Annotated in this window: 98 protein-coding genes and 1 tRNA gene (2 of these 99 cut by a window edge); 37 read left to right on the forward strand and 62 right to left on the reverse strand. The window is 63.2% G+C overall.

The genetic code is table 11. The features are described 5' to 3' along the window. The 6 genes from OKA05_RS12040 to OKA05_RS12065 form a co-directional block, all read right to left on the reverse strand. Window positions 1-689 carry the 5' portion of a TolC family protein gene (locus OKA05_RS12040; RefSeq protein WP_264487390.1) on the reverse strand. 511 nt of this gene lie to the left of the window's left edge, so the window shows 689 of its 1,200 coding nt (coding positions 1-689); it begins with the start codon at window positions 687-689; the stop codon falls past the left edge of the window. Window positions 690-855: 166 nt separating this feature from the next. Continuing rightward, the gene (locus OKA05_RS12045) at window positions 856-1,185 is read right to left on the reverse strand and encodes a hypothetical protein (RefSeq protein ID WP_264487391.1); all 330 of its coding nucleotides are present in this window, start codon (window positions 1,183-1,185) and stop codon (window positions 856-858) included. A 58-nt stretch (window positions 1,186-1,243) separates the two neighbouring features. Continuing rightward, entirely contained in the window at window positions 1,244-2,032 is a 789-nt protein-coding gene (locus tag OKA05_RS12050) for an ABC transporter ATP-binding protein (protein WP_264487392.1), read from the reverse strand. Window positions 2,033-2,089: 57 nt separating this feature from the next. Further along, a complete protein-coding gene (locus tag OKA05_RS12055; protein ID WP_264487393.1) occupies window positions 2,090-2,785 on the reverse strand; it encodes a hypothetical protein in 696 nt (231 codons plus the stop codon). Between the two features lie 167 nt (window positions 2,786-2,952). Beyond that, complete coding sequence (locus OKA05_RS12060; protein ID WP_264487394.1) at window positions 2,953-3,342, reverse strand: Rieske (2Fe-2S) protein; 390 nt, start codon at window positions 3,340-3,342, stop codon at window positions 2,953-2,955. Then, entirely contained in the window at window positions 3,339-4,418 is a 1,080-nt protein-coding gene (locus OKA05_RS12065) for an amidohydrolase family protein (protein WP_264487395.1), read from the reverse strand. Before OKA05_RS12065 ends, OKA05_RS12060 begins: the two co-directional genes overlap by 4 nt. Before the next feature lie 90 nt (window positions 4,419-4,508). Between OKA05_RS12065 and OKA05_RS12070 the strand changes: the two genes are divergently transcribed. After that, window positions 4,509-6,656, forward strand: a complete 2,148-nt coding sequence (locus OKA05_RS12070) for a S8 family serine peptidase (RefSeq protein ID WP_264487396.1) — start codon at window positions 4,509-4,511, stop codon at window positions 6,654-6,656. A gap of 5 nt (window positions 6,657-6,661) precedes the next feature. Here the strand turns inward: OKA05_RS12070 and OKA05_RS12075 are convergent, their stop codons facing one another. Then, window positions 6,662-6,988, reverse strand: a complete 327-nt coding sequence (locus tag OKA05_RS12075; protein WP_264487397.1) for a hypothetical protein — start codon at window positions 6,986-6,988, stop codon at window positions 6,662-6,664. 94 nt (window positions 6,989-7,082) lie between these two features. On the opposite strand from OKA05_RS12075, the gene OKA05_RS12080 reads away from it, so the two are divergent. The 5 genes from OKA05_RS12080 (at window position 7,083) to OKA05_RS12100 (ending at window position 10,392) form a co-directional block, all read left to right on the forward strand. Next, window positions 7,083-8,267 carry a tetratricopeptide repeat protein gene (locus OKA05_RS12080; protein ID WP_264487398.1) on the forward strand — a complete coding sequence of 395 codons (1,185 nt, stop codon included), beginning with the start codon at window positions 7,083-7,085 and terminating at the stop codon, window positions 8,265-8,267. A 12-nt stretch (window positions 8,268-8,279) separates the two neighbouring features. Beyond that, entirely contained in the window at window positions 8,280-8,633 is a 354-nt protein-coding gene (locus OKA05_RS12085; RefSeq protein ID WP_264487399.1) for an MmcQ/YjbR family DNA-binding protein, read from the forward strand. Between the two features lie 154 nt (window positions 8,634-8,787). Beyond that, entirely contained in the window at window positions 8,788-9,279 is a 492-nt protein-coding gene (locus OKA05_RS12090; RefSeq protein ID WP_264487400.1) for a hypothetical protein, read from the forward strand. Further along, on the forward strand, window positions 9,280-9,795 hold the full coding sequence (locus OKA05_RS12095; protein WP_264487401.1) for a YbjN domain-containing protein: 516 nt from the start codon (window positions 9,280-9,282) through the stop codon (window positions 9,793-9,795). 27 nt (window positions 9,796-9,822) lie between these two features. Then, window positions 9,823-10,392 (forward strand): acyloxyacyl hydrolase, encoded by a 570-nt coding sequence (locus tag OKA05_RS12100; RefSeq protein ID WP_264487402.1) that lies wholly within the window; start codon window positions 9,823-9,825, stop codon window positions 10,390-10,392. Here OKA05_RS12100 and OKA05_RS12105 read toward each other — a convergent pair whose 3' ends face one another. Both OKA05_RS12105 and OKA05_RS12110 read right to left on the reverse strand, forming a co-directional pair. Next, complete coding sequence (locus tag OKA05_RS12105) at window positions 10,393-11,325, reverse strand: histone deacetylase family protein (protein WP_264487403.1); 933 nt, start codon at window positions 11,323-11,325, stop codon at window positions 10,393-10,395. Beyond that, window positions 11,322-13,190, reverse strand: coding sequence for a GNAT family N-acetyltransferase (locus OKA05_RS12110; RefSeq protein ID WP_264487404.1), 1,869 nt, complete (start codon window positions 13,188-13,190; stop codon window positions 11,322-11,324). The genes OKA05_RS12105 and OKA05_RS12110 overlap by 4 nt, the downstream gene beginning before the upstream one ends. Window positions 13,191-13,274: 84 nt before the next feature. Between OKA05_RS12110 and OKA05_RS12115 the strand changes: the two genes are divergently transcribed. Both OKA05_RS12115 and OKA05_RS12120 read left to right on the forward strand, forming a co-directional pair. Then, on the forward strand, window positions 13,275-13,703 hold the full coding sequence (locus tag OKA05_RS12115) for a hypothetical protein (protein ID WP_264487405.1): 429 nt from the start codon (window positions 13,275-13,277) through the stop codon (window positions 13,701-13,703). A 2-nt stretch (window positions 13,704-13,705) separates the two neighbouring features. Beyond that, window positions 13,706-15,127 (forward strand): DUF4139 domain-containing protein, encoded by a 1,422-nt coding sequence (locus OKA05_RS12120; protein WP_264487406.1) that lies wholly within the window; start codon window positions 13,706-13,708, stop codon window positions 15,125-15,127. A 348-nt stretch (window positions 15,128-15,475) separates the two neighbouring features. Here OKA05_RS12120 and OKA05_RS12125 read toward each other — a convergent pair whose 3' ends face one another. The 3 genes from OKA05_RS12125 to OKA05_RS12135 all read right to left on the reverse strand — a co-directional run bounded on the left by OKA05_RS12125 (window position 15,476) and on the right by OKA05_RS12135 (window position 17,997). Beyond that, on the reverse strand, window positions 15,476-16,027 hold the full coding sequence (locus OKA05_RS12125; RefSeq protein WP_264487407.1) for a DNA-3-methyladenine glycosylase I: 552 nt from the start codon (window positions 16,025-16,027) through the stop codon (window positions 15,476-15,478). Between the two features lie 218 nt (window positions 16,028-16,245). Next, window positions 16,246-16,770, reverse strand: a complete 525-nt coding sequence (locus OKA05_RS12130) for a hypothetical protein (protein ID WP_264487408.1) — start codon at window positions 16,768-16,770, stop codon at window positions 16,246-16,248. Between the two features lie 81 nt (window positions 16,771-16,851). After that, window positions 16,852-17,997, reverse strand: coding sequence for a hypothetical protein (locus OKA05_RS12135; protein WP_264487409.1), 1,146 nt, complete (start codon window positions 17,995-17,997; stop codon window positions 16,852-16,854). 294 nt (window positions 17,998-18,291) lie between these two features. On the opposite strand from OKA05_RS12135, the gene OKA05_RS12140 reads away from it, so the two are divergent. Then, window positions 18,292-19,857, forward strand: coding sequence for a glycine--tRNA ligase (locus OKA05_RS12140; protein ID WP_264487410.1), 1,566 nt, complete (start codon window positions 18,292-18,294; stop codon window positions 19,855-19,857). 190 nt (window positions 19,858-20,047) lie between these two features. Here the strand turns inward: OKA05_RS12140 and OKA05_RS12145 are convergent, their stop codons facing one another. From OKA05_RS12145 to OKA05_RS12160, 4 genes are all read right to left on the reverse strand, one after another. Further along, window positions 20,048-20,350 carry a hypothetical protein gene (locus OKA05_RS12145; RefSeq protein WP_264487411.1) on the reverse strand — a complete coding sequence of 101 codons (303 nt, stop codon included), beginning with the start codon at window positions 20,348-20,350 and terminating at the stop codon, window positions 20,048-20,050. Between the two features lie 156 nt (window positions 20,351-20,506). Next, window positions 20,507-21,040: a PEP-CTERM sorting domain-containing protein gene (locus OKA05_RS12150; RefSeq protein ID WP_264487412.1), complete on the reverse strand. Its 534-nt coding sequence runs from the start codon at window positions 21,038-21,040 to the stop codon at window positions 20,507-20,509. A gap of 164 nt (window positions 21,041-21,204) precedes the next feature. Next, complete coding sequence (locus OKA05_RS12155; RefSeq protein WP_264487413.1) at window positions 21,205-22,314, reverse strand: aldo/keto reductase; 1,110 nt, start codon at window positions 22,312-22,314, stop codon at window positions 21,205-21,207. Window positions 22,315-22,421: 107 nt separating this feature from the next. Next, window positions 22,422-23,033 carry a 3-keto-disaccharide hydrolase gene (locus tag OKA05_RS12160; RefSeq protein ID WP_264487414.1) on the reverse strand — a complete coding sequence of 204 codons (612 nt, stop codon included), beginning with the start codon at window positions 23,031-23,033 and terminating at the stop codon, window positions 22,422-22,424. Between the two features lie 212 nt (window positions 23,034-23,245). Here OKA05_RS12160 and OKA05_RS12165 point away from each other — a divergent pair, with 212 nt between their 5' ends. Next, complete coding sequence (locus OKA05_RS12165; RefSeq protein WP_264487415.1) at window positions 23,246-23,467, forward strand: hypothetical protein; 222 nt, start codon at window positions 23,246-23,248, stop codon at window positions 23,465-23,467. A gap of 844 nt (window positions 23,468-24,311) precedes the next feature. On the opposite strand, the gene OKA05_RS12170 is transcribed toward OKA05_RS12165, so the two are convergent. From OKA05_RS12170 to OKA05_RS12180, 3 genes are all read right to left on the reverse strand, one after another. Further along, complete coding sequence (locus OKA05_RS12170) at window positions 24,312-24,782, reverse strand: hypothetical protein (RefSeq protein WP_264487416.1); 471 nt, start codon at window positions 24,780-24,782, stop codon at window positions 24,312-24,314. A gap of 107 nt (window positions 24,783-24,889) precedes the next feature. Next, a tRNA-Asn gene (locus OKA05_RS12175) sits at window positions 24,890-24,964 on the reverse strand. Between the two features lie 93 nt (window positions 24,965-25,057). After that, a complete protein-coding gene (locus OKA05_RS12180; RefSeq protein ID WP_264487417.1) occupies window positions 25,058-26,611 on the reverse strand; it encodes a hypothetical protein in 1,554 nt (517 codons plus the stop codon). Between the two features lie 262 nt (window positions 26,612-26,873). Here OKA05_RS12180 and rplM point away from each other — a divergent pair, with 262 nt between their 5' ends. The 3 genes from rplM (at window position 26,874) to OKA05_RS12195 (ending at window position 34,744) form a co-directional block, all read left to right on the forward strand. Continuing rightward, window positions 26,874-27,305: a 50S ribosomal protein L13 gene (gene rplM / locus OKA05_RS12185; protein ID WP_264487418.1), complete on the forward strand. Its 432-nt coding sequence runs from the start codon at window positions 26,874-26,876 to the stop codon at window positions 27,303-27,305. A 22-nt stretch (window positions 27,306-27,327) separates the two neighbouring features. Beyond that, window positions 27,328-27,723: a 30S ribosomal protein S9 gene (gene rpsI, locus OKA05_RS12190; RefSeq protein WP_264487419.1), complete on the forward strand. Its 396-nt coding sequence runs from the start codon at window positions 27,328-27,330 to the stop codon at window positions 27,721-27,723. 190 nt (window positions 27,724-27,913) lie between these two features. Next, on the forward strand, window positions 27,914-34,744 hold the full coding sequence (locus tag OKA05_RS12195) for a hypothetical protein (RefSeq protein ID WP_264487420.1): 6,831 nt from the start codon (window positions 27,914-27,916) through the stop codon (window positions 34,742-34,744). Window positions 34,745-34,911: 167 nt separating this feature from the next. Here OKA05_RS12195 and OKA05_RS12200 read toward each other — a convergent pair whose 3' ends face one another. Then, window positions 34,912-36,291: a hypothetical protein gene (locus OKA05_RS12200; protein ID WP_264487421.1), complete on the reverse strand. Its 1,380-nt coding sequence runs from the start codon at window positions 36,289-36,291 to the stop codon at window positions 34,912-34,914. Between the two features lie 62 nt (window positions 36,292-36,353). Continuing rightward, complete coding sequence (locus OKA05_RS12205; RefSeq protein WP_264487422.1) at window positions 36,354-38,162, reverse strand: arylsulfatase; 1,809 nt, start codon at window positions 38,160-38,162, stop codon at window positions 36,354-36,356. A 20-nt stretch (window positions 38,163-38,182) separates the two neighbouring features. Here OKA05_RS12205 and OKA05_RS12210 point away from each other — a divergent pair, with 20 nt between their 5' ends. Both OKA05_RS12210 and OKA05_RS12215 read left to right on the forward strand, forming a co-directional pair. After that, on the forward strand, window positions 38,183-38,674 hold the full coding sequence (locus OKA05_RS12210; RefSeq protein ID WP_264487423.1) for a low molecular weight protein-tyrosine-phosphatase: 492 nt from the start codon (window positions 38,183-38,185) through the stop codon (window positions 38,672-38,674). A gap of 7 nt (window positions 38,675-38,681) precedes the next feature. Then, the gene (locus tag OKA05_RS12215) at window positions 38,682-39,608 is read left to right on the forward strand and encodes a sugar phosphate isomerase/epimerase family protein (protein WP_264487424.1); all 927 of its coding nucleotides are present in this window, start codon (window positions 38,682-38,684) and stop codon (window positions 39,606-39,608) included. 66 nt (window positions 39,609-39,674) lie between these two features. Here OKA05_RS12215 and OKA05_RS12220 read toward each other — a convergent pair whose 3' ends face one another. From OKA05_RS12220 to OKA05_RS12255, 8 genes are all read right to left on the reverse strand, one after another. After that, the gene (locus OKA05_RS12220; RefSeq protein ID WP_264487425.1) at window positions 39,675-42,320 is read right to left on the reverse strand and encodes a hypothetical protein; all 2,646 of its coding nucleotides are present in this window, start codon (window positions 42,318-42,320) and stop codon (window positions 39,675-39,677) included. Window positions 42,321-42,757: 437 nt separating this feature from the next. Then, window positions 42,758-44,155: a 30S ribosomal protein S12 methylthiotransferase RimO gene (rimO, locus tag OKA05_RS12225; RefSeq protein ID WP_264487426.1), complete on the reverse strand. Its 1,398-nt coding sequence runs from the start codon at window positions 44,153-44,155 to the stop codon at window positions 42,758-42,760. Window positions 44,156-44,273: 118 nt separating this feature from the next. Further along, window positions 44,274-44,939 (reverse strand): hypothetical protein, encoded by a 666-nt coding sequence (locus OKA05_RS12230; protein ID WP_264487427.1) that lies wholly within the window; start codon window positions 44,937-44,939, stop codon window positions 44,274-44,276. 33 nt (window positions 44,940-44,972) lie between these two features. Further along, on the reverse strand, window positions 44,973-45,734 hold the full coding sequence (locus OKA05_RS12235; protein WP_264487428.1) for a spermidine synthase: 762 nt from the start codon (window positions 45,732-45,734) through the stop codon (window positions 44,973-44,975). A gap of 45 nt (window positions 45,735-45,779) precedes the next feature. After that, window positions 45,780-49,946, reverse strand: a complete 4,167-nt coding sequence (locus OKA05_RS12240; RefSeq protein WP_264487429.1) for a cadherin domain-containing protein — start codon at window positions 49,944-49,946, stop codon at window positions 45,780-45,782. Between the two features lie 344 nt (window positions 49,947-50,290). Then, a complete protein-coding gene (locus tag OKA05_RS12245; RefSeq protein ID WP_264487430.1) occupies window positions 50,291-51,052 on the reverse strand; it encodes a 3-keto-disaccharide hydrolase in 762 nt (253 codons plus the stop codon). A gap of 45 nt (window positions 51,053-51,097) precedes the next feature. Continuing rightward, window positions 51,098-52,738 carry a 3-keto-alpha-glucoside-1,2-lyase-like domain-containing protein gene (locus OKA05_RS12250; RefSeq protein ID WP_264487431.1) on the reverse strand — a complete coding sequence of 547 codons (1,641 nt, stop codon included), beginning with the start codon at window positions 52,736-52,738 and terminating at the stop codon, window positions 51,098-51,100. Between the two features lie 142 nt (window positions 52,739-52,880). Next, on the reverse strand, window positions 52,881-53,252 hold the full coding sequence (locus tag OKA05_RS12255; RefSeq protein ID WP_264487432.1) for a VOC family protein: 372 nt from the start codon (window positions 53,250-53,252) through the stop codon (window positions 52,881-52,883). A 181-nt stretch (window positions 53,253-53,433) separates the two neighbouring features. Between OKA05_RS12255 and pdxH the strand changes: the two genes are divergently transcribed. Next, complete coding sequence (pdxH, locus tag OKA05_RS12260; protein ID WP_264487433.1) at window positions 53,434-54,069, forward strand: pyridoxamine 5'-phosphate oxidase; 636 nt, start codon at window positions 53,434-53,436, stop codon at window positions 54,067-54,069. A 276-nt stretch (window positions 54,070-54,345) separates the two neighbouring features. Here pdxH and OKA05_RS12265 read toward each other — a convergent pair whose 3' ends face one another. Together OKA05_RS12265 and OKA05_RS12270 are read right to left on the reverse strand one after the other, a co-directional pair. Further along, entirely contained in the window at window positions 54,346-55,185 is an 840-nt protein-coding gene (locus OKA05_RS12265; RefSeq protein ID WP_264487434.1) for a CvfB family protein, read from the reverse strand. A gap of 139 nt (window positions 55,186-55,324) precedes the next feature. After that, window positions 55,325-55,888 (reverse strand): plasmid pRiA4b ORF-3 family protein, encoded by a 564-nt coding sequence (locus OKA05_RS12270; protein WP_264487435.1) that lies wholly within the window; start codon window positions 55,886-55,888, stop codon window positions 55,325-55,327. Window positions 55,889-55,977: 89 nt separating this feature from the next. Here OKA05_RS12270 and OKA05_RS12275 point away from each other — a divergent pair, with 89 nt between their 5' ends. Then, window positions 55,978-57,414 carry a DHA2 family efflux MFS transporter permease subunit gene (locus OKA05_RS12275; RefSeq protein ID WP_264487436.1) on the forward strand — a complete coding sequence of 479 codons (1,437 nt, stop codon included), beginning with the start codon at window positions 55,978-55,980 and terminating at the stop codon, window positions 57,412-57,414. Window positions 57,415-57,462: 48 nt separating this feature from the next. Continuing rightward, window positions 57,463-58,236: a hypothetical protein gene (locus OKA05_RS12280; protein ID WP_264487437.1), complete on the forward strand. Its 774-nt coding sequence runs from the start codon at window positions 57,463-57,465 to the stop codon at window positions 58,234-58,236. Here the strand turns inward: OKA05_RS12280 and OKA05_RS12285 are convergent. The 7 genes from OKA05_RS12285 to OKA05_RS12315 form a co-directional block, all read right to left on the reverse strand. Next, window positions 58,230-58,850: a TVP38/TMEM64 family protein gene (locus tag OKA05_RS12285; RefSeq protein WP_264487438.1), complete on the reverse strand. Its 621-nt coding sequence runs from the start codon at window positions 58,848-58,850 to the stop codon at window positions 58,230-58,232. The genes OKA05_RS12280 and OKA05_RS12285 overlap by 7 nt on opposite strands. Window positions 58,851-58,854: 4 nt before the next feature. Then, window positions 58,855-60,279 (reverse strand): SLC13 family permease, encoded by a 1,425-nt coding sequence (locus tag OKA05_RS12290; RefSeq protein WP_264487439.1) that lies wholly within the window; start codon window positions 60,277-60,279, stop codon window positions 58,855-58,857. A 69-nt stretch (window positions 60,280-60,348) separates the two neighbouring features. Continuing rightward, window positions 60,349-61,779 carry a hemolysin family protein gene (locus OKA05_RS12295; RefSeq protein ID WP_264487440.1) on the reverse strand — a complete coding sequence of 477 codons (1,431 nt, stop codon included), beginning with the start codon at window positions 61,777-61,779 and terminating at the stop codon, window positions 60,349-60,351. A gap of 6 nt (window positions 61,780-61,785) precedes the next feature. After that, window positions 61,786-62,046: an FmdB family zinc ribbon protein gene (locus OKA05_RS12300; protein ID WP_264487441.1), complete on the reverse strand. Its 261-nt coding sequence runs from the start codon at window positions 62,044-62,046 to the stop codon at window positions 61,786-61,788. Between the two features lie 64 nt (window positions 62,047-62,110). Next, a complete protein-coding gene (gene rpsN, locus OKA05_RS12305; protein WP_264487442.1) occupies window positions 62,111-62,380 on the reverse strand; it encodes a 30S ribosomal protein S14 in 270 nt (89 codons plus the stop codon). 132 nt (window positions 62,381-62,512) lie between these two features. Continuing rightward, window positions 62,513-63,013 (reverse strand): GNAT family N-acetyltransferase, encoded by a 501-nt coding sequence (locus OKA05_RS12310; protein ID WP_264487443.1) that lies wholly within the window; start codon window positions 63,011-63,013, stop codon window positions 62,513-62,515. A gap of 10 nt (window positions 63,014-63,023) precedes the next feature. After that, window positions 63,024-63,968 carry an N-acetylmuramoyl-L-alanine amidase-like domain-containing protein gene (locus tag OKA05_RS12315; RefSeq protein WP_264487444.1) on the reverse strand — a complete coding sequence of 315 codons (945 nt, stop codon included), beginning with the start codon at window positions 63,966-63,968 and terminating at the stop codon, window positions 63,024-63,026. Window positions 63,969-64,081: 113 nt separating this feature from the next. Between OKA05_RS12315 and OKA05_RS12320 the strand changes: the two genes are divergently transcribed. Further along, complete coding sequence (locus OKA05_RS12320) at window positions 64,082-64,501, forward strand: DUF5069 domain-containing protein (protein WP_264487445.1); 420 nt, start codon at window positions 64,082-64,084, stop codon at window positions 64,499-64,501. 4 nt (window positions 64,502-64,505) lie between these two features. Here OKA05_RS12320 and OKA05_RS12325 read toward each other — a convergent pair whose 3' ends face one another. Continuing rightward, entirely contained in the window at window positions 64,506-65,951 is a 1,446-nt protein-coding gene (locus tag OKA05_RS12325; RefSeq protein ID WP_264487446.1) for a type IV pilus twitching motility protein PilT, read from the reverse strand. A 150-nt stretch (window positions 65,952-66,101) separates the two neighbouring features. Between OKA05_RS12325 and OKA05_RS12330 the strand changes: the two genes are divergently transcribed. From OKA05_RS12330 to OKA05_RS12345, 4 genes are all read left to right on the forward strand, one after another. Continuing rightward, complete coding sequence (locus OKA05_RS12330) at window positions 66,102-66,836, forward strand: hypothetical protein (protein ID WP_264487447.1); 735 nt, start codon at window positions 66,102-66,104, stop codon at window positions 66,834-66,836. 98 nt (window positions 66,837-66,934) lie between these two features. Continuing rightward, the gene (locus OKA05_RS12335) at window positions 66,935-68,563 is read left to right on the forward strand and encodes a fumarate hydratase (RefSeq protein WP_264487448.1); all 1,629 of its coding nucleotides are present in this window, start codon (window positions 66,935-66,937) and stop codon (window positions 68,561-68,563) included. A gap of 37 nt (window positions 68,564-68,600) precedes the next feature. Then, window positions 68,601-69,140: a Uma2 family endonuclease gene (locus tag OKA05_RS12340; protein WP_264487449.1), complete on the forward strand. Its 540-nt coding sequence runs from the start codon at window positions 68,601-68,603 to the stop codon at window positions 69,138-69,140. Window positions 69,141-69,204: 64 nt separating this feature from the next. Continuing rightward, entirely contained in the window at window positions 69,205-69,519 is a 315-nt protein-coding gene (locus OKA05_RS12345) for a hypothetical protein (RefSeq protein WP_264487450.1), read from the forward strand. A 6-nt stretch (window positions 69,520-69,525) separates the two neighbouring features. Here the strand turns inward: OKA05_RS12345 and lpxA are convergent, their stop codons facing one another. Beyond that, window positions 69,526-70,299: an acyl-ACP--UDP-N-acetylglucosamine O-acyltransferase gene (lpxA, locus tag OKA05_RS12350; RefSeq protein WP_264487451.1), complete on the reverse strand. Its 774-nt coding sequence runs from the start codon at window positions 70,297-70,299 to the stop codon at window positions 69,526-69,528. A gap of 150 nt (window positions 70,300-70,449) precedes the next feature. Continuing rightward, window positions 70,450-71,646, reverse strand: coding sequence for a prepilin peptidase (locus tag OKA05_RS12355; protein WP_264487452.1), 1,197 nt, complete (start codon window positions 71,644-71,646; stop codon window positions 70,450-70,452). A gap of 122 nt (window positions 71,647-71,768) precedes the next feature. Between OKA05_RS12355 and OKA05_RS12360 the strand changes: the two genes are divergently transcribed. The 6 genes from OKA05_RS12360 to OKA05_RS12385 all read left to right on the forward strand — a co-directional run bounded on the left by OKA05_RS12360 (window position 71,769) and on the right by OKA05_RS12385 (window position 80,398). Then, complete coding sequence (locus OKA05_RS12360; RefSeq protein ID WP_264487453.1) at window positions 71,769-73,289, forward strand: TIGR03790 family protein; 1,521 nt, start codon at window positions 71,769-71,771, stop codon at window positions 73,287-73,289. Further along, window positions 73,286-74,653 carry a DUF2851 family protein gene (locus tag OKA05_RS12365; RefSeq protein ID WP_264487454.1) on the forward strand — a complete coding sequence of 456 codons (1,368 nt, stop codon included), beginning with the start codon at window positions 73,286-73,288 and terminating at the stop codon, window positions 74,651-74,653. Before OKA05_RS12360 ends, OKA05_RS12365 begins: the two co-directional genes overlap by 4 nt. Window positions 74,654-74,684: 31 nt before the next feature. Then, window positions 74,685-75,788: a DNA-processing protein DprA gene (gene dprA / locus OKA05_RS12370; protein WP_264487455.1), complete on the forward strand. Its 1,104-nt coding sequence runs from the start codon at window positions 74,685-74,687 to the stop codon at window positions 75,786-75,788. 47 nt (window positions 75,789-75,835) lie between these two features. Continuing rightward, window positions 75,836-76,282, forward strand: coding sequence for a hypothetical protein (locus OKA05_RS12375; protein WP_264487456.1), 447 nt, complete (start codon window positions 75,836-75,838; stop codon window positions 76,280-76,282). Window positions 76,283-76,450: 168 nt separating this feature from the next. Beyond that, the gene (locus tag OKA05_RS12380) at window positions 76,451-78,973 is read left to right on the forward strand and encodes a DNA topoisomerase 3 (protein ID WP_264487457.1); all 2,523 of its coding nucleotides are present in this window, start codon (window positions 76,451-76,453) and stop codon (window positions 78,971-78,973) included. 711 nt (window positions 78,974-79,684) lie between these two features. Beyond that, on the forward strand, window positions 79,685-80,398 hold the full coding sequence (locus OKA05_RS12385) for a metalloprotease (protein WP_264487458.1): 714 nt from the start codon (window positions 79,685-79,687) through the stop codon (window positions 80,396-80,398). Between the two features lies 1 nt (window position 80,399). Here OKA05_RS12385 and OKA05_RS12390 read toward each other — a convergent pair whose 3' ends face one another. From OKA05_RS12390 to OKA05_RS12410, 5 genes are all read right to left on the reverse strand, one after another. Then, a complete protein-coding gene (locus OKA05_RS12390) occupies window positions 80,400-81,155 on the reverse strand; it encodes a sulfite exporter TauE/SafE family protein (RefSeq protein ID WP_264487459.1) in 756 nt (251 codons plus the stop codon). A gap of 52 nt (window positions 81,156-81,207) precedes the next feature. Then, the gene (locus OKA05_RS12395) at window positions 81,208-84,012 is read right to left on the reverse strand and encodes a hypothetical protein (protein ID WP_264487460.1); all 2,805 of its coding nucleotides are present in this window, start codon (window positions 84,010-84,012) and stop codon (window positions 81,208-81,210) included. 418 nt (window positions 84,013-84,430) lie between these two features. Continuing rightward, complete coding sequence (locus OKA05_RS12400) at window positions 84,431-85,105, reverse strand: hypothetical protein (protein WP_264487461.1); 675 nt, start codon at window positions 85,103-85,105, stop codon at window positions 84,431-84,433. 108 nt (window positions 85,106-85,213) lie between these two features. Beyond that, a complete protein-coding gene (locus tag OKA05_RS12405; protein ID WP_264487462.1) occupies window positions 85,214-86,431 on the reverse strand; it encodes a glycoside hydrolase family 57 protein in 1,218 nt (405 codons plus the stop codon). Between the two features lie 33 nt (window positions 86,432-86,464). Then, window positions 86,465-87,808, reverse strand: coding sequence for a glycosyltransferase (locus OKA05_RS12410; RefSeq protein ID WP_264487463.1), 1,344 nt, complete (start codon window positions 87,806-87,808; stop codon window positions 86,465-86,467). A 378-nt stretch (window positions 87,809-88,186) separates the two neighbouring features. Between OKA05_RS12410 and OKA05_RS12415 the strand changes: the two genes are divergently transcribed. The 5 genes from OKA05_RS12415 to OKA05_RS12435 all read left to right on the forward strand — a co-directional run bounded on the left by OKA05_RS12415 (window position 88,187) and on the right by OKA05_RS12435 (window position 96,872). Continuing rightward, entirely contained in the window at window positions 88,187-89,800 is a 1,614-nt protein-coding gene (locus OKA05_RS12415; protein WP_264487464.1) for a glycogen synthase, read from the forward strand. A gap of 253 nt (window positions 89,801-90,053) precedes the next feature. Beyond that, window positions 90,054-91,502 carry a polysaccharide deacetylase family protein gene (locus OKA05_RS12420; protein WP_264487465.1) on the forward strand — a complete coding sequence of 483 codons (1,449 nt, stop codon included), beginning with the start codon at window positions 90,054-90,056 and terminating at the stop codon, window positions 91,500-91,502. 85 nt (window positions 91,503-91,587) lie between these two features. Then, the gene (locus OKA05_RS12425; RefSeq protein ID WP_264487466.1) at window positions 91,588-93,876 is read left to right on the forward strand and encodes a DUF6288 domain-containing protein; all 2,289 of its coding nucleotides are present in this window, start codon (window positions 91,588-91,590) and stop codon (window positions 93,874-93,876) included. A 3-nt stretch (window positions 93,877-93,879) separates the two neighbouring features. Next, window positions 93,880-95,943, forward strand: coding sequence for a hypothetical protein (locus tag OKA05_RS12430; RefSeq protein ID WP_264487467.1), 2,064 nt, complete (start codon window positions 93,880-93,882; stop codon window positions 95,941-95,943). 38 nt (window positions 95,944-95,981) lie between these two features. Next, window positions 95,982-96,872, forward strand: coding sequence for a thioredoxin family protein (locus tag OKA05_RS12435; RefSeq protein WP_264487468.1), 891 nt, complete (start codon window positions 95,982-95,984; stop codon window positions 96,870-96,872). Between the two features lie 116 nt (window positions 96,873-96,988). Here OKA05_RS12435 and OKA05_RS12440 read toward each other — a convergent pair whose 3' ends face one another. Then, window positions 96,989-97,342 carry a hypothetical protein gene (locus OKA05_RS12440; protein ID WP_264487469.1) on the reverse strand — a complete coding sequence of 118 codons (354 nt, stop codon included), beginning with the start codon at window positions 97,340-97,342 and terminating at the stop codon, window positions 96,989-96,991. Window positions 97,343-97,546: 204 nt separating this feature from the next. Here OKA05_RS12440 and OKA05_RS12445 point away from each other — a divergent pair, with 204 nt between their 5' ends. Further along, window positions 97,547-98,881 (forward strand): C39 family peptidase, encoded by a 1,335-nt coding sequence (locus tag OKA05_RS12445; protein WP_264487470.1) that lies wholly within the window; start codon window positions 97,547-97,549, stop codon window positions 98,879-98,881. A gap of 399 nt (window positions 98,882-99,280) precedes the next feature. Next, window positions 99,281-99,433 carry a hypothetical protein gene (locus tag OKA05_RS12450; RefSeq protein WP_264487471.1) on the forward strand — a complete coding sequence of 51 codons (153 nt, stop codon included), beginning with the start codon at window positions 99,281-99,283 and terminating at the stop codon, window positions 99,431-99,433. A 136-nt stretch (window positions 99,434-99,569) separates the two neighbouring features. On the opposite strand, the gene OKA05_RS12455 is transcribed toward OKA05_RS12450, so the two are convergent. The 14 genes from OKA05_RS12455 to OKA05_RS29440 all read right to left on the reverse strand — a co-directional run bounded on the left by OKA05_RS12455 (window position 99,570) and on the right by OKA05_RS29440 (window position 112,590). Further along, window positions 99,570-101,381, reverse strand: coding sequence for a chitobiase/beta-hexosaminidase C-terminal domain-containing protein (locus tag OKA05_RS12455; RefSeq protein WP_264487472.1), 1,812 nt, complete (start codon window positions 101,379-101,381; stop codon window positions 99,570-99,572). Window positions 101,382-101,925: 544 nt separating this feature from the next. Continuing rightward, window positions 101,926-102,855 (reverse strand): helix-turn-helix domain-containing protein, encoded by a 930-nt coding sequence (locus OKA05_RS12460; RefSeq protein ID WP_264487473.1) that lies wholly within the window; start codon window positions 102,853-102,855, stop codon window positions 101,926-101,928. Beyond that, a complete protein-coding gene (locus tag OKA05_RS12465; protein ID WP_264487474.1) occupies window positions 102,800-105,199 on the reverse strand; it encodes a heavy metal translocating P-type ATPase metal-binding domain-containing protein in 2,400 nt (799 codons plus the stop codon). Before OKA05_RS12465 ends, OKA05_RS12460 begins: the two co-directional genes overlap by 56 nt. Window positions 105,200-105,276: 77 nt before the next feature. After that, a complete protein-coding gene (locus OKA05_RS12470; RefSeq protein ID WP_264487475.1) occupies window positions 105,277-105,996 on the reverse strand; it encodes a sulfite exporter TauE/SafE family protein in 720 nt (239 codons plus the stop codon). Between the two features lie 4 nt (window positions 105,997-106,000). Further along, window positions 106,001-106,165 carry a hypothetical protein gene (locus tag OKA05_RS12475; RefSeq protein WP_264487476.1) on the reverse strand — a complete coding sequence of 55 codons (165 nt, stop codon included), beginning with the start codon at window positions 106,163-106,165 and terminating at the stop codon, window positions 106,001-106,003. Next, window positions 106,162-107,562: a cytochrome c oxidase accessory protein CcoG gene (gene ccoG, locus OKA05_RS12480; RefSeq protein WP_264487477.1), complete on the reverse strand. Its 1,401-nt coding sequence runs from the start codon at window positions 107,560-107,562 to the stop codon at window positions 106,162-106,164. The genes OKA05_RS12475 and ccoG overlap by 4 nt, the downstream gene beginning before the upstream one ends. Window positions 107,563-107,802: 240 nt before the next feature. After that, complete coding sequence (locus tag OKA05_RS12485; RefSeq protein WP_264487478.1) at window positions 107,803-108,006, reverse strand: hypothetical protein; 204 nt, start codon at window positions 108,004-108,006, stop codon at window positions 107,803-107,805. Window positions 108,007-108,035: 29 nt separating this feature from the next. Then, on the reverse strand, window positions 108,036-108,659 hold the full coding sequence (locus tag OKA05_RS12490; protein ID WP_264487479.1) for a cbb3-type cytochrome c oxidase N-terminal domain-containing protein: 624 nt from the start codon (window positions 108,657-108,659) through the stop codon (window positions 108,036-108,038). After that, entirely contained in the window at window positions 108,649-108,843 is a 195-nt protein-coding gene (locus OKA05_RS12495; RefSeq protein ID WP_264487480.1) for a hypothetical protein, read from the reverse strand. The genes OKA05_RS12490 and OKA05_RS12495 overlap by 11 nt, the downstream gene beginning before the upstream one ends. Window positions 108,844-108,845: 2 nt before the next feature. Continuing rightward, the gene (gene ccoN, locus OKA05_RS12500) at window positions 108,846-111,404 is read right to left on the reverse strand and encodes a cytochrome-c oxidase, cbb3-type subunit I (RefSeq protein ID WP_264487481.1); all 2,559 of its coding nucleotides are present in this window, start codon (window positions 111,402-111,404) and stop codon (window positions 108,846-108,848) included. Continuing rightward, on the reverse strand, window positions 111,404-111,583 hold the full coding sequence (locus tag OKA05_RS12505) for a hypothetical protein (RefSeq protein WP_264487482.1): 180 nt from the start codon (window positions 111,581-111,583) through the stop codon (window positions 111,404-111,406). The genes ccoN and OKA05_RS12505 overlap by 1 nt, the downstream gene beginning before the upstream one ends. Before the next feature lie 40 nt (window positions 111,584-111,623). Beyond that, on the reverse strand, window positions 111,624-111,848 hold the full coding sequence (locus tag OKA05_RS12510; protein ID WP_264487483.1) for a hypothetical protein: 225 nt from the start codon (window positions 111,846-111,848) through the stop codon (window positions 111,624-111,626). Between the two features lie 408 nt (window positions 111,849-112,256). Continuing rightward, window positions 112,257-112,412 carry a universal stress protein gene (locus tag OKA05_RS29435; RefSeq protein ID WP_369335605.1) on the reverse strand — a complete coding sequence of 52 codons (156 nt, stop codon included), beginning with the start codon at window positions 112,410-112,412 and terminating at the stop codon, window positions 112,257-112,259. Continuing rightward, window positions 112,393-112,590, reverse strand: coding sequence for a hypothetical protein (locus OKA05_RS29440; RefSeq protein ID WP_369335604.1), 198 nt, complete (start codon window positions 112,588-112,590; stop codon window positions 112,393-112,395). Before OKA05_RS29440 ends, OKA05_RS29435 begins: the two co-directional genes overlap by 20 nt. A gap of 280 nt (window positions 112,591-112,870) precedes the next feature. Here OKA05_RS29440 and OKA05_RS12515 point away from each other — a divergent pair, with 280 nt between their 5' ends. Continuing rightward, window positions 112,871-113,827 carry a hypothetical protein gene (locus OKA05_RS12515; protein ID WP_264487484.1) on the forward strand — a complete coding sequence of 319 codons (957 nt, stop codon included), beginning with the start codon at window positions 112,871-112,873 and terminating at the stop codon, window positions 113,825-113,827. Window positions 113,828-114,120: 293 nt separating this feature from the next. On the opposite strand, the gene OKA05_RS12520 is transcribed toward OKA05_RS12515, so the two are convergent. Then, window positions 114,121-115,343 carry the 3' end of a cbb3-type cytochrome c oxidase subunit II gene (locus OKA05_RS12520; protein ID WP_264487485.1) on the reverse strand. It continues 2,149 nt past the right edge of the window, so 1,223 of the gene's 3,372 nt are visible here — the last part of the coding sequence; the start codon falls outside the window, past its right edge; it ends in the stop codon at window positions 114,121-114,123.

Raw genomic sequence — 115,343 nt, forward strand, 5'->3', positions numbered from 1 at the left:
ACCGCGGCTTGGTAATCCGGACGGCGGGCCGGATTCGCTCCCGCCGCAGGAATCGCCGGTGCCGGCAGAGTGCCGCTCACCAGCAACGTCTCGCCCGGCATCATGCCTAGCAGGGGCTTCACGGTGCCGACCGCGGCCACTTCCGAGGCATCGAGCTGGCGCATTTCCAAGGACAGGCTGGCGGCCTCGAGCTTCGCCTGCCCGGCATCGAGCGGCGAGCCTTCGCCCTTTGCCGCGACGCCGGCAAGGAAATGGGCGAACTCCTTCGACAGCGCCGACTGCTGGTTCAGCAATTCGCGACGCTGGCGGATCGCCAGCACATTCACAACGCCCTCGCGGGCCTCGGCGATGATCTGACGCTCGACCTCGCGGACCTCGGCCTCCGAGGCCTTGTATTCGGCGAGCGTGACCTGCTTCTCCAGACGCAGCCGGTTGGTCAGCGGGAAACGCTGGGTGAAGCCAATCTCGAGCTTCCGCTCGCGGTAGCGAGGGTCGTGCGAGACGGAGGTTTCGATCTCCGGATTCGCAAGGCGGCCGGACTGGTTCATGCGGCCGAGCGCCTCGCGGATGCGCAGGCGGGCGGCGGCTAGGTCGGGATTCTGGGCGCGGACCCGGTCGCCAACGCTGGCGAGCGAGACCACCACCCCCGGTGCCGCCCGGACCGCGGAAACCGTGAATGCGAGTGCCACGAGGGCACAAAAAGGGAATGAATGCATGTGCGGGAAAAATTTAGGCCACCCGCCTGGGGCGGGGCATGGACCTGGTGAACTTCCTAACAGGAGGGCCGCCGGGCAAACGGTGCCGGGCGGAGGACATCGCACCACCCGGGCACGATGGAGCGTCTAACAGCGACGCTCAGATCAAAGGCGGCTTATCCAAGGCGAACACAGGCTCGTCCGGCGGCAAAGCCGTGAGCCAGGAAACGCAAAGCCACACTGCATCCGGCGACAGCAGCCGGTGCGACGGCACCTCCACTCCCGCCAGCGGTGCCGGATGGCAGCAGGCGTGGGTGTGGTGCTCATGCTGTCCTGGCGGGCAATCGGGCGAGTGGTGACTCTCGCCCCCCGAATCGTGGTCATGCTCGCAGCAATGCGAGGCGTGTTCCTTCGGGTGGGCGTGGTCCAGCGCGAGCACGCGCCCACACAGCCCGGCGATCACGCCGAACATCATGAGCCATGCAAACACGCTGCGCACAGTGACGAGAAAACCCCGATCTCGCGCCGCGGCAAGCGGATTCTCGCGCTCAGCCCGGCCGGACCTCGCACCAACCGTCACTCCAGGTGACCCGCAACGGCAGCCCGAACAGCTCGCTCAGCAGCTCATTCTTCAAGGCCTTGCGCTTCGGAGCATCGACCCGCACGCCCCCCTTCTCCAACAGAATTACCCTGCCGATCTCCGGTGGAATTTCCCCCGGGTGGTGGGTGACCAGCACCAGCGTATGGCCGTGATCGAGCAATTCCCGCATGACGGAGGTCAGGCCCATCGCGGCCGTAAAATCGAGCGCGGTGGAAGGTTCATCGAGCACCAGCACCTCAGGATCATGGACCAAAGCACGCGCGATAAGAAAGCGACGGCGTTCGCCGGATGACAGGGTGCCGAACGCCCGTGCCGCCAGATGAGCCACGCCGAGCCGGCTGATCGCCGCGTCCGCCGCGGCGCGGTCCTTCGCGGAAAACCTCATGTCGCGCGTCCGCCCGAAGGCTCCCCGCAGCGACGAAAGCACCACATCGCGGGCGACTTCCTCCCGCTCGAAGCGGGCGACATCCTCCGGCATGACCACGCCGATCCGGTGTCGCAGTTCCTCGAGTGACCACAGCTCCTCGTCGAAAAGTCGGCAGACCGTCTGGGGATTCGCCTCCGGCCTGACCTCGCCGGTCAGCAGCTTCAGCAGCGTGCTCTTGCCGGCACCGTTCGGGCCGAGGATGGCGACGCTCTCGCCGTGGCGGAGGGTCAGGGAAAAATCGCGGAGAGCGCGGGTTTCCCCACGCCATACCGTGGCGTCGCGGATTTCCAGGAAAGGCTCGTGATCCACGCGGCTGATGCCGCCGCGGCGCCGGCGCGGTGGCCAGCTTTTTCGCCGCGGATTACTTTACTTCGCCTCCGGAGCTGGCTCGGTCGGCTTCTTGTCACCGAACAGCTTGCCGACGATGCCGAGCTTGTCCTTCATGTCCTTGTTCCGCTCGGTGGTGGTTCGTTCGCCACCCGACATGTCCTTCATCGCGCCATCGAGCTCCTCGCCGTTTCCTTCGGCCACTGTCGAGGGATCGACGCCCATCGCGAGGGTCGCGTCTTTGACGTGGTCACCATGAACGGCGATCTTCTCAAGCTGCTTGTCGAAGTTTTCCTTCGTGTTCGCGAGCGACTTCACGTCGCGCATCGACTCTTTGAAAAGGGGAACGATCTTGGCGACCTTCGCTTGGGCCGAGGGAGAAACCGCGAACCAACCGCCGGCTGCACCCAGCATCGCGAGCAGCGAAAGGGTCACGGCCAGGCTCTTGCGCTTGTTGGAAGTTTCCTTCTTCGAGTCACGCTCCTCGATCATCGCGCGGAGCTCCGGGCAGCTTTCATCTTTGAAGGGCTGGGCTACCGGCTCGGTCCCGGTCGTCGCTACCGCAGCGGCGGGGGCCACCGGCTCCGCCTTCGCTACTGGTTCGACCGCAGGGATGGCGGCACGCAGTTTTTCGGGAGCGGCCATGAAGGTCGCGGGCTTCGGAACGCCTGCGGCCGGGGGAGCGGAACGGAGGGCTGCCATCGCAAGTTCCTGGATCTTGTTTTGAGCGCTCATAGGGAAGGGAAGGGTGTGAGGAGGTTGTTTGCTTTCGAACGAGGCCACTATTCGGTATTCTTAAGTAGTTTCCCATTACGTAATCGCGTGGGACCCCGGGATTCGAAAAAACCACGCTATTCCAACGTTTTCCGCTTCGCATTTTCGCAAAATACGAACCCAAGTTGTCAAACCCTCACGACCACCATTCCGGCCTCATCGACTCCCGCCTCAAATGTCTCCACCGCGGTTTCGTAGGTCGCCACACGGACCTTCTCCGGACAGAACACCGAGCGCCCGGTCAAAATGTCGAATTCCCAGCCGTGCCACGGGCAACGCAGGATCTCCCCTTCCCTCACCCAATGGTATTCGCCTACGCCGGCTGGCTCATTCATGCCGGTCACGATGCCGCGGCACAGCTCCGCTCCGGCGTGTGGGCACGAATTACGAAGGGCGTAGTAGTTCCCGTACACATTGAAGACACCGATCGAGCGGCCGTCACCGGCATCGACGATCTTCCGCGAGCCCGGCGGCAGCTCCGCCGCGGGACACACGGGGATGGTCCGCTTCGCTGTCATAGCCGGTAGAGTTCCGCCGCGTTCTTCCAGAAAATCCGCTCCTTCATTTCCACCGGCAAGCGGGGAAACGCACGCAGCGGCGAGTCATTGTCCCAGTGCGGGTAGTCGCTGGAGAACATCAGCGTCCGCTCCGCCTGCATCATGTGCAGCAGTTCCAGCAGTTGATCCTGCGACGGCGGTTCCTCCACCGGTTGGCTGGTGAAGCGGACGCGCTCTAGCACATACTCGCTCGGGGGGCGATCCAGCCACGGCACGGTCGAACGCAGACCCTTCCAGTTCTTGTCCAGCCGCCACAGCAAGTGGGGCACCCAGCCGAAGCCGCCCTCCACCATCACGAAGCGCAGTTCGGGAAATTGGCTCATCGCACCCCGACACAACAGGCTCGTGAGCTGGGCCATGAAATTCTGCGAGAGGTTCGTGTGCCATTCCAGATAGCTTGCGGGAAAGCCGGCGGTGAATTGTCCCGCGACTCCCTTCCCCTCGGCACCGGGATGGAGCGCGACCGGCAGCCCCGCCCCGCAGGCCGCTTCATAGATCGGCCAGTAAATCCGGTCCCCCAGCGGGATCCGCGACGCACTGGTCATCACGACCTGGACAATCCGGTCCGCTCCGGCGACCCGCCGGATTTCCGCCGCAGCAGCCGCGGGATCGAGCGGATTCACGATCATGCTGCCCAGAAAGCGAGGATCGGCCGGCAGCCACTTTTCCCGCAGCCAGTCATTGTGCGCGCGGGCGATCTCATTGCCGAAGTGCGTGTCGGGATGGACGCCGACCGTCAGCAGCTTCGCCTCGATCAGCACCGCGAAATCCACCCCGTAGGCATCCAGCAGCTGCTCCCGCATTTTCTCCGGCAGGGAGCCCGCCGGTTCGCCGTGCGGACCCCGGGCATCGACCCGCCGGACGCCGGTCGGATGCGGCAAGCCCGGCCCGCCCGGGAGCACCAGCCCCTGGGTGCGGAAGTAAGCCGGCAGCCGCGAAACGATCTCGTCCGCATGGAGCGGCACGCAGTGCACGTCACAATCGATCAACGAAAACCCCGTCTTCACCTCGTTCTCACCCGCCATCGACACATCCATCGCACGGATCGGCCCCGAAGAAAAGACACTGTGGCTTAGCCGTCACTTCATTCTCCATGTGGCAGGTTGCGGACAACCGGCTTCCCGGACATGAAACGACCCATCGTAGTATTCCCCATCGCTAAATCCGCCATCCGTGGTTTGATGCCTACCGTGCCTGTTTTCTCCCGTGTGCTGGCTGCTCTTGCCATCGCCACCGGCTTGGCCATGGCGGAGGACGCCTATGTCGAAGGCGAGGTGCTGGTCACCTTCAAGCCCACCGTCGACGCCCGCGGGGCCGAGGGTGCGCTGGCTCGTCGTTCGCTGGCGGTGGCGCAGCGATTCGAGCGGTTGTCGCGCCATCGCGGCCGCGTTTCCACCCTCGTCCGGGAAAAGAGCCGCGGCACCGCCAGGCTCATCGCCGAACTTAAGGCCGATCCCACCGTGGAGACGGTGGAGCCGAATTACCTGCGTCACGTTTCCGCAGCGGCCAGCGGCGAGCCCGACTTCGGCAAACTCTGGGGGCTGCGCAATACCGGCCAAACCGTCAATGGCGTGACCGGCATCGCCGGGGCCGACACCCGCTTCGTGGATGCTTGGAAGCTCGCCCGGACCGATGGGCCGGAGGTCGTCGTTGCGATCGCCGACACCGGTCTGGACACCACCCATCCCGACCTGGCTGGCAATCTGTGGACCAACCCCGGCGAGATTGCCGGCAACGGCCTCGACGACGATTCCAACGGCCGGATTGACGACATCCATGGCTTCGACTTCACCGGCAATACCGGCATCATGTCCGACTCGGGCGATCACGGTACGCATGTCGCCGGCACCATCGGGGCCAGCGGACGCAACGGCCTTGGCATCACCGGCCTGCAGTTCAAAGCGAAACTCCTTCCGCTGAAGGTTTCCAGCGATGGGGACGCGATCTCCACCTCGGCCATCCTTGCCGCCTTCGACTACGCGGTCGACCTGAAGGAGCGCGGCGTGAACCTCGTCGCCATCAATGCCTCCTTCGGTGGCAGTTCATCTTCCACCACTGAGCGGGTCGCAATCGAAGCCCTGCGCGATGCGGGCATCGTGCTATGCGCTGCCGCCGGAAATGAATCGGCCAACAACGACAGCACCGCCAGCTACCCGGCGAACTACGCCGTCTCCAACATCATCTCCGTCGCCGCACTCACGCCGGCGAACCAGCTCGCCAACTACTCGAACTATGGCGCGACCACCGTGGACCTCGCCGCACCCGGCAGCGAGATCTACTCGACCATGCCGCTTGAGTTCGCCTCGCAGGCCAGCTTGAAGATCGGCTCCGCCGTGTATGCTGCGGCGGCCATCGCGTATTCGGGCACCACCGGTGCCTCGGGCATCACCGGATCTCTCCATGCCTGCGGCATCGGCCAGACCGGCCAATTCCCTGCCGGGGTCGCGGGAAACATCGCCCTCATCCAGCGCGGCACGCTCACCTTCGCGGAAAAGGTCACCAATGCCATCGCCGCCGGCGCGGTCGCAGTCGTGATCTACGATAACTCCAGTAGTTCAATTACCACCAACCCGTGGACACTCGGCGGCTCGGGCAACTGGATTCCGGCGATCCGCATTTCCCAAGCGAATGGCCAAAGCATCGTCGCCTCCAGCCTGCCGGTGACCGCCACCTTCACGCGCATCATCAATCCGGCGGCCGCTTATCAATTTCTCGACGGCACCTCGATGGCCGCGCCCCATGTGACCGGAGCCGTGGCCTTCGCCGCCATGAATTTCCCCGCGGAGACTGTGGCTCAGCGGATCTCGCGCATCCTCACCCGCACCACCGCCGTCCCCGCGCTGACGGGGAAGGTTGCCACCGGCGGCAGGCTCGATCTTCTCAAGATGATCGACACCGACAATGACTCCCTGCCCGATTGGTGGGAGTCCGAGGAAATCGGCAACCTCGCTTCCGCCGCCGCCAGCGATCCCGATGGCGATGCGGTCACCAATGCGGACGAGTTTCTCTCCGGCTCCGCTCCGCTCGATGGGTCCAGCAAGTTGGCCTTTGCCAGCTTCGGCGCAAATACCACCGGCGTCTCCGGCTCCTTTCCCACGATCGCGGGGCGCCTCTATCAGATCGAGTGGTCGGACAACCTCTCCTCCGGATCCTGGAGCCAGCTTGGCAACGCGATCACAGGCGACGGGAATCCGCATGTCTTCACCGACGCCGCTGCGACGCCAGCTTCCCCCCGACGCTTCTACCGGCTGAGCGTGATCTCTGCCGCCCCCTGAGTGCATCACTCGCGCCTCGTCTTCAACTCCGCCATCCGCAACAGCACAACCACGAGCCAGACAAGACAGGTGAACGCCAGTCCCAACAGGACCAGCGGAGTCCAGCGGTAGAACAGGATCTCCCACTCCGGCAGCGGCGGCAAGGATGTCCGAGGCGACGGAGGAATCCGCAACGGCGGCTTGATACACGTCGCCGCAAGGCTGAATACCGGCAGCCCGGCCAGGCAGAACATCAGCTCCGTCAGCAAGCGGCGAAAGCGATCGAGTTGTTCCGGCTTCACCGGCAGGCCTTCGGCCGGCGCCCGGAAATTCCATTCATCATCCTCCGCCATGTCGGTAGTTCATCAAAAATCATCTGCCGTCGCAATGGTTACCTGATGCTTCCTCCTTTCCAATCGCGCGCGGTCCTCATAGATATCCGCACGCTTGAGCCACGACTCTCCTACATCTGCCGCTTCGCTGTCCTTCTGGTTGGAACGCCAGCGCTACGACCGCGTGATCGAGGAGGGCCACCGGCTGCTCGCTCAATCCCCGGAGGATCCCGACCTCCACCGCCTGCTCGCCATTGCGCACTGGATGCTCGATGACCGCCGGTCCGCCGAGCACCACCTGCGCGAGACCCTGCGCCTGCGCCCGGACGACGAGTCCAGCCTTTCGCTGCTGGCCCTCATCGGTTCCTCGTCGCTGGGCTCGCGCAAGTCCGACCGCCACGCCATGGAGGCGCTCGCGCTCGACCCGGAATCCATCACCGCCTGGCACGCGCTCGCCTCCTCCTCGATCGGCGATGACCCCGCATTCTCCATGCGCTGCTCCCACCGCATGCTGGAGCTCGACCCGCGCAATATCGAGGCTCGCATCCTCCTGTTCATCGCCATCGCCGTGACCATGGAGGAAAAGATGCCCGGCTGGCACCTGCAGGCCGAGCGCTGGCTGCGGGAGGCACTCGCGATCGAGCCCGAGAACGCCGATGTGCACGCGCTGTTAGGCGATCACCTTCTTTCCGTCCCTCAGCGCCGGAAGGAAGGCGAAGCCCATCTCCAGCAGGCGATCGCTATCGACCCCATGTCCTCGCTGGCACCGGCATGGCGGGAGTCCTTGGCCTCGAAGCGCGATTTCTTCCTCAAGCTGATGGTGCTGCCGCGGAAAATCGGCACCGGCATCATCAAGGCAATGGGCCGGTCGCTCAGCCGCTTCCCCCTCCTCCTCCTCCTGGGGCAATTTTATCTCGTTGTCTTTGTGCTTTGCCTGATGGGCTTGATTTTCTGGGGCATCTTCCTCTGGCCGGTCATCTGGCTTTATCGGAAGTACGTCGTCCAGGGCGATCACCTGCGGGCAGGCCTCGCTTCATCCGGGAAGCGCTGGCTTGGCTGGCTGGTCCCCGCCCCAGCGTGGCTGCGGCGTATCGTCATGCTCTTCGCCCTCGTCGGCTGGTGGCGTCTCGTTCCGGAGATCTTCGCGGGAATCGGCCGCCTCCACCCCGGATTGCACTGCGGAAATGTCGTCGCCATCGGTGGAACCATACTCCTTCTAGCCTGCGTCGGGCTTTTCTTCTGGCTTGAATTCCGCGCGAGCCGCCGCCGCAAGGAAATGGCCGGCTTTCCTCCTCTCTGATAGCCTTCCAACGTGGACCTACCCGACGCCATCGAGCACTTCCTCTCCAAGCCCGGGGCGGAGGAGACCACGCCCTTTGGCCCGGATGTCCTCGTTTACAAGGTCGCGGGAAAGATGTTCGCCCTGGCCGTGCCAGAGGACTTTCCCTCCCGCATCAACCTCAAGTGCGATCCCGAACGCGCCTTCCTGCTGCGCGACGAATACGCCGCCATCCTGCCCGGCTACCACATGAACAAGCGCCACTGGAACACGGTGGTGCTCGATGGCTCGCTCCCGTCCTCGCTCGTCCGCGAATTGATCGACCACTCCTACGACCTCGTCGTCGCCGGCCTGCCGAAAGCACAACGCGCCAAGCTCAATGGTTAGCGTCGTCGCTCCTTATTAAGGTAAGGGGCATCGACATTCCTGGCGATGTGCGCCCGTCGGGTCCCCTCCCCCTTTCGTTCATTTCGCTCGTTTCGTTGTCCCCCTCTCTTCCTTGGCACTTGGCACGCCCCGCTTGGAACTTCACCCTTCCCGCATGTCCGTCGCCGAGCCCCAGAAAGAACTGCGCTTCACCCGCGCCGGGCAGGGCGTGGTGTTCTGGATTGCGGCCGCGGTCTGCGTGATGGCCAGCCTCGTTTTCTTCCTGCTCACTCCCTACCGGCCCACCACTCCCGAACTCCCCCACCCCGCCTGGGGCTTCGTCCCGCTCGGCCTCGCCGTCGTCCTCGCCCGGCTCGCGTGGCGCTGCACCAAGCACGCCTACCTGCTGCTCAGCCCGATCGGCGTCGAAATCTTCCCCCTTTTCCGCCCCGCCGTGAACATGCAGGTCATCCCGTGGGTACAGATCGCCGCCGCGGATATCGACGACTCCCGCTTGACGCTCCACTTCTCCGCAGAAAAAACCTCCGGCATCCACCTCTCGCTGTCACCCATCGCCAAGGACCGCCGCGCACTGCTCGCCAAGGCGATCCAAGGCCGGCTCCCCGCCGATCCATCCGCTTCCGTCTCTTATCCACCATCTTCCTAAATGCGCCCGCCATCCCGCCAGATCCTCGTCGTCGAAGAAGCATTCGGAGCCAATGGCTGGCACTGCGAATTGGTCGAGGGCCGCGACGTGCTGCGCTCGGTGTTCACCGGCCACCACACGCGAATCGAGATGACCGTCCAGGCCTACCCGCCGATGAATGCGCTCGCGGTGATCGGGGAAATGCCGCTGCCGCTCGATGACGAGCACCGGCCGTATGTGCTGGAGCTGCTGGCCCGCGCGAACAAGACGCTCAACCTCGGCGGCTTCGAGTACGACCTCGATCGCGACCGGCTGGTCTTCCGCATCACCAACCTCTTCGACAAAGAGCGCTATGACGCCGACATCATTTCCTCGATGGTCCACTGTGCCGTTGCGGAAATGGACCGCATCGCCCCGTATGCCATGACCGTGGTCCGCACGCCGGAAGACCTCTTGGAGGATCTCGATCTGAAGCGTCTACTCCAGCGCGAGGACTTCATCCCGCCGGTTCCCGGTGACGAGGAAGACTACATTTGAGAAATTCCAAGCTCCCACGAAAAACCGATGAAAACCTTTGCCGCCCTCGCCCTGCTCGCTGTTCCCGCCTTCGCCGCTGATCACCCCGCCGACGCATGGGAACTCACGCTCGAATCCGGCTACCTCTGGAACGTCGGCGACAATACCGCCATCGACTACGAGATCGCGCCGACGCAGTTCACACTCCGCAGCCCGGTGGTCTTGAAGTGGTGGGAAGATGAGAACGGCGCCCGCCTGATCGTCCGCAGCCGCGCTTCGTTGCTCATGGAGTCCATCGTCGAGGGCCCGGAAGACTACTACTTCGGCATCAATGGCGCGCCATCGATCGAATACTGGTTCCCGAACGAAAAGACGTCGCTGTTCTTCTCCATCGGCGGCGGCGTGGGCTGGACGAACTCCACCCGCGATCCCGAAGGCCAGGGCCAGGACTTCACGCTGAATTGGTTTTCCCAGCTCGGCGTGCGCCAGGAGATCGCACCGAACCTCTCGCTACTAGGCGGGGCGTACTTCATTCACCACTCGAATGGCGGCCAAACCGACCCGAACCCGGGCATCGATGCACTCGGCTTCACCATCGGCCTCGGCTGGCAGTTTTGATCAGCGCAACGCCTCAACATGCGCCACCGCCGCCGAGGCGAGTCCCGGCGGGTAGTAGCCGCCTTCCAGCGAGGAGACGACTCGTCCTTCTGCATGCTTGTCGGCAATGGAAACGACTCGCCGGGTAAAGCCGGCGAAGGTCTCGTCGTCCCATCGCAAGCCACCGAGCGGGTCGCCATCGCGGGCGTCAAAGCCGGCCGAAACCAGCACGAATTCCGGACGGAAGGCCTCAAGGGCGGGTGCGGCATGCTCGTCCCACGCGGCGAGCGCCACTGACCCGTCCGAACCATGGGGGAGCGGCAAATTGAGCGTGAATCCCTCCCCCGCCCCGCTCCCGCGGTGAGCGGCATGCCCGGTGTAGGGATAGATATTCGCCTCGTGAAGCGAGACGTAGAAAACGCCGGGGTCGGCTTCGAAGATCGCCTCGGTGCCATTGCCGTGATGGACATCCCAATCGACGATGGCGATGCGCTGCAGACCGTGGACCCGGCGCAAATGGTTCGCGGCGATGGCGACGTGGTTGAAGATGCAGAAGCCCATGCCGCGCTCGGCCGTGGCATGGTGCCCGGGCGGGCGGACCGCACAAAAGGCCCGCGCCACCTCGCCGCTCATCACCGCATTCACCGCCTCGATCACCGCGCCGGTGGCTTCGAGTGCGACGTCGTAGCTGTCCTCGCAGAGCGCGGTGTCGCCGGTGCGCAGCATGTCGGCACAAGAGATGACGTCGCGATACACGAGGTCGTGATAGTGCGGCTCGTGAGCGAACAAGACCTCCGCGACCGTCGCCTTGCGACCGGGCAGGCGCACGATGCCCCGCGGAAGTTTCTCTAGAGCCTCGCGCAGCACGCGATAACGCGCAGCCGACTCTGGGTGGCCGGGGCCGGTATCATGGCGCTCATAGCAAGGATCGTAGTGAACTCCGATGGGCTTCATCTCTCGTCGCGGTGGATGTTCTTGTGCGCCAGATAACCATTCCGCCAGCGCAGGATGCGGGAAACCGGCAGCCGGAACTCGCGCTCGTCGCCGAGCCCGCTGGAAGTGCCACCGGCACGAGTGAAGAGCGAGGCCATGCCGTGATTCTCCGCCAGCACACTGGCCCAGAATTCCTTGATGCCACGCTTCCTCGCGACCTTCGCCAACTCGCCTAACAGGAACCCCGCCATCCCCACCCGGCGGGTGCTCTCATGCACTACGAACGCGATCTCGGCGGAGGCTCCAGAGGCATCGAGATAAAAGCGGCCGATCGCCCGCAGATCCTCGCGCCCGGCATGCTGGGCAAACAGCCCGAGCGCGTGATCCTTCGCCTGATCGACCGCCGCCAGCTTGTAGGCGGACTCGCCGGTCATGCGGTCGCGCTGGTAGCCATAGCGGAGCCGCACCGTTTCCTCATCGTGCGAGTAGAAGAACGACTGCAACGCGCCCATGTCGCTCGGATGCAGCGGACGCAACCGGAAGCGACCGCACGAAAAGCTGATCCACTCGCTCTCCACCTCGCCGCGCGCCCCGCCCGGCATGGTGAAGAATTTCGGCAGCCATCCCCGCGTGCGCGCGCCCTCTAACAGCGACTCGCGGTGATCGGGATGCGCGATTTCCACCAGCCGCGCGACGCGTTCCCGGATGCTGTTCCCGTAAATACTAGCGATGCCGTACTCGGTGACCACGTGATGGACGTCACCCCGGCCGGTGCAGACGCCGCTGCCGGGTTGCAAGCCGGTGACGATGCGCGAGGCCTTGCCATCGTCGGTGAGCGAGGTCAGGACAATGATCGGCCGGCCGTCCTTGCTGCGGCCCGCGCCGCGGATGAAGTCCTGCAAGGCACCGATACCCCCGTAAAATCGATGGCCGCTGGAGTCCCGCACCACCTGGCCGGTCAGGTCGATCTCACGCGCGCCGTTGATCGCGACCATGCGGTCATTGCGCGCGATGCGCAGCGGGTCGTTCACCCAGTCGCTCGGATGCAGTTCGAGGTCGGGATGACCATTGGCGAAGCGATACAGCTTGCGGCTGCCGAGCACGTGGCTGGCGATGATCTTCCCGGGCTTGTAGCTCTTGCGCGAATTGTCCACCGCACCACAGCGGACGAGCTCCATCAGCGCGTCATTGAACATGCCCGAGTGAATGCCAAGCTGGCGGTGCTTCGTGAGCGCGCGAGCGACAGCCTCGGGCGTGTTACCCAGCCCCACCTGAAGTGTGGCGCCATCGTCAATCAACTGCGCGGCATACCGGCCGATGCGCTCCTGGCGTTCATCGAGCTCCGCCACCTCTGCCTCGGGCAGAGGAGCGGCATGCTTCACGAAAAAGTCGATGTCCTTGACCGAGATCAAGCTGTCGCCGCCGGTGCGAGGCATCTTCGGATTCACCTGGGCGATCACGAGGCGGGCGCACTTCACCGCGGCGCGGGTGACATCCACGCTCACGCCGAGCGAGCACTTCCCATTCTCATCCGGCGGCGTGACCTGAACCAATGCCACATCGAGCGGCGTGCGCCCGCTTTGGAAGAGCGCGGGCACTTCCGACATCGCGCAGGGCGTGTAGTCCGCCTGGCCGCGCTCGACCGCCTCGCGCAACGCAGGCGTGAGGAAAAAGGAATTCGTGCGAATGACCTGCTCGTATCGCGGCTCGATCCACGGCGTGGGACCGAGCCCATGGATGTGGACGATTTCGAGGTCCACGAAGCGGTCGGCATGACGCAGCATCGAGGCTACCAGGGCCTGCGGCACCGCGGCCCCGCCACCGATGAAGACGCGGCTGCCCGGGCGCAGCAAGCGCGGCCAATCGCGTTCATCAAGGGGCGTCACGCCGCGACGCTAACATGCCTGGCAACAGAGGCGAAAATTTCCCAAGGAAATTCGCCCAGCGGTGTCATGCTTCATGAACCCGTGATGAAAGCCTTCGCCCTGCTACCGCTCCTTTCGTGTCTCGCCTTCGCCGCCGAGCCGGTGAAAACCAATGCCCAACTGCCGGAGGACCAGATCATCTTTCCCCAGCCGGAGACGGCCGAGGGCGTGAAAATCACCGCGTCCTTGAAAAGCGACACCGTGGTCAGCGAGGTGATCCAGGGAAATTGGATCCGCACCGAGCATCTGCTGACCTATGAGGTCACAAAGGCCGACGCCGGCTTTCCGCACAAGGAGCTGACTTTCGTGTGCCGGGACCAGAACCCCACCCCGGAGTCGGGCATCATGGTCAAGAAAGTGCCGTGGCCTTTCCAGAAAGGCAGCATGACTTTCTCCGTGAGCCGGGACGAGTCAGTCCGCCACACGCCTTACTTCAATATCGCTCGCTACGACGCGATCGAACCGCAGAAATGATCATGAAGACTATTGCCCTGACTACCGCCCTCATCACCGCTGCCAGCGCCGAAACCGCGCTGACGATTTACAACCAGAACCTGGCCGTGGTGCGCGAGTCGGTCCCGCTGGAGCTGAAGGCCGGCGAAAACCCGCTGACCTTCGACCGCGCGACGGCTCAGGTACTTCCAGACTCGGTGGTTCTGCGCGACCCCACGGGCAAGGCCGCCTTCTCGATCCTCGAGCAAAGCTACCGCAATGACCCGGTGAGCAAATGGCTGCTGCTCCAGCACTTCGAGGGTCAGGTGATCGACTTCCGCACCACCTACCCCGATGGCAAGGTCGAGGTGAAGCCCGGCAAGATTGTCCGCTCCGGCTACGTGCCCGGAGGCCAGCCGCAGGAACCCATCATCGAGGTCGAGGGCAAGCTGCGCTTCCAGCTTCCCGGCGAGCCGCTGTTCCCGGCACTCGGCGATGGCTCAATCCTGCGGCCCACGCTGGGCTGGCAGATCCAGAGCGCGGCGGATGCGAAGTTCGATGCCCAGCTCTCCTACCTCAGCAACGGCTTTTCCTGGGAGGCGGACTACAACCTCGTCGCGCCGGAGAAGAGCGACACCGTCACCCTGACCGGCTGGGTGACCGTGAACAACCAGAGCGGCACGGGCTTCAACCAGGCCAGGATCAAACTGGTGGCCGGTGAGGTGAATATCGTCCAACCGAACGTCCCGGTGGATTCCTCGCGCATGGCCATGCGGCTGAAAAGCATGTCCGACGCCGCACCGGCGGTGCAGGAGAAGGCCTTCGATGACTTCCACCTCTACACACTCCAGCGGCCGCTGACGATCCGCGACAAGGAAACGAAGCAGGTCGAGTTCCTCCGCGCACCGGAGGTGAAGGCGATGAAGAAGTATGTCTATGATGCGGCTTCCATGCGCTTTTTCGGCGGCGGTCCGCAGACGCAGCCGATCCAAGGACAGGAATTCCCGAAGGACGTGGCCATCTACTGGGAGTTCAAGAACGAGGAAGCCAATGGCCTCGGTGTGCCCCTGCCCGCGGGCCGGGTTCGCTTCTACCGCTCCGATGACCAGGACGGAAACCTCGAGTTCGTCGGGGAAAACGACATCGACCACACCCCTCGCAACGAGAATGTCTCGGTCTACACCGGCAATGCCTTCGACCTCGTCGGCGAGCGGAAGATCACCAACTTCCAGCGCGACGACCGAGCGGAGTGGATGAAGGAAACCGTCGAGGTCACGGTGAAAAACCGCTCGAAGGAACCCAAGGAAATCGTCGTCCGCGAGCACCTGTGGCGCTGGCTGGAGTGGAAGCTCGAGGATGTCTCGATGGAGTCCGTGAAGAAGGACGCACAGACCATCGAATTCACCGTGAAGCTGGCGCCGGATGAGGAGAAGAAGGTGACCTACACCGCGCACTACACGTGGTGAAAGGCCACTTATCGCCGCAAAAGGCGCGCGGGTTTCGTCCCAACGGGACGGCTCATAACAGCCCGGCACGAAGTGCCGGGTGGGAAGGCGATAGCGACCGCGTCACAACGTGACGCCTCATGCGTCTAACAGCTGCGTTCCCGGCCCGGCTCCAAAACCCATCGAATGGGGCTCTGGGTCGGACAAATGCGGGACCGAAACCGACGCGCGGGAGTTTTGGATAAGACCGCCGCCCCCCGCATGAAGTTTCCCGTTGGGAGACCAATCCCTTGTCTGCATGGCCCGGCACTTCGTGCCGGGCTTCTATAAGTTGTCCCGTTGGGACATAGAGATTCCGCCGCAGCCCCTCTACTTCCGGAAGCAATCCACCGTGTGGTCATTCACCATGCCCACCGCCTGCATGTAGGCATACATCGTGGTGGAGCCCACGAAGTTGAAGCCCGCCTTGCGCAGCGCCTTGCTGAGCGCATCCGACTCCGCCGTCGTCGTGGGAAAATCGCCCATCGCCTTGAAGCGGTTCACCTTCGGCTTGCCGCCGATGAAGCTCCAGATCCACTCCACCGGATCCCCTTCCCGCTCGCGCAGGGCCAGCCAAGACTTGGCGTTCTCGCGCACGGCGAAGATCTTCCCGCGGTGGCGGATGATGCCCGGATCGAGCACCAGCTTGTCCAACTGGCCATCCTTCATCTTTGCCACCTCGTCGGGCTCGAAATTGCGGAAGACCTCGCGGTAGCGCTCGCGCTTCTGGAGCACCGTCCACCACGACAAGCCCGCCTGCGCGCCTTCTAGGCAGATCATCTCAAAAAGGTAGCGCTCCTCCCGCGACGGCACGCCCCACTCGGTGTCGTGGTAGGCGACGTACAGCGGCTTGTCGACGGGAAGCCAAGGGCAGCGGGTCATGGGCGAAGCTTGAATCCGCCTCCAACGACCTCAAGCCAGCATCACGGCAATTTCCCGCCGGCGCCGGGATCGACATCCAGCTTGCGCCCCCGGTGGATGGCGGATCGCTTGGCCGGGCTTGCTCTTGGGCAGCATGCGCGCAACGCGAGGCGGTCGACAAGAGGATCAATTTGAAAGCTTGTCGCCGCCGGATGCGACGGCTTGGTCGCCTGACATCTTTATCGCGGCTGCAGGGCGATGTCGTAGGCTTTGGTCTGCTTGGCCAATGTGAAAACCAAGCTGCCGGGAGCATTGAGATTCCCGTTCAAGAGCAGACGCCCATCCGAATGCCGGATGAAAATGTCGCCTTTGCTTGATACCGCCCATCGAAGATCGGCACTTCGCCCTCCTTTCGCATCAAAACCCACCGCGACGTGATCCGCCTCGAAACGGATGGTCCCGAGCTTCATGTCCGAGGGGAAATCAACATCGCTGAGTTCGGCCGTCTTGCCAATCAACTGGCGCGAGACTTCCTCCCCGTCCCGCTGCACGGGTGGCCGGCTGTAAAAATCGGCGACCAAAGTCTGGATATAGCGAATGGTTGCCTTGTTGCCATCGACGGCGAGAGCAATGGACTTCGAGTCATAGCGCAAGGTGTCGGACCCGGCGATCGGAGCACCGGCATTGATGAGCGCCTCCTTGAGGGTGGATCCTCCGTATTCGCTCTTGAAGTCCATCTCAACCCCTGGAGACGCTGGAATCATGGCGGTGTCTGCGTGCACATTTCCGATAAGCGCAGCTACGATGAGGAATGCTGATCTGGTTTTCATTGCTTTTTAACGAGGTCAATTTTTGGGCGAACGGTCAAGGCGAGGCACGGAGCGCGGCGAAGGCTTCACCTCCAGTTTCGTCACGCGAAATGCCGCCACACGGATAGGGGGAAGGGCGTTGAGCTTGATCGATGGACCGCCGGGGAATTCCCCCATGCTCTCGTGATCCGGGCCATCGGGGATGCGTTGGAATTTCCACTCCCCGGGCCGCAGTTCGCCTTCGAAGGGCATCGCCCTCGCATCCTTCTCGCGCACGGCGGGGGAGTGGAACTCACACTTCAGGCTGATGTTGGACTCCACCACGGTCAGCGTTCCTTCCAGCTCTGCCAGCCGGCGATCATGATAGTCCTCGTTTTTGATCTTGGCGAGTTTGCCCGCACCGGTGGCGACGCGGAAGGGCTGATCCGACAGGCAGACGATGCCGTAGGAAAACCACCGGCCCATCGTTTCGGCGGCAAGCGCGGCTTGCTGGGGATCGGCCTGCTCAATCTTCTCCAGCATGGCATCGGGCAAGGAACCATACCTCACCTCCAGCCGCCATGGGGCCTTCGGATCGTTGCCAAACGGCAGGTCCCCGGGCGGCGCTTCTGCCTTCGCGGCCCCGGCTGCGGCCTGCGGCGATTCGAGGTAGCACCAGATCGGACGATTCTGGTGGTGCGGGACCTGCCAGTCCGTGACCTGCTGCCAGGTATTCGGGCAAAGCGGGAAAGCCAGCCCGGAAGTACGAAACCGATAGTAGCTTTGGTCCAGTGCCGGCTCCAGGGTATCGATGTCGAAGAGCAAGTGGGCGGCATCGCCTTCGCCGGCCTTCCTCACCTCGAGGGTGGTGCCGCCTTGGTCCAGGCTCTTGCGTTCGCCGCCTCGTAGCGGAGTGCCGGCCCGGTTGACGCTCGTGACTTCGCTCGACAAGGGAAGCTGCCAGTGAACGAGCAGGTCCTCGGTGGGCTTGCCCTCGCGGGTCATCATGACCGCTCTCTCGCCCGGTAGTTCGGGATTCCCAGCCCGCCGTTTCAATTCTTCCCCCACTTCCTCCCGGTGACCGGAGCCGAAGATTGCGATGTGGAGGATTTCCTCCGACAGCGCGCGTTCCGCACTGCCTGCCAGTAGGAGGCTGAAAAGGAAGAGAGGAAGCGAGACTCTCGCCGGACGGGATCGGTTCATGGAAGACGAGGTGGGATTGGGTTTCTCTGCCTGGCGATTGGAAGCATCCTTCCATGGACCGAGTGGGTGTTGTGTCAAAAGGAGGTCAAAAGGGGTGCCGGCGGAGCGAGCCTTTCCCTAGTCGGAAATCGTCCGGCTACCAACGAACAAGCGGGCTATCAGGCATTTGTGGGGAGGAACGGAACCGTTTGTCCGCCGGGGGAACGTCGTCGGCCTCCTTCCGCTGGGCCACAATCCCGCCTTGCCGCCCGGGGGAGCGCCTGATTCCATCCGCGCCCCAACCCGCACCAGACCATGGCCAACAAGGACCACACCGACCCCGCCCGCATGGAGAAAATCGTCTCCCTGTGCAAACGCCGCGGCTTCATTTTCCAAGCCGGCGAGCTCTACGGCGGTCTCAATGGATGCTGGGACTACGGTCCGCTTGGCACCGAGCTGAAGCGCAACCTGAAGGAATATTGGTGGCGCAAAACCGTCCAGGAGCGTGACGACGTGCTCGGCATGGACGGAGCGATCCTGACCATGGAGCAGGTCCTCGTTTCCTCCGGCCACGTCGGCGGCTTCAGCGACCCGATGTGCGATTGCTTGCTCTCGAAGGCCCGCCTGCGCGCCGACCAGATCCCGGCGCAGGACGGCACCGCCGTGCATTTTAAAGGCGCCAAGCACGAGGCTTCCGGCTGGTCCAGCGACCGCGGCTTCGCCGTGCTGGTCGCCCCGGGCAAGGACCCGATCGAGTCCCACAAGACCGCACGGAAATTCTACGCCGAGTTCATGCCGGACAAGAAGATCTCGCCGAAGGAACTCGAGCTGATCGAGGACTCCCGCGTGGAGGTCGTCGGCAGCACGTCCTTTAATCCGGACAATGGCAGCCTGCTCACCGAGCCCCGGCAGTTCAACCTGATGCTGCAGACGAACTTCGGCGCGACCGGCGACCAGATCGCCTACCTCCGCCCGGAGACCGCGCAGTCGATCTTCGTGCAATACAAAAACGTGCTCGATTCGAACCGCATCAAGCTGCCCTTCGGCATCGCGCAGGTCGGCAAGTCCTTCCGCAACGAGATCAACCCGCGCAACTACACCTTCCGCAGCCGCGAGTTCGAGCAAATGGAGATCGAGTATTTCTGCCGCCCCGAAGACGGCCTTCGCCTGACCGATGAGTGGCTGGAAGAGCGCCTCAAGTTCTACGCCGAGATCGGCATCCCGCGCGAGAAGCTGCACATCCTGGACATCCCGGATGGCGAGCGTGCCTTCTACTCGCAGAAGACCTACGATATCGAATACGAGTTCCCCTTCGGCGTGCAGGAGCTGGAAGGCGTGGCTTACCGCACCGACTACGACCTCGGCGTCCACCAGAAGGGCTCGGGCAAGCCGCTCGAATACTTCGACGAGGAAACCAAGGAGCGCTTCCTGCCGCACGTCGTCGAGCCGTCCGCCGGTTGCGATCGCACGATTCTCGCGCTGATCTGCGAGGCTTACGACGAGGAGAAGCTCACCGACGACAAGGGCAAGGACGACTCCCGCGAGGTCTTGCGCTTCGTCCCGCGCATGGCCCCGATCAAGGTCGGTATCTTCCCGCTGCTGAAGAAGAACGAAGAGCAGGTTCGCATCGCCAAGGAGATCCAGAAGAAGCTCCAGCCGTGGATGAATGTCTTCTACGACGACGGTGGTGCCGTCGGCCGCCGCTATCGCCGCCAGGATGAAGTCGGCACCCCCTTCTGCATCACGGTCGACTTCGACACACTCGGCGAAAACGGCCCCGAGCTGAAGGACACTGTCACCATCCGCCACCGCGACTCGATGGAGCAGGAACGCATGCCGGTCGATGCGCTGTTGGCGTGGCTGCTCGAGCGGGTCCGCTAAGAGACCAGACGCAAGATTCCAGAAATCAGAAAGGGCGCGGTTCTCCGCGCCCTTTCGTTTAAGTGCCTGAGTCGGAGACGCCGAGGGGGGCTTATAAAGATTTCGTTAGATCCTGTGCACGCTTCCATCGTCGCGAGCGCCAGAGGAGGAGCAGCGACCACGGAATGAGGAACGCGAGCAGGATGATCCATTACGGGAGATTGAGCATCCAGGAGCCGGCCACGGCTTCGTAGTTCATCTCGTTTTGCATCATCTCCAGCAAGGTGGTCGATTGGGTGGGCTCCGGCGCACCGAACGTCTCCTGGGGGCCAACCAGAAATGTCGCGGGAATGGACTCGTGCGGCCAGTAATCGCGATAGATGCGTTCTCCCCGATCGATGTGAAGGGTAGTCTTGGCCCCGGGGTCGCGGGAGATGATGATGCCGCGGACAACGCTATTGATGGCAGATTCATTCCGCTGCATCACCGAGAACTTGTAGCAGGCATCCACCATGCCCAGCAGAGGAACATCGCAATCAGGAGGCCGGCCCGGAAGATGAGAGAGCGGTGGAGCGCGTGCGGCAATTGGCTGTCCCGCTGCTGTGTGTCGGTCGCGGAGCGAAGCCTCGCCACATAGCGGCGCGTCTATAGCCGTCGCACTTTGGCGGCATCAGCCGCATCTGCTCCAAGCCACTCTCCGCCTCCGCGCAAAGGCGAAACCTGCGGCACCCAAGGCAAGGCCCACGGAGGTGGATAGTTCGGGGACCACGTTGAAGGTGAGGTTGGTCCCCCCTGGGAACGAGACCGTGCCTGGGGCACCGAAGGCTCCGACCTTGTAGGACACAAATCGCAGCCCCAGGAGATCTGTCGGCGTGCCGAAGGCTGTGAAAGTGTTGTTCGTCAATGCGGCGAGCGTGATGTCCAGAAACGCGGAAACCGTGCCGCTTTGGAAAAGGGTCACGAGCTGGTTACCGGGCAAAATCGCGCTGATGGTGAAGGCCGCTCCTTCGCCGGTATAGACCGAGCCCTGGCTGATCGTCACCAGTTGCTCGACGCCCGTGAGCGTCGTACTGAAGATCACTTCGAAATCGCTGCTGGCAGCCTGCGGACCCGCCGTGACCACCGTGGTCGCAGCCTGGCTGACGTCGGGCTTGGCAGTGAGTAGCAACCCGAGGATCGCTGCCGTGCGGAATTTCAATTTCATGCGTTGTTGCCGTTCGGGGGGAGTTCTAGTGCGGAAGCATTCCGGCACTTCAGCACCAGCAATAGTCCGCCTGCTAGATAGCGGCTGGCAGCCCCCAAACAAGCAGATTTCATTTGCGCCCCATTGAGGCTACAAAGCAGCGGTCTTGTGGCGCCGGGCGAGCTTCACCATTCCGTCCCCAGCCCATGACGGCCCGCCAGCTCTAGCAAATCCTCGCGCATCGGCCACTCGTCCGGACGCTCGCTGACTTGGTGGCGCTTGCTGGCACCCTTCAGCGTCATGCAGCCCGTGTTGTCGCCGATCTGGCGGACTTTCTCGGACTCCTCTGCCGTGAGGCGAACGTCAGGTAGCGCGGCGAAGTCGTGGATCTGTTCCTCGATGCTTCGCGCGCCTTCGCTAGCTTCCTGAATGAAGGTCGGCACCACGCTTTCCACGGCGGGCTGGCTGAGGTTCCAGATGGAGGCGAATTGGATCAGCGAAAGCCCGTGCTTCTCGGCGATCGGCCTCATCTTCTCGATCTTCGCGAGCCCGTGATCGACCCAGCCCTCGGCACGATAGGAGCGGTGATCGCCGGGCTTGAAGACGTGGCCCTGCTTCATGTCGCCATGGAAAAGCCCACCGTAGTCAGCGACCCGGGTGAGCACCTTGATGCCGTTTTTCTCACAAACCGGCAGCACGTGGCACGATGGCCATGGCTCGAGAGGATTGAGAATGAGCATCATCCAATCGATGTCGGCGCCGCGGCGCTCGATGCAGTCGATCAGGTCGAGCGTGAAGCCATTCGCCGGTCCCGGGGCGAGGCCGATACGCTCGGCGAGCCCCTCGGACTTCAGCGCGCGCAGGCCATCCCACACGGCATCGCTGGTGTAGCCGGTCTCGTCCGGATTGTGCAGCATCAGCAGGTCGAAGCGGTCGGTGCGGCAACGCTCGAGCGACTTCTCGCAGGACTGGCGCAGGTAGTCGCGGAACTTGCCCGGCGCGTGCAGCTCGGTGAACCGCGGATAGCCACGAGCGCCTTGGCGCTGGCCTTCGTAGAAATCGTGGCCGACCATCCCGACGAGGCAGTATTCCTCGCGCGGCTTGTCGGCGAGCGCCTGGCCGAGCAGTTCGTCGGCCTTGCCATTTCCATAGACGTCGGCGGTGACGAAGGTGCGGATGCCATCGTCCCACGCCGTCTGGATGCAGGAGAGGAAACGTTCTTCGGGCAGCGTCTCACCGAAGTGCATGAAGCGGCCGGCGCTCCAGGTGCCGTAGGCTGTCGGGGTCAAATCCATGGGAAATTTCTAAATCGCCAGCCCGCAACGGTCAACCGGCTCTCAAAAACTGCGCGGATTCGCGGCAAGAATGCGAATCCGCGCTCGAAACGTTCAGATCAGGCAAATCAGTCGAGCGACTTCACCCGCAGGTTCTTGTAGAGCGTGGTGCTGCCCGGGTCGTGAGCCTGGATCGCGAAGGTGCCGCCGCCCTTCAGCAGCTTGCTCTTTCCTTCCTCGGGCGTGTAGTTGACCAGTTCCTTGCCGTTGATGGAGACGGTGACCTTCCCCTTCTCGACGCGGATCACGTATTTCATCCAGGTGTTGTCCTCGAAGGGCTCCTTGTTATCGACCACCGCGTAGAGGCCGCCGGACTTGCGCCAGTCGGACTGGGTGTTGTTCACCTGCACCTCGTAGCCCTTGGCCGGCCAACCCTTGTCCTGGAACTCGGTGTGGATGAAGAGCCCGCCGTTCGAGTTCGGCTTGGTCATGATGTCGGCGCGCAGCTCGAAGTTGTCGAACTTCGCCTTGCCGTCCTTGCCCATGTAGAAGGCGTGGGTGCAGTTGCCGTTGGCGACGATGGCACCGTCCTCCACCTTGATGTTGGCGGGTTCGCCGCCGATCTTCCACCCATCGAGCGACTTGCCATCGAAGATGGACACGAATCCCTCCTCCGGCTCGGCGGAAGCGGTGAAAACGAAAGCGGAGGCCACAACGGCCGAAAGTAGTTTTTTGATCATGGGAACGCGTTTCTACGCCACCCCATTCCATCCCCTTTCCGCGCTGACTCAATCCCGGATTTTGGAGAGCGTTGGGCAAATCATTCTAGCGAAGGCCGCCACGGATTCAAAAACGGGAGAAAACCCCGCGGGCTCAAGCTGGCGATGATGCAGCAGTTCCTGACCGGGAGAACCTGATTGATTTGACGGGACGCAAGCTCTAACCTCATCCCATGTCCGAGCAAGATATCCAGACGCTGGAGAGCCAGTTTCCCGCCATTTCGGGACGGGCCTTTGCCGCGGCCCGGCAGCGGGTTTTGGCGTCCGGGCAGAGCGTGCTACAGACGGAGGGCAGCCGACTGGTCCGCGAGTACCCGGACGGGCGGAAGGAAGTGGTGAAACACATTGAGCCGCCCATCTTGGTGAAATCTGGCACGATCCTTACCATCCCGTGAGCGGGGAGACGCCGCGGATGCGCATGTTCGCCGGGCCGAACGGGTCCGGAAAAAGCGTCCTGAAGTCCTCAGAGCAGGAAAGGGTCGGGAAGCGCATTTTAACAACCGAGTAGCCTGAGATGGCCGAGAGAGGTAGAAGGGAAACATGCCTAGGAGCCTGCTCCATGAGTATCCCGGCGCCTGTTAGTAAGCTAGTGGTGTCATTCGGGAAGCAGGTTTCAGATGTCCGGATGATGAAGACGCTGGAGGCGTTGTTGAAATGCGCGTCCTGACCCCATCCATGACCCCATCCATCGGAATTTCGAGCGCCCCCCGCAAAAAGTCGGGCCAAACTCAAAAACATCCTCAGAATCGGGAATCGGACCATTGGAGGGTTTGGGTCGGGCCCAGACCCAATTGTGATAAGACCGAAGAAAGTGTCAGAAGCTTCTCAATGCTTGCGGAGGAATACGGCATTCGGAATACGAGGAACTGATCGGGACGCTCATATTTGTTGAGCGCTCGAGGAAGTGCCGCAAACCCGCATCCTCCCTCCAACTCTGTCGGATAGCCAATGTCGAAGACGTATCCCACCATGTCGGCTGGATTCCAGCAGATGGACGTGGCCCCCGAGGCCACCCCTACCAGCCTCAGTGACTCGCTCCACCAAAAGTGCGTTCCCCATTCCAGATTTTCCAGAACGGGTGTGGGAACACTCTTCAGAGCTGAACCATCCTCAGGCAAGGAAAGCGTGAGCGAAGAATCGGTGTCGCTTTTCCTCATATTGCCCCAGCCAATGATGGGCCTGCTGAAAATTTGTTCCGCCACCTGTTTCAGAGAATTTGGACGTAAATCAGGCCCGGAGCTACTCTTCTCTGAGGCCTCCAGGTGGCTCCGGCGGCAGGGATCGAACCTTCGACGAATCCCCCGCCACCTTGTTCGGCTCTGGATGCCTCATAGAATAGTCCTCCGAACCGCGAACGGGGGTCGTTAGATTCAGATTGGTCGCTAATGAGCGGTTCGGAGCGACGACTTGTCCGGCTTCTTCGTCGTGCATCTCGCTGGTGGGGAACATGAGGTCCAATCCGTATTCAATGCAATTGGCCAGCGATGCGTCATTGGGCGCAACCGTGTCCGCATACAATTCGAGCCAGAATCTCTCGGAGCTGTCGGCAGGGCCATGCGTGATCTCCAAAACAATTCCCGATGCAACGGGGCGAAGTCGCAAGCAGTCGTGACTCTTTCTGACCACCACCGCTTCCTCTTCACGCGCTGTCAGTTGCCCGCGCGCGGCCACCAAAGCTTCAAAGAGAACGGTGGCGTTCACATAGTTCATGAGGTGGATTTTCGTGCCGAACGGTATCTTGGGCGTGTTAGTCACGATGTCCCACACTAATCCAAAGGAAAAGGCCTCGGAGCTGTTCTGCTCTGAGGCCTTTATGTTGGCTCCGGCGCTAGGGATCGAACCTAGGACCTAGTGGTTAACAGCCACCCGCTCTACCGCTGAGCTACGCCGGATTTAGGGAACCACCCCGGGGACCGGGGCGGGCGGAAGATGGAACTACGGGCAACAAACTGGCAAGGGAAAAATCGAAGCTTTCTGCGTCAAATTCACTCGCGGCCGTAGCGCTCGCGGAACTGGCGTAGCAGGTCATCGATGCGGTCGCCACCGGTGGCTGCGACGGGTTCTTCGACGGGCTTCGGCTCGGAGACGATCTCTGCATCAAGCTCGTGTTTCGGTGCAGGCGCCGCTTCCGCGAAGGGTGAGACGGAAAACCGGGCTGGCGGCTCGAGCACCACCGGCGCTTCATCCGGGTCAACCTCCACGGGCTTCTCAACGACCGGCGGGACCACGGGTGTCGCTTCCGCGAACGCGGCCGGTTCGCTCACAGGCACCGGAGCTTCAGGGGCGGCGGAGACCGGGGCTGGAGTCGGTGCCGGGGCAGGCACCGGAGCTGGCGTTGGCGCGGGAGCAGGTGCCGGCACTTCCGGCGCGAAAGTGGCCGCAGCGGTAGCCGCGGCGGGGACGGCGGCGGCAACGGGAATTGCCGCAGGAACCGGCGCGGAAACCTCCACGGGTTCCGCCTCCTCATCGAGTTCCGCCACCTTGCGCAGCACCCGGCGGGCATAAAACTCCGCCGGGAAAAGTCCAAGCCGGTGACGGAGCGCGCCAGCGCGACCGGGCGTGCGGGCTTCCAGCAAGGAAGCCAGCGCCTGCTCGTCGAGCGGCTCGAGCCGCACTTCCACTTCACCCAGACGATCCTGCAAGCCGCCGCTGAGCGCAGGCTCGAAGGCGCTTTGCCAGATATCGTCGTTGAGAGAGACAATCGCATCCACGCGCGGGGCTTCCTGGCGGACGCTTGCCAAGAAGCTGGCGAACCGCAGCGCAGCGGAGCGGTCGGCATGCAGGCCTTCCAGATCATCGGCGACGATCACGACCCGGCCAATCAGCGAGAGCATCGCCAGCAGCGCGGCGAAACGTTCCACGCCGGCCTCGGAGGTCGCCGACTGAATGATCATACCGGTGCGGCCCGGATGTTCAGGGATCGCCACCGCAAAGCGGAACAGCGAGGCGAGCCAGAAGGACGATTCGTTGAGCGACGTGCCGGTGCGGCGGCTCAGCTCCAAAGCCAGCCGCGGGCCGAGGACTTCGAAGTTCTCCTTGGTCCAATGCGCCGTGACGGCCTGCGAGTGATGGAAGTCGAAGGTTTCCACTGGACGCTGGCGCAGGGCGGTCAGGGCGGCCTCCCGGTCTTGGCACGGGACCTCGCCGGAGGTCACCAGCGGTTGCAGGGCCATTGAGAATAGCCGGCGTGCCTGGAGATCGAGGGAAGTCAGTCCACCACCGGCTGGCAGCGGGCGGGTCAGCCGGCGCAGCGCGGCCTCGATCGCCCCGCCGGCGTCGATGCGCGAGCCATCGAGCGGGTGAATCGGGATGAACTCGTGGGTCGTGCCGAGCCGCTGCTGGATATAAGAGAGCAGATGGGATTTCCCGAAGCCCGCCCGGGGGGCACGCAATAGAATACCGCGGCCCGGGGCATCGACCGGGGACTTGAGCACCCGCTCCATGCGGGCGGTGGGGGCCGCATTCACCCCGGGGGCATGAGGGGCGCAGGCCTGGCCGAGGACATCGAAAAACGGCTGGACGGTGAGTTGCTCTACCATGGAGGGGTCAGGATGGCCGGATGTTGGTGTGCGAGACAGTCGGTCACAAGGAAAGAAAGGGGTTGCCGTGCCATCCGTGAGCACCTCTCGTGCCCCCTCCTCGACGATCTCCGGCCAACCCAGGAAATCAGGCACCTCCCTCCCGAAAACTTCCCACGGATTTCCGATTGACACCCCTTGCCACGATCCCTAGTTTGCGCGCCCCTTCGCCGCGAGACATCACCCGTCACGCCGCTGATTGGGCACTTTTCAGTTCCATCCAATGAAGACGTTTTCCGCCAAGCCGACCGACATCGAGCGCAAGTGGCATGTGATCGATGCCAAGGACAAAATCCTGGGCCAGGTGGCCGTGGAGGCCGCCCGACTCCTGCGTGGCAAGCACAAGCCGATTTTCACCCCGCACATCGACACCGGTGACTTCGTCATCGTGATCAATGCGGACCAAGTGGCGCTCTCGGGCACCAAGGAAAACGACAAGATCTACACCCGCTTCACCGGCTACGTCGGCGGCAAGAAGGTGGAAACCCCTCGCCTGCTGCGCAAGCGCCGCCCGGTGTTGCTCGTCGAGAACGCCGTCTGGGGCATGATCCCGAAGAACCGCCTCGGCCGCGCCCAATTCGGCAAGCTGAAGGTTTACGCCGGTGCCGAGCACCCGCACGAAGCCCAGCAGCCGCAGGCCTACGAAATCGCCTGAACCCCTTTGACCTCTTTTTGAAATGAGCGAAGCCAAGAACCTCAGCGCCACCGGCCGTCGTAAGAACGCCGTTGCCCGCGTCCGCCTCACCGAAGGCAGCGGCCAAATCGTCATCAACGGCCGTTCCTTCGAGGAATACCTGCCGACGCTGCCACTGCAGAACACCGTGCTGGCCCCATTCCAGCATGCCAACCTGCTGAATAAATTCGACGTGGTCGTCTCCGCTGCTGGCGGCGGCACCCACGGCCAAGCCGGCGCCATCCGCCTCGCGGTGGCCCGCGCCCTGACAATCTTCGACGCCGAGCTGCGCAAGGTGATCAAGCCGCACGGCATGCTGCGCCGCGACCCGCGCATGAAGGAACGCAAGAAGCCCGGCCGCCCCGGTGCCCGCAAGCGCTTCCAGTTCTCCAAGCGCTAATCGCTTCCGATTTCAAAAAAGCCGCATTCCGAGAGGGATGCGGCTTTTTTATTGTGGTCCGCACACTCCGTGTGCGGCAGCGGGAAGAAAGGGGACCTCCGATCACCTAGAGCTGCTTCGATGCCGCACACGGAGTGTGAGGACCACTCCGTCATGGACCTCCCCCGCATGCCTCCCCTATATCCCGAGCATGCGCAAAATCCTCATCTCCCTGCTGCTCGCGCTGCCCCTTGCCGCCGCAGACCTTGAATTCAAGGAAGCCTTCGCCGAGCCGGCCACGCGCGAAGCCGCCCTCACCCGCCTGGTGCCTCAGACTCGCGAGTGGTTCTTCTATCAGGCGCTGAACCACCAACTCGCCGGCCGGGCCGATGATTTCCGCCGGACCATGGATGCATGGCGGGCCGCGTCGAACCGCAAGGACAGTCCGGTCGACGACGACGGCTTCCAAACCCTCGAAACCCGCGAGCTGCTGCAGCGCTATGAAACGGCACCACAAAAGAACATCGACTCCCTCGTCCGCCTCCTCGACCTGAAGTTCGACGACGCGCGCCCGGACGCCCGTGCCGACGAAAAGCTGCCCGACCGGCTCGACCCCTCGCTGATCTCCACCCAGGCTTTCGAGGCTGCTGCCAACAGCCGCTCCAATGACCAAGGCTATCGCGGATTTTCCGAAGAGCGCCTGATCGCGGAACTCGACCGGCTCGATGCCTTCGACGAGGCCAAGCTCCGCTACTTCCACGACAAGCTTAGCCGCGCCGATCATCCGGCGGTGGTGCCTCTGATCGTGAAAGTGCTGTCGCTGGAACGCCCTCCCGCATTCGGCTCTGCGAAAATCCACGGGCTGCTGAGCCGCGGCCAGCTCGATAGCCTCCTGATCGCCATCCCCGCCCTCCAGGCCGACGAAGACTTTGCCACGCGATATCTGGTCACGCTGCTGCCGGGCAGCGAAACCGACTTCACGCTCGATCGTGCCGCGCACGCCGCCCACCTCACCGCTTGCCGCGATTTCCTCAAGAGTGCGCCGCCCGCGCTCAACTCGCTCAAAGCCCACGTCCTGTTCCATCACCTGCGGCTCCAGCGTGAACTCGGCCAGCACCCGCTCGAGGACTTCCTCGCCTACCTGCGGCTGCCCCGCTCCGGGCACCCGATTCTCAAGAACGCCGAGAGCTTCGCCTCCAATCCCCGGGTCGCAACCGGCCTTGAGTTCATCTCCGCCACCGCATGCCCGCCCATCGGCGACGACCGCGAGCTGATCGAAGCCTACCTCCAGCACTTCCTCGCCACCGCGGAAACGCCGGATGCGTTCAAGGACCTGATCGAGGAGAAGGCGCTCCGTCGCCTTCACGCCCGCGCCAAGTTGCTCGCCGGAGCCGATCCCGTCCGCTGGGGCGCGGAGCAGAATCCCGCCGAGGTGCAGGCCCTGCAAAAGGAGACCCGCATCGCCTTCGCTCCCGGCCAACCCATCACATTGCCGGCCGAGGCACCGGTGAAGCTCGCTCTCGACCTGAAGCTCACGCCGGAGCTGCTCGTCCGCATCTTCGAACTCGATCTGCCGGCGTGGATCGAACGCGAGAATAGCGAGCCGCCGGTCGATCTCGATCTCGATGGCCTGGTTCCCCATCACGAGAAGCGTCTTGTGTTCCAACAGCCATCGCTGGTTCTCCATCGCGAACTACTAGACCTGCCGGAGTTGGCGGGACCCGGGGCATGGATTGTCGAATGCGTCTCGCGCGGCGTCTCGTCCCGGGCGCTCGTACGGAAAGGCCGGCTTATCCCCTTCGTCGAGCGCCAGGCCCGCGGGCAAAGCGTGCGGATCTTCAATGAGGATGGCGCCCTGCTCAAGGACGCCACGGTTTCGCTCGGCAGCGAAACCTTCACCGCTGGCGAGGACGGCCGGATCCTGATTCCCGACCGCACCGACGCCGCCCGGCACAGCGGACTGGTCCGCCGCGGCAAGCTTGCCGTGCCGCTGTCGCTCGCGCCGCGGCGCGAGGAGATCGCGTTCCAGACGCGCTTCCATCTCGATCGCGAGCAACTCCTCGCCGATCGCCAGGCGAACCTGTTCCTGCGCCTGCAACTGACCAGCCACGGCCACGAACTGCCGCTGGAATGGATCGAGAAGCCATCGCTCACCTTGGTCGCCACGCTCAGCGGCGGCATCACCACCGAGCGGGTCATTGGCGGCGATCTCAAGCTCGCGCCGAAGATGTTCGTGCCCTTCCAAGTGCCCGCGGATGCGCTTTCGCTGAAGCTTCGCCTCACCGGCACCGTCACCCCGCGCGATGGCGCGGACCCGGTTTCGCTCACCTCCGAGCAGAGCTACGCGATGAATGGCATCCTCGCCACCGGACGCATCGGTGCCGCGTTTTTCACGCGGGACAGTGACGGCCACCGCATCGAACTGCACGGTCGCAACGGTGAGCCGCTGGCCTCGCGACCGCTGACCATGGAGTTCAAGCACCGCGACCAGGTCGAAACGATCAAGCTCTCCCTGCGGAGCGATGACCGCGGCCGGGTTGCTCTTGGCAAGCTCGTCGATATCGCCGAAGTCCGCGTGACCGGCTCCGACATCGCACCGGCCGGCTATTTCCCGGACGAGGACGGCGGCTGGATCGACTTGCCGGACCATTTCCACCTGGCCACCCGCGAGGAAATCCGCCTGCCGCTGGTGCGCTTCATGGCCGCGCCAGAACACGCCCGGGTGCGTTTGCTAGAAAAGCGCGACGGCGTCGTGCTGCGCGACCACTTCGACAAGCTCGCGGTGGAGAACCGCCGCCTCGTCGTCCGCGGACTGCCGGCTGGCAATTTCATGCTGATGCTGGACGGCCACGAGATCACCCTGCGGGTTTCCGGCGGCATCGAGCGCGATGGGCTGCTGGTCTCCCCCACCCGCCTCTTGCCGCGATACTTGCCCTCGCAGCCCTTCATTGCCGCGGCGACGGAGGAAGCCGGCTCGCTCGTCGTGCGCATCGAGGGTGCGACGCCCGGCACCCGGGTCTCGCTGCTTGGCAGCCGTTTCCTTCACTCGTGGGATGCCGGCGAGGCCCTGCAACCGTTCACTCCGCCACAGTCCGACGTGCTCATCCCCGGCTTCACCGGCTTCGCCTTCCAAGAGGACAGCCGGATCGGCGATGAGATGCGCTACATTCTCGATCGTCGTGCCGCGAAGGCCTTCCCCGGCTCGATGCTGCCGCGGCCGGGCTTGCTAGTGAACCGCTGGAGCGAGGACGATCTGGTTCAGACGCGACAAGACCCGCAACGAGGAGGCGGAGGGCGAGGCACCGGAAGCGGTTCAGGCAAACGCGGTATGGGCACACCCGCTCCTGCTCCCAGCTCAAGGCATACCGGAGAGGACGGTGGACCAACCATCGACTTCCTCGCCGCGCCATCGATACTGCGCTATGACCTTGAGGTCGGTGCCAACGGCACCGTGCAAGTGCCCGCGGCGGACTTCGCGGGCTGCCAGGTCATCGACATCGTCGCCGCCGACTCTGCCGGGCGGCATCACCTCATCGTGCCACTGAAGGCCACGGACACGCCGCTGCGCGATCGCCGGCTCGCCCGGCCGCTGGATGCGCAGAAACATCACGTCGGCACACGCCGCGCCGCCGCCTTGGCCAAGGGCGCGGAGGCGAGCATCGAGAGCGTGATCGATGCCGATTGGCGCGCCTTCACCACCTTGACGGAAGCCCACCAGTTCCTCTTCGGCGCGAGCGGCGATGCGCGGCTCAATGACTTCCTGCCGCTGCTCGATTGGCCATCGCTGGATGAAAAACAGAAACTCGCCTTCCTCTCCGAGCACGCCTGCCACGAGCTGCACCTCTTCCTCGCAAGGAAGGACGGCGACTTCTTCAACAAGCACGTGAAGCCGATGCTCGCCGAGAAGCGCGAGCCAACCGTGATCGATGACATCCTGCTCGGCCGCGACCTCGCCAAGCACCTGCGCCCGTATGCATGGCAACGCCTCAATGCCGCCGAGAAGGCCCTGCTTTCCCAAGCCATGCCGGAGATCCGCGAGCGCATAGCCGCGGAGCTGAAGCAACGCTGGGAACTCGAAGCCCCGACGCCAGAGCAGGAGACGATGCTCTTCACCCAAACGCTGCGCGGCACGGATCTGGCGACGGAAGATTCGCTGGGGCTGGCGCGGAACCAGTGGAACGACAGCGGAGCGGTCGCGGAAAGCGTCGGCGCAGGCTATCAGATCGAGAAGCTCCGGAACATCATCATCCCCCAGATCGACTTCGAGAACACCAGCGTGGAGGAAGCCATCGATTTCCTCCGCGTGCGGGCCTCCGAGTTGGATACGTCGGAGCTCGACGCGTCGAAGAAGGGTATCAGCTTTGTGATCCGGAAGCCTAGGGTTAGCGCCGCTGATCCCGGGCTCGATCCCGACATGGCGGAAGGTTTGGGGGTTGCCGCAGACCCCGGGGCCCTGCGCATCGACCAACTGCAGCTCCGCAACGTCCCCCTCTCCGAGGCTCTCCGTTACATCTGCGAGAAGACGAAGCTCCGCTACAAGGTGGACGACTACGCGGTCACCTTGGTACCGGCGACTGAGACCGGTGAAGACCTCATGAATCGCACCTTCAATGTCCCGCCGGACTTCCTCTCTCGCCTCGGAAGCGGTAGCAATGACGGTCCTGCCGATGATCCGTTCGCCTCAGACGGCGGCTCCACTGGCAATATAAAGAGTCGCCGGACTATCAGCGATGCTCTCAAGGAGGTCGGCATCGTCGACGCACCCGGATCCTCTGCCACGCTTACCGGCAGCAAACTGATCGTGCGCAATACGCCGACAAACCTCGACATGATCGAGGCACTCACCCAGTCGCTTTCCGCGGGAGGCGGACAAGGAGGTGGCGAAGGTGAAGATTTATTTGCCGGATCTCCACCCGAGCTTCCCAACTCGATCATCCCCCGTCTCGGTCGCCCCTCGTGGAGTTCCGAGCGCGATCAGACGCGCCTGTGGTTTGAGTCGAACTACTACAAACATCGTATCCGCACGGACCAAACGTTCATCCCGCTCAACCGCTTCTGGCTCGATCTCGCGGCGTGGGATGGCAAGGGCCCCTTCCTTTCCCCGCACTTCAATGCCTGCACCACCAACGCGAACGAGGCGCTGTTCTGCCTGGCGATGCTCGACCTGCCCTTCAAGGCCGACCGGCCGGAGACCAAGGTGGACGGCTCCACCCTGCGCGTGAAGGCGCGCGAACCGATGCTGCTCTTCTACAAGGATACTCGCGAGACCTTGAAGGTTGCGCCTGATGCACCAGTCCTCGTGCGCCAGACCTTCCACCGCCTCGATGATCGGTTCCGGACCGTGGAAGGACGCAAGATCGAGAACAGCATCACCGGCGACTTCATTGCCGGCGTGCCGTACGGTGCATCGCTGGTCGTGACCAATCCGGACGGCGTCGGTCGCCGCGTGGATGTGCTTTCGCAGATCCCCGCCGGGGCGATCCCGCTCGATGGCCAGCCCTCAACGCTGTCCTCCACACACGAACTCCAACCCTACGGCGTGTTGAACCTCCGGCTCGCCTTCTACTTCCCCGCGCCGGGCGAGTTCGCGATGTATCCGCTGCAAGTCTCCGAGAGCGACACGGTGCTCGCTCGCACCGCCACGCGGGCACTGCGCGTGACCGCCGAAGCCCCGCCCGTCGACGCGAATTCCTGGCCCGCGCTCGCCCGCGACGGATCGGACGAGGCGGTGATCGAGCGGCTCAAGACGGCGAACCTGAAATCGATCGACCTGCGGCTGATCCGCTGGCGTTTGCGCGGCGCGGACTTCTTCCGCAAGGTCACTCCGATCCTGCGCGAGCGGCTGTTTTACTCTGCGGACGTGGCTTCGTTCGGCTTTGTCCACGACTCATTGCCAGCCATCCGGGACTATCTGGAAAACACCATGGCGGTGCACGAAATAAAGGAAGGCGTCTTGCCCCCACCTCCAGGAAGCCTCGAATTCGGAGCATGGCTCGACAGTGCGCTGTTAGAGATTCGCCCGGTCGTCCACCGCGGCTGGGAGACTCTGGAGTTCGACCCGCTGGTCAATTCGCGCACGCACCGCTTCGCGGACAAGGAGCGACTGACTCACGAGGAAGCGGCTCGGCACTATGAAACCTTCCTCGACGTGCTGTCGTGGAAGCCAGCGCTGAGCGACGGCGACAAGCTCGCCCTCACCGCACACCTGATGATGCAGGACCGTATCGAGGAAGCCCTTCTCCGTTTCAACGAGATCGATTCCGCGAAGCTCGAAGGCAAGCTCGCCTACGACTACCTCAAGGCGGTCGTCCATTTCCACCGCGCCGAACCGGAGGACGCCCGCGCGATCGCCCAGCGCCGCGCGGGCCTGCCGCCGGGACTGTGGAAATCGCGCTTCGATGCCATCCTTACTCAAGCCGACGAGATCGTGGCGCTGAAGGTGCCGCGCCCGGCCGAAGTGGAGCGGCCGAAGGAAGAGGCACCATCGCTCGACCTCGCACTTGCGGCGGACGGCAAGCTGCAGATGAAGCATCACCGGCTCGACAAGACGCTGCTTCAACTCTTCAGCGTGGACCTCGAGGTGATGTTCTCGAAGGACCCGTTCCTTTCCGGGAATGGCGCGGCGCTCCCGGGAATCCGGGCCAACGAGTCCCGCGAGGTCGCCTTGCAAGGCGAGCAGACCGACGTCGAACTGCCCGAATCCTTCCGCCGCGGCAACGTGCTGGTCGCCGCGCAGTCAGGCTCCACGAAAGTGCTGCGGGTGCTCGACAGCCGCGCGCTCGAAACCGTGCGCCAGCCACTGGACCGGACCGTCCAGGTCTTCGACAGCACCAGCCGGCTGCCTTTGCCCCAGACCTACGTGAAGGTCTATGTGCAAGGCCCCGATGGCGAAGCGGTCTTCCACAAGGACGGCTACACCGACCTGCGCGGAAAATTCGACTACCTGAGCCACACCGGCAGCGACCTCGGCGAGATCCGCAAGGTCGCGGTCTTCGTCAGCCATCCGGAGAAAGGAGCCCGCATCGAGAGCTTCGATCTATAATCTTGAAGCGGCGGGTCTATGACCGTCGCTAACTGGCGGCATCAAGCCGCATCGTGAGACTCCCGAATCGGACCCACCTGGTAACGCAGGTGCCTTCGGCCTCCCCATAAAAAACCCGCTCCCGACGGTTTGCGTCGGGAGCGGGCTTGTCAAATCAGCGGGGAGAATCAATTTCCGCGACCACGACGACCACCGCCGCCGCCGCCCCAATTACCACGCCCGCCGCCTTCCAGGATGCGCTGCTTGGCTTCATCGGTGAGGGTGGTGGACTGTTGGATGTAGGCGGTGGCCGCTTCACGGTCCTGCTGCATCCAGCGGCGGGTGGCGAAGCCGATGGAGCGGTTGCGATCGCCTTCATCCGAAATGCTTTCCGCGAGCTGGATGGTGCTCTGCGGATCGGAATTGCGGCTGGTCCAGATGTAGGTGCCGATTGCCTCGTCGCGGACTTCGCCCTGCGGCTGCGCTTGGATCCAAGTGAGAGCGCCAGCGCTGTCACGGCCGGCCCACGAGGCGATGACCGGGCGCATGGCATCGTCCATGTCCTCCGTCGTCTGCTGGCTCACCCAGGCTGCGGCGGCGGCAGGGTCCTGACGGGCCCAGCCTTCGGCGATGCCGGAGATGGCACGGTCGCGTTGCTCGCCTTCAGCCATGCTGGCGATCTTGGCTGCGGCGCCTTGCGGATCGGTGCGGGCGAGCACCCCGAGGGCTTCCGACATGGCGCGATCACGCGACTCGGCAGGAAGGGTGGCGATAAATGCCTCGGCGGAGGCGAAATCCTTGCTCGCCATCTTTTCGGCGATGTCGCCATAGGCGCGGGCCTGGTCATCCCCGGTCAGGGTGGAAGCAAGCTGGGCGGCCTTGGTCGGGTCGGTGCCGGCCAGTTCGCCGATGATGGAGCGCAGGGCTCCCGACTGATTGTTTCCAGTGAGGCTATTGGCCCAGGCAATGGCCGCCTCCGGATCGAGCTTGGCCCATTCCGCGGCGATCGTGCCGGCGGCATTGTCGCCACCGCCGCCGGGACCGCCGAAGCCACCCATCATGGCGAAATCGCCAGGATTTTCGGTGAAATACTTGGCAGCATTCGCCGGGTCGGTGCTCGCCCAGCTCTGGAGAATGGTGGGACGGGCAAACATGCCGCCCGGGCCGAGGGTGGCGGCGTGGGCAAGTGCGCCCTGTGGATCAATCTCACCCCAGCGGGCGAAAAGCAGCATCGAAGCCATGATGCGCTGCGCCATCGGCAGATCTTCCAGCTTCCCAGCCGCTTCCGCGAGTTGGTCGGAACTCATGCCTGCGTAGAGGTCCATGAGCCCCTGCATGCGGGCGAGTTGTCCCGGCTCACTGAGAGCTTCGCTGGCATCGCGCGGGCTTCTTTTCGACGCGTCAGCGCCGGCCGTGGCTCCCGGCCGTGCGGTCGTCTTGGTGTCGCGCATGGCGGACTCCGCGGCAGCGGTGGCGTCGGTGCCCGATGAGCCGGCTTTTCCGGCGAGATAACCCCCGGCAGCTCCGGCGAGGAGGGCGGCAATTCCGATGGTGGCGGTGTTTTTCATGATACGTAACGATCTCCGGTCGCTTGGAACCCGGTCTTCCCGCGAAAGTTGCGACCGTTCTTTCACTTCACCGGCCGCGGCTTCAAATCGAGCTTGGGTGCCTTGCGGTCACTCTTGCGCTCGAGGGAAACGAAGAAAGCGCCGAGAATCCGGTCGTTGAGAAGCTGTCCGTCGAACCAAACCTCCAGATCGATCGGGCCGGCATCGAGATCCAGCGGCACTTTCAGCGAGGTGGCACCATCCTGAACGGCCATTTTCGCCTCTTCCTGACCTGCGCGGACATGCGCGACACCGGGCCTCAGACGGCCGAGCGCGCGGCGGTCCTCGGGAGAGGCCTCCGGTGGGACGAGGGAAAAGACGATCTCGTAGTTCCCTTCGCGGGCGACCTGGAGCTTCCAGTGGCCGGAGGTGGATGGGAGAGGATTGCGTGTGCCCGCGACTTGGGCGGCCTTCAGCAAGGTGCGGATCTGCCCGTGGTTGAAGACCGACTCGGCCCCGCGGACCTCATCCGCCTCCTTCGACGGCCACCAATCGTGCGCGGTCAGGTGGACCACCGGGGCCGCCTCCGCGCCAACGATATAGCGCACTGGCTCGCGCACCGCGGGCAGCACTTCATCCCACCAGCGGCCATAGCCAGCCAGCAGACGTTGAGCCTCGGCCTGATGCTCGACGAAGAGGTTCGTCTTCTGTCCGGGATCGGCGAGGAGGTCGTAGAGCTCCAAGCCCACGAGGCACCAGCGGTCGTCGCGGACGGAAAAATCCTGCCCGCGGAAGCGCCCAGCAGCCTCATCCCCCGGCCAGCGACCGGCTTGGGTGAAAAGCAGGCGGTTCTTCGGGAAATCGGCTTTGCCCTGCAGCCCCGGAGCCAGATCGACGCCATCGCCTTTCCAATCCGGCGGACGGGCCACATTGCACAGGCTGGTCAAGGTCGGCAGCAGGTCGAGATGGGCCGTCACGTCCCGCACGACCTTCCCCGCCGCGATTTTCCCAGGCCAGCGGACGAAACACGGCACGCGAACGCCTCCCTCGTCGGGACTGCCCTTCTTCCCCTTCATGCCCGCATTCGACGCAGCGACCGCAGATCCATTGTCGGTCATGAATACGACGATCGTCTCCTCCGCCGCGCCGCTTTTCTCCAGTGCCTCCATCAGCCGTGCGAACTGCGCGTCGATGTCCGAAATCATCGCGTGGAAGGCCTCGGGACCCTTGAGCTTCGAGTCCCGCTGCGGCGGGATGTAAGGCGAGTGCGGAGCGTTGGTGGCGAGATGCAGAAAAAACGGCTGCTTCGCCGCGACGCGCTCATCGACCCAGCGGATCGCCTCATTGAAAAAGACCTCCGTGCAGTAGCCGCTGGTCTTTTCCCAGCCGGAGCGACGCCGGATCATCGGGTCGAAATAGCCATTCCCCCAGTAGTCCGGCGTCTGCCCGATACCCCCCCCTCCATGCACGAAAACATCGTCGAACCCCCGATCCTCCGGCCGGCACGGATAGGCGTCGCCAAGGTGCCACTTGCCGATGATGCCGGTGCGGTACCCCGCCGCGTGGAACATTTCCGGCAGCGTCGGGATGCCCGGCCGCAACAAGCTGCGCCCCATGATGGTATGGCTGATCCCGCAGCGAAATTCGTGCAGCCCGGTCATCAGCGCGGCACGGGTCGGCGCGCAGGTCGGGCTGGCGTAAAAGCGGTCGAGCGAGGTGGACTCGGCCCGGAACTTGTCGAGCGCGGGGGTTTTCACCTTGGTACTGCCGTGGGCGTACAGGTCGCCGTAGCCTTGGTCGTCGGTGATCACCACGATGACGTTCGGCCCGGCCGCAAATGCGACGGAGAGCAGGACCTTTGCGATTGCCGCGAGCGCGGGAATGCGGAGCATGCCGTGAGCTTTTCGCGACCATGCCCGCCGACCGCAAGCCCTTCCGTGTTCTCTTTGTCTGCATGGGGAACATCTGCCGCTCCCCCGCCGCGGAAATCGTGTTCCGCCAGCAGGTCGATGCCGCCGGGCTGAACGAAGCGATCCACATCGATTCCGCCGGCACCATTGGCTACCACGCCGGCAAGGGTCCCGACCCGCGGATGGCCGATACCCTGCGCCGCCGCGGCTACGTCATCGCCGGCCGCTCACGCCAGGTCACCACCGACGACCTGCGTGACTTCGACCTGTTGCTGGTCGCGGACGAGGAAAATCTTGCCGATCTCCACCGGCTGGATCGCTCAGGGGCGCATCGCGAGAAAATCCGGCTGCTAGTCGACTACTGCATCGAAAAGGAAGCCAGCCACGTGCCCGACCCCTACTACGGCGGCCAGCACGGTTTCGAGGAAGTCGCCGATCTGGTGGAAGACGCCTGCCAGGGCTTGCTCGATTCGCTGAAGCGCCAGATTGGTTAGACCCGCCATGCTTTCCTTCTCCACCTGCTGGAACAACTCGCGCCATCACGACGGCGAGGCGATGATCGACGAGATCGTGGCGCTCGGGTTCTCGAACATCGAGCTGTCGCACGGCATGACCATCGCCAAGCTGCCGGGCATCCGGAAGGCCTATGCCGCGGGCAAGTTCACCTGCTCCGGCGTGCACAATTACTTCCCCTCCCCCGTCGAGGTGATGATCGACGCGCCGGATGCCTACGAATTCACCTCGCACCGGCCCTTTGATCGCCAGCGGGCGTTGGAGATGACTCTCAAGACCTTGGAACTCGCCGCCGAATTCAAGGCGCAGTACCTGGTGCTCCACATGGGCTCGGTGCCGATGGACACCAAGAAGTGGACCAAGCGGCTGACCGCGATGGTTTCCGAGCAGGGTCGCAACGGCGCCGGCTACGCGGAGGAGAAGATCGCCTTCGTCAAGAAGCGAGAGAAGATCGCCCCGCTCTACTACCAGCGCGCCATCGAGGCGCTCGGGCAGATCGCGGAAAAGGCCGCGGAGTATGGCGTGAAGCTCGCCGTCGAGTCGCGCTCGCGCTTCGAGGACATGCCCACGGAACGCGAGATGGTGCGCCTCCAGGATCACTTCGCCGACAACCCTTGGGTCGGCTACTGGCACGACTTCGGCCACGTCCAGCTCAAGCACAACCTCGGCCTGTTAGACCACGTCGAGTGGCTGCGGCGGATCTCGCCGCACCTGATCGGTGGGCACCTCCACGATGTCCAGTGGCCCGCGCGCGACCACCGCACGCCTTTCATGGGCACGCTGGACTACATCGAGCTGCTGCCGTTTTTCCCACAAGGCTGCCCGATCATCTGGGAACTCAGCCCGACGCAGAAGACGGAGGATATCCGCGACGCACTGGCGGTGTGGAAGCACAAGTTCCCGGAGCGGAGCTGAGCCCCCCGGGACAAAAAAAACCGCCGGCCTCGCAAGGAGACCGGCGGAATTCGTGTCACCCTGAAATCAAGGGATGATGATGTGGAAGCGGATGAAGCCACGAGTCGGATCACCTCCGAAACCACTATTGATCTGAGCGCTCAAGAGCGCGGGCTGGTCCGCCGTCACCAGGACGGCGTCCGGTGCGCTGGACCACGCCTGCAGGTCGCGGGACACCTCCGGGAAGACGAAGACGTAAACGCCGTCATCCTTGACCGCTGAGAGTTGAGCGCCACCACCACCGGCACCCGCGGTAATCGCCGGAACGCTCGTGGGGTTCTCCGGATCGGATCCGAAGGCGAATTCCTCCGCATTCGTGAACCCGTCACCATCTGGATCCGCATCCGGGCCAGAAACCAAGGGGTTGGTATTCGCCGGCGCGGAAAACTCCTCATTCCTCCACTCGGCATAGGTTTGCAGGCCGAGGCCCAGCCCGCCGTCTTCGTTGTCTTCGTCGTCCGCGACGTCCGGGATGCCGTCGCCATCCGTATCGGTGGCATTGTCGATCTTGCCATCGCCGTTGCCATCGAGGCCGCCATTCCCCACCGAGGCGATGTCCATCGCTCCGGTGCCATCGCTATTCGGGTCGATGTAGTTCGGAATGCCGTCACCATCGGTGTCGGTGGGCACCGAGCCGTTCGCATCCCCGCGGGCACCGGGCAGTCCATCGACGGAAGCCACGAGACCATCCTGGTCCGTATCGGCTCCTTCACCGATGCCGTCGTTGTCGCTATCGGCGGCACCAAGTCCGCTTTCAACGAGGTCCGAGATCGTGTCGTTGTCGCTGTCGAGATCGAGGAAATCGCGAGCGTTGTCGCCATCGGTGTCGGGAAGCGGCAGAGCGCTGCCGGTGCCACCACCGGCCACGGCATCGTTCGTATCCACCGAATCCACAATGCCGTCGCCATCCTCATCGGGATTCGCGTCGCCACTGGCATCCTGCAGGCCATTGCCGTTGGCATCCGTGCCACCGCCTTCGATCACATCGTTGATGCCATCGTTGTCCGAATCAAGGTCGCGGTTGTTGGCCACGCCGTCCGAATCGAAGTCGTCAGCCCCTTCGCTGACATCGGGAACTCCGTCTCCATCCGAATCGCCGTCCACGATATCAGAGACGCCGTCACCATCCGTATCCACCAGCCCGGAGCCTTCATCTTCGTTGGAGATTCCGTCCCCGTCACTGTCTCCCGTCGGGTTGGCCAAGCCGCCGAATTCACCCGGCTCGGTATCCGCCCCATTGGGGATCCCGTCGCCATCGGCATCGGCACCATTGTCGATCCGGCCGTCGCCGTTGCCGTCCAGACCCGCATAGGGCGTGCCGTTGATGTCCGGGGTCCCGTTGTTGTCACTGTCAGTCTCGAACGCATTGGGAATGCCGTCGTTATCAGCATCCGGAATCGGCCCCGATGAGCCCGGAAAGTCGCCGTGGCTAGCAAGTCCGTCGACCAGATTGTCGATCCCGTCGCCGTCCGTGTCGCCGCTCGAAAGAACCCCGGTGGAATCGTTTGCCGGTGCCTGACCCGACTCCACCAGATCACTCAAGCCGTCGTTGTCGGAATCGAGATCAACATAGTTCTGGGTTCCGTCCAGATCGGTGTCTGGCACCGTGAGAGCCACGCCGTTTCCGCCTCCGAGAACCGCGTCGTTCGAATCGACCGAGTCGATGATACCGTCGCCGTCCTCGTCGGAATTGGTGTCGCCACTGGCATCCTGGCGGCCGTTGCCGTCGGCATCTTTTCCGCCTGCCTCGATGACGTCATTAATGCCGTCGTTGTCGCTATCCAGATCGAATTGATCCGACACGCCATCCCCATCGGTGTCGCCGCCGGGGCCGGCATTGGCGATCTCCACCGCGTCGGGAATGCCATCGCCATCTCCGTCACCATCGATGCCCGAGAAGGATCCGTCGCCGTCCGGGTCCGCCCCTTGGCTTGCCTCGGCGTGACCGAGGATGACATCCCCGTTCAGAACGTTGACCAGTCCGAGATTGACCGCGTTGAGCTTAATCCGGATGGCATTCGTCGTGGTAATGTATCCGCCGGCGGCGGACCCCACCGTCTGGGTCTCGTTGAGAATGATCGAAAGACCCGCCACGGCATTGGAACCGAGGTCCAAGCCGGTGTTCGGCGGGACATTGGCAAGATTGATCGACGAAAGGTCAATCGACGCCCCGAGGATATTGAGGGTGAGTCCGGTCAGCGAAACGCTGGAGTTCGAGGTGAACGATCCGCCCTGCCCCGCAATCGTCACCGCCGCCGTCACGTTGGGTGCCTCAAGGCTGATCAGCGGATCCGTGCCAAAAAGCCCCAGCACCTCGGCGATGTTTAGCGAGAGGTTATCCACCTCCCCGGTTGCAGCCGTTGTTTTCGAACCGGGGCTCCCATCGACGTTCGAATCGGCGGATGAACTGATGAAGCCGTCGGCGGTCACCAGATTGAGCACACCGGGAACACCGACATCAAGATCCAGCGGCACTTCCGTTTCGGATTCGGAATAGGGATCCGGAGCGGTGTCCGAGGAGGTCCCCAGGTTGCCCGTATTGGTGTTGATCGGCCCCACTGCCAGGGTGATCGACGCCCCGCTGCCGGAGCTGGCACCCTTGGCGGCGGGAGCGTCCGCGCCATACACGACTTGCCAGGCGAACAAGGTCACCAGGCAGGCAGATCGGGGCACGAAGGAGGATCCTAACCTCCTCGTATGGCTTATCTCTTTGGGATTCATGGCTGATTGGGAGTTGCAAGTTCGGATTTACCAATTTGTCTTTGAATCACACGGACGTGACTCGGAAACTCATCTATAAATCACTGAAATTAGACATTCCCAATGGAATCGCGAATCCCTTGAATATTAATATTTATTACCCAATAACTAAAAAGTCCAAGGGTCGATGAGACAATCGGCGCCCCAAAGCCGAGCCGCGCCATCGGCCCGTCGGCACCCGCCCGATCTCAAATCCCTGCTTGTTTCATAAGCTTCCGGAGCCCGAAACAAGCGCTGGCAAGACACGCATGCGAACCATTCCGCTCAAACGACCGTATTCCCTGAAAGGCTATGAACCTCCGGCGCACAAATCCCCTGTCTGTCAAATCGCCAACTTGTACAACCCCTGCTTACCGGGCCGCGACGAGATCATAACCCCGCCAGTCGCCGATCGTAACATCCGCGAACTCGCCGACCGGGATGCTCTGGTCGACATGCACGGAGCCGTCGATCTCGGGCGCGTCCCACTCGGTGCGGCCGACGCCTTGCTCCTCGACAAGCACGCGGACCTTCTTGCCGACCTGAGCCTGGTTCACCTCGGCGGCGACCTTCTGTAGCTCGGCCATTGCACGGCTCCAGCGCCCCTTGCGGGTCATGTGATGGAGCTGGCCCGTCATCTTGTGGGCCGGCGTGCCTTCCTCCTTTGAATATTGGAAAACGCCGGCGCGCTCGAAGCGGAACTCGCGGATGAACTCGAGCAGTTCCTGGAAGTCCTCCTCGGTCTCGCCGGGGAAACCTACGATGAACGTCGTACGAATGCCGAGGCCCGGGATGCCAGCGCGCATGCGGCGCAGCAGGTCGCGGATGTAGTCGCCATTCGTCTTGCGCTTCATCGCCGTCAGCATCCGGTCGGAAATGTGCTGGAGCGGGATATCGACGTACTTCGCAACCTTGTCGCACTCGGCGATGGTCTCGATGAGCTCATCCGACCAATGCGCCGGGTGGGTGTAGAGCAGGCGCACCCAGAAGTCGCCTTCGATCTTGTTGATCTCGCGGAGCAGCGTGGAAAGCGATTCGCCGCGGGTGGAGTCAACCGGCGAGTTCGGGGTCGGACGCTTACCTTCCCACAGGTCCATGCCGAAGTAGGTGGTGTCCTGCGAGATCAGGTTGATCTCCTTCACGCCGGATTTCACCAGCGCTTCCACCTCACGGACGACCGAGTCCTGCGTGCGCGAGCGATGCTGCCCGCGGATCTTCGGGATGATGCAGAAGGTGCAGGTGTGGTTGCAGCCCTCGGCGATCTTCACATAAGCGAAGTGCTCGGGCGTCAGGCGGAAGCGCGGGGTGGTGTAGTCCGGCACATACTTCGGCTTGAGCGTGACGTAGTCGCGCGGGTCCTCGGTCGCCGAATTCTCTTCCTTCGGCGCGGCCACGGGCTGCTTGCCGACGAGATTCTCGATGATCGGCGCGACCTTGGTGATCTGGTCGAGACCGATGAAGGCGTCCACCTCCGGCATGATGCCGGGCAGGTCCTTGGCGAAGCGCTGCGACAGGCATCCGGCGACGATGATCTTCTGGCGCTCGCGGTCCGGGTCGTCCTTGCGGGCGTTGACCGCGCCGAAGATGGCGTCGATCGACTCCTGCTTGGCCATGTCGATGAACGAGCAGGTATTGACGATGAGGACGTCCGCCAACTCCGCCTCGGAGGTGAGCGACATGCCGGCTTCGGCGAGGTGCCCCATCATGACTTCGGAGTCGATGAGGTTCTTGGCGCAGCCGAGGGAAATGAGACCAACAGTGGTGGACATGGGACGAATCAGAGAAACAAGAAACTAGAGACAAGAAACCAGAGACGGACGATTGCAGTTGGAGAGGGACGCTGTCGCGAGACTCTCAACACTCGACCATCAACTCTCGACCGGATGCTCAGAACGGCGGTTCGAGGATCAGCTCGTCGCCGACCTGCGGGCGGGTTTCGGTGAAGGGGGTGATCGGGTTGGCGATTGCACCTTCGATGCTCACGTCATCCACGCGCAGGCGGCCGAGGATGCCGGTATTGCGACGCAGGCAGAGAATGGTGCCGGGCTGGACGTTTTCCTGCATCACGATCTCGATGGTGGCAAAGCCGCCGATTTCGGGATTCTCGACCCACTCTTTCACGCGGGCGATAAGCAGTGCCTGGCTGATCAGACGGGCCCGGCGGGCCTCCTTGTCGCGGCTTTCGATCTGCCTGCCACCGATCAGGACAGCTTCCTTCTCAAAGGTCTCGGCCTCGCGCTCGGCCTTCTCCTTTTCCGCTTGAAGCAAGGCGATCTGTTCCTTCATCGACTCTACCTCGGCAGCAGGCGGCGGTTGGGCGGCCGGAGGAGCCACCGCAGGCTCCAGCGCAGCCGCCTGCTGGAGTGCCAGCCGCTGCTTCTCGATCTGGAGGCGGTCTTGCTCGAGGCGGAGTTCCTCGATCTTGCGCATGATCTCAGCCTTTTCCAGCGAGTCTGCCGACTGCGAGGGTGCCTTTTGGTTGTAGAGCGAAACGCCCAAAGCGCCGAGCAGCAAGGCCACGGTCGCGCCGAGCAGAATCTTCAAAGTGTCCATGGCCGCGGAGGTTGCGCGCCCCCCGGCTGCTTGTCAACGCGACGGGACGGGGGTTAGACGTCGCACTTTGAGCCGTTTCCAGAGCTTCCGGTCGGTGGCAGCCGGGAAACTTGGGGTCCATCCGGCCAGCGCGGAGGCCGGGAGGACGTCCGCCCCGGCGACCAGCGTTTCGTTCATGCTTTCCGGCGTGGTGACAGTCCGCACCACCGGGAAAGCCGCGCGAAAGGCCGCCCGGGTCTGGATTTGCATGGCGCGATGGCCGCTCCCATTGACCAGATTGGCGAGCAACAGCCCCCCCGGCGCCACCAGCCGCCGGAGCGCGGTGATCTGGCGGCTGTCGGACTTCCCGGGCCGGAAGACATCGCTGCGGCCGGCGAGGTAAACGTCGTCGATCACCACGTCAAATTTCTCCCGGCACGCGGCGATCCACTGGTAGGCGTCGGCGAAATGGATCTCGATGCCCAGGTCATCGAGCTTCATGTTCAACTCGGCGAGCGCGACGATCTCGGAGTCGATGTCCACCGCGACCAGCCGACAATCCGGCAGCAGTTGCCGCAGGATCCGCATCGCGGTGCCACCGGCGAGCCCCAGCATCAAGATCGAGCGCGGCGGCCCAGCAGGGCGGAGCAAGGCCGCCCCCGCGAGATTGTCCCAAGCGAGCCCGGTGAGGAAACGCCGCTCGTGCCACCAGGCGTGGATCGCCCCCGCGACGCGAAATTCACACTGGCGCTCGGACTTCCAGATCTGCACCCGCTGGTAGGCGGTATCGACGACGGCGTGGCAGCGGAGATTCATCCCCGCCACTTCGGCACGGCGGGCGGCGGGATGGAAAGGAAAAGCTCAGGGCGAACTCAGCCGGAGGAACTGCTGCGAACCCGCGGCCGGGACCTTGATCACCACCCGCGACACCCCCGGGCTTACCGGGGTGATGGACTCGACTGCGTAATCGACAGCCTGGAGCCGGCCCCACTCGCCGAGATCGCCGGAAAGCTCTACGTGGTAGTCCTCCCCAAGCACGAAGCCGGTGCGGACATTCCAGCCGAGTTCGTGGTCGCCGGGGAGCGCATGGGCCAGACCGAGCAGTGACGGCGTTTCCGCTGTGTTCGGATCGCCTCCGGACAGCAGCTCGAAGAACGCGGCCACGCCGTCATGATCGTCATCCGACGAGGGGCTGCTGACGCCAAAAGACAACTCCCAGGCGTCGAAGAGACCGTTCTCGTCGGAATCCTCGGTGAGGTCGGGACTGGCTTCGTCGATCAGGTCAACGATGACCGTGCGTTCCAACACACCGGGATTCGGAGCGAAGTGGTCGGCCACCTCCACGGTGAGCTGGTGCTGCGATTGGCGCTCGAAGTCGATGATGCCGTTCAAGCGCAGCTCACCGCTGGACGCATCCAGCGAAAACAGCCCGCGCTCATTCCCGGCGGTGATTGTGTAAGTCAGCAGCGACTGGTCGGCGACGTCTTCGCGGACGTCGGGATCATCCGCACTCGCCAAACCGACCACATGGCCGGCGGATTCGTTTTCCGAAAGGTTCGTCTGCCCGATGCTCCCCTCCGCCGGCATCGGAGCGACGTTGGCATGGTGATCGATCCACTCGCCGATGAGCGCAATGCCCTCCGCATCGAAGACGTTCGTGGCGAGCGGCGGCATCTGCGAATAGCCGTTGAAAATGCCGTTGATCACGCTGCGGGCATTGATCTTGTTCCAAAGCGCCGAGTTCGCCTTGTCCCCGGGCCGGATGATGTGATCGGTCAAGTCCGGCGTAGCTTCGCTGACCGGATGACTGTAGAGCAGTCCGGTCTGCTCCAGGGTGAGATGGCCCCGTGCATCCCACGACTCCGGCGTGCCGCCGCCGGGCTGGTGGCAGTAGGAGCAATTCACCGCAAGATAGGAGCGGACCCGTTCCTCGATCCCGGCGCCTGTTTCATCCGGCCGGTAGAAGCGCGGCAGGCTGACGGGCTCGGCTGTGAGGCCGTTCAGGTATCCGCCGTTCGAAAGCAGCGTCAGCAAATTGCCGGTCTGCCCGTGGATCGTCTGCTGCAGATTGAACTGCCGCGTGCTCATGCTGAGCGCATGGCCGGCCGTCGCGGTGTGGCAGCTCAGGCATTCGGCGCGCGACGGGATATGCCAACCGACACTGGCTGCCACGCCATTCTCATCCGCATAGCTCACCGTGAAATCCTCGCCGCTGTTAGGCACCAGCGTCGCCTCGGTGCCGGCTTCGTTCCAGCGGTAGGAGACGCCATAGGACCCGCTGCTATTCCGCACCAACACGCGGGTTTCCAGCCTCTTCTTCAAGGTTCCCGGATTGCTCCGGTCGAGATCGAAGTCGAAGTGCTTCACCCAGACCATGCCATCGGGGAAAGACCAGTTCCCGTCCTGCGACCAGCCGATGGTGTCGGTGAGGTTCTTGATCACGAACCAGCGCTTCTTCTCCGCGCCGTCCGACCAGAAAGTAAGGTTCGGCTCATAGGGAACCACCCCGGGATTCGGCGTCAGGTCGGCAAGGTCGGCAAACAGGCCGAGCTCCGAGAGAGTCGCCGGATAGTCCTCCGGGCCGGGCGGCTGCACGGTGATGCGCATCAGCCGGTTGCTCCCGCCATTCTCGAGCACGAAGATGCCCTTGGTCACCGGGTCCACGTGAAAGTCCACGATGCGGTTGGTGCTGAGCCGCAGGTCGGTCAGTTCGATCACCGATGATCCATCGCGGCTGATGCTCCAAATCCGCCCGGAGCCGTAGTCGCCGCAGATGTAGCGGTTGGTCAGCGTGGGCAGCGCGCTATCGCGATAGTAGATTCCGCCGGTTGCCGAGTTGTTGCCGTTGCTGTGCGGGTATGCGAACAGCGGCGGCTTGTGCGGCGTCGTGCCGGATGGCTGAGGTGGCACGAACGCGAGGCCGGGCGTGACGATATCGCCCTCGTAATAAGACCAGCCGCCGTTCTCGCCTTTCTTCAGGATCGAGAACTCCTCGCGGGCATCCTTCCCCACGTCGCCGATCCACGCCTCCGTCGCGCCGGTGCCATCCTCGACATCGAGGTGAAACTTGAAGGGATTGCGCAAGCCCACCGCCCACATCTCCGTCCGGACTTTGGAAAGCTGGCCGGAGAAGTCGGCCCCATCGAAGCTGCCGTTCCAGCTACCGCCCAGACTGGTGTGCACGAAGGGATTGTCCAGCGGCACCCGGAAGTTCGGCTCCTGCGCGGTGCTCGTGTAGGGCGTGTTCGGGCTTTCGAGACCATTCAAGCCACCCACGGCGATGGCGTAGTGAAGGTTTGGCTTCGGATTGGTCGAGGCGGGATTGACGTCGATGCGGATCAACGAGCTGTAAAAGTCCTTGGTCAGCCGCTGGCCATTCCGGTAGGGGTCACCTTGGTCGCCCTCGTCGCCGAAGGTGATGTAGAGATAACCGTCGGGCCCGAATTTCGCGTCGTTGATGCTGTGGAAGAGGTGCTGCTCGGCGAGATTCAAGTACGGCCACTCGGTCGCCATCACCGCCGAGCTTTCCGCCGCCGAAAGCCCGTCCGCAGCCGCCACGAGGTGGGCCGGGGAAAGCGTGAAACGCGAGACACGCAGGTCGCACTCGATCACCGGGTCCAGCCCGCCGTTCTTGTCGAGATTCGACATCACATCATGCAACGTCTGTCCCGGACTGGGGACGGGCAGGCGAGTCGAATCGCCCTGATAGTTCACGACGATGTGCCCGGTGGTGGCGAAGTCGGGAAAGCACTCGATCGAGTAAATGCTGCGTCCGCGCGTGAAGTTTGAAAGCGAGGCAACATCCAAGACCAGATGCTTCACCGGCACTGCCGCCGTGGAGTCCGGCACATACCAGATCGAGCCATTGACCGAGGCGACGAGCAGCGCGGACGGAGTACCGGGCACCGAGGTCATCGCCACGGCATTGGGGAAGCTTAGCCCCGGCATCGCGTCAATGATCGCCAGCCCCCCGGCCGCGGCAGCCGGAGGATCGGCAGGTACCGTCGCCGTCACATTGGCGAGGCGGAAATTCCCGCTGATGGTGACGTTCACGTCTCCCTCGGACGGCTGCGTCCCACCTGCATTGGAAATCCGGTAGCGAAAACTATCCACACCGGCGGTGGTGCCGGTGTGCTTGTAGATGAATATTCTCCGGTTCGCATCGTAGCTCGCGGTCCCATGTGCCGGGGACGAAACGAGCTGCAAGCTTGCCGGATCGAAGATACCTGTGTCGTTTGCCAAGGGACGCAAGGTAGTCCCGCCGCCGATGCTGACTTCGACGGCATCGCTCACGGCGCGCGGCTCCGTGCCCGGAATGGGAGGCAGCGTGAGGTTGGCAGCCGCGGTATCGACATAAAGATCGTCGTAATACACCGACGTGTTGGCACCGTTGGTCGATTTCGTCAGGAAGGCCACGAGAGCATTGGTCCCGGGAGCGTTGCGGAAGCCGAAGCCGGTTCCGCCCGTGTTGTTCAGGATCTGTGTCTGGTTCTTGTAGGTGCTATCTCCCTCGCTTTGCAGGTAGAACTGCCAGGTATCGGAGCTGTTATTAATCACCATCCAGACATTGTACCAAGTGCCCTGCACGATCGGCTTGTCCACCGTGGGGCCAACATTGCGGCCCCGGATATTCGCACCCGAGATCCCGCCTTGGGCTTCGAACACGCCGAAGTTTCCGCCGAGGTCGGGACTCGAAACATCTGAGATTCCCCACACCTCGTCATTGTTCGCAGTGAGGCGGCAGACCCGGAAAAAGAACGTGGCGGTAGTACCTTGGGGGATTGCGAGAGATGACAAGCTCGCCCCGCCATTTCCCGCACGATGCAAGACCTTGTTTCCGACGACTACCGGATCAGCGATGACCTGCGCGCAGGTGGCATTCGAAGCAATCCAACCGTGCTGGCCACCCACATTGCCAAGTGCCTTCGTCTGGAAGTCTTCTACCAACGTGAATCCCGCATGGGCAGGCAGAAGCAAACACAGCGCAAGACACACGAACAGGCGTCGCGGATTCCTTGGGTTATTCATGGGTTAGTCGCAGGTAAGCGGCAATCTGTATGACATCAATCCTAAAGTTGCATAAAATTGCCTAATTTTCCCAAAGCGCATTTTCCCGCTCTGACTGTGCGGTTCGGCTCTAGAAACTCCCTTCCTCAAAACATGACGACCCTAACAACTCCGCTGATTGCGGGAGGAGGCGCTATGCGATTCCAAGCGCGGGCCGCAGGAATCTAGGGCACTACTAAAAGTGCAATTCAAGGAACAACGAAAGAAACGAAAGCTCGCGGAAGAAAGGCATGGAACCTCTTCGTTCGTTTCGATCGTTTCGTTGCTCCCTTCTATCGAGGCACCGGAACTTCTCGGAGTTGCCTTTACTCCGCGGCGAAATCCGTATCCGCCTTCTCCAATTCCAGCTCCCTGATCCAGATGTTGCGGAAGCGGACGTCGTGACCTTCCGCCTGCAGCTTGAGACCTTGGGGGGAGTCGGTGATCCCCTTCCCGCCGTCGTTTCCGCCATCCACGCCGGAGTTCGGCCCGCCCCAGACCTGATTGATGGACTGGTTCACGTGCGCCTTCTTGCCATTGAAGTACATCGTCACCATCGGCTTCTCGGCGAGCTTGCCGTCCTTGAAGCGGGCGGCGCGGAAGACGATGTCGTAGGCATTCCATTTCCCCGCGCCCAGATAGTGCTGGTACGGCGACTCGGTCTCGTTGATCACCGCGGCCATGCCGTGCTTGGTCTTGTCGCCATCGAGGATCTGGATTTCGTAGCGGTTCTGCAGGTAGACGCCGCTGTTGCCCCCCTCCTTGGCGATGTTGAATTCAATGTGCAGTCGGAAGTCCTTGTATGCCTTCTTCGTCACAATGTCGGCCGTGCCGTATTTCCCACCGGCCGCGGCGGGATCGTCGCTCATGACCACGGTGCCCTTGTCCACCGGATCCTCGACGATCTTCCACTTGATCGGCAGCGATGACGCAAAGCGCGGGCCCTGCCAGTAGGTCCACTTGGCGTCGAGCATCTCGCGGCTGCCATCGAAAACCACCTCGGCTCCTTCGACAGGCTTGGCCCCGACGCCGACTTCGGCATGAAGGGTTCCAAGGGTGGCGAGCAGCGGAAAAAGAAAGCGATGCATCACTGGCCTACACGTGGCAAACGACCGGTCTTTCCATCGATCGTGTCACGGCGCGGGCTTCACGTTTTCCAGCAGGAAAAGTGCGTCTTGATAATCGCCATTGGCCGCTTCCTCGAAGCCGACCACAAAGGCGTCCTTCAGATCGCGGCCGGCAATGCGGGATGCCGGGTAAACTCGCGCGGTGCGGGCGATCTTCGCCTCAGTGGGCAAGCCGGGATCGGTGAAGGACACGTATTGATGAGCATTCAGGTAAAACGCGAAGCCTTCGGCGGGAGCCTCGATCTCGACTGAACTCGCACCGCCCTCAAGTGGCGGCAGCAGAGATTGATGAGCGTCCGGCACGGCCATGGAATCCGCCAGCTTGCCCGACTCGACCAGCGCGGTGCTGCCTTTCGCGACGATTCCAAAAGGCGTCGCACCCGGAGGTGAAAAGCGCGCGAGCGGCGTGATGCGGACCTTCCCCTCGCCTGCTTTCGCGAAATACGGCACATCCTTGCTTTCCCCGATCGTGTCCGGCTTCGTGTCGAGCTCCAGCTTCGCGCCACCGACATCCAGCGGCATCCCCAGCGCATGAACGACCGACTGAAGCGACGGCTCATTCTTTCCTTCAAACGCCGCGAGCCCGATCCCCTGGAGAATCACGAAAGCCCCGCTCTCCGGCGTGCCGATGCGCAGGCCCGCGCTGTAGCGGTCTGCCCCGTGCGTCGGCCGAAAGTTCACCGTCACCTCCATGCTCTCGCCCGGTGCGAGTTCCATCTTGCCCGACGTCGCACTGAAGGCACCGGCATCCTTTCCTGTGATCGATACCTCCGCCGGCAGTGAATGCTTGAGCGGATTCTTCACGGTGATCGTTCCACTGCGAGCCAGCCTGTCCTTCACCGCGCTCAAGCTGAGCAAGCTCTTGTCCGGACGCAGCGGCTCTTCCAGCTCGCGGATCTCGATCTTCCGATACTGGATCTCCGCTCCCTCGAATTGCAGGCAGAGCTTCCCTTCCTTCAAGGCTCCGCCTGTTAGATGCTGCATGCCCTCCAGTCGCGAGCGGACGTGGCCGTTCAGGATGTGCTCGGCGGATTCGTCGGCATGCACGATCACCTCCGAGCGATTCCATCCCGCATGATCGTACTCGGGAAAGCGGCCGAAGTAGGTCTGGTTCTTCGCCTTCCGCAAAAAGCCGCCATTCTCCGGCAGCAAGGAAGCGTCGCCCTGCCCCTGCGGAGCCTGATCGGGATCCGGATGCGCCCAACTGTATCCGCTCTCCCCGATGAAAATGATGTCGCCGCTATCCCCCTCCTGAATCTGATACTCCACCGAGGGCGGCCAGATCTTCGCGGTATTGGACGCGTGATAGAGCAGGCCCGCATCACGGATCGCGTCCTTCCGCGGTGCGAATTTCTTTTCCAGCCAGCGATACTCCAACGCCAGGTGAAAGCGCGAGTAGGAGCCGTCACTCGTGATCACGCCGAAGGGGACCTTCATCGTCGGATCGCTGTCGGCGTACATGTGGATCGCCCCGTCGCGGACCTGCACGATCCGGTCGGGATCCTGACCCACCGGCAGCTTGTCCACCGTCACCGTCCACCCGCTCAGATCCTTGCCGTTGAAGAGGCTCTTCCACTCGCCCTGTGCGCTGGCGGCGGAGGCGATCACGAGAAAGGCGGCAGAGACGGAGAAAAAGTGGGTTTCCATAGGACAAGGCAAAGCAGGGGTTCCTACGGATGAGCAAGGCCATGGTTGTCAGACAGATTGTCATGATCGGGGGCTTCGGGATCCTGAAAAAAGACGCCTGCCGCCCCTAGAGACGGCAGGCAAACCGGGAGACAGGTAAGCGTCAGACCATGCTGTGCAGCCCGACCACATTGCCTTCGGGATCGCGGAAGATGCCGATGAAGCCGTGTGGCGCGATGTCCATGCGCTCTTTCAGCACGATGCCACCGGCGGCAGGGATGCGGGAGAGCACGCCATCGAGGTCGCCCTCGACATTCAGATAGACCATGGTGCCTCCGGCACCAGGCTGACAGCCCTCCATCTGGGTGATCGCGCCACAGACCCCCTTGTCGTGGTCGCCGGGGAAGACCACCATACGGCAGCCTTCCATCGAGGCTGGCTCCAGCTTGGAATCGAGGATGGTGCTGTAGAAGTCGGTGGCATTGGCCAGATCGTTGGTGAAGATCTCGAACCAGTTCAGGGAATTCGTTTTCATGGTGTTGTCAGGTTGGTGGTTGGAATTCCGCCCGTAGATCGGGGCGACACGCACACTCCACCACGGCCCACTGACAACCCTATGTCAGGAGGGTTTTCAAAACACTCCCGTGACCTCAATTCGTCGTCGGAGTGCCCACCCCGGTCTTGCCCGCCACCCTCCGCGGCCTTAAGTCCCGGCCATGGATCTCTCCGAATTCCGCAAGGAATACTCCGACCGCGGGCTGCATCGCGAAGACTTGGACGCCAATCCGATGGTGCAGTTCGAGCGGTGGTTCCAGCAGGCGGTGGAACTGGGCCTGCACGAGCCGAACGCGATGAGCCTGGCCACCGTCGATGCCACAGGACGGCCGCTGCTGCGCACCGTGCTGCTGAAATATTTCGACACGAACGGCTTCGTCTTTTTCACCAACTACCAGAGCCGCAAGGCCAGGCACATCGCCGAGAACCCGCAGGTGTCGCTGCTGTTCCCGTGGGTGATCCTGGAGCGGCAAGTCATCGTGCAAGGCCGCGCCGAGAAAATCTCCGCCGCGGAGTCGCTCAAATACTTCACCTCCCGCCCGCGCGAATCGCAGCTCGGGGCCTGGGTGTCGGACCAGAGTTCGGTGATCTCCTCCCGCAAGCTGCTGCTGCAAAAGCTGGCGGAGATCAAACAGAAGTTCGCCCACGGCGAGGTCCCGCTGCCGTCGTTCTGGGGCGGCTTCCGCGTGGTGCCGGAAACCATCGAGTTCTGGCAAGGCGGCCCAGCCCGACTGCACGACCGCTTCTTCTACGAGTGGAAAGACGCCGGGTGGGAAATCGAGCGGCTGTCGCCGTGATCGCCCCCGGGAGCGCCGGTCTTCAGACCGGCCTGAATGGTTCCTCGATGCTGACTTCTCCCTTCTTGAAGCCACGGAAGGCAACCTGACTCCACTTCGGCCCTACGTGGACGGGGCGACAGTTGCTTCCGGGAAGCATTACTGGACTGCTCTTGACGGGCCCTCATACGGAAAGCAATTCCATCTTCCCACGGTAGGCCATGGCTTCCAGGCCGGCTTGGAAGCACCATTCGAGCCGGTCTGAAGACCGGCGCTCCCGGGAGAAAGCCCGACACGTCACTCCCCCGCCAACCGGATCCCCTCGTCCCCGATCGTGATCTTGCGCTTCTTGAAGAGCGCGCCGGTCGCCTGCTTGAACGCCTTCTTGCTCACGCCGAGCGCCTTGTGGATGTCCTCCGCGGGGCTGGCGTCGCTGATCGCCCAGAAGCCACCGCGCTGCTTCAGCTCTTCTTCGATGCGCGTTTCGAGATCGTCGATCCGCGTGCGGCCGGGCGGATAGAGGGAAAGATCGATCTTCCCGTCGGGGCGGGCTTGGACGACGTAGCCCTTGGTCTTCTCCCCCGCACGCAGGCGGCGGAAGACCTCGTTGGCGAAGAGCACGCCGGAATGCTTGCCCTCGATGATCGCCTTGTAGCCGAGTTCGGTCTTGCCGTAGAGCATCAGCTCCACCTCTTGGCCTTCCTTGTAATCCGGCGGCGTTAGATTGAGATATTTGTTGAGCCGCCGGGTGGCGACGATGCGGCCGCTCGCGTGATCGACATGGACGTGAACGACGTAGGACTTGCCAGCCTCGATCCGCTCCTTTTGCTCGCGGAATGGCAGCAGCAAATCCTTTGGCAATCCCCAGTCAAGGAAGGCACCCACGCCAGTGATCGCCAGCACTTCCAGATACGCGAACTCACCCGGCATCACCTTCGGCTGCTTCAGCGTCGCCACCGGTCGGTCCTCGGAATCGTGATAGAGGAACACATCCACGACCCCGCCGATCTGCCAGTGGCGTGGCATTTCACGGCGCGGCAACAGCACCTCGCCGAGTTCGTCGCCGGCATCGAGGAAGAGGCCGAAAGGCTGCTCGCGGAGGATCGTCAGTTGGGCGCGCTCGCCGATCTTGGCCATGGGAAGAGGAATGAACCGCCAAGACGCCAAGTGCGCCAAGGAAGCAATGATTGATTGTTGGCGACCGTTGCCGGAGATCGAAGCCAAATCCCTCAAAAACTTGGCGACCTTGGCGTCTTGGCGGTTCAAATCTCCCAGATCAGAGCAACTTCCGCTTCTTCGGGTTCCGCTTCTTGCCGCCGAAGACCACTTCCTTGATGTTGAAAGCCTCGGGGTCGTATTCGCCGCGATACCAGCCGATCTGACCATGGAGCGCTTCCATGTATTGGAAGGCCCCGCCGAAATCCTCCGGCGGACAGGCGCGGGCACCATCGATCATCAGCGGCCCGGCTTCCTCTCCCTCCTCTTTTTTCTCCAGCACGACCTCGTGGATCCAGTCCTCCGCGAAATCGTAGCGGTAGAGCAGGCGCAACGGCAGGCGTTTCTTGCCGATGAAGTCGGCGAGCGTGACCTTCAGCTCGTCCTGGAACTCGCCGCCCTTCGGCACCTGGTCGGCGAGGCCGACGGGACCGATCACGTCGGTCAACCGCTTGCCCTTGCCGTGGCGGAACTCGTGCGGGTGCTTGTTTTCCCAGCCCATCGCATCCTGGATGGCGTCGTTGAGCTGGAGGAAATTGAACGACGCCGGCACCGAAAACTGCCGCCAGATCTGCGGCGTGATCTGGTAGAGGAAGACTTTGACGACGATGCGCGGCTGGGACATGCGCCGGAGCTTGAAAGACCCCGGCGCGGGGCGCAATGCGGGAATCCCCGGTTGTCGGGGCAACTGCCCCGGCTATTGTGCCGCGGACGATGGGCGAAACGGTAGATCCCGGCCTCGAGAAAACCCGGCGCTACCTGCCGTGGGTGGTGGCCGTGGCGTTGTTCATGCAGCAGCTCGACGGGACCATCGTGAACACCGCGGTGCCGACCATGGCTGCCTCGCTCGGCGTGGCGTCGCTGAGCCTGAAATCGGTGCTGACGAGCTATACCATCGCGATTGGCGTGCTGATTCCGCTGAGCGGCTGGCTGGCGGACCGCTTCGGGACCAAGCGCGTGTTCGGTTTCGCGGTGGCGGTCTTCACGCTCGGCTCGCTCGCCTGCGGTCTGTCGCAGAACCTGCCGATGCTGATTGCCTCGCGGGTGCTGCAAGGGGTCGGCGCGGCCTTCATGATGCCGGTCGGGCGCATCGCGCTGCTGAAGACCTTCCCCAAGTCCGGCATCTTGCGGGCGATGAACTTCGTGATCATCCCAGCGCTGTTAGGTCCGCTGTTGGGTCCCCTGACCGGCGGACTCATCGTCCACTGGCTGCCGTGGCGGATGATTTTCCTGATCAATCTACCGATCGGGCTGCTCGGGCTATGGCTGGTGAAAAAACACATGCCGGACCATCGGGGAGTGGAGAATGACCGGCTCGATACGGTAGGCTTCGTGCTCTTTGGCGGCGGCGTCGCGCTCCTGTCGTGGGTGTTGGAGATCTTCGGCGAGCACTCGATGGACCCGCTGCCGGTGGCCGGTCTGGCGGCGCTTTCGCTGGCACTGATCGGCGGCTACCTGTGGCACTCGCGGAGGGACCCGCAGCCCTTGCTGCCCCTGGATCTTTTCAAGGTCCGCACTTTCCGCGTCTCGGTCGCGGGCGGGTTCGTCACCCGGCTGGGCATCGCGGGCATGCCGTTCCTGCTGCCGCTCCTCTATCAGCTCGGCATGGGCTTCACCCCATGGCAGGCGGGCCTGTTGGTGATGCCACAGGCGGGCGCGGCGATCGGGATGAAGCTGCTCACGCAGCGAATCCTCGGCCGCTTCGGCCACAAGCAGGTGCTGGTGGTAAACACGCTGCTGATGGGCCTGCTGATCGCGGCTTTTTCCCAAGTCGGCCCCGGCACGCCGGTGTGGGCGATCCTGCTCTTCAGCGTCGCCCAGGGCTGCGTCTCGGCACTGCAATTCACCGCCATGAACTCGCTCGCCTACGCGGACACCAGCGATGCCGAAGCGAGCGACGCCAGCACCATGGCGAGCACCGGGCAGCAGCTCTCGATCAGCTTCGGCGTGGCCTTCGCCTCGCTGGTCACCGGGGCCTTCCTCGGAAGCATCGACCGCTCGGATGCCGCGCTGCTGGTCCCGGCACTGCACAAGGCCTTCCTGCTGTTAGGCGCGGTCAGCGTCGCCAGCGCGGCGACCTTTCTCACGCTCAAGAAAAGCGATGGCGCGAATGTCAGCGGTCATGGGCAGCCGGCCGATACCGATCCGTGAGCTTGGATGTTGAAGCCACTAGCAATGGTGGGTAGCATCCCTTGAATCATGAAGGCGCTTACCCTTGGTCTGATCTGGTGGTGCATAATCGCTCTCGCGCCGGCCCATGCCCAAGTCGTGCCCTCGGATCCGTGGGCCAACCTGGAGACGGTAAAGGAGTTCGTAGTTGGACCGGAAAAGCATGACGTAAAGCAAGGTCCACGCCTTCGCATTCAACTTCTAGAACCTGCTCCCATTTATGGAAGCGGTGGCGGACCAGGGTGGATTACTGACGAAAATGAGAATCTGGATGTCTGGCAAATGGACGTCGGAGATCACGCCTTCCTCTTCACCTCCCAACTCGATCTCTTCATCGACAACCTGTATGCGGGCAAATGCAAACCGAACGACGACGTTCGTTACGGTCACGGCCGACTCTGGGTGAATGGAGTTCCCCGCCTCCTCGTGGAACCTTCCAAAAAACAAAAGCACCTTGTCATTGAAGATCCCGAAGACCCGCAGCCCGAGGGCGGTCTCGTCGATGAAGAGCTCTGGAAGATTTACGTCAAACCATTTGGATCAAGCGGTGGCAGAGGGACAGAGGGGACGCGCACAATAATTACAAATGGAATGACGGTGATCCGCGTCTGGAACAACTGGTTCCATCTTCACGGGGTCAACTACGGCCGGGTCAATCCAGGGGACGAAATCCGGGTGAGAGACGGCCGGGTGAGCATCAATGGGAAAGTCCGCCATCCCGCCTCACCTCAGCCCGACGCTTCCAAGGCGGCGGCCCCGGTTGAGAAAAGCGTATCGCCTCCTGCGAAGCCGGAGGGTCACTGAAGCAGCTTCTTCGCCGGCAGCCACAGCAGTGCTGGCACCAGCAGGCTGAAAGCCAGTGCCCAGCCCGGCGCCTCGCGGCCCGCGGCACCGATCCACGCGTAGAGGAAGCCAACCGGCAGACTGCCACAGATGAGCGAAACGAGGAACCGGCCGAATGGCATGCGCACCAGGCCGGCGGTGCAGGAGACGGCTTCCGGCACGATCGGCAGCGCACGGGAGAGCGCCACCATCCAGCCCCCGCCGCGGGCGAAGAGCAGCTTGCCCTTCTCGAAATCGCCATCGCCTAACAGCTTTCGCGCCGCCCTCTCGCCAATCAGCCGCCCCACCCCGTAACCGCACAGTCCCGCGGTGATCGAGCCCGCTGCGGCGACCAGCCCCCCGATGACGGCACCGTAGACGTAGCCGAGGGCCGACATCACCACGGTCCCCGGCACCGGCAGAAGCAAGTCAGCCGCCAGCAGGCCGATCCCCGCCGCCCACGCCCACGGGCCGGCTCTTTCCAGCCACGCCACGGAACCGGCAAGCGAAAAGCTCTCCTCCCACGCGCCACCCCACAGCAGCCACGTGCCGAGCACGATGGCGGAGAGGGCGATGAACCAAAGGACCAGTCTCATGACGTTAGAAAACCCACCATGCGAGCAGTGACACGACCACGAGGCAAACCCCGTCCAACCAAGCCCCCGCCCGCAGCATCTCACGCTGGGGAATCCTGCCGGTGGCGTAGACGATGGCATTCGGCGGGGTGGCCACCGGCAGCATGAAGCCGCACGAGGACGCAAGCGCCAGCGGGATCACCAGCTTGGAGGGCTCGATGCCAAGCTCCTTCGCCACCGAGTAAAAGATCGGCACCATCAGCGCGGCGGTCGCGGTGTTGCTCGAAAACTCACCGAGCACGATGACAAAGGCCAGCGAGATGGCGATGATCACGATGACCGGCCACCACGCCACCAAGCTCACGATCTCGCGGGCCAGAAACAGGCTGGAGCCGGTCTTGTCGAGCACCGCGCTGAGCACGATGCCGCCGCCGAAAAGCAGCAGCACACCCCACTCCGTGCCGGCTTCCACCTGCTTCCAACTCACTGCCCGCGTGACGACCAAGGCCACCACGACAAGGAGCGCGACCAAGGTGTCGAAGGAATTGGCAATGCCCAGCCGCGGCGCGATGAGGCCGCCAAAGATCCAACAGAGACCGGCGCTCGCAAAGATGACGAGCGTGACGATCCGCGAACGAGTCCAGGTGAAACGCATGAACTCCGGCTTCGTGAAGATGGCCGCCTGCGGCCGGCAGGAGAACCGCAGCACCACGATCATGAGCGGCAGCAGAAGCAACATCGAGGGCAGGCCGAAACGCAGCCACTCCACGAAACCGATCTCCAGCTTGGCCGCAGCAATGCCATTCGGCGGCGTGCCCACCAAAGTACCGAGGCCGCCAATACTGGCAGCGTAGGCCGTGCCGAGCAGCAGGTAGATGGCATTCCCGCGCATGTTTCCCTCGCAGCGGATCTGGCCGAGGATGCCGATCACCAGCGGGATCATGATCGCCGTGGTGGCCGTGTTGCTCATCCACATCGAGAGCCCGGCGGTGGTGGCAAACACCAAGTACGAGACCCGTAGGAAATCACCCTTTCCCGCGAGAACGATGCGATCGGCGATCCACCGGTCGAGCCCCTGCGCGGCCATCGCGGACGAGAGCGCGAAGCCGCCAAAGAACAGAAAGATCAGCGGATCCGCGAAGCCGGCCATCGCGGATTTCAGGTCCATCACCCCGGTGAGCGTGGCGAGCACCGGCACCAGCAATGCGGTGATCGCGAGCGGCAGGGCTTCCGAGATCCACAGGAAGCCGATGCAGAAGAAGATGCCGAGGCCCAGCTTCACCTTGGCGGGATCGAGCCCGGCCCCGGCATGACGGGCCGGATCGATCGGTAGCAACAAGCCTAACGGAAGCAGTGCGAGACCTGCGAGAAGAAGCCAGGTATCCCTCCGCCGGAAGAACGGGCGGGCAGCCTCACGGGCAGGGTCTTCCTGAGGGCGTTCTTCGTCCATCGTGCCCGCGGTTCTGGCGGGAGTTGTGGAAGAGAGCAAGCTCTTGCCCGGAATGCGATGCCATCCGGCTCACTCCTCCTCGTCCTCGCCGCCTTCGGCGAGCGCGGGTTCGAGGCGGCGGAAATGGATTTGGCCGACACGCCGGCCATCGGTGCTGGTGACCTTGGCTTCCCAGCCATTGATCTCCATCGTCTCGCCGACTTCCGGGAAACGGCCGAGCTGCTGGGTGATGTAGCCGCCGACGGTCGTGACCTCGCCGCTATCCATGTCGAGTTCCTCGGCCATGACGGAGAGGTCATTGAGGGTCATCGAACCCTCGATCACGAATTCGTTGTCATTGATCCAGTTCGACTCCGGCTTCTCGTTGTCGAACTCGTCCTGGATGTCGCCGACCAGTTCCTCGATCACGTTGTCGAGGAAGACAATGCCGACCGGAGTGCCGAATTCATCGACCGCCATGGCGAGGTGGGCGCGCTCCTTGAGGAAGAACTTGAGCAGCATGTCCAGCGGCATGGTGTCCGGGACCATCTTCAGCTCGCGCTTGATCCGCATCAGGTCGGGATCGGGCGTGCCGACCAGCTTGAGCACGTCCTTGATGTGGATCAGGCCGATGGCGTTGTCGAGGTGACCGCCCTTCACCAGCGGGAAGCGGGTGTGCTTGCTGCGGCGGGCGACCTCGAGGGCCTTCTCGAAAGGCTCGTCGGCATTGAGCACAACGACTTCCTGGCGCGGCGTCATCACGTCGCGCACCCAGAGTTCGTTCAGGCCGAGCGCATTGATCAGGATCTCGCGCTCGGTCTCGGTGACTTCCTCGGCCCGCTCGCTTTCGGCGACCAACAGCGCGAGTTCGTCAGACGAGTGGATGTGCTCGCCCTCCGCCACCGGATCGATGCCGAAGACCTTTTTCAGGATCCAGTTCGCCGTGCCATTGAGCACGCGGATCGCCCAGTGGAAGGACTTGTAAAAGACATGCAGCGGCCCGGCCAACATCAGCGTGGTGGCGAGCGACTTGCGGATCGCGATCGATTTCGGCAGCAGCTCGCCGATCACCACGTGCAGGAAGGTGAACGACGCGATCGCGAGCAGGAACGAGGTCGCCTTGATCGGGCTGAAGGTCTTGCCCCAGATGTCCACGGAGACCGGGACGTTCATCTTGTAGAGCAGGGGCGAAACCAGCGCCTCGACGAACGGCTCGCCCAGGAAACCGAGCGCCAGCGACGCAATGGTAATGCCTAGCTGGTTCGCCGAAAGGTAACCGTCGAGGTGGCTGACGACGTGATAGGCCGTCTTGCTGGAGTGGGTCGGCTTCTCCTTGTTGACCGCCTCGATCTGGCTCGGCCGCACCTTCACGATGGCGAACTCCGAGGCGACGAAGAAGGCGTTCAGAAGCAGGAAGAAAACAATGCCGGCGAGATACAAGATCGCCTCGCCGGCCGAGGGAAACTCGGTTCGCAGCTCGGCGGACGACGCCAGCAGGAAGATGTCAGGGAGGAAACTCATCCCGGACTAGAGTTTTTCGTAAACGCCTTGGTCTCGGCGTTCGAGTATGGTGAAACCCGCCGATTTGGCGTCGCTCACGGACAGCGGTTTCGCGATCCGTGGCGTGTTCACCTTGGAAATCACCTTGCGCACCGGTTGGCGGCAAAGCGGGCACTGCTCGAGTGCCGGGCGGTCAATGGGCCGCCTGAGTTCAAACCCCTTGCGGCAAACGCGGCAAGATCGTTCAGGATCCTCAGGGTTCTCGGAAAGGTATTCGTAGATGGGCATGAATAAGACGGAAGGACGGGCAGTTACCGCCTTCCGTCAAATCTAAGCGGGCAGCGTGCCGGAATTACCAGCTCGACTTCGTCACGCCCGGGATCATGCCGTGCGAGGCGAGCTCGCGGAAGCTGATACGGGAGAGGCGGAAGCGGCGGATGAAAGCGCGGCGGCGGCCGGAGAACAGGCATCGGTTCACCAGACGGGTCGGGCTAGCGTCACGCGGCAGCATGGTGAGGCCGATATAATCCTTCTCCGCCTTCAGTTTGTGACGGAGGTCGGCAAACTTGGCGACCGTGCGCTCTTTGCGCTCGTTGCGTGCAATCCAGCTCTTCTTGGCCATAATTCGGGGCGCGGTGAATACCCCACCAGCAGACCCGTGCAAGCCCAAACTTGGGATTTTCGCGGGGCAGAATCGTCACTGGGTCGCAACCGGACGTTGCCAGAACGTCGGTGGAAACCGGTTGACCAGCCCTCATAATCGATATCCAAAGCGTTCACAATCAATGGAGTAAATAACCTGATCCGCTCCAAAACGGACCAGGGATTGCTCCAGCAACATGCCCACCCGCGCAAGCAAACGGATCGATTTTTCATTCAGCGCCTGGGTCTCCGCTACCACCTTCGTCAGCTTCAGCGTCTGGAAAGCATGCTTGAGAACCGCCGTCACCGCCCAAGCCGCATGGCCATTTCCCTGATGCTCCGGGAGAAAGGTGTAGGAGACCTCCATGTCATCCCCGTGGTGATGAGGGGCAAGGTAGACCGAGCCGAGGAATTCATCGTCACTGATCCGGCGCACGGACCAGACAGAGGATCGCTCCACTTTTCGAAACAAGGCTTCAGCCTTCTCCCTGGCGACCAAAGGGTCGTCCGGCCCGCCGAGGAAGGCGCGGACGACGGGATCCGTGTAAAGACGAACGAGATGGGGTAAGTCCTCTTCGCGAAGACTCTCGAGCCGGCACTTCGGAGATTCCATCAAGGAGAGATCAACGGGTCGCCAGAGGCCTCGCCCAGAACTTCGACGGAGGCAGGTCATTCGGCCGCAAAACCACGATTCCAGCGTGCTTGGAGCCTTGGTTGAGGTAGTCCGTGATCGGCCGGTCGATGATGGTCATCCGGCCCTTGTCGCGGTCCGAGGTGGCATGGGCGAAATAAGCCCGGCCTTGGAGTTTCACGATCAGCCCGACGTGGGAGGTGTAGCCACCGCTGCCGTTGTAGGTGATCGCGCAGACATCGCCGTCCTGCAGGTAGCCTTCGATGGCGCGGACTCCCTTCTTCGGGATGTGCCAGACCGGCAGGTTCGAGACCCGGGCCTCGATGCGGCCCATTTCAGGCAGCAGCGAGGGGCTGTTCCGCAGGTAGCGGTAGCTTTTCCACTGCACGGTCATCTCGCGGATCTCGCGGCGCAGGCGGACGGCGCCAGGCAGGCGCGGGGTGATGTTTTTCGCCAACCCACGGCGCTCGTTGTCCCAGAAAACCTCCTCCAGGTGGTGCATCCGGCTGAGGTAGCCGCCGGTGCAGACGCCGCCGCGGTAGCGCTCAACCTCCACCATGTGCAGCATGTCCTGCGGAATGTAGGGAGCCGGCTTGTAGCGGAGCATGCGGGCGAAGGCCAAGGCGTTCTCGTAGTAGGTCCAGCAGTCCATCCCGCCGAGGTTCACCACCGGCGACTCGATCTTGTCGTGTACCTCCAGCGTGTAGTTCACGTAGGGTGTGCCAACCATCGCCCGTGCGGCGCGGATGGTGCGGGCGCCGAGCGGGAGTTGCCGCCAGTTCTCCTTTTCCGCCTGCTGGACCAGCGTCCGGAATTTCGCGTCGCCCTTGAAGATGGTCCCCATCGGCAGCCGCACCGGGCTCGGCGGGGTGACGGTGTGCTGGGCGGTCACCGGCAGCACGGCCAGCATCAAGGCGGAGAGGACGACCAATTTCATGCGTCGCATCCTACGGAGATCTTAGAAAAAGCAAAGGAGCATTCCGAATCGCCCGCTACGTGGAACGCCGCAGGGCTTGAAAGGTGAGGGTCGCGGCGGTCATCGTCCCCAGCATGAGCTACGAGGCACCCAGCAGTCCGCGCGATGAAATCGACGGCGTGATCTATTTTCCGCGGCTATGCCACAAGGTCCGCTTGCACGCCACCGGTAAACTTCACCCGCAGTATCACGCCAACCTCGGCGGCGGCATGGACCTGTGGACCTGCCAATTCTTTGGCGTGGACTACCCTGCGCTCGCCGAGCAGATCCGCGCCGGTAAGTCCGACGCCGAAGCGCTCGCCTGGGCCCGGGACAACGGCACCGCCCGCAGCGCGACGGAATTCGCGTGGTGGTCCGCCTTCATGCGCACCCGCGGCTTCCGGGACGACATCGCAGGGAAGCTGGTGCAACGCAAGGCCGAGTCCGGCTTCCAGGACCGGGACGACATCCTGACCTTCATGGACTACATCGACGCCGACGAGGGACGGCTCTAACAGCTCACTCCAACAGGTGCTGGAGCCCCTTCGGGTCCATGGCATGGCGGGCGGCCGTTTCGCGATCGATGGTCCCTTTGCGGACCAAGGCAGCGAGCGAGCGCTCCAAGGTCACCATCCCCTCCTCCACCCCGGTCAGCATGGCATTGCGCAGGTAGTGGTCCTGCCCTTCGCGGATGCCGGTGGCGACGGCCGGGGTCACGATGAGCTTCTCGATCGCCGGCATCAGCTTCTTGGCTTTCGTCGGCACCAGACGTTGGGACAACACGGCGCGCAGTGACGACGCGAGTTGCACCCGGATGAGCGGCTGCTGGTGACCGGGAAAGACATCCACGATCCGGTTCACCGCCGAACTCGCCGTGCCTGAATGCAGGGTCGCCAGCACGAGGTGCCCGGTCTCCGCCGCGGTCAGCGCTGCGGTGATCGTTGCGAGGTCCCGCAGCTCGCCTAACAGGATCACGTCCGGATTCTCCCTCAAGGCCGCCCGCAGTCCCGTGCTAAAGCTTTCCACATCCGACCCGACTTCGCGCTGGTGAATGAGGCACTGGTTCTCGCGGTGCTCGTATTCGACTGGGTCCTCAATGGTGATCACGTGGCGCGACCGGGTCCGGTTGAGATGATCCACCAAGGCCGCCAGCGTCGTCGACTTCCCGGAGCCGGTCGTGCCGGTCACCAGCACCAGCCCGCTTGGGTAAGAAATCAGCTCCAGCAGATCCTCGGGCAATCCCAGATCGGCGAGCGGCGGGATCTTCTGGCGGATCGGCCGGAGCGCCGCAGCCACCCCGTCGCGATGGCGGAAGACATTGATGCGAAAACGCCGGCTGCCCCCGGAAAGCTCCCAGCGGGTCGCAAAATCGGTGCTGCCGCTTACCTCAAGCTCGCGCCTCGATTCCTCATCGGGGATGAGTTCCAGGATCTTCGCAGCGTCCGGCGGATCCGCGTCGAGAAAGGACAGCACGCCATTCCTCCGCACCCGCGGCCGCTTTCCCGAGGAGAGAAAAAGGTCCGACGCATCAAGCGCCGCCGCCTGATCGATGAGCGCGAGCAAATCCGGCCCGGACCTGACCGGTGACGGAGCCTTTGTGGGAACCGGCTCCTGCGCCTTGGCGAAGTCGGCCACGGCTTTCGTAAGCGGGTCATGGTCTTCCACGGCGGGCGGCAAGGCCTCGGCGGCGTGGATTTCGATCCGCAGTTCGTCACTGGAAGGAAGAACCGCATAGCCAAAGGCCGCCCCATCCGACGCCCGGAACGTTCCCTCCCGGCGCCCTGAGACCTCGTCGCCCGTGATCTCCCCTGCGATCCGTCCGAGCATGTCCGCCCGGAAGGCCGGCATCGAGAGTTCGATCGTTTCGCCTCCTTTGAGCAAATACGGGACGGCATCCGAGACCAGCACCAGCCGCTCGGCCCGCTTCTCCATCATCAGTTTCAGGAAAGTATCAATGACTGCCATGGTCGCCGTGCTCTCCACGAAAAGCCGCCGGGCGGCGGAATCGTCTCTCCGGACGAAAATGAAAGCTTGCGTTTATTTCGGACATCTTAAATATCAACCCATTGTCCACGGTGTCATCGCTTCCCCGGCGCTGCACCATCCCGCCGAACGATGCAGTTCCCCACCCTTCAGACTGTCCTGTTTTTTGCCGCGCTGGCTTTGCCCGCGGCAGCGCAGACGCTTCAGCCCGCCTTGGAGCAGCGTTACGAATCCGGTCAGTATCTGATCACACTCGGAGCCTCGACGGTGAATCAACATGCCGGGATCGATCTGCGGAATGGTCCCGGTAACGCGTGGATTTTCGACTTCTGTGCCGACTTCAGCGCGGGCGTGAACAACAGCTCGCACTACAACGTGAGCGCAGGCTTCGGCAGCCTCACGCTCGATCAGGCCGACGACCTTTCCGCCCTGCTCTACAACACCCTGCCGGTCTTCGATGGCATGGTGCGCGACGCGATCACCGCCAGCGGGGACGATTGGCCGGACGTCGGCTACAGCGGCTACAACGACCTTCTCGCCTACGCGGCCGGCATGCAGCTCGCATTGTGGGAAATCATTCACGACCCCGCGTCGGGTGACCTCGATTCCGGCAACTTCAGCGTCGATACCGTCGCCGATCCGGATGTCGCCTTGGGCCGTAGCAACGCCGACGCTTTCCTCGACGGCATCGCCGGCGGCTGGACCTCTCAGCCCGGCTTCACTTTCGAATACGCGCGACCTACCGATGCGGGCGGCACTCCGGTTCCGAATGGCCAGGACCGCCTCTGGGTTGTCATCCCGGAGCCCTCATCCGCGCTGCTCGGTGCCTTCGGCTTGCTCTTCCTGCTGCGCCGCCGCCGCGCCTGAAACCATCCTCCCCAAAGATCCCCGTCCGGCCTCGTGCCGGCGGGGATTGATTTTTTCCGGGGCTGGACGCTCCGCGGGCGGCATCTAAACTCCCGCGCATGTCCGAATTCGTCTATCAGGATCCCTTCCCGCTCGGTCCCGACACCACTGAATACGAGTGCCTCACCGCGGAGCACGTCGCCGTCTCGGAATTCGAAGGAAAGACGATCCTGAAAGTCGCGCCGGAAGGCCTCGCCCTGCTCGCCAACGAGGCGATGAAGGCGATCAATTTCACCCTGCGTCCCAGCCACCTCGCGCAGGTTGCGGCCATCCTCGACGACCCCGAGGCCACCGAAAACGACCGCATGGTCGCGCTGATGCTGCTGAAGAACGCCGAGATCGCCGCCAAGGGCATCCTCCCCGCCTGCCAGGACACCGGCACCGCCACCGTGGTCGGCAAGAAGGGCCAGCAAGTGTGGACCGGCTGCGATGACGCCGAGTGGCTGTCGAAGGGCATCCACAAGACCTATCAGGAGGAAAACCTGCGCTACTCGCAGACCGCCCCGCTCACGATGTATGAGGAGGCGAACACCAAGACCAACCTCCCCGCCCAGATCGATCTCTACGCCTCTGAAGGCGACGCCTACAAATTCCTCTTCGTCTCGAAGGGCGGCGGCTCAGCCAACAAGACCTTCCTCTATCAGGAAACCAAGGCACTCCTGAATCCCAAGCGCCTCAAGGAATTCTGCGTCGAGAAGATGCGCTCGCTCGGCACCGCCGCATGCCCGCCGTATCACCTCGCCATCGTCATCGGCGGCACCTCGGCAGAGACCTGCTTGAAGACCGTCAAGATGGCCTCGACGCGCTATTACGATGCGCTGCCAACTTCCGGTAACATCCAGGGCCAGGCCTTTCGCGACATCGAGCTGGAGAAGGAGCTGCTGGAAGCCGCGCGCAACATCGGCATCGGCGCGCAATTCGGCGGGAAATACTTCGCGCTTGATGTCCGGGTCGTCCGCCTGCCGCGTCACGGCGCGTCCTGTCCGGTGGGCATCGGGGTCTCCTGCTCGGCCGACCGACAGGCGAAGGCGAAGATCACCAAGCACGGCATCTTCCTTGAGAAGCTCGAGAAGGATCCCGGCCGCTTCATCCCGGAGAAGTATCGCGATTGGAAATTCAAGGGCGTCGAAATCGACCTCGATCAGGGCATGGAAAAGACCCTCGCGACCCTGACCAAGTATCCCGTCACCACCGCCGTCTCGCTCAGCGGCACCATCATCGTCGCCCGCGACATCGCCCACGCGAAGCTCAAGGAGGTGCTCGATGAAACCGGCGACCTCCCCGCCTACTTCAAGGACTATCCGATTTACTACGCCGGCCCCGCCAAGACGCCCGCAGGCTATCCGTCCGGCTCCTTCGGCCCCACCACCGCCGGCCGTATGGACAGCTATGTGGATCTCTTCCAAAGCCACGGCGGCTCCAAGGTCATGCTCGCCAAGGGCAACCGCTCGCAGGCCGTGACCGACGCCTGCAAGGCCCACGGCGGCTTCTACCTCGGCTCCGCCGGCGGCCCCGCCGCCTTGCTCGCCAAGGAACACATCAAGAGCCAGGAAATCGTCGAATACCCCGAATTCGGCATGGAAGCCGTCTGGAAGATCCGCGTGGAAAACTTCCCCGCCTTCATCCTCGTGGACGACAAGGGCAACGACTTCTTCAAGAAGATCAACGAGTGCCCGGTGTGCGTGTGACAACAAGCGTCTCCCTATGACCGGCCTAGTGTCCATCATGGACTACCTCGAGAGCGAGGCATCGAGACACGAAAAGCATGAGTTCGTTGGCGGCCTCGTCTTCGCCATGTCCGGTTTTTCGAATCTCCATAACGTGATTGCCGGCAATGCCCTCGCGATCCTTCACAGCCAGTTGCGAGGGAAGGCCCCCCACGTTTTCAACAGCAGCACCAAGATTCGCGTTCAACGCCCCGACCACACTCGCTTCTACTATCCAGACGCGATGGTCGTCTGCCATCCGAACCCAGCGACCGATTACTTCCAGGACCAACCGGTCGTCGTGGTCGAGGTGCTGAGCGAGTCCACCCGACGCGCCGACCTTGGGGAGAAGCGCGATGCCTACCTGACGGTTTCCGCCCTCAAGGTGCTGCTTCTCGTCGAGCCCGACAGCGCCTCAGTCACTGTCCACCGCCGCCGCGCCGAAGGTGGGTTTGCCATCGAGCGCCACGACAGCTTGGAAGGCACCATCCCGCTGCCCGAGATCGAGGTATCCCTGCCGCTGGCGGAGCTCTACGCGCGAGCGGAAATCCCGGACTAGCAACTTCGGGACCAGCTCTGAACTGCCTTGCCTGCGCCCCCTTGAGAGAGGTAGGCTCGAGTCGATGAATTGGTCCCTTTTGCCTCTGCTTGCCGTCGTCCTGCTCGGCTCCTGCAAATTCAAGGCAGTCGTCTCGAGCGGATCGGAACTGAAAGGCGAAGGCATCACCTTCCAAGTACCCGACGAAACGTCCTCTTCCTCCTCCGGCTCCGGCGGGATCGAGTTCAACGGCGAAAGCGTGAAAGCCAAGACCGACGGCAAGACCCTGACGGTGGACGACAAGGACTATGGCGCGCTCAAGTCGGGAGACGTGGTGGATCTCCGGGAGAAAGGAAAGGTCCTCGTGAATGGAGCTGAACGCTCTCCCGTGACGCCTTGAGCCTGCTCACCTCGAAATCCCCCGCTTCGACCCTTCGATGAACTCGATCAGGTGCTTCACCGGCTCATGGTTCGCGGGGCGGTCCGCTTTCAGCGAGCTGAGCTGGTTAGTGAGATTGATGTCCTTTTTCAGGAAGAGCTTCTTGTAGGCGGACTTGAGCGCCTTGATATCGTCCTCGGAAAAGCCGCGGCGCTGAAGCCCGACTTGGTTGAGCCCACGGGTGGCGGCAGGATTGCCGTCGATGATCATGTAGGGCGGCACGTCCTGGACCACCTTCGCGCAGCCGCCGACGATCGAGTGGCAGCCGATCCGGCAGAACTGGTGGATCGCTGCGAGACCGGAGACGATCGCGTAATCCTCTACCTCGACGTGACCACCGAGGGTGCCGTTGTTGGAGAGAATGATGTGATTCCCCACCTGGCAATCGTGGGCGACGTGGGAGTAGCAGAGGAAGAGATTGTCGTTGCCGATCCGGGTTGGCGTGTGGACGTGGGTGCCACGGTGGATGGTGCAGTTCTCGCGGAAGACATTGCGGTCGCCGACCTCAAGGAAAGTCGGCTCGCCCTCATACTTGAGGTCCTGGGTCTTCCCGCCGACCGCGGCGAAGGGGAAGAACTCGTTATCCTTCCCGATCCGGCACGGGCCGCCGAGGATGACGTGGGAGTGGAGCACGCAGCCGTCGCCGAGTTCGGCACCGGCCTCGATGATGCAGTACGGCCCGACGCGGACGTTCGCGCCGAGCTTGGCTTCCGGGGAGATGATCGCCGTCGGATGGATCACGGGCGGGATTCCGAACGACCCGGCCGGGGATGGCGAACGTTTTTTGCGCTGCGTGGTGCGAGGAGATTTGGGGAACCCCGGAATCACGCGGAAAGGCGTGAAATTTAAAAAGCGGAGTGGACGACCTTGACGCCTTGATCGGCGCCTCCCTCAACGCATGAACATCAGGCCGCTGAAGTACCATTCGGCCAGTTTCCATCCGCCGAACATCCACGTGAACGCACCGAGGATGAGGAAGGGGCCGAAAGGCAAAGGCCTGCCAAAACCAATCCGCCCCAGCGCCGCTGCCACGATTGCATAGAGCGAAGCCGCGAAGAGACCGAACAAGACCCCGGCCCAGCCGAAGAAGGCACCGATGGCTCCGAGAAGGTGCACGTCGCCCATCCCCATGGCCTCACGGGGAATCACGGCACCGGTTCCCATGCCCTCCAGCGATTTCAGCTCATCCAGTGGGATGACTTTTCCGCCCGGTAGCACGATCTCATGTTCGCGGATCGTCACTTCACCCGCCCCGAAGCCTTCGCCATTCGCGACGACCTCGGTGGCCTCGATGACCAGCCGGTCGGTCTTGCGGAAGAAGAGGTCCCACCACGCGGTCTTCTCGCCGTTCATCTCGAAGAAGATCGGATCCACCTCATTGTCCGGCTCGATCAGCTTCCACGGCACCGGTTCCGGAAAGGCGACCTTCTTCTTTCCAAAGGCAAGCTTTCCCAGCCGCACCATGCACCACAGCCCGCAGAAACCCATGATCCAGCCCACGACGGAATGCTTCAGCCCGTCCTTCAGCGTGGGATCCCAACCCGCCCATCCCGCGAGATCGGTCAGCCTCGGCCACAATGCCGCCGCTCCCAACCCGGCAATCGAAATCGCCGTGGTGAATGAGGTCGGGATGATCATGTGCTCGGCATCGATGAAGGTGATCGCAACGAACAACGCGGCCATGACCCACAGCGGCAGAAGTGCGCCCAACTCCAGCCGGATCAACTGGCCGAGCGGGACCGACGATTGCAGGAACCACCAGAGGGCGGCGAAGAGCAGCGCGGTGAGCAATTCCACGCCGAAGTAGCGGAACGCGATCGGGGCCTTGCAGTTGGCGCATTTCCCGCGCAGCCACAGCCAGCTCACCAGCGGAATGTTCAGCCGCATCGGAATGTCGGCCTTGCACTTCGGGCAGAACGAGCGCTTCGGCTCATTCACCGAAAGCCCGATGGGCACCCGGTAAATGACCACGTTCAGGAACGACCCAATGCAGGCGCCGAGGAGGAAGGTCGGCACATACCAGACGGGATGGGCCAAAGATGGGAAAATCTCGATCAAGGTGGCACCATTCAATCGCAGCGAAAGCATTTCGGAAATCCGAAATTTCTCGGGGCTCCAGCCGCCTCCCCGGGCTTGCCTCACCGTCTCCAACAGGCATTGTTCGCGGGGTGATGCGGCTGCTTGGCTTATTGTTATGTTTTTCCGGGGTGGTGCATGCCCTCCCCACGCCGCCTGACCCCGCTTCGGTCGCAGTGCTCTACAATTCGGCCTCGGCGGATTCGAAGGCGCTGGCGGAGTTCTACGCAAAGGCGCGCAACATCCCCGCGGACCATCTGGTGGGCCTGGAATTGCCGGATGCCGAAGAGATCTCCCGCAAGGATTTCGATGACAAGCTGCGCAGCCGCCTGATCCGCGAGTATGACCGCCGCGAATGGTGGACCCGCGGCCTGGGCCCGCAAGGAAACCTGACCCCGACCGTGTCGAAGATACGCATCCTGGTCTGCATGCGCGGGGTGCCGAGCCGGATCATCGGAACGGGGCCCGCGCTGCCACCTCCGCCCGGCAAGCAACCCTTCGCCGACACCACCCAGGCGGCCGTGGACTCGGAACTCGCGCTGTTAGGGATCGAGGGCTTGCAGGTCGAGGGATTCCTCACCAACCCCTACTTCAAGCAGGAGAAGACCGCCGCCGAGGCGAGACTGCCGATGACCTTGGTCGGACGCATCGACGGCCCGACCAAGGAGATCTGCGCGCAAATGATCAAGGACGCGGTGGAGGTCGAGCAGACCGGCCTGTGGGGAATGTCGGTCATCGATCTGTCGCAGAAGTATCCCGAAAGTCAGGAAGGCGACCCTGCGATGGAAAAGATCGCCAAGGCCCATCGCGACGCCGGCATTCCGGTGATGGTGGACCGCTTTCCGGACACCCTGCCGGTGAACTATCCGCTCGGGGAAACGGCCCTTTATTTCGGATGGTACGACTGGAACGTGAACGGCCCGTTCACCAACCCGAACTTCAAATTCAAGAAGGGCGCGGTGGCCGTGCACTTGCACTCGTTCAGCGCCACGCAGCTCCGCGATGCGACCAAGAACTGGGCCGCCCCACTGCTGGCCAAGGGAGCGGCTGCCACGCTCGGCAACGTGTATGAGCCCTACCTGGCGTTGACCCACAACTTCGACATCTTCAACGCCCGGCTGATGGCGGGTTACACCTTGGTCGAGGCCGCCTACATGTCGGTGCCCGTGCTTTCGTGGCAGAACGTCGTGCTCGGCGACCCTCTCTATCGCCCCTTCCTGCACCTCGACGGCAGCGGCGAAAAGACCGAGACCGACCGCGACTACCGTGCGATCCGGCTGGCAGCTATGCGCTGGAAGGAAGATCCCAAGCAAATGGAAGCGATGCTCAGAGAGGCCGCCGACCGGCTGAAAAGCGGTGTCTTGTTAGAATACATCGGCCTTTCACTCGCCGCTCGGAAGGAAGACGAAGCGGCCGCCGCCGAGTTTCGCAAGGCCAAGCTCTACTACACGATCAAGCCGGACCGGCTGCGCATGGACATGCATCTCGCGGCGATGGAACGCGAACGGGGGAAAAAGGATGAGGCGATCAAGCTGCTGCGCGGGGCCCGCACGCTCAACGCGGACATCCCGGAATCGCTCGCGGCGGCATCGTGGCTGACCATTCTCGACCCCCCTCCCCCGCCGCCGGCCCAGCCGCAACCGCCGAAGAAATGAAGGACTACGCGGGACTTCTCGCCGCCGTGTGGGGTCAGTCCGGCGTGGCCGAGCCATCGCCGGTGCCCTTGCCTCCCGAGCTGGAACTCCAGGCGCTGTGGTTCGCCGGGGCATTCGGACGGGATTTCCGCGACGCTTCGGGGAAGCCCGTGCGCATCGTTCAATTCGGCGAGTGGAACCGCTCTGCCGGACCGGATTTCCTGCAGGCCGCGGTCGAGATTGGCGGGCAGCTTCGCGAGGGGCCGATCGAGCTGGACCTGCGCCCCTCGGACTGGGAAGCGCATGGCCATGGGGCGGATCCAGCATTTGAGGATACCGTGCTGCACGTCGTCTTCACCGGCGGTGGACCCGAGAGCTTCACCCGCACGCTGGGCCACCGCGAGGTGCCACGGGTCACGATCCCGCGCGATGTGTTAGAAGGAGCCCTCCAGAACCCACGCTGCGAAATGGCGATCGCGAAACCCGGCCGCTGCGTGCATCCCCTGGCGGCCATGCCCCCGGTAGCCGTGGCCGCCCTGCTACGTCAAGCGGCCGAGCACCGCGCTGCACAGAAGGCTGCACGCCTCCTGCGAACGGCCGATGCCCATGGTCGCGACGCCGCTCTCTATCAAGCGGTGGCGGAGACGCTCGGCTATCGCGCGAATGCGCTGGCGATGCGGCTTCTCGCCCAGCGGATGCCGCTGTCTGCGCTGCGGGAAGACCCGGCGCACACCGAGGCGCTGCTTTTCGGCGCGGCTGGCTTCCTCGCTCCCGATCTCCACGAAAAAGCTCCGGCGGACACCCGCGAGCACCTCCGGGGCCTCTGGGAAACCTGGTGGAAGGCCCGCGGTCGATGGGAGTCCGCCCACGCCATTCCGTGGAAGATGGGCGGCCAACGGCCGGCGAATCATCCCCACCGGCGCGTTGCGGCATTGGCCGCCGTGGTGCGGGAGTGGACGAAATTCCGCAAGCTCGCCACCTCGCAGCCGTTCGACCCGGAAGCACTGGTAAAGCTGCTGTCGAAGCTCGACGATCCCTTCTGGACGAAGCGCCACACACTCTCGTCCGCCGCGACCGCGCGACCGATCGCCTTGTTCGGGAAAGCGCAGGCGACGGAGCTGCTGGCGAACCACCTGTTCCCCCTCGCCTTGCACGAGGGCGAACCCTTCGAGCGCTACCTCAAGGTCAGCGCCGGCGCTCGGAACGAAAAGGTCCGCCGCTGCGCGATCCGCCTGTTCGGCAGCGAGGATGCGGCGGCGACGTGGCTGAAAAAAGCTGCCTATCATCAGGCGCTGCTCCAAATCTACCGCGACTTTTGCTTGGAAGACGCCAGCGACTGCGCCGATTGCCCCTTCCCCGAACAGCTCGCCCAATGGCGCCCATAGCCTCCGGTCTTGTATCTTGCGTCTCTCTTCCATGACCTCCCTCGAAGCCCTCGTTGCCCTCAACCTGCTGCCGAAGATCGGCCCGGTACGCATCCGCCGTCTGTTAGAACGCTTCGATTCCGCCGAGGCCGTGCTGGTCGCGACAAAGGACCGGCTGATGCAGGTGGACGGGATCGGGCCGGAAACGGCGGGGATTCTCGTGAAGTGGCAGGATCACGCCGACCCGCTGCAGGAGTTGGAGGAGGTGAAGCAGCGCGGGCTTTCCTTGATCACCCCGGAAGACCCCGCGTTCCCGCCAGCGCTGCGACAGGCCTACGATGCACCGCTGTTTCTCTACGTCTGGGGCAAGCTGGAGGAACGCGACCGCCACGCGATCGGCGTGGTCGGCACCCGGCGCATCACCCACTACGGCCGCGAAGCGACCAAGAAGCTCGCCTATCAGCTATCCCACGCCGGCTTCACCATCATCTCGGGCCTGGCGCGCGGCGTCGATACCGTGGCCCATGAGGCCGCGCTTGCGGCCGGCGGTCGCACGGTGGCCGTGCTCGGTTCCGGGCTGGCGAAGCTCTTCCCCGCAGAGAATCTGGCGCTGGCAGAAAAGATCGCCTCCGGCAATGGCGCGGTCGTGAGTGAGTTCCCGCTCCACACGGCACCCGACAAGCAGACCTTCCCGCAGCGCAATCGCATCGTCGCCGCATGGTCGCAGGCGCTGCTGGTGACCGAGTGCCCGGCTTGGTCCGGCTCGCTGATCACCGCGAACCTCGCCAGCGACTACGGACGGCCGGTCTATGCCGTGCCGGGGCCAATCAATGCCCCGACCTCCACCGGCTGCAACAAGCTGATCCGCGACGGCGCGACGCTGGTGATGGATGCCGGCGACATCATCGACGATCTCGGCGAGCTCCCCTTCGCTCGTCAGACGACGCTGCCGTTGGAAACCGAGAGCAAGGCGATCCCGGAACTGCCGTCCGAGGAGGCGACGGTTTTCTCGGCCCTCGGCGAGGGAGAGTCAGGCGTGGACCGCCTGATCGAGCGAACCGGCCTTTCCGCCTCCACCGTCTCGGCCACCCTCATGAAGCTGGAAATGCGAAGGCTGGTCCGGGCGCTGCCGGGTTTCCGGTATGTGAAGCGATGAATGGGATGCCGCCATTCGTGCGATTCCTAGCGAGGCTCCTCCTCGAAATGCCGGGGACACTCCTCTGGGTGGGCGGGATGATTTATCTCTTTCTGTCCTGCTGGATTGCATTTGAAAGCCCGGCCTCGCATCGCCTTGGACCCCTCATTTCCATGGGCGTGTCGTTCATTGCGATCCTGTTCGGATTCGCCATGGCAGCGTGCTCGGGAATACTCAATGGAGCAAAACGCTATCGAATGCCCGGAGCGCGACTACCCGCCTACCTCGGTCTGGAACTCCTCGAAGCCCTGCTGGCGATCTCGTGCGTATGCGTTGCTCTTACCGCAATAGCGATGTTTGCGAAGGGAGAGCCGTTGACCGGAATTCTTTGGACGTGCGGTGAAGCGATCGTTGCTTTCTTGCTGGTGAGGACTTGGCGAAATCTCCGGTCCAAGGGGCAGATCTGGCGCGCGGAACTGATCGATCAACCGCCTCCGTTCGATCCCGGGCAATAAGCTCCGGGAACTCGCGAACCCGCCCACGGAGGCATGCCATTGATCCGGCCGGTCCGGGCCACAGAAATATCCATCCCCTACGGGGATCGCCAGTCAGTTTCAGGAATGCCCTTGCCAAGTTGGCCCCGGGCCGTCTAGTGCGTCGCCGTCGACCGACCTGCCGATTTCATGGGAAAAATCCTCATCATTGCCGAAAAGCCCTCCGTCATGAACGACCTGAGCAAGGCTTTGGCCAAGGCTCTGGGCAAGTTTGAGAAAGCCGGCTCCGGGCGGGATTCCTTCTTCGAGAACGACAATGCGGTCATTACCTCCGCCGTCGGTCACTTGGTCGAGCTGCGGATGCCGACCGGCCCGAACGGCAAAAAGCTGCCGTGGAAATTCGAGGTGCTGCCGGCCATCCCCGAGCGCTTCGAGCTCGACCCGATCCCGGATTCCGAGGCCCGGCTCAAGCAGGTGCTCAAGCTGGCCAAGCGCAAGGACGTCGACCAAATCGTCAATGCCTGCGACGCCGGCCGTGAGGGCGAACTGATTTTCCGCTACATCATGGACATCGGCGGCATCGACAAGCCGGTGAAGCGGCTGTGGATGCAGTCGATGACCAACCAGGCGATCATCGATGCCTGGGAAAAACTTCGCTCCGATGAGGAGATGCGCCCGCTGGCCGATGCCGCGAAGTGCCGCTCGGAGTCCGATTGGCTGGTCGGCCTGAATGCCACCCGCGCTCTCACCTGCTTCCGCTCCCGCCACGGCGGCTTCAATATTACCGCCGCCGGCCGCGTCCAGACGCCGACGCTGGCCATCCTCGCCGCCCGCGAGTCGGAGATCCAGGCCTTCAAGCCGAGCGCCTATTTTGAAGTCCACGCCACCTTCGGCGTCGCCGCCGGCGACTACCTCGGCAAGTGGATCGACGAAGCCTTCAAAAGGAACGAGACCAACCCGCACGGCCGCCCCGAGCGGATCTGGGATGTTTCGCTCGCCGATGCGATCAAGGCGCGTTGCGACGGCAAGACCGGCACCGTTTCCGAGGACAAGAAGGCCCAGTCGCAGATCTCCCCACAGCTCTACGACCTGACCACGCTGCAGCGCGAGGCCCCGTTCACCGCCAAGGGCACGCTCGCCATCGCCCAGGCGCTGTACGAGAAGCACAAGATGATCACCTACCCTCGTACTGACTCCCGCTATCTGCCGGAGGACTACGGGGACACCGTGCGCGAGACCTTGCGCGACATCGCCAACTCCGACCTCGGCGTGGCGAAGTATGCGAAGGCCGTGCTCGACGGGAACCAGGAGAGCGGCCCGCGCTTCCACAAGTCGAAGCGCGTGTTCGACTCGAAGAAGGTCTCGGACCACTTTGCCATCATCCCGACCGGCAAGTTCGCCAAGCTCAGCGACACCGAGGAGAAGCTCTACGACATGATCGTGAAGCGCTTCATCGCCGTGTTCTTCCCCAGCGCGGAGTTCGAGCAAACTACCCGTCTCACCCGGATCACCACCGAGTCGATCACCGACACCTTCAAGACCGAAGGCCGCGTGCTGGTGAAGACCGGCTGGCTGGAAGTCTATGGCCGCCGCCCCGGCGTCGCCTCCGGCAAGGACGAGCTCACCCAGGTCACCGCCGGCGAGAAGGCCCCCGTGAAGGAAATCGAAGTCCATCACGAGCAGACCAAGCCACCCGCACGCTTCACCGAGTCCACGCTTCTTTCGGCGATGGAAGGCGCGGGCAAGCTCGTCGATGACGAAGCCCTCGCCGAAGCCATGTCCGAGCGCGGCCTTGGCACGCCGGCCACCCGCGCGGCGATCATCGAAGGCCTCATCGCACAGAAATACATCGTCCGCGATGGCCGCGATCTCCACGTCACGCCGAATGGCATGCGGCTGATCCACATCCTGAACGAGATGAACATCGCCGGCCTCACTTCGCCCACCATGACCGGCGAGTGGGAGTACAAGCTGCGGCAGATGGAACACGGCCAGCTCCAGCGATCCACCTTCATGAAGGAGATCGAGGACTACACGAAGGACATCGTGGTCCGCGCGAAATCCCTCGCCGCCGAGATCAAGAACCGCGCCTTCCCGGATCTCTCTGCCGCCTGCCCGAAATGCGGTGCGCAGGGTCTCAAGCAGACCGACGAATCCTACGAGTGCCGGACGCCCGACTGTGGCTTCAGGGCCAAGAAATACATCGCCGGTCGCCCGCTGTCCGAGGATGAGGCCCGCGAACTCTTCAGCAAGCGACTCGTCGGCCCGCTGGAAGGCTTCAAGAGCAAGTTCAACAAGCCCTTCGATGCCGCGCTGGAGCTTGACGACAAGTTCAAGGTCAACTTCGTCTTCGGCGACAAGGATGAGCCCGACGTAGTACTCACCGACGAGATGGTCGTAGCCACCGCACCGCTGGCCGACGGCCGGCAGGTGAAGGTCTATGGCACCGACAAGGCCTACCTCGTCCCCGAGCTGAAGACCAAGAAAGACCCCGAGGGCGTGCGTATCGGCAAGACCATCCTGCAAAAGGAACTGCCACTGGAGCAGGTGCTTAAGATGCTCGCCGAGGGTAAGACCGAGCTGATCAAGGGCTTCGTCTCGAACAAGACCAAGCGCGGCTTCGACGCGTTCCTGACGTTTTCGCCTGCCGATGGCAAGGTCGGCTTCGAGTTCCCGCCACGGGCGCCGAAGGTCCCGAAGGCGGCGAAGTGACCGGCGGCGAGCGTCGCCAGGAGCACGGATTTCGATCCTCTTGGAAATCCACGGGAGCACCCGGGTGGAGTGAACTCCACACGTGCTCGCGGGCCGCGGTCTAACCGATCCGACCTTGGCCCGGATTCCGCTCCCACGACTCCCCTGCGGAGGTTCTGTTCAATATACGCCGATTTTGGACCTTACAGGGGTTCCATAAGATCCACTTGAATCAAACCACTACTACCAATCCGGATCATCTAACATTTAAGTTACCTTAACAAAAACCTCAGAACCCCTTATTCCACAAGGAGCTCCTTCCTTGAAAGCCCCCGTCTTCACGACTATCCGGTTCTGGGCATCATATGCGAGACTAGGTGTTTTCTCCTGCAAAAACGTCTTGCCAGTTAAACCAATTCCCCCTCTACTCCGCCCGTCCCTCACAGGACACCCCGCGCTAACGGATCCCCCCACCCAATAGCAACGGAACATACCGACCGATCAAAGGATTCCCCCCAGTCCCGAGAGAAGTTCCGAGACACCCGGCAGCCCGATTCCCCCCGATCCACGCCGCCGACTTTCCCCCCGAAGTGTGTGTGTCGACCGTGTCAGCCGCCCGGCGGGTCAACTCCCCGATCCGCCGGGCGGACTGCTCCGGAAGTTCCAGCCGCCCTCCCCCGGGCGGCTTTTTCTTTGGCGGAAAGACGGATCCCGGTCTTTGCTGCGCGCCAGATGGTTCGCTTCACCCTTTTTGGCATCCCCGTTGAAATCCAGCCGTGGTTCTGGCTTACGCTCGCGTTTCTCAGTGGTGCCCTGACGAGCTTCACGCCGGAAGCGATGCAGTATGGGCTAATCTTCATCCTCGCTGCCACAGTCTCGATCCTGGTGCATGAGCTGGGCCACGCACTGACCGGCATGCGGCTCGGCGGAGGAGCCGCGAAGATCGTGCTATGGGCCTTCGGCGGGCTGGCCTACAACCAAGGGGGGCGGTTCACGAAAAGCGGTCGCTTCTGGATGATCGCGGCCGGTCCGGGAGCGGGCTTCCTGCTGGGAGCCGTGGTCTTGTTGATCATGATAGCCATCTTCGGTCCGCACGACGCGCTGAATCTGACGGGACGGTGGCTCTTTGGCAGCCAGTCCTCCTTCTCTCACGATACCATTGCTTTCGTCCAGGACCGCAAACCGCTGGTCTCCCTCCTCCGTAGCATGATCTGGATCAACTTCTGGTGGGGAATGCTCAACCTGCTGCCGGTGCACCCGCTCGATGGCGGGCAGATCACCGAGCTTTTCGTGAAGCCTCGGCAAAGGGTTCACCAGATCGCCATCGTCGCGGCCACGGCGGTCGCCGCTTTCGGCCTGTGGCGGGGGGACCTTTTCATGGCCCTGCTGTTCGGCTACCTGGCGTGGCAGAATTTCCAGGCGATGAAAAAGCTCGGGTGGCAGTGACTCACGCCAGCAACAGGCGTGCGGCAACCAGCACGGAAAAGCCGATCACCATCCACTCGAAGACCCGCTGGGACACGCGCTGAACCAGCCACTTCCCGACCCAGATCCCGGCGAAGATGGCGGGCAGGCACTTGAGGTTGTCGAGCAAGGTGGCCCGAGTGATAAGATTGAAGCTGCCGCTGAGCGGAACCTTGATCAGATTGACCAGCAGGAAGAACCGCGCGCCGATGCCGAGCAATTCCATCTTCGGGATGCGCCGGGAAAGCAGGTAGAGCTGGATCACCGGGCCGGCCGCATTGGCCAGCATGGTGGTGATCCCTCCGGTGGCACCGGCGGCGGTGCCGAAGACCCGCGAGTTTGCCAGGCGCTCGGCGAGGTCCGGCTTCCACGCCCGCAAAGCCTGCAGCGCGACCATTCCAAGGATACACCCGCCGATCACGCGGCGGGCGATTTGGTCGGACCACTCATGCGTGAGGATCACCCGCAGCAGCCAGACGCCAATGGCCAGGCCGACGAGCGTGGCGGGCAAGAGCTTCCACACCGGCTTCCACGAAGCGTGCTTGCGGAACGCCGGATAGACCGCGAGGTCGGCGACGATCAGCAGGGGCAGCATGATGCCGGTGGAGGGCACGGCTCCGTACAGTTCGGCCATCAGGAAGACGGCGATCAATGAGATACCGCTGAAGCCCGCCTTCGACATGCCGATGCAAAATGCTGCCAGCAAGGCGAGGGCTAGGGCGGCGGGACCATCGAGCACGGGAAGGCCTTACGTGCCGGTTCCCGGCGGGGCAAGTGCCGCGCACGGCACTTCAAGGAAGAGTCACTTCCACGACGCCGAAGATCCGTGGCGTGGTCGCCGGATTGCAGGGCTCCTCCACGATCACGCGCTCCCAGGCGAGGCTGAGCGGAGCGACCGTGACGGTCCCGGTCATCGGAACAAAAGAACCGGGCTCCAAGGTGGTCGAAACCTTCGGCGTGCAGGTCAACCCACTGCCAACCCGGCGCAGATACTCGGCGTGCAGGACGGCCTGCTCCCCGCTGCCGACCAAGCGGAACACCGGCAGCCCGGCGGTCCCGGTGCCGGGTGTTAGAGCCCGGACATCGGCATGGTCGCCATCGAGATTGAAGGCGTATTTGAGAAGGTTCGGCACGCCATCATGGAAAGGAACCGCCGTGGCGGGCGCATCGAGTCCCGTCAGCCCTTCTGCCGCCGCCCACGTGGCGTAGAGTTCGGCGGAAGTCATCGTGCTGGCCGAGAACGGGATGTTGAAGGGCGACTCGTCGGCATCGTTGCTCGGCACGTTGAGCATCGCTTGATAACTGCCGGTCGAGGGCGCGCTGAACGTCACTACCAACGTGGCTTCCTGACCGCCGGCGAGCTGTTCCGGCAGGTTGGCGGCATTGATGGAGAAGCGCTCCGCGTCCGCTCCACTCATCACCGGGATTCCGGGCACCAACGGTTCGGTGCCGTTGTTGCGGATGCGCACCGAACAGATGACGCTGCTGCCGTTTGCAGCTGGCACCAGGGCAATGTTCGGCCCGCCGTCGGAAAGCTCGACCCCCAGATGCCACATGGCGATCTCCGGGATGCCCATGGCCGGGGTGGAAAACAGGTAGGCCGCGCCCGACCACGGGGCCAAGTTGTTAGATTGGACGCCTTGGACGCCGAACGCATTGCCCGACTCGCGTGACGCGCCGACGACCATGATGCTACTGGAAAGCGCGAGGGCCTTGCCAAACTCGTCGCCGGCTCCCGTGTTCGAGGCCTTGAGATACGAATACTGGCCCCACAAGCCATTGACCCGGCAGAATGCGTACACGGCCCCCGAAGACGCGGCGGTGTTGTCGCCCTGATTGCCATCCGTGCCCGTCGCCGCGCTATCCTCGCCCGGCGCGCCGACGACCAGGGCGGGGCCTTCGAGCGCCAGCGTGCGGCCGAATCCATCGCTGGCCGCGGTATTGGAAGCTTTGAGGTAAGCCTGTTGCGTCCACGTGCCAGCGCTTCGGGTGAAGGCATAGGCCGCGCCGGCACCGGGCGCGGCGGTGTCGGCGGCGTTGCCATTGATCCCGGTGGCATTGCTTGCCTCGCCAGGTGCTCCGGCCACGACCGTATCTCCCGAGATGGCGACTGCCTGACCGAACCAGGAAGACGCGGCGCTGTTAGAGGCCTGCAGGCGGGCTTGCTGGATCCAAGTGACACCGCTGCGGGTGAAGACGTACGCCGCCCCTGCCCCGCTGGCCGCCAGGGGGGCCCCGACGATCAATGAGTCGCCGGAAAATCCGAGTGCGGATCCAAACTCGGCTCCGGCAGCAGTGTCCGACGCCTTCACGTAAGCCTGCTGGGTCCAGGTGGTGCCGCTTCTCACGAAGACGTAGGCGGCACCGGAGGAATAGGCGGAGTTGTTAGAGGAATCTCCATTGATTCCGGTCGCCTGGCTTGCCTCACGATTCGCACCGATGATCGCGGTATCCCCCGCCAAGGCCACCGCGGAGCCGAAGAGATCTCCGGCTCCCGCATTCGATGCCTTGAGGTAGGCCTGCTGCGTCCAACTGGTGCCGCTTCGCGTGAAGACATAGGCCGCGCCCGACGCCGGGGAATTGTTGTTCGCGCCTCCGCCGTTGACGTTGGTTGCGTTGCTGTCCTCCTGATAGGCACCCACCAGAATGGTGTTGCCGGCAACCGCCACGGACCAACCGAAGTTGTCGCCCTCGCCGGTATTGGAGGCCTTGAGGTAGGCCTGCTGGGTCCACGTTTCGCCGTTGCGGACGAAGACGTAGACCGCTCCGGAGCGAGGCGCGTAGTCGTTGAAGCCATTGCCATTCACGCCGGTGGCGTTGCTCGATTCCAACGGCGCGCCCACCACAACGGTGTTTCCCGAGACGGCGACGGAGCTGCCGAAGCCATCGTCGCTGCCGGTATTGGAGGCCTTCGCATAGGCATTCTGGGCAATCGGATCGATGGTCACCGGATAGCGCGCTCCCTCGTCGTCCACCGTAAGGACAAGCTGACGTGCACCCTTCAGCTTGAAGCGGGCGGGCAAGTCGCGGCCATCGGCATCCCACGCCTTCAGGCCACGGTAGGTGACGGCGTCGAGACCGTCGCCATCCTGAAAGACGACGCCGAGACGGTCCGGGTCGATCTTCGGCTTGAGGCCCCCGCGGACGTGGAATTGCAGACGCAGCCCGCCTTTCACCGGAGCTCGATGGACGGTCCACCCCTGCTGGAGGCCGTGCTGGCCGTTGACGAACCACTCGGTGATCCGGTCGTCTCGGCGGTGAGTGATATTGCCGCCCTTGACTTGAATCGCGCCGCGGGACGCTCCCGAAAGTGCCAGCCCCCAGGTCCATTTCCCGTGGTCCGGCGCGACCGTGAAGCCGGCGTCATCGAATTTCGCCTGCCACCGCTGGCCGGGATTCGGCGCGAGAAAACTGCCGTCCGCCTTCCGGACGATCGCATGGCGGGCCGCTTCACGTGCCGCCCGGATTCCCGCCCACTCGGTCGCACGCAACTCGATTGGCTTCCCGCCCGACTGCTCTCCGGGGGGCCGCGCTTGGGTTTCCAGCGCCAGCAACAGGGGGAAGAAGCAGAGGATAAGCAGTTCGGACGGGGTCATATCCAACGGACTCTCGTCGGGGGAGGGACGATAAGCCGGTCACTCAGTCAGGGGGAACCAATCCGCCGTTTCGTTCCCTTCGGGCTTTTCCGACGACGGATTCGGAAAAATTGGGAGCGAGAACGGCAGATCGTGCTGCGTGGATTAGAACCTCAGTTAGGAGGCCACAAGATTGCCGTCCGACATCGCCGCCACGGTTCCGACACCTGCCTATCCCCTCTAACCGCTGTGAATTAATTCCCAACAACTTGTGAACAACCTACAGCGTTGAAGCCTCACCCCGGCAGGTCAGTTTCAGAAGACGGAAAATATCATCCCGAGCGAAACGATTTGCAGTCGCGCCCCTCAACCACGCGCCGATCAAGCAGGGCCTCCGGAGTCTTGGAAATCCGCAACGAACATCGATTCGCGAAGCTCCCTAGCGCTCCGGCTTCATGCGCCTCAAACTTGCCCGAAAGAATACGTCTTTCGGAATGTCGAGTCTGATCCTCTCGCCATCAATCACCGCCGTATAGAGATGCAGGAACTTCGCGCCCTCGATCAGCTTCAAGTCACTTTCCGGCAGCTTGGTAGTCATGTGCCGCATCGACGGGTCGAACAGTGACTGGTGCAGGCTTCCTGGTCCCACAACCGGACTACCTCCCTCCTCTATCTCGACCACGATATAAACCCGACTTTCCTCACGCGCGACGGTGACGACGGAGAACTTTGGAATAGTGGCGTCTTGATCCCTCCACAGAGCCGGCTTGGTATTTTTTTCCCGTGCCGCCTGATCTGAAATCCACCGATCCCAGAATTCCTGATTCCTCATGCCGCGCACCTCTTCGAGGGGTTCAAAGAAACCCCGGTCCCTAAGCAAATTGCTCTGCAGTCCCTGCCTCCCCGCTGCCAAATCTTCCAGAAACACCACGCGATAGCGTTCCTTTGATACGGAAGAAAAGTCATTCCACACTTGAGAGGTGCCAAAGGTATTCAGATTGCTGAAGAACTCCTTCATCGCGTCATTCGCCGCTCCTTTGAGATCGGTTGCCGGAGAAGCAGCCGCCAAATGGGATAGAAGCAGAAGGCATGTGGTAAGGATCAGTCGCTTCATTCCGTGATCTGGTGGATCGGCCGACTCAAGCAGCCGCCGATCGATCAGGCAAGCCACCCTTCTTAGGAGTGGTAGCCCGCATGGGATTGGAGCACCATTCCAAGCGCCTCAAAGCCCGCCGGACCGGGCCTTCTCGGCTTCGCGGTTCTCGCGGATCCGCCGCAGCCGGACCTGCAAGTCGCCGAGCGCGTTCATGAAGTAGATGTAGGCGTCGTAGGGAGAGCCATACGGCGAGAAGTACTGGTGCACGCTGCCATCGGTGCCGTCCTTCGTGGACATCCAGTAGAAGTGGTCGGAAGTCTGCAACTTCGCCCACACGTGCGCGAGGTCGGGGTCCTTCGCCGCGAGCACCTCCTCCTCGAGGCGGTGGATTTTGGCGATCGCCTCCTGCTGCATCACGTTGCCGGTCCACGCGCTGAGGTCGCGCTCGGCATCGGCCCATGAGGTCGGCCAATGGCAGTCATACTCGCGGGTGGCGCTGAAGAGATCGACGACCTCCCCGGGGGTCACCCAGTGGAGGCCTTCGTCGAGCATGGCCTCGGGCAGCTTTTCCCAGAACTCGAAGACCCCGGTGTCCTTCCAGTGGTGCTCTCCGATGGTCTCGTAGTCCATGAAGAGGTTCACCACATCGCCAGGTGCCTTCTTCACCCAACCGGCGAACTTCTCCGGCGTGAGCGGCCATTCGCTCCAGTTCTTGTCGGAAAAGCGGAAGCCCAGGTCGTCGGAGAGCGAGGCATTGCGCAACATCGTCTTCAGCCGCGTGACGTAGGGCGCGCGGTAAACGTGGTTGGCCGACTGGCCGTTGAGCACCCATGGCACGCCCTCGGCCATGATGCCGTCGAAGCCCATGGTCTCGGCCTGTGCGGCGATGGCGTTGTTGTAAATCAGCTCGGTATTCCGGAAGACCCGCGGCCGGACGTGGAAGACCGACTCCAGGGTTTCAAGGTGCCGTTCGACCTGCCGCTCGAACTCCTTCTTCGAATGCAGGATCGCCAGCGAATGATAATACGTTTCCGCCAACAGCTCGACGCTGCCAGTGGCGACGAGATCCTGGAACGACTTCAGCACATCGGGCCGGTGGTGCTGCATCTGCTCGATCACCGTGCCGCTGATCGACAACGTCATGCGGAACCGGCCATGGGTCTCCTCGATGGCCTTCTTGAAGAGAGCATTGGCGGGCAGATAGCACTTCTCCGCGACTTTGGAGAGAATCTCCGCATTGAGGCCATCATCCTCATAGAAGGCATGCTGGCCGATGCGGAAAAAGTCGTAAGGGATCAACCGGTTCGGTTGATGCACCTGAAAGTAGAGGCAGGTGTGAGGCATGGCTCGGGGCTTAGGAAGGGGGACCGCTTGCCGTCAGTCCCGGAAAAGGCTCAGCGGGTCGGCAGACCCGGGCGGTTGCGGCGGACGCGCGACCAGCTCCTCGTAAATCGCGACCACTTTTTCGGCGGCGGCGTCCCACGTGGCGGCGGCGATGTCCTGTTCCGCTTGTTTGACGACGCGCTCGCGCAACTCGTCATCCTCTAACAAATCGATGATATGCTGCGCCATCACGTCCACATCCCAGTAGTCGGCCTTGAGCGCGCCTTTCAGCACCTCCGCCACTCCCGACTGCTTGGAAATGACCGCGGGGATGCCGAATTGGGCGGCCTCCAGCGCGGACAGGCCGAACGGCTCCGAGACGGATGGCATGCAATAGATGTCGGTCATCGAGAGCAGCTCGTTGACCTTCTCCTTGTTCAGGAAGCCAGTGAAATGCATGTAGCCGCCGAGCCCGCGGAAGGCGGTGCTCTCGGCTAGCGGCTTGAGGCGCTCGCCGGTGCCCGCCATCACGAAGCGGACGTTGCGGGTTTTCTCCAGCACCTTCGCCGCAATCTCGAGGAAGAACTCCGGACCCTTCTGTGCGGTCAGGCGGCCGAGGAAGAGCACCAGCTTTTCCGGGAACGGCTTCTTGGTGACGAAGGCCTCGACCGGCTCCGCACCGTTGTGGACCGGGTGGATTTTGGCGGGGTCGATGTTGTAGTGACCCGCGCAGATCTGGCCGGTGTAGCGGCTCACGGGAATGATGGCGTCCGCCTGCTCCATCCCGTATTTTTCGAGATCGTAGATCCAGCCGCGGGCATCGGCTCCGGCGCGGTCGTACTGGGAGGCGTGGACGTGGATGACCAGCGGCTTGCCGGTCGCCTTCTTCACCTCCACGCCGGCGAGGAAAGTCATCCAGTCGTGGGCGTGGACGACGTCGAAATCCAACAGCATCGCCATCTTGGCGGCCACCTTGGAGAACTCGATCACCTTGGTGCCGAGATCCGACCCGTAGAGTTCGCCGGTCTTGAATTGCTCGAGCTGGTTGCGCGTGGTCTTGGAAAAGCGGATCTCGCCGCCGGGCTGCATGACGATCGTTGAAGCAGTCGTTTCATCCGAGTCATAGGGATCGAGATGAATCGGCACGCGCTGGATCTGGGCGAAACTCTCGTAGTGATACTTGCCCTCGACGGTCTGCAAGTCCTCCGTCCGCAGGTTGTTCAGGCCGGTCAGCTTGAAGTCCTTGAAGTCGGCCTCCGGAGCCGAGCGGGGCACAATCACCTGGAGATCCACGTGCTTCGCCAAGGCTTGCGATAGACCCAGACAGGCAATCCCCAAGCCGCCATTGATCAACGGGGGGAACTCCCAACCCAGTTTGAGAACACGGATCCGATTCATGGAGGGAATGAGGCCGATGGATGCCTGCATCCACAGGTCATTGACGAGCTGTGATCGTCGTGAGCAATGGCCGGGCCAAAGTCGAGACCTTTCCCGTGACGCAAGGCTCAGGTCCTTGAATGCGTTGGAGAAAAATCGCTGCCTACGCGGATCGCGTACGCGGCGACCTAATGACTCCAACAGTTAGTTGATTTATCTCGATCCCTCGCCTACGAGATTTTACCCAGCCTGCGATGACAGGTCGGCACGCCGTCTGCTGATTCGGGTTATTCACAATATCGCCACTCGTTTCGGGTGGCCTGTGCCCCGCACTCTTGCCTTTCTATCCTACCCGCGCTCACCATCCACCCCCCTTAGCCTCTTCCGTCGCCCCGCCCCATGTCCGATCATCTGTCCGCCAAGCCGCCGCGCATTCTCATCGTCACGCCGGAAATCACCCACCTGCCCGCAGCACTCGGCCCCGGTGCCGGCCTGATCCGGGCGAAGGCGGGCGGACTGGCGGATGCGACCGCGGCGCTGGTTTCGGGCTTGGTCGATCTCGGCGCGGAGGTCCACGTGGCGATGCCGAATTTCCGCCGGCTGTTCCAGCGCGACCACCTCGGGCGGCTTCCGGACGAGATCATTAATACGTCGGTCCACCCGCGCGACCAGCGCATCCATCTGGCGGACGACTTCGCCTTCCACAATCTCGACCGCGTTTACAGCCACAACCCGCACGAGTGCCTCCATACCTCGCTGGTGTTCCAGCGGGAGGTCATGCAGCAGATCGTACCGAAGGTTCAGCCGGACATCATTCACTGCAATGACTGGATGACTGGGCTGGTACCCGCTATGGCCAAGCGCCGTGGCATCAAGTGCCTGTTCACGCTCCACAATATCCACAGCCGCGACGTAACGCTCGAGCGCATGGAGGCCGCCGGCATCGGCGCGGCAGATTTCTGGAACCAGCTCTATTTCCTGCGCCCCCCGGGCCACTATCACCAGTGCCGGACCACCGTGCCGGTCCACATGCTGGGCACCGGCGTGTATGCCGCCGACCACCTCACCACCGTCAGCCCGGGATTCCTCCAGGAGCTGGCCGAGGGAAAGCATCACGGCGGGGCCTTCCTGCGCGGCGAGATCTGCCAGAAGATGGGCTCCGGCCGCGCGACCGGCGTGCTCAATTCTCCCGACCCGTCGTATGACCCCGAGTCGGACCCCTCCCTGGAGGCGACCTATGGCGACGTCGACCACGTGGAGGGCAAGGCCATCAACAAGCTCGCCCTCCAGCGCGAGCTCGGCCTCGATGAGGATCCGGAGGCCGCGATCTTCTTCTGGCCGTCGCGCCTCGATCCCATCCAAAAGGGCCCACAGCTCCTCTGCGAAATTCTCCAACGCACGATCTCGGATTACTGGGACCGCAAGCTCCAGATCGTGGTCGTGGCGGATGGCCCGCACCAGCACATCCTGCATCACATCAACAACCACCACCACCTGCACCGCCGGGTCGCGATCCGCGACTTCGACGAGCGCCTGGCGCGGCTGGCCTTCGCCGGCTCGGACTACATGCTGATGCCCTCGCTGTTCGAGCCCTGTGGCCTGCCGCAGATGATCGCACCGCTCTATGGCTGCCTTCCGGTTGTCCACGCCACCGGCGGCCTGCGCGACACGGTGCGACGGCTGGATTCCGAAAACTCCACCGGCAACGGCTTCTCCTTCAACGACCCGAACGCCGCCGGCCTGCGCTGGGCGATCGATGAGGCGATGTGGTTCCACCTCCGCCCGCAGGAAATCCGCGAGCGCGAGATCGCCCGCATCATGCGCCAGAGCCGCCGCGAATTCGATCCGGCCCGCTTCACCAATGGCTACGCCGAGATCTACGAGCGCCTGATCGGCCGGCCGCTGGTCGAAGCGAAGCTCGATGAAGTTCTTTCCGAGACCGAAGCGCGTCCCGCGGCGAAGCAGCCCGTGCTGCAGACGTCCATGGCGACCCGCTCGCGTCCCGCGGCGTGAGCATCTTGGACTGCGGCGACTTGTCACCGCTTTCCGGCAGGCGACTTGTCGCCGTGAAGCACCCTTGCCCATCCGCCACCTCACCTCGGCAAGCCTCGGTGGGGAAAGCTGCGTCGAGTCGCAGCACTCCATGAGCCCCGGGCGCGTTGGTCCGTATCTGCATCCCGCTCACAATCTTCTCCGGCGCAACGAAACCGATTTCCCTTCGCGACAAATCCGCTAGGGTCATCGCTTCCCAACCCCTTTCAATCCCATGCCCACCTTGGAAAGCCAGATTCCCCAGATTTGCGGTGATGAAGAAGCCGTCGCCGCCACCATGGCCCACAGCGACCCGGTCGCCCTGCCGAACAGCGACATCGATTTCGGCAAGGCTCGCGCCGCTTTCTCCGTCGCCCTCCACATGCACCAGCCGCTGATCCCGGCCGGCGGGGGCGACCTCCGCACTGCCGCGGTGATCGGCAATCTCCAGGCCATGATGGAGAACCAGGGCACCGGCGATAACCACAACGCCCCGGTCTTCGAGTGGTGCTACAAGCGCATCGGCGAGTTCGTCCCGCAGCTCGTCGCGCAGGGGAAAAAGCCGCGCGTGATGCTGGAGTATTCCGGATGTCTCTTCGACGGTCTTGTCTCAATGGGCGCGACCCAGGTGATCGACCTGCTCCGCCCGTTGACCAGCAACCCGGCTTACTCCCGCTGCGTCGAATGGCTCGGCGCGCCGTGGGGCCATGCGGTCGCGCCCTCGACCCCGGTGCAGGATTTCCGCCTCCATGTGAAGGCGTGGCAGAACCACTTCGCCGCGCTCTTCGGCCATGAGGCGCTGAATCGCGTGCGCGGCTTCTCGCCCTCCGAAATGGCGCTGCCGAATCACCCGGACGTTTGCTACGAGTTTGTGAAAACGCTGAAGGACGCCGGCTACCGCTGGGTGCTGGTCCAGGAGCACACAGTGGAAGAATGCGGCACCGGCTACGGCCTGAGCGCCCCGCATTTCCCGCACCGCCTCGTCGCGAAAAACTCCTCCGGCGAGGAGGTCAGCATCATCGCCATCATAAAGACGCAGGGCAGCGACACCAAGCTGGTCGCGCAGATGCAGCCCTACTACGAGGCGAAGAGCCTTTCCAACGTCGAGTTCAAGGGCAAGACCGTGCCGCGTCTCGTGACCCAGATTGCCGACGGGGAAAACGGCGGCGTGATGATGAACGAGTTCCCGCCGAAGTTCCTCGAGGCCATGAACGAGGCGACCGACAGCGAGACGCCGGCGGTCAATGTCACCGAGTATCTCGAATACCTCGAAACGCTCGGCATCGGCGAACCGGACTTCACCGCCGTCCAGCCGTCGATGCAGCAGAAGATCTGGGAACGCATGCCCAATGGCGGTGGCCCCGAAGCGTTGGCCAAGATCATCGAAGACTGCAAGCAGCACGCCCAGCCCTTCCACATGGACGGCGGGAGCTGGACCAACGACATCTCCTGGGTGAAGGGCTACGACCACGTGCTCGGCCCGATGGAGGAAGCCTCCGCCCTTTTCGAAGAGAAGATCACCAAGGCCGGCGTGCCCTCATCGGATCCGCGCTATAAGAATGCGCTCTATCACCTGCTCTGCAGCCAGACCAGTTGCTACCGCTACTGGGGCGAGGGCCAGTGGACCGACTACGGGCGGGAACTGTGCCGCCGTGCGATCGAGGTCCTGAAGAACGATTTCTAGCTTCCGAATTCCAAAATAGGCGCTGATTTCGTCTTTTTACGTCTGGAATCCGAAACAAAAACCGCTTTTATGGCGTTTAACCGCCATGAAGCTCCGCTACTCCCCTTTTCTGCTGCTCTGCGCCGCGCCGGCATGGGCCGCGCCCTTGAATGTGGAGCCTTTTCATTCGGAGGCGGGCTGGCGACTTCCCGGCGGTGAGCAAGGGGTCTTGCTGGAGGCCGGCAAATCGGCAGCGGCGCCGGTGACCGTCCCGGATTTCACGGACAAGGAAAAGGACATCGGCGGCAAGTGGCGGGGCATCCTTTCCGTGGATGCCCACGGCACGGCCGATGGCGCGAAAGGCGCGCTGGTCCTGGATGCGCTCGATCCCCGCAGTGGCGAGGTTTTCGCCTCGGCGGAAACGCTGGTCACCGGCCGGGTGCCACGGGCGGCATGGGCGGTGATCACCTCCTCGGAGCAAGGCGGAGCGGCAGCGGAAAAACTTTTCGACGGGGATCCCAAGACCGACTGGCACTCGCGCCACGGCCAGGATCAGGCCAAGCCGCCGCATTGGGCGGGTCTGGAATTCGGCACTCCACAGAAGCTGGAAGGCGTTCGCTACACGCCCCGCCAAGGCGGCTTCACCAATGGCGTGGCGAAGAAGTATCGGGTCGAGATCCGCAAGCCAGGCGGCGCGTGGGAAACCGCTCAGGCCGGCGAAACTGACGAGGCTTTCGCGAACGATCGCAAGCCGCTGGACGTGAAGTTTTCCGCACCGCTGACGGTGGATGCGTTCCGCTTCGTCATCGAGAGCGATTGGAGCGGCGGTGGCTTCGGCACCGGTGGCGAGATCGAGCCGATGGGCGTGAAGCTGCCGGAGAAGAAGGAAGTGGCCGTGCTGGCCAATTCCCGCGCGTGGCTGGAATTGCCGGACGAGCTGATGAAGCAACTCATCGGCAAGAGCTTCGGCCTGCGCGTCACTGCGAAGAGTGGCGGTGCCTCGGTGATCGTCGGCGTCCCCCACTTCAGCCGCGTCCATGAACTGCCGACGGATAAACTTTATGGCCGCTCGAATGGTGGCACCGGACCGGACAAGCTCGGCGCGGGTCTGTTAGGTTTCGACGCGTTGACCGAGCACAAGCAGTCGGTGCTCACGGTGATGCAAGTGCGAAGGAGTTCGCCGGCCTCGAAGGCGAAGCTGAAGGCGGGCGATGCGATCGTCGCAATCGCGGGCAAGCCGCTCGCCGTGAATGATCTAGATCCCGGCTGGGAGTGGTTCCACCGCAGCCACGAGGCTTTGCTCGGGCGCGCCACCGAGGCAGCACTGAAGGCAGGCAAGAAGACGATCTCCCTGACGGTCTTGCGCGAGGGCAAGCCGGTGGAACTCGCCTTCGACCTGCCGCGGACCAAGGCCTTCACCACCATGAATCCGGCAAACGATGCCGAGGCCGCGGCGCTGTTGAAGGAGCTGCTAGTGTATCTAGAGAACAGCCAGAACGAGGATGGCTCGTGGTCCGGCGACATGATCCGCACCTGCTTCTCCTCGCTGGCGCTGCTGGCGACCGGTGAGAAGAAATACCATGGCCGCGTGAAGCGTGCCGTGGAGTGGGCGATGGAGAAATACAAGAAGCCCGATGACTACGGGAACCTCGGCTTCTGGGCGGGGGCCTATGCCGGCATCCTCTACAGCGAGTGGCACCTCCGCACCGGCGACCGCCAGGTGCTGCCGAACTTGGAAGCCCTGCGCGATTGGGCGGTGAAGGGACAGCACAAGTCCGCGTGGGGCGTACCGGCCTTAGGCCATGGGCCAAGTGGATTGCCGTATGAAGAGAAGGCCTTGGTCGCGCCTGCCTGCCACCTTCTCGTTTTCGAAGCACTGGCCCAGCGCTGCGGCATGAAGTCCGGGATCTGGGAGCTGCTCGGTCCCTACATGGAGATGGCGTGGTCGGATCCGAAGGAAGGCGGCCACGGCTCGCTCGGCTACAATCGATCCTACAAGGACACGGAGGAATTCTGGTCGCGTAGCGGGTTATTCGCCATGACCTGCCACCTGCGTCGCCAGCGGCCCGACATGCGCGATGCCATGACCGGCTTCATGCGCGGCCATCACCCGTGGCTCCGCAATAGCCACGCCTATGGCGAACCGGGAGGCTCATGGGGCCTGCTGAGTCTGAATCTCGCCTCACCGGACGCCTATCAGGAAATCATCCGCGAATACGGCTGGTGGTTCTCCCTCGCATGGGAACCGGGCTACGGCCTGCGCTTCACCACCCCGCACATGGGGGCTCCCTACATGGGAGAGGATGATTTGATCAACGCCACCTACGCGCTGGTCCTCCAAGGCCCGCGCCGCACGCTTCACCTCACCGGCCTCGCCAGCAGCGCCCACGATTGATCGATGAAACCACGATATTTCTCGTACTTCCTGCCGCTGGCGCTCACCGCCGCGGGATTCGCCGCCGTCTCCCTGCCGGACTCGGAAGCGGCTCTTGAAGTCCGCGCCGAGGATACCGCCACGCGCCGTCAATGGGCACTGGCCGAACTCGAACGCGCGCTCGGACCGAAGGAATGGAAGGCCCTCGCCAACGGGCCGCGCTCCACCTTCTTCCGCGACATGCAGGGGCCGCTGTTAGAAGAGCTCATGTTCTCCGGCCCCCTGCCGGAGGATCCCGCGAAGATGCTGCGGATCGCCGAGGCGCTGTGGAAGGAAGACCGCTCCGGCATGGCCGACCGCCACGAACTTACCACCGCCGCGGCGGTGGCGCTGATGTATGCGAGGAAGGATTGGCCGGAAGACCAGGCCGACGAGCGCTACCGTTATTTCCGCGACTCGCGGAAGGCCGGCAAGCTGCACCCGGTCTTCGACACGCTCGCCACCTGGGAAAAGCGCTTCGTCGTTTCCGCCGGTGGCAATGGGGGCTGGGCGGGTGACAGCGGCTGGGGTGAACAATCGCTGGTCTGGCTGCGCGACCACGTGAAGCTCCCGGTGAAGGACTACACCGGTGCCTGCTGGCAAGCTCCCTACCGGCTCGAAAACGTTTTCGGCGACTCCATCCACGGCAGCAATTACTACGCGCCCTTCGAGAAAATGATCCACGCCGAACGCGTGCGCGAGGTCGGCGGCGTCTGCGGCTCGCTTTCCCACTACGGTGCCACCGCAGCGCGTGCGAATGGCATCCCCGCGATCACCATGGGCGAGCCCGGCCACTGTGCCTATGCGGTGCGGACCGCGGCGGGTGAATGGACTCCCGCCTACTCGCTCTCGTGGGAGCGAGGCCTACATACCTCGCTGTGGGGAAGGACGTGGACCCAACTCGTCCTGCAGGAAAAAGTGCTCGGCGAGAAATACGCCACGGATCGTAGTTCCCTTCATCTCTGGCAGGCACGGGCCTTGCGTGGCAAGAATCCGGAACTCGCGGAAAAGGCCTACCTGCTTGCCCTGAAAGCACAGCCGCTCGACCAACCGGCTTGGTCCGAATTCGTCGCCTGGCTCCGCGATGTCCGCAAGCCGGCACCGATGGCGTGGAAGAAGGTCCACGACGACGCGCTCGCTGCCCTTGCAGATTACCCCGAAGCCGCGTGGGACGTGGCAAAGGGAATCGAAGCCGCGATGATCGATGCCGTCCCGGCGGACGAACGCATTCCCTTCCTGCTCTCTTTCCACAACGCGATCGCCGCCCACAAGGGCCCGGTCATGTGGGATCTGCCCAAGGCGCTCGATGAACAGGCGAAGCTGTTAGGCAAGCCCTCCGCAGAGCTGGAATTCTTCGAGCAGGTCGTCTCGATGCAATCGAAGTCGGACTGGCTCGCACCCGTCGTTGCCTGGGGCAGCGAACGCTTCGGCAAAGGGGGCGAAACCGCATGGTATGAATCACTCGGTCGCGGACTCTCCACCGGTGGCGGAGCTGGCGAATCGACTCGCAAGGCACTCCGGCCCGCCATCCTCGCCGCTGCTGCGACCGGCAATGTCGATGCCTTCCAAGCTCTCGCCAAGGCAGTGGCCGTGGAAGAGGGACCGAAGCTGCCCCCGCTTGAACCCTTCCCCGGCGAACTTCTCTCCGCGGGAGGACTGATCCGCCTTTCCACCACCTCCAACTGGGACGCACCCGAGAGCCACGCCGCCGTGCTGGAAGCGAAGGGCGGCCGTCTCCACACCGACTCGGAAGTACGCCCTCACGTGGTGGTCCGCCTGGCGAAGCTCGGCGAACTTTCCGGCATCGTCGTCGCCGATGCCTCCACGGGCTACAACGCCAGCCGGCTCGTGCCGATCAAGGTCTCCATCTCCGAAGATGGGCAAAGCTGGCAGGAAGTCTTCCGCACCGAGAAGCCCGGCGGCCCCTGGCGCATCGATCTCGCCGGCAAGGCCCCGCGCGTCGGCTGGGTGAAGGTCGAGCGCGACGACGACCGCAAGGAGGTCTTCCACCTCTCTGCCGTCCACGCCTACGGACGACGATTGCAATAAAGTGCCAAGTCAGAAGTGCCAAGTTCCAAGCAAGACCGATGAGGTTCCTATCTACTATCTTTATCGTAATTAGCCCGGTGCTGCTTGCCGCGGAGCGGTTGCCCGATTTCCCCGCCGCGGTGGAAAAGGCAAAGTCCGGCGGCCAGGACATCGCCGTGCTCTTCCATGGCTCCGACTGGTGCACGCCCGGCAAGAAGCTCGCCGCACTGTGGACCACCGAAGCATTCGAAAAGTCGGCCGGAAAGGACCTGCTGCTCGTCGACATCGACCGCAAGGAAAGCCCCTCCTCCGCCGACGAGGCACTCGCCAAACGCAACGAGGCCTGCCCGGTGAAACCACGCAGTCTTCCCGCCATCGCCCTCTTCGACAAGGACGGCCGGCTGGTCGCCGTGCGAGAGGGAACGCCGGAGCTCGATTCACTCGGCCGGCCCGAGCAAGCGATCCAGCGCGCCATCGACGTCCGCAAGAAGCGCGACGACCTGTGGCAAAAGGCCGAAGGGATGCGCGGACCGCAAAAAGCCGCTCAACTCGCCGCCGGGCTCGACCTGCTCGGCATCGGCGCCGGACCGAAGAACGCCTACCAGCCGGTGATCGAAGAGATCAAGAAGGCCGACCCGGAGGATCGCTCCGGCGCACTGGCGCGCTACTCGTTTCCCGGCCGCAAGCTGCTCGACCTCGCGGTGGATCAAGGCAAGGCCGGCAAGTTCACCCAAGCCGACGAGGAAATCGGCGGCTGGCTGAAGAAGCCGCAGCTCACCAAGGCCCAGCGCCAGGAAGCGCTCGCCGCCCGCTTCGCCCTCTACCAGCGCTGGCCGGAAAAGAAGTCCGGGCTCGCCGGCGTGCTCAAGGAGATCGAGAAGCTCGACCCCAAGTCGGAACTAGGCACCGCCGCCACGACTTACCTCGCGATGCTCTCAAAAGAGAAGTAATCCCCGCAGTGACGACCCGAAGTGTAAGTAGTCCCGGCTTCAGCCGGACACGCTGGCAATCCAAGCGCCCTTCCAATTCGTCCGGCCGCAGCCGGCCCGTGAGCTAGGCCCAAACCTCACGCGAACCAGCGCTTCTCCAGCTTTTTCAAATAGCGTTCCTCCGTGACGGAGATCCCGTCGGCACCCAGCACCTTGTAGAGCCAAGTCAGCGCCGTGGCTTCCTCACCGGCTTTTTTGATCACCTCCGCCCGGGCCGACAGGAACTCCTCGGTCTTCAGCTCGCAGCTATGTGCTTCGCGCGCTCTGGAAAAAGCGTTCAGGATGCAGATTTCCCGCGGGTGCGGCGACTCCCAGCCGATCGAGTCCAACGCATTGGTCAAGACGCCGTCCTCAGCCAGCGACAAATGGTCGTCCAGGTAAAGCGCCAGGAAAAGCACCTCGATCAAAGCTTCTCGGGAGTCTTGCGTCATCCCCTGCTGAACTACCAATCCCACGGTTTTTGACAATCCGATTCCCCGCCCGACGTATCGTATCCCGCTCTCCCCGCCCCCTTGTCGCAAACCGGCGGCGCTCTGTGAAAATCTCGTGAATTCGGCCAGTCAATTCCACAACCGGCCGAATTTTCCGGGAACAGAAGATGGACAAGAATGCTTTCACTATCACACGCTCGACTTATGAAATCCTTGTGCGCCCTCCTCGCCACGACGCTTCTCCTGCCGCTCCATGCGCAAGAGAAGAACAAGATTCCCGCAACTTCGCTTGATACGGTGCTTTTCGACGAAGGGCTGTGGACGAAGTCGCTCGAGGATTTGCAAACTGCCACCAAGCCCGCGCCGGAAGTCATCAAGCAAACCGGGACCGGTTCGGTGCGGCGCATCCTCAAGGGCATGGAATGGCTCTCGTCTGCCAAAGACGGCCTGCGCGCGGACCCCGAGTCTTACCAGCTCCTTGGTAAGAAGGTCGGCGAAGTGATCGTCCGGGGCCGCGAAGGCAAGGCCGGCGAGGCGACCGTCTCGCTCTTCAACCGCGGCGACGACGGCGAAATCCCGGCCGCGACCTACCAAGCCAAGCTCAAGGAATGGAAGGGCCTGCTGGATGAAAAACTCGCCGTCCGCTCCGAGGTTCGCAACATCCAGGGTGCCGTCGCACTCGAAGGCTGGGTCTGGAAGAAGGGCGACACCGCCGTGCTCCTGGAAGGCAGCATGAATCGCTCGGAGAAGCGCGCGGAGTTCATCCGCCTGCGCTTCGCCTCGATCAGCGCCACCAAGAACGCCCCGACCAAGATGGCGCGGCGCGACAGTTTCGCTGCCAACGTGAAGAAGGACGACAAGGGCTTCACTTGGGTGGACGGCGTTCCGATGGTCGATCAGGGCCAGAAGGGTTACTGCGTCGTCGCCAGCGTCGAGCGCGTGGCCCGCTACTTCGGAGCCAACGTGGATCAACACGAGATGGCCCAGATCGCCAACACTGGCGACAGCGGCACCTCCGGCGACGACATGGAGAAAGCTTTCCAGCGGGTCACCGGAAAGATCCACCTGCGGACCCTCAAGCACATCGATTACGACGACAAGCGAGCAGAGCGCGACCTCCGCAGCTACAATACCGCGGCGAAGAAGGCCGGCGTCAAAACCATCGATATCGATACCGATGCCTTTTACGTCGATCCCCGCCAGTTCTGGTTCAATGCCCACAAGGAGACCTTCCGCGACATGAAGCGTGGCCAGCAGGGCTACGAACACTTCGAGCGCAAGGTGAAGGAATACGTGGACCAAGGCATCCCGCTGTGCTGGACGCTCTACCTCGGCATGTTCCCCGAGAAAGGCCTGCCGCAAAGCTACGGTGGCCACATGCGCCTGATAATCGGCTATAACTTCACCTCGCCGGACGCCAACGAGCACCAGATCTACTACACGGACTCATGGGGCGACGGTCATGAGAAAAAAGCCATGCGCGCCGATGAGGCCTACTGCATGACCATGGCCATGTACTCGATGGTGCCGAACAAGTGATCTTCCGTTCCCAAGGGACGACTCATAAACGCCCGGCAGGAAGCGCCGGGTCACCCCAGCCAGGGTTTGTTCTCCCAACGGGAGATCTTATGTGGGGTGCGGCGCTTTGAGGTGCAACGGATTTTGGGACCATTGGTCCCTTATTGCGCTAACGCGTGCCCGGCCTCGAATCGGTTCGGGCTCCGCTGGCCGAGTGAAGAATGCAATCGCCCCGAGTTATAAGTAGGCATCGAGATAGGCAAAAGTTCCCGCACGGCTTTTGCCACGTCCTTGAAGGGACCCCCGCCAGCAACGGGGATGTCCCTCAGATCGTTAGAATAGGGTGGTGGCTGGTTGGTCCCACGCGACAGCGTGGGGTTGCGAAACCAAAACCAACCAACCACCGTATTTGACGAAAGATTGAGAGAGGCCTTCTTGCAAGGCGAAGAGCGGGAAGCCGCGCTGTTGTTCCGCGAGATGCTGCACCGCAGCGTGCGGCTCGGGCTTTACGAGGCGATGGCCGAGGAAGTCGAAAGGCTGTGCGGCCCGAGTTACAAGCCAGCACCGCCCTGAACGCATCCAAGTTCCTGCGCCTCCGCGTCGCCGGGCAATAGGCGGTTTTGCGAGATAGGCACGGTTTCCCGCTGCTCCCGCAAGTGTGAACAAGGCGGCCCGGAACTTCCGGACCGCCGGGAATCCAACGTGGACCTCAGTTGATCGTGAATCCTTGCTGGTTGGAGTGGATCATGTTGTCATGCAGGTCGTACACCACCGCCACGACGACATAGTTGCCGGCGGCGAGCCCGCTCAGGTTGACATTCCAGTCGGCAGGCACGGTCGGGGTGCGGGTGGTGTGGAGGGTTCCGTTCACCCAAAGCTCGAACTTCATGGCGGAACCATCCTGATAGGCCATGGTGCGGGTCACTGCCACGGTGGCGGCGCCGGGGGCGGTGCCGGTGGTCACGTTGGGCGTGGTGGTCACGGTGGAAAGCTCCGGCGCCGGATTCCACACGGATGGTACCACCGGGAGTCCGATCGGGCTGTTGGTGGCCGGTATGCCGAGCTGGGCGTGGCTGTTGCAGCCCCAGCCGTAAACGGTGCCATCGTCGGCGATCGCGATGCTGTAGCCATCGTTGCCCTCACCGCCTGCGGCAATGGCGACGATGCCGGTAAGAGGGGCGGAATGGGTCGTATTTCTCACCCGGTTGGCGGTGCCGCGATTGGTAGTGGTGTTGTCGCCGAGCTGTCCCTTGGAGTTGTTTCCCCAGGACCAGACTTGGCCGATGTTGTCCAGCGCCAGCGTGTGCGAGGCGCCGGCGGAAACGGCCACGATGTGCTGCAGGGGCACGCCGACGGCGATCTCAGCCTGCACCGGATAGGTGACATTCCCGCCAGTGGTCACGTTGTTGCCCAGGCGGCCGCCAGCGCGTTCGCCGAAGCTCCACACCGTGCCTTGCATATTGGGGTCGCCGGTCTTCCAGCGGACGACTGCGGTGTGGTTCTGGCCGCCGGAGATGGCGGTCACGTCGGTCAGTTCGGTCGTGGAGTTCAGCATCACGGGATATGCGCGCGAACGGTTGGTGGTATTTCCCAGGCCGAGCTGGCCGTTGTTGTTGTGCCCCCAGGTATAGACCTTGCCGGTGCCGCCAATGAGCTCATCTGCATGGGCCTGGCGGGCGACGCCGAAGCCAGCGCCGAACTCGATTTCCACCACGTCCGCGAGGGCCGGGGCTCCGCCCACGTCGCCGCGTGTGACCAGCCCTGCGTACTTCTGGTTGCCGAGAATGGCGCCATTGCCGAGGCGTCCGCCAGTTTCAGTTCCCCAGGTGTAAACGTTCCCGCCATACGAGAGCGCGCCGGAGAAATCGGTGCCTGCGGACACTGCCTCGCAACCGCCGACGGGGGAGACGCCATCGGTGACATTCACAAAGCCGGAACGTGTCGTTGTCGTGTTGTCGCCCACCTGGCCGTTGCTGTTGTTGCCGACGCCGAAGAGAGTTCCGATCCCCTCGGCGAAGAGGGAGTGGTCCTGACCGGCGGAGATGCTGCGGGCATCCCTTACGAAATTGGTCGAGGCATAGGACATTATGGTGACGGCAGTGCCGGAAGCGGTCGTGAGGTTCGCCAGGCGCCCGTCGTTCTGCGCGCCCCAGGCATAGGCATTGCCCACCGCATCCATCATCACGGTGTGGAGGCGGCCTGCGGAGATGTCCCCCGTGATGGTGAAGGTGCGGGTGGTAGTGGGACTGACGTCGGAGCCCACCCAGGCCTTTGTCTTGATGGTGACGTCGTCACCGAAGTAGAGGACTCCCGGCGCGGGTACGACCGGATCGTTCAGGGTGGGGTCCACGCCGTTCATGGTGTAGCGGATCGTGGCGCCCGGAGTCGGGCAGCTGATGAAGATCCCTCCGCCCCGCTTCAAGGGGCCACTGGCCGCCGGCATGACGGGGGCGTCGACGACGATGGCGGAGACGGAGGAACATCCTACCGCGAGGATTGGCAGGTATCGGAGGAGTTGCATGTGAGGTTTTACCATAACATTGCAGATGCTGTGTAGTTCATCCCTAACATCAAGTTGAAAAATAGAACAACCCTGACGCAAAGAAATCATCGAGTCTCAATGAGAGATCTGAAAGCCCCATCCTTGCTCGATCTCCCCATCAACCCGAAGCCCTCCGGCGAGAATTATCCTTGCTCCGGCCCCTAGAAAAATCTCGTGATGCTTCAAAACCGAGCTTCCTCCTATCTGGGACGAAGGCTACGCAGAACCCCTGACGCGGCAGCTCTGGCCGCTCTGAAAGCAAAGCCACGGGCGAACATGCGCGTAGCGCGCGTAGCGCGAAATGGAAGATCACGGCCGAGCGAATCCCCGGCACGTTTCCATAGAAAAGGCCGCCTCGGAGAACCCAATATTACGCGACGGCTTTGGGAGGAAGCCTCCCGTGGGCAACCCGATCCACGGGAAACCTGAGGATCACGGGTTTCCCACAACGACCTGCAGGAATCCCTTGCCGATCACCGCGATTACTGATCCGGCCGATGGCAAAGGACCATCGCGATCCCGGTCACTCGGCGGCGGCCTTCAATCGATCCTGCCGCCACGTCGTCGGTGAATGGCCGGTAATCCTCGAAAAACTGCGGTTGAACTGGGAAAGCGATTGGAACCCCACCTCGAAAGCGATCTCGGAGACGCGCCGGTCCGACTTCAGTAGTTCGTTCTTGGCACGCTCGATCCGGCAGCGGTTGACGTAGTCGGTGAGGGTCAGCCCGGTGGCCTCCTTGAAGAGCCGGCAGAAGTGCGACTCGCTCAGCCCGGCCTCGCGGGCAACATCACCGAGCGGCAGCGGATCATCCAAGTGCTCATGAATGTAGCGGCGCGCCTTGGCAATGGCGGCGGGCTCGCGGCCTTCCTCGATGATCGCAAGCGATTCGGCATGGCGGCCGAGTTGATCGGCGAAGCTCTGCAGCAGCGTGATCATGCTGGCGTAGCGTTCCGGCTCCACCGAGCGGGTCTGAAGGTAGGCGACGCGCAGGGCGGCTTGGGTTCCCTCGTCCAGGGTCTTCCGGCCTATCCTACCAAGCACCTCCTCGAACTGCGCGTCATCCGGTGTGCGCGAGAAGACCTGCCCGGTCTTGAGAAATCCGACGATCGATTTCCCGAGCTTCACGGGAACCGCTGATGCCGTGAGCCCGGCGAAGCAGTGGCAGGAGGAAGGGCCGTTTACCCGGGTCTCCGCAATGAGGCGACGGTTGGTTTCGACACATGCCTGGCAGGCGCTCTTGCAGAGGTTGAGCACCTCGCAGAAGGGACTGCGATTGACGGCCTGATCGTCCAGGCACCAATCATCGGGATTCGCACCCACCAGGCGCAGCGGCAGGCCGGTGGCGGTACGAAAGGCATCTTGATAGACGCGAAAAAGATCCGAAGCCTTCAGCCGCTCATGCAGCGTGGCTTCGAACGGCGTCGACACCGGCTTCGGCGAGGATTCGGACATCGCTTCGGGTAGGATGGAGACCATGGTGGTGTTTTTTTGAAGTTGCAATCCCACAGGTGCGGGCACCCGTGGCGGCTAGTAGAATGGAGACGACGGAACTCAGCGGCATGAGCACGGCGGCAAGCAAAGGATTCATCCAAGCCCCGGCAGCCATGGTCACCACGGCGATGTTATAGACCAAGGCAAAGAGGAACGCCCGGCGCACACCGCGGGCACGCCCATCCGCCGCGGCGAAAAGCTCGGCGAGATAGTTGACACCGGAGCCCAGCGCATAGAAGTCCGCCTTCGATTCGAGCAGGCTGCGATCCACCACCGGGGTGCCGGTCACGAACGCGGCGTCGAAGGCGAGCGAATCATTCGCCCCGTCGCCCAGATACAAGGTGTCCTGCCGGTCGAGCTCCTTCACCCGGGCGGCCTTTTGCTGGGGAGACAAGGCACCCGCTGCATTTTCAGCCGGCAGATGGAGCGCCGTGGCCAATCTGGCGACCTTCGCCGGGGTGTCTCCGGAGAGGATGTGGATCGAGAGGCCGCGGGAGCGCAGCAAATTCACGGCGTCCGCCACACCAGGCCGGAGTGAATCGGAGAGAGTGAAAGAGGCAACGAGTGCCCCATCATGCCGGAGTTCCGTGCCGGACTGACCTTTGCCGAGGAACCATGTGCCATCCTCCGCGGAGCAGTGCACTCCCTCGCCTGGAACCTCGTGGACCTGCACGGGACCTATGGCTTCCAAAAGACGCTGTCCCCGTACCCCCAAGGCTTCCAGCAAGCTGCGCGAGACCGGATGAAGTGAGCCGCGAGTCAACCGTGCCAAGGCAAGCGCTGACGAGGTGTCCAGGCTCTCCACCGCAGCCGGATTGTCGAGGACCGGGCGCTCCAAGGTGAGGGTGCCGGTCTTGTCGAAGATGATGTGCTTCACGCGAGCCAAGCGCGGCCAGAGGCTGGCATGGCGGGCAAATGCTCCTGCCCGTGCAAGCCGCGTGGCGGCCCACTCATCCGCGAGCGGAACTGCCACTCCCAGGGCACACGGACACGAGACCACGAATATCGAAATCATCGCCTGCAGACCGCTGCGCCAATCCCCCTGCAGATACCAGAAGGCGAAAACAGCGACACCGAAGATGAGCACGGCTACCAGATAGACGCGCAGCAGGCGCTGGAAGCGCGGTGAACCCCGGTCGGTATCCCGCCCTGCCACAAGCTGGTGAATCAGAGAATCGCCCCACGCTTCATCCGCCGTCACGGAGACCGCCTCGCGTCCCAGTAGAATGGCACCTGCCGGGATGCGCGCCCCCGGCTTCAGCAGCACCGGGTCAGCCTCTCCGTGGATCCATTCCAGCGAGACCTCGGCAACTCCAGCAGCTAGCACCGCCGCCACGGGCAGGGCACGACCGGGTTCTAGTTCGAAGCGGGTGCCTGCCGCAATTTCTGCCAGCGGCAGAAGACCTTGCTGGGCCCTGACCTCCTCTGGCAGGGGCGAGCGGCGGACCAGCCGCTGGCGGTTCCGCGACACTGCTGCTGTTTGCACACGGCGGCCCAACAGCATCAGAAAGGCGAAGGTCGCCACGAAATCGAAGTAAAGCAACCGCTCCTCGCCGGCGATCCAGCCGGCGAGCGAGCCGAGATACGCGGCGATCAGGCCGAGCGCGATCGGCAAGTCGATGTGCAGCGTGCCATGGCGTAGCGCCCGCCAGGCCCGGCCTGCGAAGTAGCCGCCGCCCACCAGCATCGCCAGGGTGGCGGAGGCGAAGGCGATCAGGCGAAAAAGTCCGGCGAACTGAAAATCCGCCGGCATGCCCAGATAAGTGGGCAGCGAGAATCCCATGGCATTCAAGGCGAAGGCACCGCAGAGGCCGAGACGTCCCGAGAGTTCCGCAGAGGCCCGCCCTTCCCCGCCCTTGGTAGCGGGTGCCATGACATACCCGAATTGCGCCAGATCCCGGGCAAAGCCGGGCAAGTCGCAGGCGGAGTCTCGTTGCCATTCGAGGTGCAGGCGGCCGTTGGCGGGGTTCCCCACGGCGCGGATCGCCCCCGGCACGCGCAGGAAAAGCCGTTCGATCAGCCAGACGCAGCCAATGCAGGAAATGCCTTCCACCGAGCAATCGAATTCCCCCACCCCGCCGGAGCATGGGGCGGTGCCGGCCGTGGCTGGCAGCCAGGAGAAATCGTGCGTTTCAAAGGGACGGCTGCGCACCGGCGGCGTGGTGCCGCCACCTTGCAAGTCGTAGAAGCGATCCAGGCCCTGGCCGCGGATCATGGCCGCTACAAATTCACAGCCGCGACAACAGAAGCGCTCCTCCACGCGGCGTGGCATGAAGGGGGTGCCGCAGTGTTCGCAGGCTTGCATTCCGGGGCTACCATGGTTCGCGCCGGTTCCAGCGACCACGCATGGCTTGCGGCATCCCGCGCATATTCCGCCACGCGTCAGGGTGCCGGGCTCGCGGAATGGCAGCAGGAAGGAAGCTCGTCCTTGTCGGCCACGGGTTCGCCACCCGGCAGCGGCAGGGTGCCGTGAAGACGCCAGGCAAGGACCATCGCGGCCAGCAGCGCCATCCCGCGCTGGATTCCCCGCAGCAGTCCGGGCGAGCGGCGCGCTCCCAGCAGTTGGGTGCCGCGCTGGGCGAGCCACAGCATCGGGATGGTGCCGAGACCGAAAGCCAGCGCTAATTCCGCACCCCGCACCGCCCCGCCTGCTGCCAGCAGGGCGATGAACATGGCGTAAAGCGGACCGCAGGGCAGGAGCGGAGTCAGCAAGCCGCTCAGAACTCCGCTCGCCGCCAGCGGCAGGCCTCGCGCGCGCAACCGCACTCTCAGAGAAAAGCGCTGGAAGAAGGCCGGGCGCGGGATCTTCTTCTCCAGCCCGGTGGCGATGAGTAGCAGCGCGATCACCATGGCCCACGGCAGGATCACCGCCGGGGAATCGAAAAACCAATGGAGCGGCTCTTTCCCGAGTCCGCCGCAGATCGCGCCGATGAGCGAGTAGGAGAACAGCCGCCCGGCATGATAAGCGGAGGCTGCCGTCAGACGTTCGGCATCGCTCTTCGCGAAGGTGCCCAGACCGCAGGCCAGCGGCCCACACATGCCGACGCAGTGCAGGCTGGTCGCCCCACCGGCCAGCAGGGCACCTGCGAGGGTGAGGTCCATGGGCTTACTTGGCAGGGGTGGTCTCGACAACCTGCGGCGCCTGCTTGATCGCCACGACGATGAGGGCGGACCAAGCGCCGCAGAGCAGCGCGAAGGCGAAACAGACGAAGAGCCACGGATGCCGGACGAAAAAGCCTGCACGCGGTTCAGTGGATGGAGTCGTGTTCATGGAGTGGTATGGGTGGAAGGTCCGAGGAAGCGCAGCTCATGCGTCAGCACGACGTCGCCCGGCTGCACGCGGGCTTCGATGACGAGAATCGCGGGACCGGCGTAGCTCGCGTGGGGGGCCAGGATGATCGCAGGCGTGCCCGCTTCCCCGCGGGGCGGGATGTCCATCGCCTGCCCCGCGCCGCTCAGGGTGAAGCCCGGCGGGGCGTTGCGAAGGTGGAGCGCGAAGCTGGCCGGCTGGTTGCGCTTGTTGTGAACCCGCACGTGGAAGTGATTCCTCACTGAAGTACTATCCGCATAGTACGGCTGCCCGCGCATGCGGCTGAAGTCCGCCGTGAAGGGCTTCGCCCGCCGCCATGCCGTGATGCTGAAGACCGTCAGCCCGAGCAGGCCGAGAATGGTATAGGCGACCACACGTGGCCGCAGGATGCGCCGCTTGCGCCCCTGCAAGCCATTGAGCGAATCGTAGCGCACCAGGCCCGGCGGGCGGCCCACCAGCTTCATCACATCATCGCACGCATCGATGCAGGCCGCGCAGCCGATGCATTCGAGTTGCAAGCCATTGCGGATGTCGATGCCGGTGGGGCAGACATTCACGCAGCGCCGGCAGTCGATGCAGGAGCCCTCCGCCTTGCCCTTCGGGCCACGGGGTTCGCCGCGCTTCTCATCGTAGCCGATCACGACGGTATCGTCATCCGTGAGCGCGCTCTGCAAGCGCCCATAGGGACACATGATCACGCAGAACTGCTCGCGGAACCAGCCGAAGCAAAACCACAGGATGAGGGTGAGAAAGAGTACCGCACCGAAGGCCGTGGCATGCGCGAGAGGCCCCTCCTGCATGTGCTGGTAGAGACGCGGGATGGAGACGAAGTAGGAGAGGAACACGTGCGCGATCAGCGTGGCGCAGAGCAGGTAGAGCGCGTGCTTCAGCCCTCGCCGCAGCCACTTGCCGGCGCTCCACGGCGCGGCGTCCAGGCGGCGGCGGGCGACCGCATCCCCCTCCGTCCAACGCTCAATGCGGCGGAAGACATGATCCAGGAAGACCGTGTAAGGACAGGCCCAGCCGCACCACAAGCGGCCCAGCAGCGAGGTGATGAAGAAAAGCGTGAAGCCCAGCCCGGTGATGCCGAAGAACATCACCCACAAGTCCTGCGGCACGAGGGTAAGGCCGAAGACATGGAACTGCCGGTTCTCCACGTCGAGGAACAACGCCGGGCTGCCATTCACCTGGACCCAGGGAAGAAGGACATACACCGCGATCAAAAGGCCCGCCACCCAGCGACGGCCGAAGGTCCACTTGCCCTTCACGTCCGACGTGTGCAGGTAGTAGTGCGACCCGTCCCGGTTGATGGTGGTGACGGAGTCGAGATTGGGTTGCTTGCGGAGGTCGGTGGCCATTGGCGTCGGACAGGGAAACCATGGCGGTAGGATCCCGCGGGATCTCCGCATCTGCTGCCGGGATCTGTGCGGATCCTCTCGGCATCCCTTGCAATCCTGAGAATCGCGCCGCCAGCCGACGGACAGATGCGAGTGCGCCCATGCCACGGCAGCGCTGCCGCGCGACATTCCCCCCGGATAAGGGCAAGCACCGATCATCTGACCGCCGGCTGGCGGCGCGATTTCATCCAAGCCCGGCGCTCAGCTCCCGGGCTCGGTGTCTCTCGCCGCCTCCGCAGCGAGCTTCCGGCGCGAGCAGTGGGACCACTCTTCCGCGGAACACTGGTTGGCGGAGCAGGAGAATTCGCACGTGGCGAGTTCCGCGGGAACCTGCTGCACGAGTTGCCGGGTGACCCAGTCCCTCACGGGGTGGGATTTCGGCGAAGTTTCGTCGGGGAATTTCATGATAGGTCTTGGGGGTGGGTGGAGATCGATCAGCCGCCGAAGTCGTGCGGGTTCTTGGAAATGAGGAAGGCAGTCAACTCGGCGACCTGCTTCGGCGTCAGGATCTGGCCCCACGCCTGCATGCGCGCGCCATTGTAGCCGGGGGCTTCCGCAGGCGTCCCTTCGTTGATCAGCTTGAAGATTTCCATGGGCCCGGCCCCATACTCCCAGTGGCCGTCGCAGAGGGAGCGCCCTGGGAGTGGCACCTTTGTGCCGCCGGCATCGAGCGTCCCGGTCAGGTCCGCGGCATGGCAGGCCGCGCAATTCGTGCCGTAGATGGAGGCACCGGCCGCCACGATGGCGGGATCCGCCGCCCACTTTTCGATCAATGTCTTGTCATCCAGGGAGGCGAGGGTCGCGGCCAGTTCCTGCTCCTTCTTCTCGTGGATCGCCGAGAGCTGGGACTCGATCCGCTGGCCATCCGTCTGATAGAGGCCGGAGTAGTAGTAGATCGACCAATAAACGACGAACCAGACGATGGCCCCGTAGAAGGTGAAGAGCCACCAGTTCGGGAGCTTCTGGTCGAATTCCTGGATGCCATCGAACTCATGCTCCCGGAGGATGACCTCGCCCTTGTCCTTGGCATACTTGCCGCGCTTCACTTCAGCTTTCATGGGATATCTCCGTATTCTCTGGGTCCGGCTGGTCGGTCAGGGGTAGTTGCGCCATTCGCTCCCGGTCGCACGCCCTCATCAGGAGGGCGCGGATCGTGGTGATGAGGAACACCGCCGCGAGGGAGCCGAACGCGATCATCGGGATCACCGATGCCCACTCCTCCAGGATCACACGTTTGAACATAGCTATGGATGGAGGGGAGTTTCCTTCGTGGTGGACGAGGTGCGGGCCTCGTGAACCTCACGGGCATGCTCCGTCAGCTTGCGGTAGCTGTCGGGATCGAGCGGAATCGCTTCCGGCATATCCTTCTTCTCGATCTCGTGGTAGCTGCCGACCTTCTGGACATAGGCGATGAGCGCGACCACGCGGCTCTCCGAGAAGTGGCGGAGGAGCTCTTCCTTGCTCGCCGTCTTCATCGGCTCGTAGCCCACGGGTGCGTCGCCCTCGAAAAGCGACCGCGCGATGGCCATGCCCTGCTCGCGGGCCTGCTGGTCGATCTCATCCTTCGTCCACGCCGGGAAGGGCACGCCGAGACGGCGCTGTACCGCGATCTTGCCGGGCAGGGACTTGAAGTCGGTCTTCTCCTCGTAGAGCCATGGGTAGGCGGGCATGTTCGAGTCTTCGTTCGCCCAGCGGGGATTCATGAAGTGGAACCAGTGCCACTTGTTGTCGCGCTTGCCGGCGCGGACGTGTTCGGACCCGGCGACCAGCGGCCCGCCCTCGCGGGCGAGATCGGGACCGGTGCGCTTGGAACCCCACTGGTAGGGATGGTCGTAGAGCGACTCACCGAGATGCGAGTAGTCGTCCTTCACCCCCGCACGTCCGTAGCGCATCACGTCCGGCACCAGCGTGCGGATCATTTGGGAGTGGCAGTTATAGCAGCCCTCGTTCACATAGAGATCCCGCCCGGCCAGTTCGAGCGGCGTGTAGAGATCCTGCAAGCGGCCCTCGATGTTCTTCTCGCGGTTCACCAGCAGCGAGGGCACGATCTGCACGCCGCCGCCGATCGCCACCGCCACGAAGACCAGGACGGTGAAGGGCAGGTAATTCTTCAGCAGGCTTTCGTGCCAGTGGTCCCACTTGGCCCCCTCGCGCTTGAAGGTCTTCACCCCCTGGATGCAGATCAGCACCACTAGGAGCAGCGCGGCCATGTCCGCCCCCTTTGGCAGGAAGAACCACAGCACCATCATCACCACGCCAGCCACCGCATAAGCCACCGGATCCCGGAACAGCGCTTCGCCCAGGCGCAGGCGGTCGTGCTCCTTCTCCGGCACGGTGACTTCCACGGTCTCGTCCACCGGCCTGCCGGAGCGGGCGGTTCGGAAGATGTTCACGGCACACATTACGAAGCCGATCAGATACAGCGTGCCACCGACCGAGCGCAGGATGTAGGTGAGCTGGATCGCCTTCAGCGTCTCCACGAATTCATACTTGAGCGTGGTGCCGCCCTCCGCCACTTGGCCGAGCATGAGCCCCTGCGTGATGCCCGCGGTCCACATCGCGGCGACGTAGAGGAGGATGCCCACCAGGCCGATCCAGAAGTGCATGTTCGCCCACGACTCCGACCACAACCGGGTCTTCCACAGCCGCGGCGCGAGCCAGTAGAACATGCCCGCCGCCATGAAGCCGTTCCAGCCGAGCGCACCGGCATGCACGTGGCCGATCGTCCAGTCGGTGTAGTGTGACAGCGCATTGACCGCACGGATCGAGAGCAAGGGACCCTCGAAAGTGGCCATCCCGTAAAAGGTGATCCCGGCAGCGAAGAACTTGATCACAGGATCGCTGCGGAGTTTCGCCCATGCCCCGCGCAAGGTGAGCAGGCCATTGAGCATGCCACCCCAGGAGGGAGCCCAGAGCATGAGCGAAAACAGCATCCCCAGCATCTGGAGCCATCGCGGGAGCGAGGTATTCAGCAGGTGGTGCGGACCCGCCCAGATGTAGATGAAGACCAGCGACCAGAAGTGGACGATCGACAGCCGGTAGCTATAGACCGGCCGGTTCGCCGCCTTCGGCAGGAAATAGTACATGATCCCCAGGATCGGGGTCGTCAGGAAGAAGGCCACGGCATTGTGTCCGTACCACCACTGCACCAGCCCGTCCTGCAAGCCGCCGAAGATGGGATAAGAATGCACCCACGAGGTGGGGATCGAGAGATGGTTGACGATGTAAAGCATCGCCACCGTGACGATGGTGGCGATGTAGAACCAGAGCGCCACATACAGGCTCGGCTCATTCCGTTTCGAAAGGGTCCAGAAGAAGTTGATCGCGAAAATCACCCATACGACGGCCACGGCGATATTGATGGGCCAGATCAGCTCGGCGTATTCCTTCCCCCGCGTGAGTCCCGCGGGCAGCGTGATCGCCGCGGCCAGGATGATCAACTGCCAGCCCCACATGTGGATCTTGGAAAGCAGGTCGGAGGCGGTGCGTGTTTTGCAAAGCCGCTGCGTGGAGTAGTAGATCCCCGCGAAAGCCATGTTCCCGACGAAGGCAAAGATCACTGCATTCGTATGCAGCGGGCGGAGCCGGCCGAAGGTGATGTATTGCAGGCCATCGCCCTTGAAGAGGCCGAAGCTGATGGCCTCAAGGAATTTCCCGTTCATCTGCCACCACGAGAGCTGGGTGGCGCAGATCACGCCCACGAGCATGCCCACGATGCCCCACAGGATGGAGGCGATCATGAACTGCCGCACCGTGCGGTCGTCATAGGTGATGGTCGTCGTTCTGGCAGTGGCAGCGTTCATTACTTGTCAGGTGTCTCGTCATCGAGTGGCAGCAGGGCATCGCGCTCCGGCGAGCTGTTCCGCGAGCGGACCAATTCCCCCGCGAAACAGAAGATGAAGATCCCCGCCAGGCAGGAACTCACCAGAATCGTCAGCGCGATTACGCTCATCTCCCGGCGACGCTGGCGGAATTCCTGCATGCGGTCGCCGCGCGTCTTGCGGGAGAGTGTGCGGATTCTCTCATCGGGTGGAGTCGAGGTGGCGGGCGTTCGACCACTCGAGGAACGTGTCGGCGATGATTCCCGGCAGGGAGTGCTCGTTGAAGTGTTCGGGATGGAGGATCAGATGAAGCATGCCTGCGCCATTGGTCGGAGAGCCCAGCCAGACGCGGAAGACGTTCGGGTTTCCCTGGCATGCCTCCGCCGCAAGTGCGCCTTCCAAGACCGCGTGGCCCCGTGCAGCCAAGCCCTCAATGGTCCGCCGCAGAGGATCGCATGGCGCTTCCGCTTCCGGAGCTGCGCATTGGCAGCACTCCGCCAATATCAACAGGCCGCGCTGGGTCTCCGAGCCAGCAATCTGCTCAATGAGTTCTTGCGCAAACGCGAGCCAATGCCCCCCGGAATCTTCGTCGAATTCGTTGAGATGCCTCGCCACGGATTGGACGAGGCCTCTGGGCAGGACCGCCGATCCATGAACTGCGATTGACGGCATTCCGGAAGGAGTTTCCGCCAACAACCAGCGATGAAAGGCCGAGAGTTCCGTCGCTTGCATAAAGTCTCGAGGTTACTGAAATCTGTGCCGCTGGCTGCGCGCGCCTTCCGAAAAGTCCCGCACATCCTTTCGCTGCTATGACGCAGCCGACAATTTCTAGCCCTACTTGACCGCCAACACGGAACACGGGGAAAGACGAATCAACCTCTGGGCGGTGCTGCCCAGGAATTCAAAATTCCGGTGAAAGTGTTCATGGGGCCCGACAACGACAAGATCGGTATTTAGATTACGTGCCGACTTAGCCAGCCCCCCAAGGATCGCCCCACTTCGCTAGAAAAGGGCATCGCCGGGTAAGGCAATCCTCTGACACGCCTGTTGGCCGAAGGCGGCATGGGCTGACGTGAAACAACGTGAGACGTGCGCTGTCACTGCCTTTCAGAAGGGCAACTGCAATCTCGACTGCATTCAGAGACGCCTTGGAAAAACCGATCGGCACCAGAATGCGGTCCAGGCGGGGAGGAGCCGGTGGCCCGGAGCGTTGGACGAGAGTGCTGGGAGTATCTTGTAGGATGGCATTCCCGACCAGAAACTACGTCCTTGCATGCCTTCATGCTCCGCATCGATTCGCGATCCCCACGTCTCAATTTTACTTCTTTGGAACCGTTGCCCGAAGCGCCCATTGACGCGAATCCGCAGGATATGCGCAGCATCGGCTCGCAAACGGTTAGATGCCTTCGGCATGACAAGCAAAGGTAGCCGCGTCTCAAGCCACTACCATGAACACCACTTCAACGGCTCCCTTGATCTCCCTGCTGCTCGCATCCGCTCCTCTGATGGCCGGGACCATTGTTACCTCCCCATCCTCCCCCTTGGTGACGAGCACCGGCTTCGAAAACGCGCGCCGTCCAATCTCCAATCCCACCTTGTTCGATCTCGCGCTGCCGACAACCAATGTCCACGCGATCGCGATCTACCAGCGCTTGCCTGACTTCGTAAACACGACGGCAGGCCCGCTGCCAATGGGTGGCGATGTGCAGGTCTATGCGTTGCAATTTGAGATCGCGTTGAACGAACGGCTTTCCGTCGTCGCCACCAAGGACGGTTACGTTGACATCAATCCGGATACGGAGCCGTTGTGGTCGAACGAGTCTGGCTTCGCGAACATCGCCGCAGGGCTCAAGTACGCCTTCGTGTATGACGAAGCGCGCGCGACCGCGCTCAGCGGAACCGTGACTTTCGAGTTTCCCACGGGGAACCACGACGTCTTCCAAGGCGAAGGCGATGGAGCTGCAAACCTGATCGTTTCCGGTTTGAAGCTTTGGGACGACTTCGAGCTGGCTGGCGGCGCGGGCTTGCACCTTCCATTCGATGGCCAGATGGCCACCACTTCCTTCGTTAGCGCCCACGCGAGCTATGAGACCTGCCGCTGGTTTATCCCTTTGATCGAATTCAACTGGCATCACGTCTTGGAAGCCGGCAACGGTCGCTCCAATTTCTTCGCCCAAGCGGGCGGCGGCGTGCCGGTGGTCGCGACCTTCGAAGGTTCAGATCTCCTCAACTTTGGAGCCTCGAATGCCTCCCAAAACCGCGATTTCGTCACCGCCGCGATCGGCTTCCGCTCACGACTCACCGCGGACCTTGATGCGGGGCTGGCCTATGAAATCCCTCTTACCAGCAAAGAAGACGGCGTCATGGAAGACCGGATCACCTTGGATCTTCTCTGGCGCTTCTAGGAACTCGCCAGCTAGCGCTCAGGAATCGCCGCTGATCTGGCGTACCTCTCCTGAACGAACCACCCCAATTTGCCATGAAATCCGATACACTCATCGCACCGGCCTTCCTCTTCGAGTTGCTTTCGAGCGGGTGCATCGGGCCACGCGTACCCGTGACCACTTTCACCGCAAGTTGGTAACGCCTCCGCATCGGGAGTGAGATCCTCCCGGCGCGGATCTGCTCTTCACGGCGACGGCATTTGCAAGCCAGCCGTGGCCAGGTGGTCCAGGATTCAGAACCAACGGACCGCACCTCATTCGAGCCGCAGATAGGCAACGTAGCGGGCCAAGGCGACGATCTGGGCGTCGTCGAGCGTCTCATGTCCCGGCATGTCGGTGCCTGGCACTCCGAACTTGATGGTGCGGGCGAGGCGGTTCTCGAGGTCGAGTCCGGAGGACGTCCAGGGGAAGGGTCCCCGATCGAGGTCAGTGGGACGCTTCACGAGAGCGGCCGCGAACTTGCCATCGCCGTGGCCAACCGGTCCGTGACAGGCCGCGCAATGATTCAGAAATAGCGGCGCACCTTCGGGAATGGGGCCCTTGGGCTTCGGTGTCCACGTCAGTGCGGCGACCGCATGCGATGAAGCGGCTTCCGCGGAGACATCCCGGAGAAAGGCAATGAGATCGTCACCACGTGCATCGTTGAAAAGATGGGCATAGATGGGCATCGGCGATCTCGGTGCGAAATCCCGCGGGTTGAGGAAGTGGAGCTTGAGCCATGCCACGGAGCGGCGGGCTCCGACGTTTGTTAGATCGGGTCCTTGGCGTCGGTTGCCGATGAGAACGGGCTTCTCCGCCAGCACTCCTGTCAGGTCGGAAGCCGGGCCCCAGGGGAGTTCATCGGGCGAGCCCGGCCGCACGTAGCGCGAGTGGCAGTGGATGCAGCCTTCCGCGATATAGACGGCACGCCCGTTCGCGACCACCGTGGGCTGAGGCCGCGGTGCGGAGGGTTGGAAGCGGGCGAGGAAGATGACGGCGACTGCCGCTCCTGCCATAGGCCATTGTTGCCGGCGTAGCAGCAGCGCGCCGAGCACCACCGATCCTGCCACAAGGACGAAGGACGCCGGCACATGATGGAGCGACTGCGCCATGCCGATTCCATTGGCGGACCCGAACCACCCGGCGACCGCATACAGCCAAGCCGCACGGCGGGCGATGGTGCGGGGCTCGGCAGAGGGCGAGAAAAAGCCGGGCCACGCAACGAGCGCCGCGGAATAGAGCGACACACCGGCCGGATAGATCCACCCGGCCAAACCACGGGTCGCGGGATTGTCTACAGCGAAGGCCGCTGCTGCCAGGATCACCCACGCGATGGCAAGCAGCACGGAGAAGCCGCGTCGCAAGGTGAGCCCGGCGAGCACCGCGGCGGCGACGTGCACGGCGGCGTTTCGCCACAGCAAGGGCTCGCCCCATGTGGCGGACTTCAGGTCTCGTTCGTGCTGGATGACGAAGAAGGCCGCCGAATCGAGCCACACCA

Origin of the sequence: Luteolibacter arcticus (assembly GCF_025950235.1) — a bacterium.
GTDB classification, from domain to species: Bacteria; Verrucomicrobiota; Verrucomicrobiia; order Verrucomicrobiales; family Akkermansiaceae; genus Haloferula; species Haloferula arctica.

Bases quoted from the DNA above. Each gene is read 5' to 3' on its own strand.
- OKA05_RS12200 (WP_264487421.1), bottom strand. From the start codon at position 36,291: ATGAAAAACACCGCCACCATCGGAATTGCCGCCCTCCTCGCCGGAGCT.
- OKA05_RS12265 (WP_264487434.1), bottom strand. From the start codon at position 55,185: ATGGCCAAGATCGGCGAGCGCGCCCAACTGACGATCCTCCGCGAGCAG.
- OKA05_RS12250 (WP_264487431.1), bottom strand. From the start codon at position 52,738: ATGGAAACCCACTTTTTCTCCGTCTCTGCCGCCTTTCTCGTGATCGCC.
- OKA05_RS12065 (WP_264487395.1), bottom strand. From the start codon at position 4,418: ATGGATGTGTCGATGGCGGGTGAGAACGAGGTGAAGACGGGGTTTTCG.
- OKA05_RS12420 (WP_264487465.1), top strand. From the start codon at position 90,054: ATGCCCACCTTGGAAAGCCAGATTCCCCAGATTTGCGGTGATGAAGAA.
- OKA05_RS12375 (WP_264487456.1), top strand. From the start codon at position 75,836: ATGCCGGGGACACTCCTCTGGGTGGGCGGGATGATTTATCTCTTTCTG.
- OKA05_RS12205 (WP_264487422.1), bottom strand. From the start codon at position 38,162: ATGCTCCGCATTCCCGCGCTCGCGGCAATCGCAAAGGTCCTGCTCTCC.
- OKA05_RS12255 (WP_264487432.1), bottom strand. From the start codon at position 53,252: ATGAAAACGAATTCCCTGAACTGGTTCGAGATCTTCACCAACGATCTG.
- OKA05_RS12330 (WP_264487447.1), top strand. From the start codon at position 66,102: ATGCAGTTCCCCACCCTTCAGACTGTCCTGTTTTTTGCCGCGCTGGCT.
- OKA05_RS12410 (WP_264487463.1), bottom strand. From the start codon at position 87,808: ATGAATCGGATCCGTGTTCTCAAACTGGGTTGGGAGTTCCCCCCGTTG.
- OKA05_RS12090 (WP_264487400.1), top strand. From the start codon at position 8,788: ATGTCCGTCGCCGAGCCCCAGAAAGAACTGCGCTTCACCCGCGCCGGG.
- OKA05_RS12285 (WP_264487438.1), bottom strand. From the start codon at position 58,850: ATGAGACTGGTCCTTTGGTTCATCGCCCTCTCCGCCATCGTGCTCGGC.
- OKA05_RS12340 (WP_264487449.1), top strand. From the start codon at position 68,601: ATGGACTACCTCGAGAGCGAGGCATCGAGACACGAAAAGCATGAGTTC.
- OKA05_RS12155 (WP_264487413.1), bottom strand. From the start codon at position 22,314: ATGGATTTGACCCCGACAGCCTACGGCACCTGGAGCGCCGGCCGCTTC.
- OKA05_RS12145 (WP_264487411.1), bottom strand. From the start codon at position 20,350: ATGGTGGATGCCTGCTACAAGTTCTCGGTGATGCAGCGGAATGAATCT.
- OKA05_RS12435 (WP_264487468.1), top strand. From the start codon at position 95,982: ATGAGGTTCCTATCTACTATCTTTATCGTAATTAGCCCGGTGCTGCTT.
- OKA05_RS12115 (WP_264487405.1), top strand. From the start codon at position 13,275: ATGAAAGCCTTCGCCCTGCTACCGCTCCTTTCGTGTCTCGCCTTCGCC.
- OKA05_RS12325 (WP_264487446.1), bottom strand. From the start codon at position 65,951: ATGGCAGTCATTGATACTTTCCTGAAACTGATGATGGAGAAGCGGGCC.
- OKA05_RS12475 (WP_264487476.1), bottom strand. From the start codon at position 106,165: ATGAACACGACTCCATCCACTGAACCGCGTGCAGGCTTTTTCGTCCGG.
- rpsI (WP_264487419.1), top strand. From the start codon at position 27,328: ATGAGCGAAGCCAAGAACCTCAGCGCCACCGGCCGTCGTAAGAACGCC.
- OKA05_RS12060 (WP_264487394.1), bottom strand. From the start codon at position 3,342: ATGACAGCGAAGCGGACCATCCCCGTGTGTCCCGCGGCGGAGCTGCCG.
- ccoG (WP_264487477.1), bottom strand. From the start codon at position 107,562: ATGGCCACCGACCTCCGCAAGCAACCCAATCTCGACTCCGTCACCACC.
- OKA05_RS12120 (WP_264487406.1), top strand. From the start codon at position 13,706: ATGAAGACTATTGCCCTGACTACCGCCCTCATCACCGCTGCCAGCGCC.
- OKA05_RS12290 (WP_264487439.1), bottom strand. From the start codon at position 60,279: ATGGACGAAGAACGCCCTCAGGAAGACCCTGCCCGTGAGGCTGCCCGC.
- OKA05_RS12095 (WP_264487401.1), top strand. From the start codon at position 9,280: ATGCGCCCGCCATCCCGCCAGATCCTCGTCGTCGAAGAAGCATTCGGA.
- OKA05_RS12460 (WP_264487473.1), bottom strand. From the start codon at position 102,855: ATGTCCGAATCCTCGCCGAAGCCGGTGTCGACGCCGTTCGAAGCCACG.
- OKA05_RS12355 (WP_264487452.1), bottom strand. From the start codon at position 71,646: ATGCTTTCGCTGCGATTGAATGGTGCCACCTTGATCGAGATTTTCCCA.
- ccoN (WP_264487481.1), bottom strand. From the start codon at position 111,404: ATGAACGCTGCCACTGCCAGAACGACGACCATCACCTATGACGACCGC.
- OKA05_RS12055 (WP_264487393.1), bottom strand. From the start codon at position 2,785: ATGAGCGCTCAAAACAAGATCCAGGAACTTGCGATGGCAGCCCTCCGT.
- rpsN (WP_264487442.1), bottom strand. From the start codon at position 62,380: ATGGCCAAGAAGAGCTGGATTGCACGCAACGAGCGCAAAGAGCGCACG.
- OKA05_RS12170 (WP_264487416.1), bottom strand. From the start codon at position 24,782: ATGAACTATGTGAACGCCACCGTTCTCTTTGAAGCTTTGGTGGCCGCG.
- OKA05_RS12270 (WP_264487435.1), bottom strand. From the start codon at position 55,888: ATGTCCCAGCCGCGCATCGTCGTCAAAGTCTTCCTCTACCAGATCACG.
- OKA05_RS12215 (WP_264487424.1), top strand. From the start codon at position 38,682: ATGCTTTCCTTCTCCACCTGCTGGAACAACTCGCGCCATCACGACGGC.
- OKA05_RS12430 (WP_264487467.1), top strand. From the start codon at position 93,880: ATGAAACCACGATATTTCTCGTACTTCCTGCCGCTGGCGCTCACCGCC.
- OKA05_RS12490 (WP_264487479.1), bottom strand. From the start codon at position 108,659: ATGAAAGCTGAAGTGAAGCGCGGCAAGTATGCCAAGGACAAGGGCGAG.
- OKA05_RS12425 (WP_264487466.1), top strand. From the start codon at position 91,588: ATGAAGCTCCGCTACTCCCCTTTTCTGCTGCTCTGCGCCGCGCCGGCA.
- OKA05_RS12235 (WP_264487428.1), bottom strand. From the start codon at position 45,734: ATGAATCTCCGCTGCCACGCCGTCGTCGATACCGCCTACCAGCGGGTG.
- OKA05_RS12405 (WP_264487462.1), bottom strand. From the start codon at position 86,431: ATGCCTCACACCTGCCTCTACTTTCAGGTGCATCAACCGAACCGGTTG.
- OKA05_RS12280 (WP_264487437.1), top strand. From the start codon at position 57,463: ATGAAGGCGCTTACCCTTGGTCTGATCTGGTGGTGCATAATCGCTCTC.
- OKA05_RS12515 (WP_264487484.1), top strand. From the start codon at position 112,871: ATGAACACCACTTCAACGGCTCCCTTGATCTCCCTGCTGCTCGCATCC.
- dprA (WP_264487455.1), top strand. From the start codon at position 74,685: ATGACCTCCCTCGAAGCCCTCGTTGCCCTCAACCTGCTGCCGAAGATC.
- OKA05_RS12075 (WP_264487397.1), bottom strand. From the start codon at position 6,988: ATGGCGGAGGATGATGAATGGAATTTCCGGGCGCCGGCCGAAGGCCTG.
- OKA05_RS12465 (WP_264487474.1), bottom strand. From the start codon at position 105,199: ATGCAAGCCTGCGAACACTGCGGCACCCCCTTCATGCCACGCCGCGTG.
- OKA05_RS12455 (WP_264487472.1), bottom strand. From the start codon at position 101,381: ATGCAACTCCTCCGATACCTGCCAATCCTCGCGGTAGGATGTTCCTCC.
- OKA05_RS12470 (WP_264487475.1), bottom strand. From the start codon at position 105,996: ATGGACCTCACCCTCGCAGGTGCCCTGCTGGCCGGTGGGGCGACCAGC.
- OKA05_RS12130 (WP_264487408.1), bottom strand. From the start codon at position 16,770: ATGATTCCAGCGTCTCCAGGGGTTGAGATGGACTTCAAGAGCGAATAC.
- OKA05_RS12315 (WP_264487444.1), bottom strand. From the start codon at position 63,968: ATGAAATTGGTCGTCCTCTCCGCCTTGATGCTGGCCGTGCTGCCGGTG.
- OKA05_RS12385 (WP_264487458.1), top strand. From the start codon at position 79,685: ATGGTTCGCTTCACCCTTTTTGGCATCCCCGTTGAAATCCAGCCGTGG.
- OKA05_RS12445 (WP_264487470.1), top strand. From the start codon at position 97,547: ATGAAATCCTTGTGCGCCCTCCTCGCCACGACGCTTCTCCTGCCGCTC.
- OKA05_RS12100 (WP_264487402.1), top strand. From the start codon at position 9,823: ATGAAAACCTTTGCCGCCCTCGCCCTGCTCGCTGTTCCCGCCTTCGCC.
- OKA05_RS12365 (WP_264487454.1), top strand. From the start codon at position 73,286: ATGAAGGACTACGCGGGACTTCTCGCCGCCGTGTGGGGTCAGTCCGGC.
- OKA05_RS12150 (WP_264487412.1), bottom strand. From the start codon at position 21,040: ATGAAATTGAAATTCCGCACGGCAGCGATCCTCGGGTTGCTACTCACT.
- OKA05_RS12165 (WP_264487415.1), top strand. From the start codon at position 23,246: ATGTCCGAGCAAGATATCCAGACGCTGGAGAGCCAGTTTCCCGCCATT.
- OKA05_RS12245 (WP_264487430.1), bottom strand. From the start codon at position 51,052: ATGCATCGCTTTCTTTTTCCGCTGCTCGCCACCCTTGGAACCCTTCAT.
- OKA05_RS12505 (WP_264487482.1), bottom strand. From the start codon at position 111,583: ATGCAGGAATTCCGCCAGCGTCGCCGGGAGATGAGCGTAATCGCGCTG.
- OKA05_RS12295 (WP_264487440.1), bottom strand. From the start codon at position 61,779: ATGAGTTTCCTCCCTGACATCTTCCTGCTGGCGTCGTCCGCCGAGCTG.
- OKA05_RS12495 (WP_264487480.1), bottom strand. From the start codon at position 108,843: ATGTTCAAACGTGTGATCCTGGAGGAGTGGGCATCGGTGATCCCGATG.
- OKA05_RS12310 (WP_264487443.1), bottom strand. From the start codon at position 63,013: ATGGAATCTCCGAAGTGCCGGCTCGAGAGTCTTCGCGAAGAGGACTTA.
- OKA05_RS12395 (WP_264487460.1), bottom strand. From the start codon at position 84,012: ATGACCCCGTCCGAACTGCTTATCCTCTGCTTCTTCCCCCTGTTGCTG.
- OKA05_RS12335 (WP_264487448.1), top strand. From the start codon at position 66,935: ATGTCCGAATTCGTCTATCAGGATCCCTTCCCGCTCGGTCCCGACACC.
- OKA05_RS12125 (WP_264487407.1), bottom strand. From the start codon at position 16,027: ATGACCCGCTGCCCTTGGCTTCCCGTCGACAAGCCGCTGTACGTCGCC.
- OKA05_RS12070 (WP_264487396.1), top strand. From the start codon at position 4,509: ATGAAACGACCCATCGTAGTATTCCCCATCGCTAAATCCGCCATCCGT.
- OKA05_RS12400 (WP_264487461.1), bottom strand. From the start codon at position 85,105: ATGAAGCGACTGATCCTTACCACATGCCTTCTGCTTCTATCCCATTTG.
- OKA05_RS12140 (WP_264487410.1), top strand. From the start codon at position 18,292: ATGGCCAACAAGGACCACACCGACCCCGCCCGCATGGAGAAAATCGTC.
- rimO (WP_264487426.1), bottom strand. From the start codon at position 44,155: ATGTCCACCACTGTTGGTCTCATTTCCCTCGGCTGCGCCAAGAACCTC.
- OKA05_RS12160 (WP_264487414.1), bottom strand. From the start codon at position 23,033: ATGATCAAAAAACTACTTTCGGCCGTTGTGGCCTCCGCTTTCGTTTTC.
- OKA05_RS12380 (WP_264487457.1), top strand. From the start codon at position 76,451: ATGGGAAAAATCCTCATCATTGCCGAAAAGCCCTCCGTCATGAACGAC.
- pdxH (WP_264487433.1), top strand. From the start codon at position 53,434: ATGGATCTCTCCGAATTCCGCAAGGAATACTCCGACCGCGGGCTGCAT.
- OKA05_RS12275 (WP_264487436.1), top strand. From the start codon at position 55,978: ATGGGCGAAACGGTAGATCCCGGCCTCGAGAAAACCCGGCGCTACCTG.
- OKA05_RS12485 (WP_264487478.1), bottom strand. From the start codon at position 108,006: ATGAAATTCCCCGACGAAACTTCGCCGAAATCCCACCCCGTGAGGGAC.
- OKA05_RS12240 (WP_264487429.1), bottom strand. From the start codon at position 49,946: ATGAATAACCCAAGGAATCCGCGACGCCTGTTCGTGTGTCTTGCGCTG.
- OKA05_RS12105 (WP_264487403.1), bottom strand. From the start codon at position 11,325: ATGAAGCCCATCGGAGTTCACTACGATCCTTGCTATGAGCGCCATGAT.
- OKA05_RS12440 (WP_264487469.1), bottom strand. From the start codon at position 97,342: ATGACGCAAGACTCCCGAGAAGCTTTGATCGAGGTGCTTTTCCTGGCG.
- OKA05_RS12230 (WP_264487427.1), bottom strand. From the start codon at position 44,939: ATGGACACTTTGAAGATTCTGCTCGGCGCGACCGTGGCCTTGCTGCTC.
- OKA05_RS12300 (WP_264487441.1), bottom strand. From the start codon at position 62,046: ATGCCCATCTACGAATACCTTTCCGAGAACCCTGAGGATCCTGAACGA.
- rplM (WP_264487418.1), top strand. From the start codon at position 26,874: ATGAAGACGTTTTCCGCCAAGCCGACCGACATCGAGCGCAAGTGGCAT.
- OKA05_RS12195 (WP_264487420.1), top strand. From the start codon at position 27,914: ATGCGCAAAATCCTCATCTCCCTGCTGCTCGCGCTGCCCCTTGCCGCC.
- OKA05_RS12210 (WP_264487423.1), top strand. From the start codon at position 38,183: ATGCCCGCCGACCGCAAGCCCTTCCGTGTTCTCTTTGTCTGCATGGGG.
- OKA05_RS12135 (WP_264487409.1), bottom strand. From the start codon at position 17,997: ATGAACCGATCCCGTCCGGCGAGAGTCTCGCTTCCTCTCTTCCTTTTC.
- OKA05_RS12415 (WP_264487464.1), top strand. From the start codon at position 88,187: ATGTCCGATCATCTGTCCGCCAAGCCGCCGCGCATTCTCATCGTCACG.
- OKA05_RS12180 (WP_264487417.1), bottom strand. From the start codon at position 26,611: ATGGTAGAGCAACTCACCGTCCAGCCGTTTTTCGATGTCCTCGGCCAG.
- OKA05_RS12320 (WP_264487445.1), top strand. From the start codon at position 64,082: ATGAGCTACGAGGCACCCAGCAGTCCGCGCGATGAAATCGACGGCGTG.
- OKA05_RS12345 (WP_264487450.1), top strand. From the start codon at position 69,205: ATGAATTGGTCCCTTTTGCCTCTGCTTGCCGTCGTCCTGCTCGGCTCC.